Annotated in this window: 66 protein-coding genes, 2 tRNA genes and 1 pseudogene; 39 read left to right on the top strand and 30 right to left on the bottom strand. The window is 57.2% G+C overall.

Features of this window, described 5'->3' with window-relative positions:
- Nucleotides 1–199: pseudogene (locus tag M7439_RS06740) on the top strand (hypothetical protein); the annotation flags it as partial.
- On the top strand, nucleotides 199–1848 hold the full coding sequence (locus M7439_RS06735; RefSeq protein WP_298347587.1) for a hypothetical protein: 1650 nt from the start codon (nucleotides 199–201) through the stop codon (nucleotides 1846–1848). The pseudogene M7439_RS06740 and the gene M7439_RS06735, both read left to right, overlap by 1 nt.
- Before the next feature lie 68 nt (nucleotides 1849–1916).
- On the opposite strand, the gene M7439_RS06730 is transcribed toward M7439_RS06735, so the two are convergent.
- Nucleotides 1917–2315 (bottom strand): hypothetical protein, encoded by a 399-nt coding sequence (locus M7439_RS06730; RefSeq protein ID WP_298347586.1) that lies wholly within the window; start codon nucleotides 2313–2315, stop codon nucleotides 1917–1919.
- 424 nt (nucleotides 2316–2739) lie between these two features.
- Between M7439_RS06730 and M7439_RS06725 the strand changes: the two genes are divergently transcribed.
- From M7439_RS06725 to M7439_RS06695, 7 genes are all read left to right on the top strand, one after another.
- Nucleotides 2740–6897 carry a choice-of-anchor Q domain-containing protein gene (locus M7439_RS06725; protein WP_308464421.1) on the top strand — a complete coding sequence of 1386 codons (4158 nt, stop codon included), beginning with the start codon at nucleotides 2740–2742 and terminating at the stop codon, nucleotides 6895–6897.
- An 818-nt stretch (nucleotides 6898–7715) separates the two neighbouring features.
- On the top strand, nucleotides 7716–8795 hold the full coding sequence (locus M7439_RS06720) for a DUF6782 family putative metallopeptidase (protein WP_298347583.1): 1080 nt from the start codon (nucleotides 7716–7718) through the stop codon (nucleotides 8793–8795).
- Between the two features lie 138 nt (nucleotides 8796–8933).
- Nucleotides 8934–10781, top strand: coding sequence for a type IV secretory system conjugative DNA transfer family protein (locus M7439_RS06715; protein WP_298347581.1), 1848 nt, complete (start codon nucleotides 8934–8936; stop codon nucleotides 10779–10781).
- A gap of 384 nt (nucleotides 10782–11165) precedes the next feature.
- Entirely contained in the window at nucleotides 11166–11735 is a 570-nt protein-coding gene (locus tag M7439_RS06710; protein ID WP_298347579.1) for a hypothetical protein, read from the top strand.
- Nucleotides 11736–12022: 287 nt separating this feature from the next.
- Nucleotides 12023–12313, top strand: a complete 291-nt coding sequence (locus M7439_RS06705) for a hypothetical protein (protein WP_308464420.1) — start codon at nucleotides 12023–12025, stop codon at nucleotides 12311–12313.
- Nucleotide 12314: 1 nt separating this feature from the next.
- Complete coding sequence (locus tag M7439_RS06700; protein WP_298347576.1) at nucleotides 12315–12647, top strand: hypothetical protein; 333 nt, start codon at nucleotides 12315–12317, stop codon at nucleotides 12645–12647.
- Entirely contained in the window at nucleotides 12647–13954 is a 1308-nt protein-coding gene (locus M7439_RS06695; protein WP_308464419.1) for a CHC2 zinc finger domain-containing protein, read from the top strand. Before M7439_RS06700 ends, M7439_RS06695 begins: the two co-directional genes overlap by 1 nt.
- Before the next feature lie 115 nt (nucleotides 13955–14069).
- On the opposite strand, the gene M7439_RS06690 is transcribed toward M7439_RS06695, so the two are convergent.
- From M7439_RS06690 to M7439_RS06680, 3 genes are read right to left on the bottom strand one after another with little or no spacing between them, the layout of a single operon-like run.
- Nucleotides 14070–17966 (bottom strand): Eco57I restriction-modification methylase domain-containing protein, encoded by a 3897-nt coding sequence (locus M7439_RS06690; RefSeq protein WP_298347572.1) that lies wholly within the window; start codon nucleotides 17964–17966, stop codon nucleotides 14070–14072.
- Nucleotides 17963–20803, bottom strand: coding sequence for a helicase-related protein (locus M7439_RS06685; protein ID WP_298347569.1), 2841 nt, complete (start codon nucleotides 20801–20803; stop codon nucleotides 17963–17965). Before M7439_RS06685 ends, M7439_RS06690 begins: the two co-directional genes overlap by 4 nt.
- Entirely contained in the window at nucleotides 20800–26013 is a 5214-nt protein-coding gene (locus tag M7439_RS06680; protein WP_298347567.1) for a DEAD/DEAH box helicase, read from the bottom strand. The genes M7439_RS06685 and M7439_RS06680 overlap by 4 nt, the downstream gene beginning before the upstream one ends.
- A 418-nt stretch (nucleotides 26014–26431) precedes the next feature.
- Here M7439_RS06680 and M7439_RS06675 point away from each other — a divergent pair, with 418 nt between their 5' ends.
- Nucleotides 26432–28096, top strand: coding sequence for a DUF262 domain-containing HNH endonuclease family protein (locus M7439_RS06675; protein WP_308464418.1), 1665 nt, complete (start codon nucleotides 26432–26434; stop codon nucleotides 28094–28096).
- Nucleotides 28097–29386: 1290 nt separating this feature from the next.
- Here M7439_RS06675 and M7439_RS06670 read toward each other — a convergent pair.
- The gene (locus M7439_RS06670) at nucleotides 29387–30148 is read right to left on the bottom strand and encodes a hypothetical protein (protein WP_298347563.1); all 762 of its coding nucleotides are present in this window, start codon (nucleotides 30146–30148) and stop codon (nucleotides 29387–29389) included.
- Between the two features lie 741 nt (nucleotides 30149–30889).
- Nucleotides 30890–30966, bottom strand: a tRNA-Ala gene (locus M7439_RS06665).
- A 77-nt stretch (nucleotides 30967–31043) separates the two neighbouring features.
- Here M7439_RS06665 and leuS point away from each other — a divergent pair.
- Both leuS and M7439_RS06655 read left to right on the top strand, forming a co-directional pair.
- Nucleotides 31044–33503 carry a leucine--tRNA ligase gene (gene leuS / locus M7439_RS06660; protein ID WP_308464417.1) on the top strand — a complete coding sequence of 820 codons (2460 nt, stop codon included), beginning with the start codon at nucleotides 31044–31046 and terminating at the stop codon, nucleotides 33501–33503.
- A gap of 154 nt (nucleotides 33504–33657) precedes the next feature.
- Entirely contained in the window at nucleotides 33658–34572 is a 915-nt protein-coding gene (locus M7439_RS06655) for a hypothetical protein (protein WP_298347559.1), read from the top strand.
- 158 nt (nucleotides 34573–34730) lie between these two features.
- On the opposite strand, the gene M7439_RS06650 is transcribed toward M7439_RS06655, so the two are convergent.
- Nucleotides 34731–35753 carry a phosphotransferase family protein gene (locus M7439_RS06650; protein ID WP_298347558.1) on the bottom strand — a complete coding sequence of 341 codons (1023 nt, stop codon included), beginning with the start codon at nucleotides 35751–35753 and terminating at the stop codon, nucleotides 34731–34733.
- Nucleotides 35754–35833: 80 nt separating this feature from the next.
- On the opposite strand from M7439_RS06650, the gene trxA reads away from it, so the two are divergent.
- The 3 genes from trxA to holA are packed head-to-tail and all read left to right on the top strand — an operon-like array spanning nucleotide 35834 to nucleotide 38381.
- Nucleotides 35834–36541 (top strand): thioredoxin, encoded by a 708-nt coding sequence (gene trxA, locus M7439_RS06645; RefSeq protein ID WP_298347557.1) that lies wholly within the window; start codon nucleotides 35834–35836, stop codon nucleotides 36539–36541.
- A gap of 10 nt (nucleotides 36542–36551) precedes the next feature.
- Entirely contained in the window at nucleotides 36552–37406 is an 855-nt protein-coding gene (gene folP, locus M7439_RS06640; RefSeq protein WP_298347555.1) for a dihydropteroate synthase, read from the top strand.
- Nucleotides 37407–38381, top strand: a complete 975-nt coding sequence (gene holA / locus M7439_RS06635) for a DNA polymerase III subunit delta (protein ID WP_298347554.1) — start codon at nucleotides 37407–37409, stop codon at nucleotides 38379–38381.
- Between the two features lie 73 nt (nucleotides 38382–38454).
- Here the strand turns inward: holA and M7439_RS06630 are convergent, their stop codons facing one another.
- From M7439_RS06630 to M7439_RS06610, 5 genes are all read right to left on the bottom strand, one after another.
- The gene (locus tag M7439_RS06630) at nucleotides 38455–38961 is read right to left on the bottom strand and encodes a MarR family winged helix-turn-helix transcriptional regulator (RefSeq protein ID WP_298347553.1); all 507 of its coding nucleotides are present in this window, start codon (nucleotides 38959–38961) and stop codon (nucleotides 38455–38457) included.
- A gap of 12 nt (nucleotides 38962–38973) precedes the next feature.
- Nucleotides 38974–39384 (bottom strand): EVE domain-containing protein, encoded by a 411-nt coding sequence (locus M7439_RS06625; protein ID WP_298347551.1) that lies wholly within the window; start codon nucleotides 39382–39384, stop codon nucleotides 38974–38976.
- Nucleotides 39381–39806 carry an SRPBCC family protein gene (locus tag M7439_RS06620; RefSeq protein WP_298347549.1) on the bottom strand — a complete coding sequence of 142 codons (426 nt, stop codon included), beginning with the start codon at nucleotides 39804–39806 and terminating at the stop codon, nucleotides 39381–39383. Before M7439_RS06620 ends, M7439_RS06625 begins: the two co-directional genes overlap by 4 nt.
- Before the next feature lie 80 nt (nucleotides 39807–39886).
- A complete protein-coding gene (locus M7439_RS06615) occupies nucleotides 39887–41242 on the bottom strand; it encodes a deoxyribodipyrimidine photo-lyase (protein ID WP_298347547.1) in 1356 nt (451 codons plus the stop codon).
- A 45-nt stretch (nucleotides 41243–41287) separates the two neighbouring features.
- A complete protein-coding gene (locus M7439_RS06610) occupies nucleotides 41288–42121 on the bottom strand; it encodes an Rrf2 family transcriptional regulator (RefSeq protein ID WP_298349465.1) in 834 nt (277 codons plus the stop codon).
- A 128-nt stretch (nucleotides 42122–42249) separates the two neighbouring features.
- Here M7439_RS06610 and M7439_RS06605 point away from each other — a divergent pair, with 128 nt between their 5' ends.
- Together M7439_RS06605 and M7439_RS06600 are read left to right on the top strand one after the other, a co-directional pair.
- Nucleotides 42250–43797, top strand: coding sequence for a 4Fe-4S binding protein (locus M7439_RS06605; RefSeq protein ID WP_298347543.1), 1548 nt, complete (start codon nucleotides 42250–42252; stop codon nucleotides 43795–43797).
- 11 nt (nucleotides 43798–43808) lie between these two features.
- Nucleotides 43809–46184 carry an FAD-dependent oxidoreductase gene (locus M7439_RS06600; RefSeq protein ID WP_298347541.1) on the top strand — a complete coding sequence of 792 codons (2376 nt, stop codon included), beginning with the start codon at nucleotides 43809–43811 and terminating at the stop codon, nucleotides 46182–46184.
- Between the two features lie 2207 nt (nucleotides 46185–48391).
- Here M7439_RS06600 and M7439_RS06595 read toward each other — a convergent pair.
- Both M7439_RS06595 and lepA read right to left on the bottom strand, forming a co-directional pair.
- A complete protein-coding gene (locus tag M7439_RS06595) occupies nucleotides 48392–49165 on the bottom strand; it encodes a hypothetical protein (protein WP_298347540.1) in 774 nt (257 codons plus the stop codon).
- Nucleotides 49166–50075: 910 nt separating this feature from the next.
- Complete coding sequence (gene lepA / locus M7439_RS06590; protein WP_298347538.1) at nucleotides 50076–51863, bottom strand: translation elongation factor 4; 1788 nt, start codon at nucleotides 51861–51863, stop codon at nucleotides 50076–50078.
- A gap of 99 nt (nucleotides 51864–51962) precedes the next feature.
- On the opposite strand from lepA, the gene rpsT reads away from it, so the two are divergent.
- The 7 genes from rpsT (at nucleotide 51963) to M7439_RS06555 (ending at nucleotide 57029) form a co-directional block, all read left to right on the top strand.
- Nucleotides 51963–52208 (top strand): 30S ribosomal protein S20, encoded by a 246-nt coding sequence (gene rpsT / locus M7439_RS06585; RefSeq protein ID WP_298347537.1) that lies wholly within the window; start codon nucleotides 51963–51965, stop codon nucleotides 52206–52208.
- A gap of 605 nt (nucleotides 52209–52813) precedes the next feature.
- Nucleotides 52814–53872, top strand: a complete 1059-nt coding sequence (hrcA, locus tag M7439_RS06580) for a heat-inducible transcriptional repressor HrcA (protein ID WP_298347536.1) — start codon at nucleotides 52814–52816, stop codon at nucleotides 53870–53872.
- A gap of 8 nt (nucleotides 53873–53880) precedes the next feature.
- Nucleotides 53881–54999, top strand: coding sequence for a molecular chaperone DnaJ (dnaJ, locus tag M7439_RS06575; RefSeq protein WP_298349679.1), 1119 nt, complete (start codon nucleotides 53881–53883; stop codon nucleotides 54997–54999).
- Between the two features lie 6 nt (nucleotides 55000–55005).
- Nucleotides 55006–55707 (top strand): RsmE family RNA methyltransferase, encoded by a 702-nt coding sequence (locus tag M7439_RS06570; RefSeq protein ID WP_298347534.1) that lies wholly within the window; start codon nucleotides 55006–55008, stop codon nucleotides 55705–55707.
- A 56-nt stretch (nucleotides 55708–55763) separates the two neighbouring features.
- Nucleotides 55764–56354, top strand: a complete 591-nt coding sequence (locus M7439_RS06565) for a transcriptional regulator (protein WP_298337303.1) — start codon at nucleotides 55764–55766, stop codon at nucleotides 56352–56354.
- Between the two features lie 21 nt (nucleotides 56355–56375).
- The gene (locus M7439_RS06560; protein WP_298347533.1) at nucleotides 56376–56669 is read left to right on the top strand and encodes a hypothetical protein; all 294 of its coding nucleotides are present in this window, start codon (nucleotides 56376–56378) and stop codon (nucleotides 56667–56669) included.
- Nucleotides 56670–56711: 42 nt separating this feature from the next.
- The gene (locus M7439_RS06555) at nucleotides 56712–57029 is read left to right on the top strand and encodes a hypothetical protein (RefSeq protein WP_298347532.1); all 318 of its coding nucleotides are present in this window, start codon (nucleotides 56712–56714) and stop codon (nucleotides 57027–57029) included.
- A gap of 163 nt (nucleotides 57030–57192) precedes the next feature.
- Here M7439_RS06555 and M7439_RS06550 read toward each other — a convergent pair whose 3' ends face one another.
- The 11 genes from M7439_RS06550 to M7439_RS06500 form a co-directional block, all read right to left on the bottom strand.
- On the bottom strand, nucleotides 57193–57828 hold the full coding sequence (locus tag M7439_RS06550) for an acetate uptake transporter (protein WP_298347531.1): 636 nt from the start codon (nucleotides 57826–57828) through the stop codon (nucleotides 57193–57195).
- Nucleotides 57829–58326: 498 nt separating this feature from the next.
- Complete coding sequence (acs, locus tag M7439_RS06545; RefSeq protein ID WP_298347529.1) at nucleotides 58327–60306, bottom strand: acetate--CoA ligase; 1980 nt, start codon at nucleotides 60304–60306, stop codon at nucleotides 58327–58329.
- A gap of 382 nt (nucleotides 60307–60688) precedes the next feature.
- Complete coding sequence (locus tag M7439_RS06540) at nucleotides 60689–61561, bottom strand: tyrosine-protein phosphatase (protein ID WP_298347591.1); 873 nt, start codon at nucleotides 61559–61561, stop codon at nucleotides 60689–60691.
- 84 nt (nucleotides 61562–61645) lie between these two features.
- Nucleotides 61646–62125, bottom strand: coding sequence for a pilus assembly protein TadG-related protein (locus M7439_RS06535; protein ID WP_298347528.1), 480 nt, complete (start codon nucleotides 62123–62125; stop codon nucleotides 61646–61648).
- Nucleotides 62100–62549, bottom strand: a complete 450-nt coding sequence (locus M7439_RS06530) for a hypothetical protein (RefSeq protein WP_298347527.1) — start codon at nucleotides 62547–62549, stop codon at nucleotides 62100–62102. The genes M7439_RS06535 and M7439_RS06530 overlap by 26 nt, the downstream gene beginning before the upstream one ends.
- 5 nt (nucleotides 62550–62554) lie before the next feature.
- Nucleotides 62555–62908: a hypothetical protein gene (locus M7439_RS06525; protein WP_298347526.1), complete on the bottom strand. Its 354-nt coding sequence runs from the start codon at nucleotides 62906–62908 to the stop codon at nucleotides 62555–62557.
- Nucleotides 62909–63108: 200 nt separating this feature from the next.
- Nucleotides 63109–63384 (bottom strand): hypothetical protein, encoded by a 276-nt coding sequence (locus M7439_RS06520; RefSeq protein ID WP_298347525.1) that lies wholly within the window; start codon nucleotides 63382–63384, stop codon nucleotides 63109–63111.
- A 949-nt stretch (nucleotides 63385–64333) separates the two neighbouring features.
- Nucleotides 64334–65293: a proline iminopeptidase-family hydrolase gene (locus tag M7439_RS06515; protein WP_298347524.1), complete on the bottom strand. Its 960-nt coding sequence runs from the start codon at nucleotides 65291–65293 to the stop codon at nucleotides 64334–64336.
- 284 nt (nucleotides 65294–65577) lie between these two features.
- Entirely contained in the window at nucleotides 65578–66414 is an 837-nt protein-coding gene (locus M7439_RS06510) for a hypothetical protein (RefSeq protein ID WP_308464416.1), read from the bottom strand.
- Complete coding sequence (locus M7439_RS06505; RefSeq protein WP_298347522.1) at nucleotides 66411–67241, bottom strand: hypothetical protein; 831 nt, start codon at nucleotides 67239–67241, stop codon at nucleotides 66411–66413. The genes M7439_RS06510 and M7439_RS06505 overlap by 4 nt, the downstream gene beginning before the upstream one ends.
- Nucleotides 67238–68500 (bottom strand): ATPase, T2SS/T4P/T4SS family, encoded by a 1263-nt coding sequence (locus M7439_RS06500; RefSeq protein WP_308464415.1) that lies wholly within the window; start codon nucleotides 68498–68500, stop codon nucleotides 67238–67240. Before M7439_RS06500 ends, M7439_RS06505 begins: the two co-directional genes overlap by 4 nt.
- Nucleotides 68501–68664: 164 nt before the next feature.
- Here M7439_RS06500 and M7439_RS06495 point away from each other — a divergent pair, with 164 nt between their 5' ends.
- On the top strand, nucleotides 68665–69525 hold the full coding sequence (locus M7439_RS06495) for an MBL fold metallo-hydrolase (protein WP_298347520.1): 861 nt from the start codon (nucleotides 68665–68667) through the stop codon (nucleotides 69523–69525).
- Here the strand turns inward: M7439_RS06495 and M7439_RS06490 are convergent.
- Both M7439_RS06490 and M7439_RS06485 read right to left on the bottom strand, forming a co-directional pair.
- A complete protein-coding gene (locus M7439_RS06490) occupies nucleotides 69522–70976 on the bottom strand; it encodes a hypothetical protein (protein ID WP_298347519.1) in 1455 nt (484 codons plus the stop codon). The genes M7439_RS06495 and M7439_RS06490 overlap by 4 nt on opposite strands.
- Nucleotides 70966–71691, bottom strand: a complete 726-nt coding sequence (locus M7439_RS06485; RefSeq protein ID WP_298347518.1) for an SAF domain-containing protein — start codon at nucleotides 71689–71691, stop codon at nucleotides 70966–70968. The genes M7439_RS06490 and M7439_RS06485 overlap by 11 nt, the downstream gene beginning before the upstream one ends.
- 204 nt (nucleotides 71692–71895) lie before the next feature.
- Here M7439_RS06485 and M7439_RS06480 point away from each other — a divergent pair, with 204 nt between their 5' ends.
- The gene (locus M7439_RS06480; RefSeq protein WP_298337350.1) at nucleotides 71896–72138 is read left to right on the top strand and encodes a helix-turn-helix domain-containing protein; all 243 of its coding nucleotides are present in this window, start codon (nucleotides 71896–71898) and stop codon (nucleotides 72136–72138) included.
- Between the two features lie 813 nt (nucleotides 72139–72951).
- On the opposite strand, the gene M7439_RS06475 is transcribed toward M7439_RS06480, so the two are convergent.
- Complete coding sequence (locus M7439_RS06475; RefSeq protein ID WP_298347517.1) at nucleotides 72952–73497, bottom strand: hypothetical protein; 546 nt, start codon at nucleotides 73495–73497, stop codon at nucleotides 72952–72954.
- A 327-nt stretch (nucleotides 73498–73824) separates the two neighbouring features.
- On the opposite strand from M7439_RS06475, the gene M7439_RS06470 reads away from it, so the two are divergent.
- From M7439_RS06470 to era, 4 genes are read left to right on the top strand one after another with little or no spacing between them, the layout of a single operon-like run.
- Nucleotides 73825–74805 (top strand): PhoH family protein, encoded by a 981-nt coding sequence (locus M7439_RS06470; protein ID WP_298337359.1) that lies wholly within the window; start codon nucleotides 73825–73827, stop codon nucleotides 74803–74805.
- Nucleotides 74802–75353: an rRNA maturation RNase YbeY gene (ybeY, locus tag M7439_RS06465; protein ID WP_298347516.1), complete on the top strand. Its 552-nt coding sequence runs from the start codon at nucleotides 74802–74804 to the stop codon at nucleotides 75351–75353. The genes M7439_RS06470 and ybeY overlap by 4 nt, the downstream gene beginning before the upstream one ends.
- 8 nt (nucleotides 75354–75361) lie before the next feature.
- Complete coding sequence (locus tag M7439_RS06460; RefSeq protein WP_298347515.1) at nucleotides 75362–76636, top strand: hemolysin family protein; 1275 nt, start codon at nucleotides 75362–75364, stop codon at nucleotides 76634–76636.
- The gene (gene era, locus M7439_RS06455) at nucleotides 76636–77478 is read left to right on the top strand and encodes a GTPase Era (protein WP_298347514.1); all 843 of its coding nucleotides are present in this window, start codon (nucleotides 76636–76638) and stop codon (nucleotides 77476–77478) included. The genes M7439_RS06460 and era overlap by 1 nt, the downstream gene beginning before the upstream one ends.
- Before the next feature lie 231 nt (nucleotides 77479–77709).
- Here era and M7439_RS06450 read toward each other — a convergent pair whose 3' ends face one another.
- On the bottom strand, nucleotides 77710–78228 hold the full coding sequence (locus M7439_RS06450; RefSeq protein WP_298347513.1) for a hypothetical protein: 519 nt from the start codon (nucleotides 78226–78228) through the stop codon (nucleotides 77710–77712).
- A gap of 328 nt (nucleotides 78229–78556) precedes the next feature.
- Nucleotides 78557–78778, bottom strand: coding sequence for a hypothetical protein (locus M7439_RS06445; protein WP_298347512.1), 222 nt, complete (start codon nucleotides 78776–78778; stop codon nucleotides 78557–78559).
- Between the two features lie 60 nt (nucleotides 78779–78838).
- Here M7439_RS06445 and M7439_RS06440 point away from each other — a divergent pair, with 60 nt between their 5' ends.
- The 9 genes from M7439_RS06440 to M7439_RS06400 all read left to right on the top strand — a co-directional run bounded on the left by M7439_RS06440 (nucleotide 78839) and on the right by M7439_RS06400 (nucleotide 88293).
- Entirely contained in the window at nucleotides 78839–79297 is a 459-nt protein-coding gene (locus tag M7439_RS06440) for an FABP family protein (protein WP_298349690.1), read from the top strand.
- Nucleotides 79294–80022, top strand: a complete 729-nt coding sequence (gene uppS / locus M7439_RS06435; protein ID WP_298347510.1) for a polyprenyl diphosphate synthase — start codon at nucleotides 79294–79296, stop codon at nucleotides 80020–80022. The genes M7439_RS06440 and uppS overlap by 4 nt, the downstream gene beginning before the upstream one ends.
- On the top strand, nucleotides 80019–80201 hold the full coding sequence (locus tag M7439_RS06430) for a hypothetical protein (protein ID WP_298347509.1): 183 nt from the start codon (nucleotides 80019–80021) through the stop codon (nucleotides 80199–80201). The genes uppS and M7439_RS06430 overlap by 4 nt, the downstream gene beginning before the upstream one ends.
- Nucleotides 80198–80947 (top strand): DNA repair protein RecO, encoded by a 750-nt coding sequence (gene recO / locus M7439_RS06425; protein WP_298347508.1) that lies wholly within the window; start codon nucleotides 80198–80200, stop codon nucleotides 80945–80947. The genes M7439_RS06430 and recO overlap by 4 nt, the downstream gene beginning before the upstream one ends.
- Nucleotides 80948–80992: 45 nt before the next feature.
- Nucleotides 80993–82327: a glycine--tRNA ligase gene (locus M7439_RS06420; protein ID WP_298347507.1), complete on the top strand. Its 1335-nt coding sequence runs from the start codon at nucleotides 80993–80995 to the stop codon at nucleotides 82325–82327.
- A gap of 160 nt (nucleotides 82328–82487) precedes the next feature.
- A complete protein-coding gene (gene ppdK, locus M7439_RS06415; RefSeq protein WP_298347506.1) occupies nucleotides 82488–85118 on the top strand; it encodes a pyruvate, phosphate dikinase in 2631 nt (876 codons plus the stop codon).
- Between the two features lie 31 nt (nucleotides 85119–85149).
- Nucleotides 85150–86997: a DNA primase gene (dnaG, locus tag M7439_RS06410; RefSeq protein WP_298347505.1), complete on the top strand. Its 1848-nt coding sequence runs from the start codon at nucleotides 85150–85152 to the stop codon at nucleotides 86995–86997.
- A 105-nt stretch (nucleotides 86998–87102) separates the two neighbouring features.
- On the top strand, nucleotides 87103–88161 hold the full coding sequence (locus tag M7439_RS06405; protein WP_298347504.1) for an RNA polymerase sigma factor RpoD/SigA: 1059 nt from the start codon (nucleotides 87103–87105) through the stop codon (nucleotides 88159–88161).
- 59 nt (nucleotides 88162–88220) lie between these two features.
- A tRNA-Asn gene (locus tag M7439_RS06400) sits at nucleotides 88221–88293 on the top strand.
- The last annotated feature ends 47 nt before the right edge of the window (nucleotides 88294–88340 follow it).

Here is an 88340-nt window from a genome sequence, read left to right as displayed (position 1 = left end):
CCTCATCAGCGGGCACGCAGATGTGCAGTTCTCTGGCTTCATCGCAATCTCAGCACCCACGGAAGAGGCGTTATCAGCAGCCGTATCCCAGATTGAGCTGGCTGCCGCACAGTCAGCGTGTGAGACTCGGATCCTCTATGGCCGGCAGACCCAAGGTTTTGTCGTTGCAGCATTGCCACTCGCTCGAGAGGCGTTTTGATGTTCAGGCGAAAGGTTCTTGATCATCCGGACATCCCGGGTGGAGACGCCGTCGACGCACAAGGGGTGCCGAGTGGACGACCAGAGTCATCTCGGCTCCTCGACGAGCCAAATGCTGCAGAGCGCTCAGCCGCGGTGCCAAAGGCGCTGCACCCAGACGGTGGAAGGGCCCTTGGAGCGGCACTCTACACTCCGGCTACGGCATCTCGTCGGGAGCGCAAAGCGTCAGCGAAGGTCGCCGCTCGTGTAGCGGCTGATCATCGCAAGGCGCTGATGGAGGAGCGACGGCAGGAGTTGGCGGCGCTGCGAGCGGAACGCAGGGATGCCCAGTACCTTCCCGCCAACGGCGAACCTGGCCCATTGGCCCTGCGCTCGTGGCGGCCACTCCGGGTTAAGCCGCATCGTGCAACGACAGAGATGCTTTCTGGCGCCTATCCATTCCTTGCCGAGGCGGGACTTGGTTCCGAAGGGGTGCTGATTGGACATGACTCTTGGTCTGGGGCGGCGTTTGTCTTTGATCCGTGGGTACTGTACGCCAAAGGAGTACTGACCAACCCAAATGTGTTGCTTGCTGGGATTATCGGACGAGGAAAGAGTGCACTCGCAAAAAGTATCGCTACACGCTCTATTGCTTTTGGTCGGAAGATCTATGTACCTGGCGACCCGAAAGGGGAGTGGAGCGTGGTGGCACGAGCGGTTGGCGGTATCGCCATCGAACTCGGTGGTGGTCTGCCCGCCAGACTCAACCCCCTCGATGAAGGTCCACGACCAAGCTCCATGACTGACGCCGAGTGGATGGCAGTGACTCGACAACGCCGGCGATCACTCATCGGTGCCCTTACCGAATCGGCCTTGGGTCGTGAACTCTTGGCAGTAGAACACTCTGCCCTCGATGCAGCACTCGAGACCGCAGTCATGGAGAACACCACTCCTATTCTTCCCCATATTGTTGATGCGCTCTTTCGGCCAAGAAGAGCGGTAGCGGGTTCGAGCATTGAGCAACTCGCCGCTGACTCCCGGGAGATCGGCCATGCGCTTACCCGGACGGTATCGGGTGATCTCGCCGGACTCTTTGATGGCCCCTCGACCGTGAGGTTCGATCCAACGCTTCCCATGGTGAGTCTTGACCTTTCGAGGATCTCGGGATCAGATAGCTTGATAGGGATGGTGATGACGTGTGCCTCAAGCTGGATGGAGGCGGCGCTCACCGATCCAAATGCTGGCCAGCGATGGGTCATCTACGATGAGGCCTGGCGACTCCTCGCCCAACCCGCACTGCTCGCAAGGATGCAATCCCAGTGGAAACTCTCGAGAGCACTTGGCATCGCCAACATGATGGTCATTCACCGCCTCTCTGATCTCGATGCAGTGGGTGATGCCGGAAGCGAAGCACGTGGGCTTGCCCTTGGACTCCTCGCCGACTGTTCTACCAAGATCATCTATGCCCAGGAGTCAGGTGAGGCGACCAAGACCGGTATCTCACTCGGTCTCTCGAGCACCGAGGTGGCCCAACTTCCTGATCTCGAACGTGGCGAGGGACTCTGGCGACTTGGAGAGCGAGCCTTTGTCGTCCGCCATGTCCTCACCCCAGCCGAACTCGCTTGTTTCGACACCAATCAGCGGATGGTTGTTCAAGGTTCGCCGACGTAAGATATGCCCTAGGTCCGAGGAGCGAACGACTTCGCTTAGCCTGACCGGTTTATTTGTACATGGAGGTCTCATAATTCTTTGGTTGCGGGTTTGAACTCTACCGCTCCCACGAAACCGCCAAAATACTGTATTTGCAATCTCTGCTTGAGCTGCCAGTGGAGTGATCCGCCAGAAATGGAATTCATGATCACGGTGAAGAGGGGCAGATAGTAGGAAGCATGTGGTTTGTCATGGAGCCCGATGTTTGGGAACTTGGTGCCTATATCTGAAACCACTGAAAGGGCAATATGAGGTTTCGTTATGTTCTTTGCGCTTTCGAGCGAGCCACCGGGCGTGAGTTCGCTAGTTAACCCCGGCACTAGGGGCCTTCCACATACAGTGCGATACTGAAACCACTCGTATCCTACAAAATTAGGACGCTGCTGTGGTGATTCTCGTTCGTCCAGGTAAAAATTAACAACGATCAACTCTCCTTCTTCACCGCCAGAGGCCCTAGGTGCGCCTCAAGGGCTGGGCTCAGTTCGTCTGACAACTGGGAGTCGTCCCACCTGTCTCTACGTATTCAAGAGTTTCGATACACGTGGGCACCAAGCGAAGATACCGCCCAAAGGTGGAGTTCCCAGTCGGGCACCCACGATGGTCCTGGGGAAATCTTCCGCTCTCGAGCGTCGAAGGTTCTCACACATTGCCTCCGTCACACAAGTACTTCACCACCCTGAGTGTTTGTGCGAAGCGATTACGTGACAAGTGATGGTGCCGACTGTCAAATTGGTTCAAATAGGTGCGAATCAGCTGGTTGAACTGCTCTCTCCTCTGGTACTGTGGGAACATTGTGTGCCAGTAGTCTCCCTTGAGAAGTCAACCATGGGGGAAATCGAGAGGAGCGCTTCGATGAAGCAGTTGATGACCCCAATCAAGGGACGTTCTATTTTCCGCTTCATTGCCACCTTGGTCTTGGTGCTCGGCAGTGGTGCTTATGGGTCATTGGCACTGGCTTCGACTTACCAGGGGCAGTTGACATCCTTGGCGCTCCAGACATTCTTTGCCTCAGCGTCCGCCACCAACGGCCAGAGTTCTAGTTCATGCATAGGATCATCTCCGACATCTGGGTGCTCCCTATCCGAGGCTCTCAGTGAAGCTGAAGCATCCAACACCAATACCGCCATTTACCTGATCACCAATGGAGATGGCGCAGTTCCTTCTTTAGCGCCGGTAGATGGCTACACAGGACCCTCAATTGATTACAACGGTAACTTCTCGGTCGATATCCCAACCGGTTCCACCGTGACCATCGAGAACTACAACGGTAATTCTCCTGTACTCAATGGTGATTTTAAAGGAACCGTGTTAACCGTCACAGGAACAGGAACACTGAACCTCTCTGGGGTTACCATCACCGGAGGTTTGGGTTATAGCGGCCAAAGCGGCATTGGTGGCACTGAGGGCAACGGAGGCAATGGTGGGGGAATCTCAACCACCGCGTCCCTTGCCATCACCAATTCCACGATCTCAGGCAACTCGGCGGGAGCTGGCGTTACGAACATCGTTGGCACTCCCGGAAGCGGAGGCAATGGTGGGGGAATCTCAACCACCGCGTCTCTTACCATCACCGGATCGACCATCTCGGACAACTCGGCGGGTGGTGGCGCTAACAGCAGCTTTGGCACTGGCGGAAGCGGAGGCAATGGTGGGGGAATCTCAACCACCGCGTCCCTTACCATCACCAATTCCACGATCTCAGGCAACTCGGCGGGTGTCGGTGGCACTGGCGTTGGCGACACTGGCGGAAGCGGAGGCAATGGTGGGGGAATCTCAACCACCGCGTCTCTTACCATCATCGGATCGACCATCTCAGGCAATTCCGCGGGCACTGGCGGAGGCGGCACTAACTCCGGCGGCAACGGTGGCAATGGTGGGGGAATCTCAACCACCGCGAAGCTCACCCTGAAGAACTCCACGATCTCAGGCAATTCTGCGGGGAGTGGCGGCAACAGCGGCACTGACACAGGGGGCACCGGCGGAAGTGGTGGGGGAATCTACACCACCAAGTTCCTTACCATCATCGGATCGACCATCTCAGACAACTCTGCTGGCACTGGCGGAAGCGGATATACCTCCGGGTCTGTCGCCGGCAGCGGAGATGGTATCTACAACAACGGCGGCAAGGTGGTTTTAGCCGGTGACCTACTCGCCACTACAGGGGGCACCTCAAGCGGAGATGAGTGTACGGGCGGGGGCTTCATTGACGTTGGCTACAACGTCTCCGATGACTCGTCCTGCTTTACCTCCACCGCCAACAGCGTCACTAGCTCAACGGCCGAAGACCTCACCTCCCTTGGTAACTACGGAGGAACCACCAAAACCATTCTCCCGACATTAGGCAACCCAGCCATTGGTCTGATCCCAGCTGGTAAGTCAGTTTTGGTGGATAATCGATCCGTGCAGTTGTGCCCCACAACCGATCAACGAGGCTTCACGACCCCTACTGGAGTAACCTGCGACGCCGGATCAGTGCAGTTGGCGAGCGTGTTGTTTGCGGCCGCCGTACCAGTTGGTACCGGTAGCTGTGCTGATGTCGCTGACGCATGCTCGCTCACCACTGCCCTGGGCGATGTCGGCGCGGGTGGAACCATCGAGTTGGTGACTCCGGGCTCCTCTGCTTCTTATGACGGCAACTTCACTGTCGACACGACCGGAACCACAGTGACCTCCCCGGTGACAATTGAACCAGCCCCAGGGGTCAGTGATCCAACCCTTGATGGGACCAACTCCGGTACGGTTATGACGAACAACAGTGGTACTCACCTGAACCTCATTGGGATGAGCGTCACCGGTGGTGATGGCTCAGCTAGTGGTGGTGGCATCTACAACGCCGGGACACTGACCGTAACCGGTTCTACAATCTCTGATAACACTGCTGATAGCGGCCTTAATACAGCTAGTGGTGGTGGCATCTACAACGCCGGGACACTGACCGTAACCGGTTCTACAATCTCTGATAACACTGCTAGAGGGCATGACTACAATGTTGCCTACGGCGGTGGCATCTACAACGCCAGGACGCTCACCATAGCCAACTCCACGATTGCGGGCAACACCTCCCAAGGTGGTCAGAGTGTGATCGGTTACGGTGGTGGTATCTACAGCTCCGGTGTCCTCGACATGACCGCTTCCACCATCGCCGACAACACCGCTGTCAGCGGCGGTAATACAGCTAGTGGAGATGGCATCTACAACAGCCGCGGCAAGGTGTACTTCGCCGCTGATCTATTTGCCACACTCAACGGTGCCCCAAGTGGCGGTGAGTGTGCCGGATACAAGGGTACCTTCACCGACGAAGGCTACAACGTCTCCGATGACTCAACCTGTGGTTTTACCACCTCGTCCACCTCCACCAGTGTCAGTAGTTCAAGTGCTGCCGAAGACCTCACCTCCCTTGGCAACTATGGAGGGCCCACCGAGACTATCTTGCCCGAGACGGGCAACCCAGCCATAGGCCTCATCCCAGCTGGGACGTCAGTTACTGTTAATAAGCAATCCGTGCAGTTGTGCCCCACCACCGATCAACGAGGTTTCGCGACCTCTAGTGGAGTATCCTGCGATGCTGGATCCACCCAGGTTCTCAACCAGGCGATCACCTTTACGGGTCCTACAACCTTGTCCTACGGCGTTTCCGGGACGCTGTCGGCAAGTGGTGGATCATCGGGTCAACCGCTCGTCTTCAGTGTCGCTTCTACAAGTGGCACTGAGGTGTGCAATGTTTCTGGTACCGATGGCTCCACGGTCAACTCCACGGGTATCGGCACCTGTGTTATCGACGTGAACCAAGCTGGAAACGACGATTATCTCTCAGCCCCCCAGGTCCAAGAGTCACTCACTGTTATCCGGGCTACCCCGACCCCTCCCGCGATCACAAACCTGCCAACTGGGGGAATCGTCGGGGGAGGCTTCACCGCTTCGGTGGCTACCTCCGGAGACGGGACCACGTCAGTAACAGCTGGCCCAGCGAGTGTTTGTAGCGCGAGGGGCCTGGTGGTGAGCTACGTCGGTGCCGGTCAATGCACCCTAACCCCCCAAGTCGCCCAAGGTACTGACTACACCAGCCTCAGTGGAGAACCCCAGACCATTACCATTCAAGCACCGCCGGTCAGGGTTCCCCCATCAACCCCAACGACTCAGCCCTCAAGTTCCACTCCACCTCCCTTGACCTCCCCAACCTCCCAACTTCCCATCCCCTTTGGCCTCATCACCGCCAACGGTGGGATCTTCACCCACGAGGACTCGTCCTTTTCCTCAAAGACCGGGAGCGGAGCAAATGACATCGTTGGAGGAGCTGCGAGTGGTACCAATGGCTATTGGCTCGTTACCAAGTCTGGTACCGTTGAGAGCTTTGGAACTGCTCACTCCTATGGAAGTGTCACCAACCCAGTTGGTAGTGTCATCGGCATGGCCGCTACTCCTGATGACAATGGCTACTGGGTGGTGACCAATGCTGGGGTGATCTATAACTTCGGTGACGCCATGCGCTTTGTCGGTGTCTCGATCTATGGGATCACCGGTCTCACGGGAACTCATCCCTTGAATGCTCCCATCGTAGGACTTGCCCCAACCCCAGACGGCAAGGGTCTTTATCTGGTGGCAGCAGACGGTGGAGTCTTTAACTTCGGGGATGCCAGGTTCCTTGGCAACACCTACACCCTTGGGCTCACCGGCTTGAAGGGCACCCATCCCTTAAACGCTCCAATCGTTGGCATGACACTGACCCCGAGTGCCAATGGATATCTCCTCATAGCAGCAGACGGAGGAGTCTTTAACTTGGGCGATGCCAAGTTCCTCGGCAACACCTACACCCTTGGGATCACCGGTCTCAAAGGAACCCATCCCTTGAATGCCCCAATCGTTGGTGGAACCTATGTTCCAGGGAGCCAAGCGGGCTATTACCTCTTTGGAGCCGATGGCGGAGTCTTTAACTTCGGGACTGCCCCCTTTGAGGGTTCCAATGCCAACACCCACCTCGGGGCTCCGGTGATTGGCGAGATTACGCTGTAGGGAGGAAATTGGAGACACATACACCGGCACGGTGTCTGCGAAGACCGCAGGGTGCCTCTCTTACACAAGGTGTCCCCCTTAGGTTTGGAGTATCTGAATCGCCACTTTGATGTCGCAGGACGCGATCATTAGTCGTGGAGCTGATCAGCTTCAGATGGCAGGCTTTTGAGTATTCCTCAGTGGAAAACCTTTCGATACAATAGCATCAGCCATGGTCTGTCGGGATTGCTTGGCTTTTGTGTGTCACGAATTCCTCTGAGTGCTCGCCTGCTATTAGGCGAACAGCAGAAGTGGGTGTCAGGTGGTTTTTGCGACCTGATTGGACAAGCTGGACCCGTTTAGTACAGAATTTCAGGGATCTACTTTCCCAGCCTCCTCTTGAGCCAAGACGTCCGTGATGGAGTTCAGCAAGAGCGCTGCGTTGTTGTCGGCCCAAGCTTGCTAGGTTTGGTCCCGGGAGCTCATCGGTCTCAATTGGGTGTGTGACAGGCCGCGAGACGGCGACAGCGGAGACTTCACTCGCGGTCCTGTTTAGCCCCTGCGTGGTTGGTGAGCATTTGAATCGGAAATCTGCTCCTCCTATCTCGGATGCGCAGAATGAACCCACAGGCGGCGGTCCCGCCTCGCTTCGGGGGCCTTCATGGATAAAGGGCGATGACGAGGTGTCCGGTAATGATCGCGGATGTCGAGCGCCGTCTTCGAGCTCGCTTCGTCGCCTCAGCGCAAAAGCCTGGTGGCGGGCGTTCTGACGGAATTCCTGGCTTCGCCATCTTGGGTGAGAGATCAATGCTTTCTCGTCTGTCTGGAAAGGGGCATTCATGGTTTTGGAGGACCTGCACAAGGAGAGCGTGCAGCTGGCACAGACAGAGAAGGTACGAGCTGCCCAAGCTATCCTCAAGGCTGAGATTGTCAAGATCCGATCTGGAGACGACTGGCAGCGATACCTGGCGTTCGCGGCCGAGCTCCATTCGTATACCCCAAATAACGCTCAGCTCATCATTGCCCAGCACGCGATGGCTTACCAGCAGGGGCGTGTTCCCGATCCGAATCCTGGGTTCGTGGCTGGGTTTCACACCTGGAAGGCACTTGGACGCCAAGTTGAACGGGGACAAAAGGGCTACGCAATCCTGGCTCCGATTCGCTATAGCCGCCGTGTCGCGTCCAGCCCAGATGGGCAGGTCAGGGTACTTCGGCACGATGAACTCCCTGGTCCGAGTGAGCACGAGACGATGGCGATGACCCTCGGTGGATTCAAGATCGAGCACGTGTTTTCCCAGTTTCAGACCTCGGGTGATCCCTTGCCAGAAGTGGCGAGTCCCAAGCTACTGAACGGTATGGCCCCTGTTGGTCTTGGAGAGGCGATCATGCACCTTGCCATAGAGCGTGGTTATGCGGTCGAGACCGTGGGGTCTGCAGTTGAGCTAGGTGGAGCTAATGGGATGACTGATGTTACGGCGCACACCATTCGGATTCGGGATGACATGGATGATGCAGCGATGGTGAAGACTATGATTCATGAGGTCGCGCACGTTCTGCTCCATACCGAGGGTCTTGGCGCGGCTCTCGAGCGCTCACGTCAAGAGGTCGAGGCAGAGTCGACGGCCTTCATCGTGGCAGCGGCGCATGGTATGGCAAGCGACGACTACAGCTTCCCTTGCATCGCCGCCTGGGCTGGTGCCGATCCCGTGAAGGCTATCGCTCAAACGCAGGCTCGAGTCTCCTCGGCGGCCCGATTGATTCTGGAAGCGTCTCCAGCACCGAAAACCCCTGGGGGAAGAGTTCCAGGTGTCGAAGAGGCGATCGAACGTAAGAGCAACGAGCGAGCAGTAGGCGCGCCCCAAAACGAGCGGTTTGTGGCTTCGTACGGAGTCGATCGTGAGTACCTTGCCAATTCGTGACTTTGGGAACAAGGGTGGCACCAGTTGTTGGTTGCAGAATGAGTCTTCGGTTTTCATAATGTATCGCACTGGGTTGTCCTCGCCAGCGAAGCTGATGCTGACCCGACTTTCGTTTGGAATAATGTTGTTGGATCACTCATGTCTGCGAGGACCGATCGTGATGACCCAAGCTCTACCGGGATCGGCATGTTAGCCCCAGTGCCCCAGCGACCAAATGGCGATCGCAATGTTGATGTTGCTCTGGTTGCGATCGCAATTGCCATGCTGGTGATGGGCGCACTCTATGGTGGTGCGCTGGTGAGCGCGAGGATCTCTGGTCATCAAGTTCCTCATCGTCTCGATGGTCCGATTAATGCGCTAGCCCACCCAACCGATCCTTCGTTGGCTTGGCGTTCCCCGGTTGGTTCACCTTGGGTCTATTGGAGCGCCGAAACGTTTTCGCTGTTGTTGGTTGCCATGATGCTCTATTTTGGTTGGAGAGTATTGAGTCCTCGAGCACCTCGTTCTGAAGTGGCATCTGCGGACCCGGCACAACTTGAAGGCATGGCAGAGCGTGCGCACATCGCGGCGCTGGCGGGGCCAAAGGTGCTGCTAAGTCAAGCCGGGGTACTTCGTCCTTCCATTGCCGATGCCAAGCCATGCGACGTTGGCTTCTATCTCGGTACGAGTCGCGGGGTGGACTGTTGGATGGGCGTGCGTGACTCGCTTGTGATCCTTGGACCTCCCGGTTCGGGCAAAGGCCTGAACCTGATCATCCCCTCCATTCTTGATGCCCCAGGCGCGGTGATCACGACCTCTACTCGGCCGGACAATCTGGCGGTGACACTCACGCGGCGCGGATCTGATAGTCGGCCTGTTGGAGTGTTTGATCCTCAAGGATTGGCCATCGGTGCTCCATCCACCTTGCGTTGGTCGCCGGTGCGAGGTTGCGAGCGAGCACAAACCGCCATGGTCAGAGCGAAGGCACTTTGTGCGGACTCAGGGCGCGGTGTCACCGAGGCGAACTTTTGGCAGCAACAGACTCAAAACGCAGTCCGGTGCATGCTCCACGCTGCGGCGATCGCGGGACAACCTCCTTCGGTGCTGTATGAGTGGAGTCTCTCGGCGGCTGCGGCGAGAGACGCGGTCGCCATCCTCTCCAATCATCCAAGGGCAACCCCCAGCTGGGATCGCGCACTTGATGCAATTGTCTCGGCCGATCCAAGACAACGCGACTCGGTTTGGTCAATGGTTGGCAATGCCTTCGCGCCACTTGCGGACCCCCGAGTCCTTGAGGCGGTGTCGCCAGCTGAGGGAGAATCCTTTCACCCGCGTGACTTTCTCAGAGATCGTGGAACCCTGTTTCTGCTGGGGACTGCTAGTGGCGCTTCGGCGACCGCTGGCTTGGTCTCTGCGTTGATTGAGGATGTGGTTGAAGTGGCGCGACGGTTGGCTGCAGCCTCACCTGGCGCACGTCTTGATCCACCCTTGACGCTGATACTCGATGAGGCTGCCAATTATCCACTTCCCTCCCTTGGTTCCTTGATGTCCGAGGGAGGAGGGACGGGTATCCCGACGATGGTGGTTCTCCAGTCGCTAGCCCAGGCAAGAGACCGATGGGGGTCAGAGACAGCTGGGGCAATCTGGGACTCTGCCACTGCGAAGGTCATTCTTGGTGGGAGCTCGAATGCAAATGACCTGGCGGATATCTCGCGCTTGGTCGGCGAACGAGAGGTGCTTGAGTCAAGCCAATCGTATCAGAGTGGTTCGTCATCGACAGGTCGGTCGATATCGACCTCCATTCGCCGCCAAAGCGTCCTTGATCCAGCGACGATTCGGACCTTGAAGCTCGGCTATGGCTTGCTCCTCTATCGTGCCTCACAACCGATCATGCTGACGTTGAGACCTTGGACTAGACGTCATGACGCTGGCCAGTTACAAAGTGATCGGTCCCAGGTCGAGGCCCTACTCCGACAGGGTGCTGGTGAGATCTTGGGAGATGCGTAGACCACGCACGGGCCTGTCCTGGTCTCCCCGGCGATCTGCGATTCGCCAGCAGTATTCGACGTACATGCGATCTCGTGCGTGGTACCTGCGACGAGAACGGTGGGTGGGGGAATGGAGACGACTTGCAGGTGGTCGAGATCCCTTCTGTCTCATCTGTGGCGCTCCGTGGACGACGCGAAGTGGCGATCTCCATCACCGCAGCTATGGGCGACTTGGGCACGAGAGCTTTACCGACCTTATCGCCCTTTGTCGTTCGTGTCATATCACCCTTCACCAGCTGATGGAGACGAACCCTGAATGGCGAAAGCGCCCGCGTGAGCAAGCAACAGATGTGCTGGTTGCCGAGCTACGTCGGCAGCGGACGCGGAGGGTGGGGATCTAGCGATGGATTCAGACTCCGAGGATCTCGAGGGGTTAGTACTTGATGAGCAGCTAGAAGACATGCCAGAGGATCGAGAGTGTAGCGGGTCGGAGACGATCGACTCACCAGACGCGAGCCTGACCCATGATGCCTATCGACAGCTCCTCGAAGAACTGGGAGACGAGGAAGATCCTGCCCTCAGTGCACCAACTTTCTGGCCAGCTATCCGTGTTGGTGATCGGCGTAGCGAGTGGAATTCGCTTCGTGCTTGGGTGGAAGAGTTGGTGCACAGATATCCCCACCTTGATCATCATGTGATCCCTCGCTGCTGGTATCTGCACAATGGTCATGTCGAAGCGCTGGTCGCATTGCGAGATCACGAGCGAATCAGTTTTGCCCAGAGTTCACCGGCCACGAGTCCAGTCCAATGGCAGTGGGCGTTCGCCCAGATTGAGTCTCGTCTGCGTGAGTGGACTGCGCATGCGGGCTGTCTCTCAACTCATCGATCGACTCCAGCTCCACCTCGCGCCATTGATGACGACGCGTGGGAGCACTTCTTGGCCCGCGATGAGGAGGCTCATCGCCTCCTTTGAGCCTGCACCCCGCTTGACGAATTCCCACCGGCTTGGCCCAGAAGTAAGTGACTCTTCACAGGGCACGAGGAAAGGAGCCAGGTATGACAGTGAGGACAGAATGGTCGGTGGAGCATGCTTGTGGGCACTCCCAAGATCACGATCTCTCGGCGAAGCGGGCAAGCAGGCGCGCCGGCTATGCCAGATGGCTCGCCACCAAAGACTGTTCAGCGTGTTGGCACAGAGCTCATGGCCGCCAACAGAGAAGCGATCAACAAGCTTGGCTCACCGAGCACAGGGCACAGCAGATGAAACAGATCACCTCGTGGGAGGTAAGGGCCGATATGCCCTGCCTCGATGGTTCAGACAAGGCAGTCGAGTGGGCTCGGAGGGTTCGATTTGAGCTACTTTCCGCCGCCTATGAACTCTTCGATGCAGAGGAGGCCTACATCGCTGAGGTGGAGCAGCCCGCCCGGCTCATTACTTCGGCCTCGTGGTGGATCGATCAGCGAGATGCAGATGCGGGCGATGTCAGTGAGCTCGTAGTGGACGCAGCTGGGGCACCCTTTGCCTCCACCGGATCAGAGAACCCGTTCTGAGATGGCTACGTGGCTTGACCGTCATGACCACGCTCTCGTCGAGCGTGCCATCGTATCCCTTCGGGAGCGAGAGACTTCGCGATGGGAGAAGGCACTCAAGCATGCCAATGGTGATCCACGGTTCGCGCTCTGGTTATCGCTCGTCGATGATCTCATCGAGACCTATCCCGCCCTCCAGCACTTGTCTTTGTCCACCTCCTCGCCAGTCACCCAACTCAGAGAGAGCTACCTGGTTGGTTGCTCACCCCTTGATGCTGCGTCCCTCACTCCTTGTGCAGGTGAACTCTCTGGCACCAATGAACTGACCCAGCCGTCACTGACACTCGGGAGGTGATGATGTCGCTTGACTTTGCGTCGATTCGTGCGCAACACTCACTCGCTGAGGTAGTCGCTCGGACCGGACTCTTTGTGCCGGCCGGGGTAACGGATTACAGAGTCTGTTGTCCGATGCCAGACCATGATGATCGGAATCCGTCGATGATGTTGCATCTTCGCACCGATCGCTTCCACTGCTTTGGTTGTGGTGCCCATGGCGATGTGATCCAGTGGGTCGAAAGCGTCTATCGCGTCAGTGTGGGTGAGGCTAGTGGGATGATCGAGTCCAGGACTGCCTTTCCTGCCGTTGTCACAAGGTCTCCGGTCGGGTCCCGTGATCAGCGGAGCACTGGCGTCAGACTCAAGTGCGAGGCGCCAGATCTCGAACGAACTTCTATCCAACGGGTGAAGGCTGTCCTCGGAGAGGCTTGGTCCTACTACAGCCATGGCCGACTTCATGATGAGGGGCGTCGCTATTTGCGGGGGCGAAGGATCTTCGTCGATGCTCTGGAAACAGATATCGGCGAGCCCGTTGTCGGGCATACACCTCACGGTGCGCCTGATCGGCTGATTAGCCATCTCCGAGCACGAGGATTCGCTGATGACGAGGTTGTCGATGCGGGCCTGGCTAGGCGCAACGAGCAAAGCGCAATCATTGATGTGTTTCGCCATCGAGTGATGATGCCCGTGAAAGACGACAGCGGGAGCGTGGTTGGCTTCGTCGGACGGTACGACGGCCAGCGCCATGGAGTGCCGAAGTATCTGAACTGCACTAGAACTGTGGCCTATGAAAAGTCGATAAACCTTTATCGCCCAAGTTATCCAACTCTTGGTCCTGCGGCACGGATTGTTGTCTGCGAAGGGACGATCGATGCACTCGCGATCGCCGCGGTCGCAGCCTCAGCCGGTCGATCAGCGGAGTTTGCCCCAGTAGCCGGGTCCGGATTAGCCGTCTCTGATTCCCAGTGGGATGCTATTCTTGATCTCCATCCGGGTGCCATCGTTCTGTGTGCTGACGGGGATGCACCTGGTCGCGAGGCAAACCATCAGTGGTCATTGGCCTTGGTCAAGCGAGGACGTGAGGGTCTCGTTGCAGCCTGGCCAGAGGGCGAAGATCCGGCAAGCTATCTTGGGGCCAATGGCGACGATGGGTTGGCGGCGATACTATCGGCACCGGCAGAAATCCACTCCAGTGGTCCACGTCTCCCTCGTCGACGAGATCCTGCTCTGATCTTTGGGCGCAACGCTCTGGAGTCAGCGAGACCAACGCTTATCGGGGATCAGCTGCTCCAGTTGCCTGACTTGTCCCCTTCAACTATCCGATGATCGATGGTGAGCGATCCCAAAAGGCTCCACGGTCAACGCCGAGACACAAGGTCGACCCCATCCCTCATCGCCGTCTCACTCTGATTTGAGCTGAAAAACCAACCTTCCCAAATCATCATTGTGAATAACGATCGAAATGCTCCAGGATGAGGCGTTTTGTTCTGAACTCACCATAGTCGCGTTCATCGTTCCGTTTCACGATGGGAAAACTCCCCAGAGCTCGGTCCGCTTGATCACGCGAATAGCCATACAGATTGAAGAAACACGCGTCGAGTTCAGCGCGGAGCTTTGTACGTTGTGAATCATTCCAGATGAAGGGTTCTCCATCATAACCAAGTTCACGAGCCCAAGGCTTAAGATCCCATGCGGTGTACGTCAGCTCGAGGACTCGGACGGCGATCCAGTCAGCGAGGCTCTGATTCGAATCAGCCTCCCAGGGGACTCGCTGGTCGAAGACGTCTGGAGGTAGCACCGGCAATTGCTCGGTGACATAAAAGTTCATATGTGTTCCCCCGACCTTCATGCGGGCAATGGTGTCAAGGGCAAACGAATTGAGGCATGCAAGCAAAGCACCTGCCAAAGGGCCTGAAGCACTGGCTGCTAGCAGTAGCGGAAGATTATTCCCGACGGCTGTGGCGGGCACGACCGATGCGATCAGGGTCCGCTCGTCCGTGGATCTCGCAATATCCCGAAACCCGATCAGCCACTCCCGATCCCATCCATCGAGCTTCTCTTTGACCTCTGCCTCGCTCACCCAGTAACGCGGCAAGATTGCCCATTTGGGGTCGGTCTTGAGCGAATTATCAGCCTCAATTGGCTTGTCCCCGACGACACCCTCAAAGGTGGCAAACCGATGATCGAAGTGATGGATCAGCTTGCCTTCGTAGAGGGGGAGGTAGCGTTCTCCGGTTCCATTAACGAAGTCGCTGCCCGAGAGGGTGAAGCCTCCTTCCCCGAAGTATCGCCGAGTCAGAAACCTATTGCTGTCGGTGTTCATCATGAACATGAGCTTGAACTTGACATCCCAAGGAGATACCCGACTTGGTTCGGTCCGGACAAGCACTGGGACACGGGCATAAACGTCCCGCGCCAACTCTGCATCGTCTCGACTGCGGAAGATTGGCATATTCCCCGTGTTTGGGTTGATTAATTCAAAGTCGGCCGTCGATAACGTCACGTGACGCTCAGGGACGTTCAGGTCCGCCACCTGTTGTGCAAAGAGTACGAAGTCGGCTGCAGGGTGCTGTCTCGCAACCCCCGTGATTGTGAGAAGGCAGAACTTTTGTCTGCTATCGACTGCTGGGAATAGCTTGCTTCTGTTCTCGAAGTCGTAGAGGCTTGCGAGAGATTGAGCGCTGATAATGTCCTGGAAGAAGTATTGGGTGAATGAATCGGTAGCAATGCCCGAAGGAACGATAATGCCTACCAGTCCCATTGGGTTTATTGCATGACGAGCAAGTTCTGCGAAGAGGGGTGCTGTATTGAGGCGGCCTCTGCTCGTTAAGGCAAAGCGCCCGGAAGAATGAACAAAAGCTTGAAAGCGTTGGAGTGCCTGCTTGGCACTAACGTAACCTTGATACGATAAGGCGTCTCGTTCTAGAAGTTCCTTGATCATCCGGTCACGTGCCGCCATGTTTTGCGCCTGGCTGACCTCGGGATGATCAATGGCAAAAAACTGGACTGGATCTAGCTCCACTTGACCCCAAGGAGGATTTCCAAGTACAACATCGAACCCTGCGTTCTCGCGCGTCTTGTGTTCGTCTCCCGGCCGAGCCGTGGGGAAGAAGACCTCCGGAAAGGCGATGTGGAAATGGAGGAACTGGTAGTCCTTTGCGGCCTTCTCGATCAGTTCGCGTTCGCGTTCGCTGAGCGCTTGGGAGCCGCCTAGCCGCACCTTCTCCACTGTTTCACTGGTGATCTCACCGCCCTGGGGAACTTTGTGATAGAAAAAGGCAGCGCACCACGCGTCAGCTGCCCATTTTTCGCTTGCAAAGGAGCTTTGGTGCTGGAGTTCCTCCCAAAGCTGTGCCTTGGCCGCGACATCATTGATGTTGTCGTCGTCTATTGCGTCGAGGGCCGCAGCCTGGGCGGCTAGGGCGCCTACCTCAAGACCAATGCTTTCGACATCGAGAGTCAACCTCCCACGTCGGAAATCTTTGTTTCTTCTCTTACTGTTGCCTGCGGTTGTCTTGTCATCCCCATCGAGCACTTTGTAGGCTTCGTCGGGGATCCCGTCGGCAACGAGCTCTGGTGTGGTGCCGATGAGGGCATTACCGGTAACGATATGGCGTTCAAGAAACGTCAAGGGTTTCCCCGCCTCCATCGCCTCCATCCAGAGACTCACCTTTGCCAGCTCGACAGCCATTGGGTTGATGTCGATCCCATAGCAACACTTGGCGATCACCTCGCGTAGGGCATGGCGTACCTGAGCTGGGGGAGCCTCCGACTCTCCGGCCCGAAAGGCTGCCAGCCGTTCTGCCATCCGATGCGCGGCTGCAATCAGAAAGTGACCAGATCCACAGGCGGGATCAAGAACCCGGATTGAGAGGAGCGCAGCCTCAGGATCGCTTTTCGCAAGTGCCTCCTCAATCACCGGGTCAAGTGCGCTCTCAAGCAGGCTCGCAACCAACTCACTTGGCGTGTAGAAGCTACCGGAAGTCTTGCGCTCATTGCCAGGCGTATCTCGTAAGGCGAACGGCTTGCCGTCTTCGTGGATCCGAGGATTGAGCTCCAATAAGGCTTCATAGACACTTCCGAGCTCCTCTGCCCCAAGATTGGCAAAGTCGACTCGGCGACGTACACCCTCTGACTCGGTAGTCGAGAGATGAAGAATGGCCGCACCAAGGCTCCGGTTGCTGATCGTGGTACCGAGAAGGTCGGGAATCGCTTGATCACTCCAGAGAAAACTTCCCAACGCACCAAGGCCGAGGGGGGCAAGACCAGCTGGGTCTCCGAGTCCGTCCATGACGACTTTCAGCATCTCCCATAAGTCCGCGTGGCGATCTGAGCGTGCACCCCACGCTTGTTCGCGCAATCTTTTGGTCGAGTACCACTGCTCGTAACGCTTGATGGCGATCGGATCAACTGCGGTTCCGTGCAAGAGCTGGCGATCTTCTGCGACGAAGAGGAAAAGAATCCGATAGATGAGCCGCAAAATCTGACGGTAGAGGTCAAGACTGCTCAGTTCCCCTGATGTTAGGGTGCCACGCAGCTGCTGATTGTTAGGGTGAGTGATGAGACCCTCTCCGATGGCCTCGATGGCGTGTCGTACCCCACCTTGGAGAGCATCGAGCGCACGAATGCCGGATTCATTGATCTTGCCCCGCCAACGTTCGAGCCAGCAAGTACTTGGCTCGTCTCCTTCAAAGCGGCTCTCATGGACGATCATCCAGAGCGTTACGAAGTCATCGAAGCGCTCGTTGGAAAAGATCGCCTCAAGATCGAATTCTAAGTACGACTGACGGGTAAGGCTCGTGCTGTCGCGCAAGATGCGCAGAATGATCCCATTTGAGACTATTCCCCAGAGACGATCGGATGAGCGATTGAGGAGCTCTTGGACCAGGGAATGAGGACTCTTGCCCGCAGCACCTCGAACGCCGGGTGTTCGTCGATCAAGTGCGACTCCGGCGCCGACCAAGTGGATAGGGATAGACCCCCACTCGTGGCTGAGGGGATAGGTCTCTCCTTGAATCTCGATCGTCTTGGCTCGTTGGAGTCGTCCATAGCCGAGTTCGTTAAAGATAACCCCAAGCCACTTGTCTCGCGTGAGGCCAGATGCGGTGTCTGTCTCGTCAAGCTGGGCCAGGGATTCACTGAATCCCCTCCACGCGTTGGTGAGTCGATTCCAGGATCGGCTGACGATCTCGGTGATACGCTCGTTCGCCCCTAAGTGATAATCGCTTGGACGAAGCCCTTCTAATCCAGAATTGGGGTCGCGGAGTCGAGCGAGAAACTCGATCGGCAACAACCCGCCTACACTCGTGATGCCCACTCCTGTTGCCTGAGTACTCATCTCGGATTCCCTGGTAACAAGATATAGAGCCCAACGAGGTCGAGTGGCAACATGAGGCGCACTTCGACGGTCCCTCGGGTCCGAGAGGCCTCTCGCACTCGGAGATGGCTCTCGCGCAACGCAAGAGCTCGAAGCTCGGCCCACTCCATGAGTCCGGACTCCCAACCATCATGGTAGTTGTCGAGCACCAGATTGAGAACCTCCTCAGCTTGGGACTCACCCACGTTGCCAGTTGACTCGGCATCAAGGAGGTCGAGTGACTCCTCGGGAGCGAGCCAGGTGGGGACGAGCCTTTGGTTGTCGACAATCTCAGCACCAAAGCCAGCGACCAAGACGTCCTCTGCTAAGAGCTGAGAGACCCGCGTCGTGAGTTCGAATCGTAACCGCGCGACGGTGAGTGTGGTGAGTTGTTTGACCGCTGGAGTGCGACGTACGCTAGCACGCGCGGCTGGACCGGCGTGATCAAGGGCCGAATCAAGCACCCAGGCGCCAAGGCCGGCGATGAAGGGCTCGACTCTTGAAGCCACTCGCTCCCGAGGGTCTCGGGGCTGGGACCCAAATCGAAAGCTGAGTTCTTGATTTCCATGGGCAAGATCTTGGATCGCGGTCGGTGCATTCCTAAGCTGGACCACCATGGGGTCGTCATTGCTGACCGATACCCCTTCGGAGATCAGAACATCTCGAGTGAAGCGGCGTAGGTCGGCCACGGTACCAATCGCCTGCGTGAGTTCTGCAAGCTCTCGTTCGACGATATCAGGTTTCAAGATATTTTGGGCAAAGACGCTGCGAAGTGCCTCTTCGCGCTTCGCACTCGCATTCCAAGCCTCGGCGAGCTCGGCTTCGCTTTGTCCAAGACCCTCGAGGGTCAGCTGGGTCCCTTGGCCGAGCTGCTCTCCTTGAGAGAGCACTCCGCGAATGAGGGTTTCTACGACCGTGTTGGGATCACCTGGAACGGGAATTGAGACGCCGAGGGAGTTGCGGATCGACTCGTGCTTTCTGAGCAATACCTCCATTACCAACCCATCGATGCGGTTATCGCTACCGTAGCAAGTCACGACTCGTACCTCGGGTGAGGTTTGTCCGAAGCGATCAACTCGACCCTCGCGCTGCTCATGGCGGGTTGGGTTCCATGAGAGGTCATAATGGATGACAGCATTGAAGTAATCCTGAAGGTTGATCCCCTCGGACAGGCAGTCAGTGGCGACTAGCACGCGCTTTGGGTGTTTGGCGAGCTCGTCGACGATGCTGGCGCGCTCAGAGGAGGGAATATTGCCGGTTACGGGGCGGACCTCGACCCCACGGAGTCGGGTGTCCAACTCAGTGGCGACGTACTCGGCGGTTGCAATGAACCGACAGAAGATGATGGGAGAGAACCCATCACCCAGCATGCGACGAACCTCGTCAACGAGGAGTATGAGCTTTGCATCCTTCTCGCCCCGACATGAATCAGTCAGTTTGGCGAATTCGCGGAGCCTGCGTTGCTGGGCACTGGACGCCGTGTCTTCGCCAACATCGGTAAGGACTCCTAGCTCCTCATCGACTTGGGCATCCTCGTCGTCGCCAACAAGGTCCAGCACTCGTTGGCGACTTATGCGCTCGGCGTCTTCGGGGTCGGTTGTTTCTTGGGTCTGTGCTCGGCGCCGCAATGTGGCCGCACCAGCAGCTGGCGATGAGGCAATCGCTCGTAAAAGCGCCAGTGCGGACCACCAACGCAGGCGATTGGTCCAAGCCTCGTTCGTCCTCGAACCAGACGCCAGCCCACCATGACCTTCGCTGGTCTGGGCTCGTGCGTAGTTGAGCACCTGATTGAGAAGGGTTTGATAGTCCTCGCTTAACCGGTAGGGAGCCTCCTTACTCTGGCGTTCGGGGAACTGGGTGTCACCAAGGTAGTGGACGAGGTTTGCTCGGCGCCGTTGTACCAAGTGGCGTGCGACCTGCTCGCGAAGTCGACGGTTCCTATCGCCCGAGAGATCCTCGGGTAGGTCTTGGAATTCCTCGTTCAAGAGCGCGAGCAGTGATCGGAAGGCACCCTCATTGCCAGAGTGCGGCGTAGCAGTCACGAGAATGAGGTGACGATGCTGGTCGCGAGCAAGCTCCTCGATGAGCTGGTGGCGCTGATGCCGCGAGGAGCGCAGTCGGGTGTCCGCAGCCACGGTATGGGCCTCATCGACCACGATCATCTCTGGCGCACTGCGCAGAAACTCAGACCGTCGTCGATCGGCCTTGATGAAGTCGGTGGAAACGATGGTGATGGGGTAGCGGTCAAAGAGAGTCTCGCCGGTTCGACATCCTCGCTCCAAGGCGGCCGCTGTTGAAGCGAGCACTACTTCGGCCTGGAGGCCAAACTTCGTCGCCATCTCCTCTTGCCACTGAACGGCAAGGTGAGGAGGCGTAAGGACACAGACTCGCTTGATCTCGCCTTGGGCCAACAGCTCAGCACAGATCATCAGTGCCTCACAGGTCTTGCCAACTCCGACATCATCGGCGATGAGGAGGCGAACCGGATCGAGTTTGAGGGCCATCATGAGGGGAACCAACTGATAGGGCCTGGGCTCAAAGCCAAGCTGGCCAAAGCTGCGAAAGGGCCCCGCTGATGAGCGAAATCCGAGCTTCAGGGCATCGGTGAGCATTCGTGCAGACCGCAGATCTCCGAGGTCCTTCGTGCTTGGGAGAGCAAAGCTCGCAGGCTCAACTGGCTCAATCGAGGTAAGGACACCAGCGACTTCGAGATCAGTCCCCCCAAGTGGACGAAGGACAAGTAAGTCTTCCTCAGATTCAGGCAACACCACCCAGTCCCTACCACGGGCCCGCACCAGGCTGCCAACGGCATGTTTCATGAGTCTGCTCCAAAGATATCGGGCCGACTGGCACAGATTTGGCTCCAGTCGTCTTGGTACCCGAATCGGATTACGCTCCAGCCAAGGGTGCGCAGCCGACTGGTCGCGGCCTCGTCGCGGAGCTGGATCTCTTGATAGTCATGAACGGGGCCATCGATAAAGATCGCCACATAATCGCGCTCATAGAGAAAATCTGGGCGACAGCTCGCGGCCTCGACGAGGCATGCCGCGCTTGATGGCAGGCGAAGCCGGTGTTCGACGAGATAGTCGAGCCAGGTGTTCTCGAGCGTGCTGGCGGTGACTGCTCTCAGCTTCTTGAGTGCAGCCTCGACATCGCGGCTTCCACCGGTGGCATGTGTGATCGAGCGCATGAGGTCGCCAAGCAACGGGAGCACCAGTTGTCGATCGAGATTGCGATGATCACCCTGGTTGTAGTAGGACAGCAGACAGTTATAGCAAGCCACGCTGCACGGAGCGATACCGTTGGTCACTTGGTCTCGACCGGTGTCAGGGTCCACATGACAGAGCTCTCGCGCGATCCGAGCAACCCTCTCAAAGGCATGGGGTTCTTCGATGAGCCGATGGAGCACACCCGCCCCACCCTCTGAGGCCTCATAGAGCAAGATGAATCGACGATCTTCGGTGTCAGGGAGTGGCTCCGCGGCAAGCTCATTGTCTTCGAGCTGATAGACGATTTGGATCGCGTGTTTCAATGCCGCTTGGAGCGAGGCCATAGTCCCGGTACGATTGCTCCCATCAATTAGGCCGTTCACCGGTTCAATGACCAGTACATTGCGTGCATCCTCGACGTAGGGGACGACGACGCGAATCATCCGAGCGTTGATTGGATCAGTGTCGGCTTCAGCGGACTCTGCCTGCTCGTCGGGTCGACTTGCCCAGTAGCCTCGTTCGACATCGAGCCCAAAGCCAACTTCTGCCTGATTCGCTCGTCGCCTCCAACCTTGGTTGATGCGCCACAGGGTTGTCGCCTGCCCATAGGTCAACCGGAGGGCAACGGCCTCGTCGATCATGACTTCACCATGCAGGGTAGAGGTCTCAGCATGTCGGTAGCTGGTCTTGACCTGATACCCTTGTCGACGCCGCTCCTCTTCATCGGAGTTGATGCGTTCTCGACGTCGGGTGACCACGTTCTCAAGGCGAAAGAGGTTCGGAATGGCCACGCCAAGTTCAGAACCACAGCTCTCACAGATATCCGGACCGACATCAGAGCTCATGGGGTGCAGATAGCCACATTTGTCACAGAGCTTGGCTCGGCGAGTCAGAACGCCCTCACCGTTTGCACCTGCACCCTGCCCAACGGGTAGGATGACGCGATTGACCTCGTAGCGAGATCCTTCATGATAGATGAAGTTTCGCGGTCCAAACTCGCTAATGGCAAGGAAGCGAGGCCTGGCGAGAAAGCCATCTTCTCCATAGCCCCGTCTCCTGCCAGGGATAAAGGCCGAGAGAGGAAGGCGAGGAAATGAGTATCCAGGCAGGAACCCTTCTGCGGCAAAGTAGCGGTAGGAGTAGAAGTCCGACTGTGTCGAAGCGTTGTTATCAAGCAGCAGCAGTTCGAGCTGAGCTCTGGCCTCGTTGCGGAGTCGATCGGCATTTTGCCGATCCCTGGGTGATCGCGCGGCATCTTGGGAGATTCGGTTCTGGATAGCGATTTGCGAACTCGCAGCCCGATACAGACTCTTCCAGCGCCGAGTTGCCTCCTCGAATCGCCTTGGCAGTTGATTCATGGTCTCACTGAGCCACAAGTCACCCCACCAGCCCGCCTCTTTAAGTTCGGGCTCCAAGGGAGCTAACAACTGTCGCGCCCGCTCCGTCGCAAAGATCTTTGGTGTCTGGTCCTGAAGCGCCGCCTCAACCCGTTCCTTGAGGTTGAGTGGCGGAGGGTCTCCATTGACCTCGAGCAGATCGGCCAGGCGCCTCTCGAGGCTAAAGTGAGCCGCACTGAGCCATAAGGAATGGATGTGGCTCCTGACGAGATCCTGGTTGGCGAGATCGAGCCGGGGAGGAGAGACCTGACCAGCAATCATCTTGTCGGGTCGCTTGAAGAAGTATTGGTCATGAGGTGAGCCAGTGGTCGCGTAGGCAAAAACGAGTGCCGGTTGACCCGAACGCCCCGCGCGTCCTGAACGCTGCGCGTAGTTTGCCGGTGTTGGTGGAACGTTGCGAAGTCCAACCACCGAGAGCTCTGCGATGTCGACGCCGAGCTCCATGGTGGGTGAGCAAAACAGTGCAGCGAGCTCACCCCGGCGAAACCTCTGCTCCCGCTCTTGGCGTACTTCAGCTGGGACCTGGGCGGTGTGTTCTCTTGCTTCGAGTCCAGCGAAATCATTGGCGCCTCCCATATAGAGGTGCTGAAAGTAGGAGTTAGGCCGACGACCACCCTCGGGAGCTCTTGGCATATGAATGGGATCGGGGGCGATTTCGCCGTTTCCTTGAAGCCACCGAATTGCCGATGCCTTCACCTGATAGCCTACGGATCCCTCGCGGCGACGCGTGATTTTTTCGACGAGTCCCACCCGGATGAGGATCTCAAGGAGTTGGGCGATTACCGTTTCGACCTCATCCGAGGGAAGTGGAGCAGCGAGATGGGGAAAGGTCGAGCTTCGTCGAAGCCATTGACCGTAGCCACTCAGGCGTCCGAGCTTGATGATGTTCGCCTCACGTCGCGAATTCCCCTCAGCCGATCCGAGGTAGGCAACTGTTGCACTGAGGAGTTGCTCATTCTCATCCAGAGCCCAAGGTGGTCTCAGATGTTGACCAGACTTTTGGATTAGCTGCTCTTGAAACTGAGGGGTCAGGTAGTCGACTTTGATGGCGAGTGCCTTGCGAAGGTAGTCGAGAAGAATGGAGGCGAGTGCCCTTCGAGTACTGGGACTTGCACCACTTAACGCCTGGTGCAGATCAGTCCAAAGTCCTTCAGTGGACGCGATGGCATCGAGGTCCGCGTAGTCGATCCGAAGGAGACCGGTCTGTTCAAGATTTGGCGAAAAGATCCTCCATCCTCGCTCCAGGTCGCGATAGGTACGATATCCAAGAACCTCTCGGAAGGTGCGATCGATGCTCTCGCGCTGACTAAAGAGCGCATCAGGGGAGGCTGAGTAGGTTGCAAAATCCACCCCCATGGCTTCATGGAGGGCGTTGGTCAGATTCTCATGCGTGAGTCCGGATTCACCAGCGGCCCTGAGGGCTCGGTAGAGCCCAGAGCGCAGTTGGGTCATCTCCACAAAGTCATTGAAATGCCCAGCCTGGAGGCTGGCATCTTGGCGGTTGTCGGTAAAGACCAGCAACTTCTTTGCTTCTTGGCTCGCATCGCTCGTGCGCAGTTCTTTCAGCACTGAGAGCGAGAGAATGGTGGTCGCTGTTGAGCGGCCACCAGAACCAAGCGTGGAGAGTTTTGCTAGGTCTGAGCGCTGGTGCGGGCTATAGGAGACATGGCAGGCGAGACAGAACTGCAATGGCGCACGAAAGTAGTAAGCACGCACTCCACCGTGCCCAATGACTCCATCTTTGTGCACTTGGACGGCTTGGGGTAATCGTTCCCGATACCGGCTCTCAACGGCGGGTTGATCGTTGCGATAAGTAACCCATTGCTCTGGCAGGGCATCGAAGTAATCGTTGCTGGTGTCATCCCAAGGGCCGAAGAAGAGATACCCGCTCTCCCCTTGGATCTCTGCACCGCGATCCTCGAATGGACGCGGCACGAATCTCGGTACGATATCACGCTGGAGCTCAAGGTCGCGGCGCAGAGTCTTTGCGCTGCTTCCCACCAACGAAACGACCGAGTAGTCCTGCCCGCATTCTCGACAGAACGCCAGTTGATAGAGCGCCTCACGCTCACCAGAATCACCGATGATCCAGGACTCGCCCTCAAACGATATCTCTCTATGTTCGGGTGCGTCAAGAGTCGCTGATACTGCGTCTCCTCGGGAGAGGAATTGATGAACCCTGAAGGCAAACACTGGAAACCGCGCGCCTTTTGGGCAAATGCGATATCCAGCCAAGAGTTGCTTGCGAAGGGCCTGCTCGCACGTGGAGGCGTCGATACCGGTTGAGGCGCTAAGGCGCGAAGCCACCCCAGAGGGTCCACCAATCGGTTGAGGGGCTTGGCGGATCAGGTGACCGGTTGCATCCTCAACGAGCCCAAATTGTTGCTCAACAAAACTCGACAACGGGTCATTGACGAATTCCTCGAATAATTCGGAAGGATCCTCTCCTGATCGAAGGCGTTCGATGAGCGCGCTCAGTTCCGCGGGATCCGAGAAGTCACGAGGTCTTGTTGCCCTTCGCAAGGTTTCACCGATCACAGCCTCGCTCGTGACTTGGGCTCCAAACAGCGAGCTTGCGACCCTGGCAATCTCTCCCTCTTGGTCATCTGAGCTCGACATCGTGGCAGACGTGCCGATCATCTGAAGTCGGTCACCACCACAGGCAAGTCGTGTCCGTCTTGCCAGATAGGCAACGTCTGCACCTTGTCGTCCCCGATAGGTATGAAACTCGTCGAAGACTAGAAAACGTAAGTCTGTTGCGGCGTCGATCAGGCGTCGTTCTTCGACCCGTGTCAGGATCAACTCGAGCATCACGTAGTTAGTCAGCAAGATGTCGGGTGGGTTCTCGATAATGTCTTGGCGCTCATCATCGCTCTCTTGGCCGGTGTAGCGCCGAAAGGTGACGGGGCCCTGGGCATTGGGGTAGCCATAATTAAGAAATTTTGTGAGTTCTTGTGCCTGGGAGTTGGCGAGAGCATTCATTGGGTAGACGACGATGGCCTTGATACCCCTGCCAGGCCCTTCTCTCAAAATCGCGTCCACGATTGGAATGATGTAGGCAAGGCTCTTACCAGATCCAGTCCCAGTGGTCAGGACATAGTTGACGCCAGATCTCGCGATCTCAATTGCTTGGCGCTGATGGCGGTGCAACTCAAGTGGGCTAAGAACAGCACCCGCTTCATTCTTGATCTGAAAGATTCGTAGACACTCAGGATGGAGAACCCCATCGGCAACGAGCTCTGAGATTGTGCCTCCAGATTCGAAACTTGGGTTAAGGCCGATTCGGGGTTTGGGCCAGAGCAAGCCTTGATCAAGTTCGTCTCGGACTCGAGCTTCCAATCTCTTGTCGGCAATAGCGAGGTAGCTCATCACGTAGCTCTCGTACTCGCCCACCATTCGGTCGCGAAGTTCAAAGACGTCCACGCTATCAACCCCCTCCCCATGACACTGAGCCGCCGACTTTCGAGGCAGCGCCTGATCAGCCGACTACCCTGTGATGATTCACCCTACCACTTGAACCGTAGACTATGGTTGCGCCATGCACTGCACACCCCGAGCGGAAGTCTTGATGATCAGTCGAAGGCTGAGCTTGTCCTTCATCATTCAGATCGGCGTTTGAGTGCGAAGTATGTTGCGGTCTACTCAGTGAGCATGGCCGGATCGCTCATACGACGTACTACAACTAGATTCTGCGAACCTACTGAATCCTTTAAATCTGAATCTGCTCAGAATCATCTCATCTTCGGAGCGGCGTAGGCGTCGGGAGTTTGTGGAGATCTGTACAAATGTTAGGGTAATAGGTCCGGGAGTGCACGGTTAGCCTGGCTGCTGGTTTAGATTGGTGCCCGTGACTGATTCTGCAAAGTTTGATCATGACCATCTCGGGCACCTTCTATCAGACCGGCTCCTGAAGGTCCCGCGTTTTCAGCGTCGTTACTCTTGGAGGGACGAGCATATTTTAGAGTATTGGGCTGACATTCAGCGTGCTCGTGAAGCAAACAATTCTTACTTCATGGGCACTATTGTTCTCGCTTCCGACTCGTCAGGTGACGGCCGTGACCTTATCATCGATGGCCAACAGCGCATTACGACCACCGCAGTTCTCCTCATTGCTGCGCGGGATCGACTGTATGGTTTTGAGCAAGACCGCGCTGCTCAGGGGCTTGAGTCCTCACATCTTAGCGACTATGTGCTCACTAAAGAGGATACTGTGGCGAAACTGATGCTTAGCCCTGACGATCATGACACGTATAGCCGTATGCTCGAGCGTAAACCCGTCAATGACCCGCGTGATGGGCTAGCGAATGCCTATCATCTGATCCGAGGATGTCTCGATGATTTGACGCCCACTCCTTCGGAATACCGACGCCTGATTGATTTGGTTGATTTCCTCGACACTCAGGTTCAGGTCCTGTTGGCAGTAGCATCCGAGCTTCCCGAAGCCTATGTCATTTTCGAGACTCTCAATGACCGTGGCGCGGACTTGACGACAGCTGACCTCCTAAAGAACTATCTTTTCAGTGTGGCAGGCGAGCAAGAGATTGACCACGTAGAGGCTGTTTGGACTCGGCTTACTGGTCGTTTCGAACAGCCAGAAAACTTTGTGAAGGTACTACGATACGAATATATGTCGCAATGGGGCAGCGTCACGAATCGTGCACTCTACAAGGCGTTGCAAGAACGCATCGGAAAGGGCGCCACGGTAGTGCGCACCTACGTTGATCGCCTCGAAAAGGCTGCGCAGCAGTATTTAGCCCTCCGCGAGCCCGACGATGTTAGTTGGTCCTCACAAGCTATCGAGGTAAAGGATTCTCTCCTTGCGTTCCGGCGGTTCGGGTTCGAGGCTAGTACTCCGCTTCTACTTGCCGCGTTTCGCGAGTGGAGTCACAGCGAGGCAGTACGGTTTGTTGACGTCGTCGCGGCCTGGTCAGTCCGGGCGTGGATGGCCGGGCTTCTTGGTGGTGGAAGCGCGGAGTCTGCATTTTCTGCGGCGGCGGTAGCGATTTCCCAGGGTAAGGCCAAAGGACCTGAAGATGTCAGGGAATTGGTTCGGAGCCTGGTTCCGGATGATCTCGCCTTCAAGGCTGCTTTTACTTCATATGGCACGATCACGACGACGCGCGCAAAGTATATACTCGCGAGGCTTGAACAGCAGGAGCTTAGCGAAAAGGGATTGAACACTGAGTCGATGCCGGATTGGAGCAGCAAGGGGGTCACTGTGGAGCACATTTTTGCAAAGTCTAGTGGGCCAAGTGACTTTCAAACTATTGACGAATACGAACGCTTTGTGGCTCTCCGAGATCAACTGCAAAACCTTACTCTTCTTGAGCGCACCCTCAATGCCAGTCTTGAAAATAAACGATTCGATGATAAGCATAGGACATATGGTGATTCGGCATTTTCCCTTACCCGGGAGCTAAGTCAATACGATACTTGGAGTTTTGAATTAGCTGCTCGGCGAGCGGAACGACTTGCGGAGTTAGCAGTTCGGGCGTGGCCCCTGTAGTAACGGTTAGACCGGTACCGTTGATGTGGCCGCTTCCTATGACATTGATGAGTTCTTTTGGGTGACAGTGAGGGTCGAGATCAGTTAGAGTGCTTGGTGGCAGTCAGTCCCTCTCTGTCGTGAAGCGCTCTTGGTGCTTTACGGATCTCTTCTCGCTATAAAACCTGATACACCGGATAGGTTCTGGCGGAAGGGGTCTTGAGTAACGCTATGAGTGCGGTGTCCCACTGCCCAGACCAACCAACGGGGATGAGAGCAAGATCTCTCTGGATTTCTCGAAGTGTGCGAGCGAATTGACGGGGATTTTGAGCGAGGGCGAGCTGATTGTTCTTCATGCTCAGGGATTAAGAATCTCCCTAAATCTTGATGACCGTAACTAGTCTGCGGACAAGGGGTTGCATTCCTGTCACCGTGCTGGTATCGATTACTTGACAGCGGACGCTGCGCGTGATGCGGGCCCGCTTTATGGGTCGATCAAAGCTTGTCGTGAGTATGACCTGTACCTTGACCGAGGTACAAAGTTGTGCCAGGCCTGGGTCGTGTTAATGAGTGTTTGACACCTTCAAAGCAGGTTGATGGCCGGTGTAGTCGTCCCTCTCGTGTGGGTTCGAACGGCTCTAACACTCGGTTGTAGGGTGGCGGTTTGCCGACGGCCCGATCCCACCAATCGGTTGGCTTCAAGTCGCTCGCGCCAGGATCGACGTTCTGAGTCGCAGCGTAGGATGTAATCGTCTTGTCTAATACTTCCCATCCGCCGGGTTGCTCGACTGCGCGTAGCATCCCGCCTTCGATCAAGAACGTGTCAAGTCTTGGCGATGAGTGAATGGATGAAGTTAACGCTTCCATTGGGTTAACGCCCTCTCGCGGTGTCAGTATGGGATGGCTGCGGAACTCTGAACTGGGCTCCATTTCACTCCTAGCATGTAAAGCAGTTATGTGGAAAACCCTCTCGGCTGTTAACCGTAACTTCGTTGACCTGCGGAGGAGCGTCCGGTCTCGTGAGTCACATTATGAGTTTTGTGCTACGCATCAGGGCCGCCAGAGCGTTTCAGCGTAAAGGCGGACCGAGTCGCGGTCAATAGAGGCGGTCCTTAGAGGACTCTATTTACCCTATCACTTCTTTAGCGAAGTCAGGATCAAAGACAGCAGCCACTGACCAGTACGTAAGGTGCGTAGACCTTGATTGAGCTCAGTATACGAAGAATCTAGGATCAAGCAATATTCACATTTCGCGTGATCCACATCGTTTGATTTCAAGAGAACATCCATTTGGAGTCGAGCCATCAGGGATCAAAGGAGTTGTTGCGCACTAGCCTTGTCTGGCTTGACAATTTGCAAACAAATGCGCATTGTTATCGATCTACTAACTGAGAAAAACGCAGCAAAATTGTCCTCCGTGAAGCTGACACTACCTTGTCTTGAAAAAAACGCCCGCTTGTCGAAGTCGATAAAAGTTGTCTCTGTATGGCTTCGACCGCCATTTGGGCTTTGTCCGCCAATTCTGTCACGAATATCAGTCGTCTCCACGCCCTCTAGGAAGTGGGCAAGGGAATTGCGAATGATTTGAATCGCGAGTGCGACCGTCTTGCGCGGCGCGGGGTCGGAGCCAGGCGAATTGCGAGCTGAGGGAGTGTCCGAAGACGACGAGACAACATTCCAGAGTTTATTGAGCTCCGTGATGTCCTCGTCCCTCAGAACTCTATCATTCTCATCTCTATCATTGTCATCTTTAACCTGGTCCTGTTTAGTCTGTTCCCGTTTAATCTGTTGGTGAAGGAGGCTCATCATTGGGAATAAAAAAGGTGGGGTCGTCTTCATTTGAAGAAATGGCAGAATGCCGTATTCTTGTGCATCCTGATGGTTTGAAATACTCCAAGATTTAGAGGTAAGAAAATCGTCGATGATACTTACGGTTGCTGCTGATGTAATGTCGGTAGCGTCAGCTGGATAATGCTCGCAGCGATTGTCGATATATTGAATAAAGTCAAATAGGGCTAGGTTTTTAAGTATTACCTCAGCGCGCGCAAGATCATCTGAATTTGTTGTTTCCATTGTCGTTCCCCTCCCGTTAGTTGCTTTATGTACGGAGTATAACCTGGAGATGTTGCTGGGGTATGCCGTAAGGTTCCTTGATGTTCTGTTGATGCGAAGTTTGCTCGCCTAGGGTGTTGTCATCGAAACCGTGAGGAAGGGTCCGGCTAAGCCGCGATTGTGTGGTTTGCCTGACGGTGTCAGATGCCGCGTCTTCTTGGGGGCGAAGAGGCGTTAGAGATCTTCCAGATATTGCGTCTCTGTTAGTACGAGCCTCAGCACTTGCCTTGTTTTCCCAATGATGTTGCGAGGATCCGGCATCACCTCGTCGCAAGATTCGTTGTTCGAAGCACTATGTGGCGTCCGCAATGACCCAATGTGTCTAGGCGTGAGGGATCGGAGGAATCGTTTCCCAACCTTCTAAATCTATGGGGTGGATTGCCTGGTTTGTAAGGCCTGTGGTAGTTCACTCTCGATCAACGTGCTGGAGGTAGGGCCAGTGGAGTTAACTGTTTCTTAGGAATGGGTGGGTAGTTACTTTCGACGTGCGTTGTCGTTCGTGATGTGGTGCTGCCTATGTGCAACGGGATCCGGGGCGGTTGGTTGGGAACTCCTGTTCGTCTGAAGTGTACTGAGTAGCCTCGCATCACAGTGGAGCTCCTTCTCAGTGGGCACTGAGGTGATAGGCAATCGTATAGGCAATCACGTTTGGTTTGCTAATAGAGTAATGAGGACAGAAACAGCTTCTGAACTGGTGTTTGTTGGTGGAGGTGATGGGACTCGAACCCACGAACCTCTTGACTGCCAGTCAAGCGCTCTACCAGCTGAGCTACACCCCCAAAGGTCGTCCACCACAGTGTAGTATCCGACCGTCGATCTCAGGTCAGTCCTGCGTGCCAACTGGGGTGCGAACCTCATGCGTGTACTAGGCTTTTCGGACATGACCGACCGATACGATCCGCCAGCGATAGAGACAACTTGGCAAGCAAAATGGAGCCAAGCTGAGACCTATCATGTCAGCAATGATGACCCGCGGCCCAAATCGTACGTTCTCTGCATGTATCCGTATCCGTCTGGGCCCGCCCATCAGGGACATGTGCGGAACTATACCTTTGGCGATCTAAATGTCCGCTATCGGACTATGAACGGCGAAGCCGTGTTGTCTCCGATCGGTTTTGATTCCTTTGGGCTGCCGGCGGAGAATGCTGCTATCAAGACTGGTGTCCATCCTCGCGTCTTTACTGAGGCACGCATGGCAGAGCTGAAGACTTCACTCGCGCGACTCGGCGCAGCCTACGATTGGCGCCGCGAAATCTATAGCCATGATCCCAGCTATATCCGTTGGTCGCAATACTTGTTTATTCAGTTCTACCGAGCTGGGCTGGTCTACCGGGGAGATGCGCCGGTGAATTGGTGCCCTGGGTGTAAGACGGTACTCGCGAATGAACAGGTACTGGCTGATGGCACCTGTGAGCGCTCCGGTGACCTGGTCGTTCGTCGAGAACTAACCCAGTGGTTCTTCAAGATTACTCAGTATGCGGACGAACTACTTGCAGGACTCGATGAACTCGAATGGCCCCAACGGGTAAAGACCATGCAACGGAACTGGATTGGTCGTTCCGTAGGGGCTGAGATCTCCTTCGAGGTAGAGGGAATTGACGAGTATCGCTTGAAAGTCTTTACCACACGTCCGGATACAATCTTTGGTGCCACATTTGCGGTGGTGGCGCCCGAACACCCTGATGTCGCACGGTTAACCACACCCGATCACAAGGCAGAGGTTGCTACCTTCATCGAGGAGGTGGCGACTCGCAGTGAGCTGGAGCGCATGGCTGGAGAAGACGCATCCAAGCGAGGTGTCTTCTTAGGTACTTATGCGATCAACCCGGTCTCCGGTCACCGTCTGCCCATCTATGCGGCAGATTACGTGCTTGGACAATATGGTACCGGCGCGATCATGGCGGTTCCTGGTGAGGACGAGCGTGACTACGCCTTTGCGCAAAACTTCTCCCTTCCGGTCGTGGAGACGGTGCAGCGCCCCGACAGCTTTGAAGGTCCCGTCTATACCGGACCCGGGGTCAAAATCAACAGCGAGTTCCTTGATGGTCTCACGACCGATGAAGCGAAAGACAAGATCATCCAGCGTCTTCAGGAGTTGGGTGCTGGCGAGGGTTCGGTCAAGTACCGTCTCCGTGATTGGTTGGTATCGCGGCAACGATTTTGGGGTTGCCCGATCCCGATCCTCTACTGTGATCGGTGCGGAACGGTTCCGGTGCCCGAGGATCAGCTTCCCGTATTGGCGCCCGACGACGTTGAGTTCCGACCGACCGGCGAGTCGCCACTACTGCATAGTGATGCGTTCCGATTGACGACCTGTCCAAACTGTGGAGGTTCAGCGACCCGCGAGACCGACACCATGGATACCTTCGTGGACTCTTCCTGGTACTACTTGCGTTTTTGTGATCCGTTTTCGGAGGACCGCCCTTTTGACAAGAGGGCGGTCGAAGATTGGATGCCGGTCGATCAGTACATCGGTGGGGTAGAGCACGCCATCTTGCATCTGCTCTATGCACGGTTCTTCACCAGGGCTCTTTCAGACCTTGGTATCATCCCCTCGACGCTACGCGAGCCCTTCAAACGGCTCTTCACGCAAGGGATGATTCGTTTGGGCGGGTCCAAGATGTCAAAGTCAAAGGGCAATCTGGTGACGCCACAGCGGTATTTCGATACCGTTGGTGCTGACGCCCTACGGCTCTTTCATCTCTTTGTAGGGCCGCCTGCTGATGACTTCGATTGGACCGATCAGACTGACGAGATGATCGAGGGCTGTCACCGTTTCTTGCAGCGAGTGTGGGCACTTGCGGATCGGATTCCCGTCACCAATGGTGATCCTGATCGAGGCGCTCCCATTTACCTCACCATCTCGCAGCTCATTGCGCGTGCGACTGATGGCATCGAACGCTGGGCGTACAATACCTCGGTGGCCGCGCTCATGGAGTTGACCAACGGGTTGTCCAAAGCCGAAGGTGATGGCGCTGACGCAGCTACCCTTGACTATGGCTACCGGACACTCCTTGAGCTACTCGCCCCGATGGCACCCCATATCGCCAGCGAGCTCTATGAGCGGCGCTATGGGGCCGACGTGCATGTGCAGAGCTGGCCCAAGGCCGACCACGCGATTTTGGAGGCCGCGACGGTCACGCTGGTCATCCAAGTCAACGGGAAGACTCGAGGGACACTCCCCATCGATCCGAGTGCCACGGAGGAGACGATCCTCCCCTTGGCTGAGGAGGCTATCGCAACCCATCTCGACGGTGTCGCGATCAAGAGAGTGATCGCCAAGCTGCCCAGAGTCATTAACTTCGTCGTCGGTTAGGCGCCCTGTGGGCTGAAGGGTACCGTAGCTGGACGGAGCGGCGAGCGGTTCGGTACCAAGGTTCTCTGGCCTCCGGTGAATTCGTGTCGCCAGCAAGCTGGCGAACAATTCTACCGACCATGGGAGAAGACTGAGGCAGAAGAAATATTGTGACATGGTATTGTCAGTAAGAATTGTCTCTGGTAAGGTGGTGGCGGCGAAAGGTGGGGATTCGATGAGCCGCAGTAGTCCAAGTGAGCAGTTGGTGCCTATTACAGCAGTCGAGGCGATGTTTGGCGCGCGAGGCCGGGGGATGCGTGAGGAGACGCTCCGCTACATGGCCGTCCCCAACCTGGGAGTGCCACTACCGCTTCCCCATGACGCTCTTGAGGTGCTCTCGCGCTATCAGCGCTTAGAGGATGAAGAGGAACACATCGTGGTGACCTGCCTTTCTGCTCAGGGGGTGCAAGAACTTGCGGAGATGTATCGATCTGTACTTCAGCGAGAAGGAATGGGAGAGATCACTGGTTCGAAACTACCGCACTTTCGACAAATGCCTTTGGAGGAAGGAACGATCCAGCTCCGATTCGCCTCCTTGGAGCTGGGCCGAGGATGGGATGTGACTCTCTACCCCGAGGGCGAGATGACCAGATCGTTGGTGCGGACAATGAGCCGGCGCATGGTCGAGATGGAACTCGGGGACGGCCGTCGTCATCCCGAGATGCTAGAGCTCCCGCAATTGGATGCACTGATGCGCTCGCCACAGGTGACGATGGCTCGCGGTGGTGGTAGTAGCGGCAGTGATGGACACGCGCAACAGTCATGGTCAGTGGAGACCAAGGTTGATCTTGCAACAATCGTCTCCCTTGTGGAGACGAGTCTGATCGAGGAGGACGTGAACGTGGATGAGCTGGAGTCGGCACGTCGGGTCGGAGTCGTATTTTGGAGTCGGTCGGGGGGAACGGTGGGAGGCTCTATCACGATCGTGAACGAAGATGTCACCAATCGTTATCAAATAAATGTGGTTGGCCGCACCAGGCGACCACGCTCATCCGCAGACCGCGACGTTAGCTGGATCCCGATGCACTGAACGGCGTATGGCACCGAGAGGTCCGTCTGGCTCGCTAAGGAGAAGCGCACCAAGATGAAAGTGGGCGTCGATGACGAAGTGTCAAGTGGCGAACCACCAGTACCTCGCTGGTGCGCTTTTGGCGGTAGCGAAGTCCTGCGGGAGCTGGGTTTCGTCGATCATCGGCTGAGCTGGGCCGCCCCAAGCAGTTCCTCGATGAGTGCTGGGTAGTCGTCGACACTTGAACTGTCACCTCCTGTGGCACCCATGCGGTAACGCTCAACGACGCCGATGAGGATGCAGGCCAGCTTCCAGCTCCCAAAGTGTTGATAGTAGCTGATACGCGCGGGATCAATCCGTCGAAGCTCCCCATAGAGCGCGTAGAGCTCCGCCCTCGAGGCGAAACCCTCAAGCTTGGTAGCACTGTTGATACCGTTGAGGCGAGTGTCGTCGGAGTCCATCCAGTAGACCCCAAAGATACCGATGTCGGCGAGCGGGTCGCCGATGGAGGCAATTTCCCAATCAAGCACGGCCTGTACGGTCCCATCGGGGTTGACCACGACGTTATCGAGTCGATAGTCGCCATGAACGATACCGATCTGGGTGGTCGCTGGCATCTGTTGGAGGAGCTCGTCGCCTACTCGGGTCACTGTCTCTGTCACACTGTGGGCGAAGGTGGTGACCTTCGTGACTTGTCGGAGCCACCGGTTGAGCTGGCGCGCGAGATACTCCCGGGGATCGCCCCCTCCTGCCGGCCCCAGTGCCGCTGGATCATAGGAGTGCAGCAGTGCAAGGGTGGCTATCAGGTTTGGTCCAATCGCTGCTCGGGTCGCAACCGTGAGGTGTTGTGCGCTCTCCTCGTTGCGAAGGATCAACCCTTGGGCCTCGCTCATCAGGTAGAAGGGTGCGCCAAGCAAGGAAGAGTCGTCACAGAAGGCGATAGGTGTCGGGACTGGAAAGCCGAGTGGAGCCAGAGCCGAGAGGAAACGGAACTCCCTCGCCATATCGTGGGCGGTGGGCAGTACCATCCCTTGTGGGGGACGCCGCACAATAATTGCATGCCCATTGGCATCTTGCACGCGGTAGGTGAGATTGGAGCGTCCCCCCGGGCACAGTTGGGCCTCAAGGTGGCCTGTGAGGTTTGTGGTCTGTCGGATCCACTCCTGTGCATCGCCCGGGAGGGGACTGTCATATGCGGCCATGGTCTCATGGTACCCGATTCTGCTCCTTCCGGGAGGTCATGACCTTGAGAGCCGTTGCATTCCGAATAGAATCCATGGCTATGGACGTAACTGATGCTACCTTTGAGCAGGATGTGATTGAGGCCTCCAAGGATCGACCGGTAGTGGTCGATCTCTGGGCACCCTGGTGTGGACCGTGTAGAACCCTGAGCCCGATCATCGAGAAGGTGGTGGCTGAGACCGATGGCAAGGTTGAGCTCGTCAAGATCAACGTCGACGATAACCCTGCCTCTGCCCAAGCATTCAAGGTGCAAGGGATCCCCGCCGTCTTTGCGATCAAGGATGGCAAGATTGTCGATAGCTTTGTGGGTGCCTACCCAGAGTCTGCTGTTCGCGAGTTTGTTGCCAAGCTTGCACCGGCCAAGACGGTGGTCGATGTTTTGATCGAGGAGGGGAACGAGCCAGCGCTGAAGCAAGCACTTGAGCTTGAACCAGCCAATGAGGTCGCCGGGTTTTTACTCGCCAAGCTCTTGGCTGATCGAGGGGAGCTCGATGAGGCGGAGGTCATTCTCGCTCGCTTCCCAGAGACCCCGGAGATCGCAAAGCTCAAGGCCAAGATCAGACTGGCCAAGGAGGGCGACGCTGGGCTGAGCGAGGACGAGATCACCCAACAGCTCGATGAGCTCCTCGAGGCGGTTAAGGACGATGAGGATGCGCGTCAACGCTTCTTGGATCTGCTCAATTTGCTACCCGATGGTGATGCCAGGATCGGCCAGTACCGGCGGCGTTTTACCTCTCGACTCTTCTAAGAGGTCCCTGTTGGACCGCTTGCGCCTCAAGGATCGTTCTCTTGATCTAGCTCGACCGATCGTCATGGGTATCTTGAATCGAACGACCGACTCCTTCTATGACAAGGGTAGCTACTTTGACTTTGATCTTTTTCTCGACAAGGCTGATAGCCTTGTCGCTGCGGGCGCCGATATTCTCGACATCGGTGGCGTGAAGGCAGGCCCTGGTGAGGAGATCACCCTTGAGGCAGAGCTTGAGCGGGTGGTGCCAGCGGTCGAGGCCATAGCTCGCAGGCTTGACATTGCGATCTCGGTGGATACCTGGAGATCGGAGGTGCTCGATGCAGTGTTGACGGCGGGTGCCCATTTGGGCAATGACATCTCCGGATTCGGCGATCGAGAGTATACGAGGGTCGCCGCACGCCATGGAGCGGGAGTCGTGGCTACCCATATTCGTCTCAAACCTCGAGTACCCGATCCGAACCCGATCTATGACGATCTCGTCACGGATGTGCGTGATTTCCTGAATCGGCGGGTCGAACAGGCACTCGCTGACGGTGTCGATCCGGCCGCTATCGTCATTGACGCGGGGTTCGATCTCGGCAAGACGACTACGCAGTCGCTCGCTCTCCTCGGTCAAACCTACAACCTTGTAGAGACAGGCTACCCCGTTTTAATCTCCGCCTCCAATAAGGGCTTCCTTGGAGAGGCGCTTGGCCTCGATATCGGTCAACGACGCCTGGCATCGATCGCAGCGGCAAGTTTTGCCATGATCCAGGGGGCATCGATCTTTCGAGTACATGATGTCCTTGGCACCGTTAAGGCCCTCGATGCGATCGCCGCGCTCCGTGGGGATCGGGCCCTCGCGACCGCGCTTGAGCCCTAGATGGCGGCGCGCACGATAGCTCTGGTGGTCGCGGCCGACCCGATCGTTCTCGAGGAGCGTATCGTCCAGGAGATGAACTCTTTTGATCCCGCCAGTGAGGAACTGCGGGTCTTTGATTTGCGCGAAGATGAGATCGCTGATCTTGTCGGTATGCTCTCGCAGGTGCCGATGTTCGTCAACCGGTTTCGGATCCTCGTTCGCTCCTTCGAGGTCGTCAAGGCTGAGGACGCGCCCTTCCTTGCGGAAGGCTTTGCCTCGATGGCCAAGGAGCACATCGTCACGCTCTATAGCACCGACAAGCGCTTGCCGAAGGCTCTGAGCAGCCTGCAGGATCCAGTGATCGAGAAGGTGGAGCTCTCCGTCACGAAGGAGGCCGAACGACGCAGCTTCATCGGTTCCGTTTTCCAGGCTGCTGGCGTTCGTTTAACGAACCAGGCACTTGCGCTCGTCACCGAACACGCGGGTGTTGACCTTTCCCAGGTCAATCCGCTGGCCCAGGTGCTGGCAGGGCTTCAGCGTGGCAACGTGAGCTTTGATGTTGAGGACGTTCGCCCCTATCTCGGTCAGGCACGAGAGGTCCCACTCTGGAACTTGACGGACGCGATCGAACGTGGTGATGTCGCCAAGGCGATGGGTACGCTGGAGCGGCTCCTCGCCGCAGAGAAAGCCCCACAGCTTCTCATCACGGTGCTACAGCGTCGCTATCTCGACATCGCGGTGTTGGTGTCGCCGGGGGTCCGCAGTATTGAGCAGGCCAAGGCGGCCCTTGACTCGGTAGGTGCACGCAAGCCGCCCGACTTTGCCCTGCGCAACATGCTGGCCGCTGCACGACGTCTCAACTACCGATCAGTCGGATTGATCGTTGGTTGGCTCGCCGATGCGGCACGGGATCTGCGCGGTGCATCCATGCTCGATCCCGATACCGTTCTTGAACTGCTCGTTGCACGCATCGCCCGTCTCTTTGTCGGGGCGTGAGTGACACCTCTGCGATGGTTTGGCGTTTGGGTGATCACCCAACGCTCCTTGAGGAGGAGGGTGCGGACGACTGTCAGTGGCGTTGGGTTCCTGTCTCGGGTTCGCGTGGCGGTACCTCTTCACTGAGGCGTGCGAGCAGCTGCGAGAATAAGGCGCGTTCGTCGATGGTGAGCGGTGCGAAGAAGGCGGCATCGGCCTCCTCGACCGCACGATTGGCACGGTTCGCTACTGCGACTCCCTCCGGTGTGGCGACCAGCGCTCTGGCCCTTGCATCACTTGGATGATGCTCGCGGCGCAACATCCCCTTATCCTCTAACGCGCGAAGGACCTGAGAGGTCATCATCGGATCGACGTGAGCAAATCGGGCAAGTTCGTTTTGAGTAACGGGCTCAGTTCCCTCCAGCCATACGAGGGATGCGAGGAGGACGAATTGGACATGGGTCAGACCAAAGGGCACAAGAGCGCGTCGCTGGTGGGCTTGCCAACGGTTGCTGACTCGCCAGAGTCCAAGGCCTGGACTCTCTTGATCAGTTGAGAAGTTGCTCGCTAGCCTTCGCTTTTGCAGGGTGTTATCGCCCATGATTCGTTCCCGTCAACTGAGCACCATCCGTTGCCAGAGGAGCTCGCGGTCGTGCGGTGTGAGTGGGATGAGACCACGGCGGAGCTGGTAGCCCCAATGGGCATCCGCGGTTAGATCGAGTAGCGAGCTGACCTCTCGGAGGGGGAGTGGACGTATGGACTCGTACCGTATGCGGCGACGATAGGGTTTGAAGTCGCCCTCATCGGCTTGCCAGATCTCGCTGTCACTGACCGTACCGAGAGCGGTGAAGTGCTGCAGCTTTACCTGATCGCCCAGACGCTCGGTTGGCGAATAGTACACCAGAATGTCACCTTCAGCCATCCTCGCGAGCCCCGCACGCTTGCCATGTCCGATCTGAGCGATGCCAGCGCCTACGCCCCGGCGCACATGCTCGGCGGAGACGACTCCGAGCCAGGCGTTCATGGCGCCTCGACGAGCGCTACGAGCCGGTCAAGGCTTGCCCCTACCGACCTCTTGAATCCTCGACCCAAGATCCTTGCCCACACAAAGGCGAATGGTCCCTCGATGTTGACAGCGACGTCGAGTCGAGAGCCACCACCGTCCGCATTGGGTTGAACCCAGTGGGCGAAGACAAGCGTTGCACCAAAGAGCTTCGTCGTGTCAGCATATTCACGATCAGGAACACAGGCGCTGATGAAGAACTTGATCTTGGGTGCCCCTTTTGACTTCATCACCCCACGGGTCCCCGTCGCCACTGGACCCATGAGACGCACCCACTCGGTATCGGTGTCCCATTCTGACCAGGTTGCATGGTCTGCCCAACGGGCGAAGATGGCTGAGGGTTGTGCCTTCGAGTTGGCGCTTGCGCGAGTGATCTCAATCATGCAGATAGTATATATGCTTACTAAATTAGTGGTGTGGCATTCAGGTTCTTGCCTGGATGCATTCGTCGTGGCGAGTTGGGTCAGTCCGATCGTTTCGCTGCCTCATAGCGCGCCAAGGTGATTTGGCGCTCGATGCGATGGTCAACGATTGGGGTGACGTAGCCGATACTTGTCGGATCGAGATGCTCGAACGGAGCGTGGATCGCGTCTGCACTGAGTCCAGCCAGCTCTGGCACCCATCGTCTGATGTAGTTACCATCGGGGTCAAACTTTTTCGATTGCAGTATCGGATTGAAGACACGAAAATACGGGGCAGCATCAGTCCCCGTGCCGGCGACCCATTGCCAGTTCATCCGGTTAGAGGCGAGATCGCCGTCGAGGAGTTGTTCCTCAAAGTACTGGGCACCGATACGCCAGTCAAAGTGCAGGTCCTTGATCAAGAAGGATGCGGTGACCATGCGGACACGGTTATGCATCAGATGGGTTGCGCGTAGCTCCCGCATTCCCGCATCGACCAGTGGATAGCCGGTTCGCCCCTGTTTCCAGGCCGCCAGGAGCTCAGGTTCGTCGCCATCCTGTCTCCATTGCATCGATCGGAAACGAGGGTCGAGTTCTGTCGTCGTGGCGGTTGGGTGGTGGTGGAGCACATCGGCGTAGAACTCCCTCCAGGCGAGTTCGGCGAGGAACTTCTCATCATCTGGCCCCAGGGAGGCGATAACAGTACGTGGATGCAGGGTGCCAAAGTGGAGGTGCGTGCTTAAGGCCGAGGTGGCCGCCCGATCGGGAAAGTCTCGATCAGATCGATAGCGGGCGCGTCGTTCACGGAGAAAACGCTCGAGATCTGCATGAGCGACACGTTCACCCCCAGCCTCGTCGGGTGTGCCGAGTGTAAAGTCGCGAGCGAGCCGCTCGGGGGCGAGGATAGAGGGAGTTTCGATGGGTTCGGTTTCAAGCGCCAACGGACGCCAGGCTCGATAGAAGGGGGTATAGACACGATAACCCTGCACCGTTGACGTGTTGGCGGCTGATGGGCCCTGCACTCGTAGGGTGCCAGGGGGCACGGCGTAGGCGGTATCGAGAGCCTCCAAGGTGATGCCTTGGTTGCGAAAGGCCTTTGCGGCACGGTTGAGCCGGCGTCGCATGCCAGGACCGACTGAACCATGGGTGTAGACGGTGTCGATGCCGTGCGTTGCAAGGAGCCCCGGCAGTGTCGTTACGGGGTCAACGGAGAGCAGACTTAGTCCTGCGCTGAGGCGTTCGTCGAGGTCTGCCAGTGCCGACATGAGGTACGCACGCTTATGGGGTGTCAGCGCGTCAGCAAGCGACGGGTCCAGGTTGAAGAACGCGACCCAGGGCTTGGTCTGCTCCGACATCAACGCAAAACCAGCGTGATCAGAGAGTCGGAGATCGCCACGCAGCCAAAGAGCACAGGTCATATGTGAGTGCTAACGCGAGGACTCGGTGAATCGTTCCCCGGAGCGTCAGTGCTGGGCCGCTACGGTCTCAAGGAGCCGAGCGGTTCTGTTGAGGATGAGGCGGACCAGTGGAGCAGGATCGATCGATCTATTGGTACGGATCATGGCGTGCCCTTTGAGTTCCACTCGCTGGGGGTCGATCGCGATGGGCTCGAGGTTGAGCTCAAGGCGTATGGTCTCTTCACCAGAGCTGATCAGCTCAAGGATAAGCCGCCTTCCTCCTTCGAGGAGATAGGCCATTGCGAGGTTCGTAGTGCCGATGGTTTCAATACTGTGGAGCGGGTCGCGTAGTTCCTCGAGGAGTTGCTGGTCGCGAAGGTGTCCAAGCGACTCTTCGACCCTAGGAAGTGGTAGTTCGACAAAGCTAGAGTCCTCCGCTTCGATGCTATGGAAGAAACGGTGACCATCGACGGGTTCCTCGTGCTTGCCTTCAAGACGGATATCCTCCTCAACAATGGCGGCGAGGGTGATCGTGGTGAGCTGTTCGCGTACGGCGGCGACGGTCGACTGCCAGCTGGTGTGCAGTGGACAGACGGTGTCCCATCGACAGGGTCCATTGCCAAGCGCGCAGTGATCGGCGCGAAGCGGACCTTCACCAGCCTCGACGAGCTCGAGGAGGGTGATCGATTCGGGATCCCGTTTTAGCCGATAACCGCCGTCGCGTCCAGGTTTGGACGTTGCGACGTCGGTGCGCACCAAGTCGGCGAGGATCTGAGAGGCAAAGCTGGCGGGTATCCCCATCTCTGCCACGATCTCTTTGACCTTTGTCGCCTCGGTGCGCTCCGCAGTCCTTGCGAGATAGAGCGCTGCTCGTACGCAATAGTCGCTGCGGCGTGACATCGATAAGTTCATAGCTAAAGGTTACCCTCGGACTTGACAAAGCAAAATCACTGAACTACACTAACCATTAGTCCATAGCTAATGAATAGTTCGGACGAGGATATATAGGTGTGCTGAGGAGGGAAACGGTGACGAAGGTCGAACCGACAAAAGTCAAGTTAGTAACGGATGATGTGATCTCGAAGCGTCTTCACATACCGGTGGTGGCCAGTGAAGATCGCTTTAAGGGGACAGATCTCCCTAAGAAAGCCAATGTGGCGAGTCACCCGGTGATCGCTCGGATCCTCTCCAAGCGGGCCACACAGTTTTTGATGATTATCCCGAACCAGATCATCTTCTGGCTGGTGATCTTCCTCGGGTTCCTTGGTGTTGCCGATCCAGGGATTAACTTCGCAACGGCTATCACCTGGTACCTGTGGTTTTGTCTCGTCTTTGTGATGATGGCCGTGATCGGTCGTGCCTGGTGTTCGATGTGTCCCTTTGGTGGTTTTGCCGAGTGGATCCAACGGCGTACGCTTTTCAAGCGTCTACAGAAGCCGCTCGGCCTTGGCCGCAAGCTTCCTGAGAGCTGGGCGCAGTGGGGTTTTACCCTCTCAGTGGGAACCTTTGTCTTCCTCACCTTTCTAGAGGAGTACTTCAACATTGCTGGACCAGGGACACCGCGCGACACCTCGTGGATGGTGCTCGGTATCGTGGTGTCAGCGGTGACCTTCTATCTGGTCTTCGAACGCCGGACCTTCTGCCGCTACTTCTGCCCACTTTCGGCCTTGATCGGGTCGGTTGGTTCGATGGGGTCGGTGGCTGGTTTTCGAACCAATGATCGGGCGGTCTGCCTCGCCTGCACCACGAAGGACTGCATGCGTGGTGGGACCTCCGGTTATGGATGTCCTTGGTATACCTGGCCGGGCTCGGCGGAGTCAAATGCGGCCTGTGGTCTCTGCACGGAGTGCTACAAGGCCTGCCCCTCGAACAACGTTGGTTTCTATCTACAGAGTCCACTCACCTCGGTTATCGCACCCAAGCGTCGCCGTGCAGATATCGCATGGGCTGTAGCGTTGCTGTGGGGTTTGGTCCTGTATCAGCAGATCAACGCCACCAACGTCTATGCCAATCTTGACAACTATCTCAACCGGATGACGGGGTGGAATCACTATCCAAATCCGATCGACTACTTGGTGATCATCGTCCTAAGTGCGTTGCTCACGGCGGCACTCTTCAAGGGCTACCAGATGCTCTTCCTTGATCCTGCTCGAGGGGTTCATGCAGAAGGCAACTTCATGGAGAAGGTGAATCCATTCCGCCAGGTCTTCCTTCCGCTGTCGTACGCGCTGATCCCGATCGTTGGCATGGATTATTTCGCCCGACAACTACCGAAGTTCTTTAAGCACGTTCCACGACTGATACCAGCCATTGTGCAGATCTTCGGCGTGAATACCTCGAAGTGGTCGCTGGTGAACTATCACCTGATCTCCAACCCGACGATCGTCGATGTGCAGTTGGTGGTGATGGCGATTGGCATCATCGGAAGTATCTACGCGGTGCTCAAGATCTTCCGTCGCGATCTCGCTCCACTGACCCAACATGTGGTAGGGGCTAAGGTTGCAGCGGTCACGCTCATGGTGGCCCTCGGAGGGGTTGCCGGTTGGTTGTACATCATTATGCATGCGGCGTCTTAGGGGTGATTGACATGACAACAATAAGTGAATTTCCAAAAGTTACGGTTTTGAAGGATCGGTGTTCCGGATGTCAGGAGTGCCTCGTGCGATGCCCAGTCGAGGCGATCAGCCTTGACGAGTTCACCTACACGGTCGATGTCGATGAGTCGGTATGTGTTGGCTGTCGCCAATGCGAGCGGACCTGCCCCTTCTCTGCGATTCATGTCGAGGGAGCGGTTCGGGTGGACGCACGAGTTCCGGCACACCTGTTTGAGCCAGAAGATGTTCGAGCGGATTTGCATGAAGTTCGCGTGGGTTTCTTAAATGATGATGAGCTAATCGCAGAGGCGAACCGTTGCTTGAACTGCCCGGATGCGACTTGTGTCCGCGGCTGTCCAACCCATAATGACATTCCTGCGTTTATTGCAGCAGCCCGCAATCTCGACTTCGATGGTGCCCGGGCGGTGCTCGCGGCGACATCGTCGATGCCGGAGATCTGTTCGCGGGTCTGCGACACTGGAACCCAGTGCGAGGGCGCTTGTTCATTCGCACTCGCGGGTGACATGCCGGTTGCGATTCATGAGATCGAACGCTATCTAGCGGATCGGAGTGCGCCAGTATCGACGAAGGCGGAGCCGGTGGGGCTCTCGGTCGCAGTTGTTGGAGGAGGACCTGCAGGAATAGGTGTCGCCGATGTCGTCGCAAGAGGCGGGGGTCAAGTCACCATCTTTGAGGCTGGTGCCGAGATCGGTGGTCTGTTACGCTCTGGAATTCCCGAGTTCACACTGCCTAATGCGGTGGTGTCACGCGTAGCTTCCCAACTCGAAGACCTTGGCGTCGAGGTCGTCCCCAACACACGGGTATCGTTAGAGGTTCTTGAGGATCTGACGCGCTCATTCGATGCGGTGATCATCGCACAAGGTGCGAACGCTCCGTTGCCCATTACCGCAGCAGGTAAAGAGAACGTGCACGTGACCGAGGCCAACGATTTTCTTGATCGTGCCTACCATACCATCGTGGATCACTCAGATGATCATGTGGGATTGACGGGTCCAAAGAATGTCCTCGTCGTAGGTGCTGGTAATACCGCCATGGATGTCGCTCGCATGACCCGTCGACTTGGTGGCTCGGCTACCTGCGTTGACTGGATGGATCGTCGGTTCTCGCTCGTCCGTCCGGATGAACTTGGAGAGGCGGAGCACGAGGGTGTTGAAGTCCTGTTCTCGGTGACGGTAGCCAGTCTTCGACCGCTGGCGAATGGTCGTATCGCGGCGACGTTGGTGGCCACGGTACAGGAAGACCGGCAACAGCGGCCCAAGGTGACGGATAAGGTCTTCCGGGTCATGGAGGTAGATGAGGTGGTCGCAGCCCTCGGTTATCGCATTGAACCTGATCTATTAGCCACGTTTCCGTCGCTGCCAGTACGCAAAGAGGTTCCAATCATCAAGGATCGCCATTGGGTGGCTAGTGGCATCTTCAACGGTCTCGCCAATGATGTCTCTCGACGGATGGCCGTCGGCGATCTATCCGTTGGGCGAGAACATGCTCGGGCTCGGGCACAGATCGCCTTGAAGGATCACATCTACGTCGTAGGGGATTCGTTGATCGGACCCTCAACGGTAGTTGAGGCGATGGCCCAAGGACGTAAGTTGGGTAGGAGTCTGTTGGATCGCTCCTCGAGGCTTGCCCCGTCGGTGGTAGGGCGTCTGCGTCCACCGAGAGTGCTCATCAGCATTGACTCGCCTGGAGGCACGACGCGAGCGTTGGCTTTACGGCTTGCTGATCTGTTGAGTTCGGTGACGAATGAGATTGTCGCTGTGCCAGTTGATCAGGTTACCTCGGACATGGTTGCAGATTTCGATCTTATGGTGCTGGCTACTTGGGTGGATGGTCTGGTCGTTGGCGGCCAGCATGCGAGCCCGGCGACGGAGAGACTAGTTGGTCAGCTGCCCGCTGGTGCGGCAACCCAGGTGGCGGTTCTCATGACCTATGGATTTGATCCCGGGCATTCGCTGGATCGTCTCGAAGCCTTGGTTGTGCAGAGGGGGTTGAGGGTGGTTGCGCGATGTGCCATGAAGAGCCACGGCGATGGTCTCTTCGGGTTTGCCCACGACCTGAGTGTGGCAGCTTGGCCGGATGTTGACGCGGCTGCGTTGACTAAGGCGGTTCTGGTGGCTGGCGAAATTCTTCCTTCGGAGGTTGGTGCCACGATCGGTATCCGACCGGAGTTGGCTGCTGCGGTGGCTCGCAGTGTCAATGAGTTGCGTGCGCTTCGTGGAACTGACGAGCTAATGACCAAGGTGATGACCAGCGTGAATGAACTGCAGGTGGTCATCGATGGGTGGAGACGTCAGGACAAGTCAGTTGCTCAACACCACAGTGCACGAGCGAGCGTGTTGACCCAATGAAAGACCTCATCCCCTCGGCACACAACCCTAGGGTGGTTTCGGCCATCCTAGGGGAGGGGCACCAACCCTATGCTCCCACCTGGGAGCACCAAGACCTCATCCCCACGGCACACAACCCTAGGGTAGAATTAGAATAACTCTAGCTCTCGTATGTGTTGTTTGTCAAGTGTGGTTGGGCGGAGTTTATCGTCGCGAACGATTTTGCCGTGATGAGTGGTGCGTCTGGTTAGAGGAATGTGTTGTTCTGTGGTGTTCGGCTCGTTAGTTGTGGTCCTCGATTCGGCGGTGATATCCCTCTACGGCGGTGGTCGATGCCCTTTGGCGCAGTTCGCTGTGTTGTGAGGTGAGTTCCCTCCCTCGAGCACGAGTATCATCACGCACCCCGCGCTAGGGATGGCAAATGCGCGTACTGAGTTGGTGGTGAGTGTCCCGAACCCCGATTGCTTGCCAGGTCAGAGTTGATAAGGCCATCGCGCCCACAGTCACTGTATCTCCAGGAACCCTTGTTCGCCAGCTCAGCCCGCTGCTGTCGGTGCTAGAAGTCTCCTGAGCTGAGAATCGTGATCGTTAGGATTCCCTGTCGGTTGGCTGTTGGGGGATTCACCAATACCATGGTCGGTGATGAAACCGAAAGCACTCTCGGGTTGTCTCCAACAGGATAGCAGCTGTGGCGCTGAGGAATTTGCGGTCCCTGCCAGAGCACCGGTCTATGGGACCTGCATCGGGTTTTCGTGACGAAGACACCACCACAGTCGTGACGAGGCTGACGCTACGTCATCGGTGGCGATCGCGATTATCGCCACCTAACCGATGAAGGAGTACAGCAGGATTCGCGAGTTACTTTTTCCGGCGCTGCTGCGAGTTAAGAAGCGATGAAGGTCTATGTAACGATGAGCTGACTCTGACTGGGGACCAATCGTGCGTCGAAACAGTACCGGCCAGACCGGGATCCTTCCAATGGTAAGCACCAACGATCTTGCTGGCGGTGCATACGCTTTGGGCGGACTTCGCGATTCTTGGACCCGGTAGCAAGGGGAAGAACGCGACGGCCGCAGACGTACTCGCGCACCGCATGATGTTTCCATGAAAGCCAGAACAGCGAGACGGTTCGAGATGGAGATCCTGTAGAAAGAAAGCGTGCGGGCCCGCTCCGATGGGAACACACGAAGGCGAATTCGGGGCTGAGTAGTACAGGGCCAGCAAGCGTCACTGGTCAGTGCTGGCACGATGATTGTGGGATAGGGTGGAAGACGAATCTGGGGGAAGTGATCACCCATGGCTTGGCCGTCGTGCGGGACAAATTGAACCCCTTGTCAAGATCGCTGAGGAAGTGATTTGCTGCTTCCAGCTCTCAGCAAAATGGTAATGCTGCGACTGGCCCGTGCATTCCTCGCGTCGGATGGATCTGGAGGTATACGAACTCTGTGTAAGTCAGCTAGTCATTATGTCCTTGATGCGATAGTGGTACTACGGTGATGGCTATGTAACGGTAATCATTATTACTCGACCAGCTTGTGCAGTAATCATCGATCAGGCTCAGCTCGTTCTACACTGTTGACGTACTATCGTTGATGTTATCAGTTTGGCAATACTTGTAGGAATCTGGACCTTTGTCGGAGTTCTACTGCCGATTAATGAGGCGATCAGCATGCAGCTTCGCAAGCGAAATGCTACACTGCTGGTATTGGCTGCTGCATGATGTGGGAACGTCGATCGGAGCGAAATATGGGTCTCTCTGAGTTTGGTTGCACACCGTTCGCAGCGAGTACGCGATGTCGTAGGGTGCTGACGGAGGCCATCGTCTCGATTGTGGGCGTTAGGATCTGGCCGTATTTGTAGGCTACCGCGCAATGGGCAGCGTCTACAGGTTCCATTGTCGTTTGCGTTCGTCTTTCAACTCCGCTAACGTGCGCCAGTTTGTGGTCCGTACTACTCGAGTCGATCGGTGTTGCAGGGTGTATTCGCCCGATGCACCCTGCGCATCGAGACCGCTTTGATTGGGCCGGTCGCTGGCGGTAAGAGAGACAGCAAGTACTCGTGCATGCTGTCGTTTCCGGATTATGGCTGTCTTGTGACGTTGACTAGGACCATGGTCCAGCGACCCAGACGCAAATCGACCGAAGCTCCGCTCTGTCACTTAGTCCACTACCAGCGTAACCATGGAGTGCGAAGTCAGCGGATAGCGGATCCCCTGAGCAAATTGCCGGCTATGAATTGGATCCGGCGTCCGCCTTTGCCTTCACCCTTTTCACTTCAAGGGCGATGAGAGTCGTTACACCCAGGCTCGCGACACCGACACCGATCGGCAGAAGGGGTGAGCTGCCCGGGGCTTGTGGAGGTCCGGTGACCAAGCGTGTTGGTGAGGGAGTACTCGATGATGACGGCGGGGTTGTTGAACTCGGTGAGGTCACAGTCGTGCTAGCGATGGTCTCGGCCTGTGGTACGGTGCAGGAACTCTTAATGGTGTTTTCGACAGTGAACTGCACCCCGGTTGTTGGAACAGAGAAGGCCAAGGTTCCGGGTGTGGTGGCGGTGGTAGTGGCAGTCGATGGTGATGCAGGTAACGAGATGGAAACCGGTGCGGGGGTTGCTGGTATCGCGAGATCACCGGAGAACGTCTCATCAATAGTGGAGGGCGATCCATTCGTTGTCGTGACTGGGATCACAAAGGAAAGAGGAAGTGTTTTGAGTTTGAACTGCACTCCAAGCTCTACCAAATTCTTTGGAACGGTTACATCGAGGGTGAGTCCATTCAGTGAGATGGTGGAGCCTTTGCTCGCTATACTGGGAGTAGCTGTACCCACGAGTGTCGCCGTGAATGGAACGGTACCGGCCACAGGAATGTCGGGACAGGTCAGTGTGAAACTTGGAGTATTAGCATATGCCTGTGCTCCAAAGCCAAGGATTGCCGTCGCCGCCGTAGCGCCAGCTGTCAATGCCGCAACACCTGTTAGTCCTAGAATCGTTTTTGTCAGTTTCATGATTGTACTCCTATCCCATAACCCTTACTACCGCGTCTACTCTCACGATATGTTCATTTTAGTTTGTCTTCAAAATAGTTGCCAGGGCCAAAGGTCCTTTACTTTGCGCACATTACTTTGCTATGCATTGGGCTAGCAATGCGACCTGGGCGAGCGTTTGCCTGCTGTCCGGTCTGGAGGTAGAACACGGTGCTCTCATCCTCCACCGATGCCGTTATCTGACGAGGTGAGCGCTGAGGCTTACGCGGGGATCCTCCTCATGCTGGCTCTTCGCTATAGAGCCGATCAGTGTTCCTATGGAGATCTGGGTGGGTGGTAGATCGGCAGTACATCGCCTCCTCTTCACTGGGTCTGTGCCAGGCAGGGGCCCTGCCGATGCTGCTCGCGAGTGAGGACCCGTCAAACGATGGTGAGTCGCCCAAAGCTATGGTGAAGTCGCTGATAACGGTGGCCTGGTGAGCGAGAGGGCTTCACCACGACTGTGGTTGGCTTCCGAGAGATGGTGCTAGCCAAATGCGTGGGTGATGCAGTGTTGGTGCGTTACTTGTGGGGCGTAGCACAGGAGGCGTTCGAATGAGCGGTGGTGGGCTACTTGTCGTGGGTCAATCGTTTGCGGACGGCGATGGTAGGTGGTACAGACAGCTGCGCCTTTTGATCACGAACACCGCCACGGCGATGGCAAGTGGTATCCCGAGCCACAGGTTTCCTATCGTCAAGGCGAGGAGAATAGAGACGAGTACCAAGGCGGTCACTCCGATACGGTTTGCGAGTGTCGAACGACCCTGGCAGTTCGCCTGACTACGTTGGAATTTAGCAAAGACCACATCATCAGTCTAGCGCCTTTGCGTTTTAGTGGTGGGTCACCTTGGGCATCGCGTGTCGGGCCGGATCGGTAGCGACGATCGATGCGCTAGCTCCCGATGCTGAGCGCGGAGACGAACGCCTCCTGTGGGATCTCGACGCGACCGACTGATTTCATACGACGCTTGCCCTCCTTCTGTTTCTCGAGGAGTTTGCGTTTGCGGGTGATATCACCCCCATAGCACTTGGCGATAACGTCTTTGCGATAGGCCTTGACCGTCTCTCGCGCGATGACCTTGGTGCCGATGGCGGCCTGTATCGGAACATCGAATGACTGACGTGGAATGAGTTCACGTAGTTTGGCAACCAGCCGACGCCCGTAGTCGTAGGCTTTGTCACGGTGGATGATGGTAGAAAACGCATCGACTGGTTCACCAGCGATGAGGATGTCGAGTTTGGTCAGGTTGGCCGGCTGATACCCATCGGGCTCATAGTCGAGCGAGGCGTATCCCTTGGTTCTGCTCTTCAAGGTGTCAAAGAAGTCGATCACGATCTCCGCTAATGGCAGGCGATAGTTGATCTCGACCCGCTCGGGAGAGAGGTAGTCCATCTTCACTAGCTCACCCCGCTTTGACTGGGCAAGTTCCATGATGGTACCGATGTACGTGGCCGGTGTGATGATGTTGACCTTCAGCATGGGTTCCGCGATCTCAGTGATGAGGTTCGCGGCTGGCATCGCGGATGGATTGGCGACCTCGAGGAGCTCACCCTTGGTGTCGAGTACGCGATAGCCCACACTTGGCGTTGTGGCGATTAACGAGAGGCCGAACTCTCGCTCCAGACGTTCACGAACGATCTCCATATGGAGGAGTCCAAGAAAGCCGCAGCGAAAACCGAATCCAAGTGCGGCCGAGGTTTCGGGTTCGAAGGTGAAGCTGGCATCGTTGAGCATGAGTTTGTCAAGGGAGTCCCTCAGCTCCTCAAACTCGTCACCGTCGATCGGGTAGAGGCCACAGAAGACCATCGGCTTTGGGTGTTCATAACCTGGTAGTGGGGCATCTGCTGGCCGATGCGCTTGGGTGATCGTCTCACCCGAACGTGCCTCCCCAACGTCTTTGATCCCCGCGATCAGGTAACCGACCTCGCCGGGACCGAGTTCTGCGACTGGTGTCATGACTGGGCGACGTGCCCCGATCTCCTCCACGTCGTGGCTGCGCTGGGCTTGCATGAAGGTGACACGGTCGTGGGAGCGAATCACTCCGTTCATGACTCTGAGGGAGCTAACGACCCCTCGATATTGATCGTAGAGCGAGTCAAAGATGAGCGCCTGGAGTGGGGCGTCACGATCCCCGGTTGGTGGTGGTACCCGTTCGATGACGGCGTCAAGGAGCTCGGCTACACCTTGACCGGTCTTGGCTGAGATGCGCAGAATACTGGTGCGATCGATACCAAGCACGTTCTCGATCTCACTGGCATACAGGTCGGGTTCGGCGGCTGGGAGATCAATCTTGTTGAGTACGGCGACGATCTCGAGGTCGTGTTCGAGGGCGAGATAACAGTTTGCTAGGGTTTGGGCCTCGATGCCTTGAGAGGCGTCTACCAGCAAGACGACACCCTCGCAGGCGGCAAGGGATCGACTTACCTCATAGCCGAAATCGACGTGCCCAGGTGTGTCGATCAGATTGATCCGGTGACCTCCCCACTCAACGCTAGCATTCTGTGCTTTGATGGTGATGCCGCGCTCACGCTCGATATCCATCGAGTCGAGGTACTGTTCGCGCATCAGCCGAGGGTCCACGGCTTTAGTGAGCTCCAGAATCCTATCGGAGAGGGTCGATTTGCCATGATCGATGTGGGCGATGATTGAGATGTTACGGATGTGAGATTGGTCCAGCATGCGGAGGTAAGCTTAGGCCCACGGCGCGTCCAGTCATGACCTGATGCTATGCTGGGAGATCGGATTTTTAAGCGGCGAACGCAACTGGGAGAGTCAACCTTGGCAAATATTAAGAGTCAGATCAAGCGTATTGGTCAGAATGAGCGTCGGCGTGAGCGAAACAAGGCAGTGCGCTCAGAGCTCAAGACCCGCGTCAAGAATGCCGTTACCACCCAGGATGATGCATCCGTGCGTCTTGCACTGAAGCGGCTCGACAAGGCGGCATCCCAGGGTGTGATTCATAAGAATCAGGCGGCTCGCCGTAAATCGCGTCTCATGGCCCAGCTGTCCCACGCTAAGGATTAGGAGCTACCGCTTCTCTGTCGAGGGCTGAGGTCGCTCCACGGTTGTATCGCCGTGGCGTGGTACGAGACAGGTCTTTCGTGGATCAAGCTCGTCTTTGGGCTGAATCCGTCGGCGTCGGAATGGTCTGGTGGCTGTCTGTGGTTTGGTACTTTGCTTGGCCTAGTCCCTAATCTGGAGTATTGCCATGTTGTGGCTGGGGCTTCTGGGAATGTCGAGTCGGTTCAACTCTCGACTACCGAGTCGAATGAGCCATCTGGTCGTGGCGTCGCCTATTCAAGGTCCCATTGGTCCGCCCCTCTCTGGTCGGTGCTTCGCGGCGCATCTGTGCAGCGTATCGATGTTCCCTCGCATGCGGCACAGAAGGGCATGCGACAACGAATCGTACGCAACAGAATCAGCTATGCTTGCGACGTAGCACGCCCGATGAGGATCATGCATGCAGTTCTGAGCAAAAAACCAACCCTGGTCTCTTGAAAGCTAGACTATAGAACAAGCTACTGAGTGCGATCGCACTCAGTAGGGTAATACTCAGTGGGGTAATGCTGAGTAGGGTAATCCAGTGGGATAGCGTAGTCAAAGATTTTGTTGAGGTTAGGTTCTCGGTTATGGTTGATCAGTCACTAGGCGCACGCAAAGAGGCGATTCTTCTCGCGGTCATTGTCGAGTACATTCGTACTGCTTCTCCGGTGGGGTCCCAACACGTCCTGGAGTCAGCTGAACTCGATCTGTCACCGGCATCGGTACGCTCCCAGATGGCCAATCTGGAGCGAGAGGGTTATCTAACCCAACCTCATGTCTCCGCAGGACGCATCCCCTCGATCCGTGGGTATCGCTATTTTGTTGATCGGCTCCTGCGTTTCGATCCTGTTGAGTTGGCAAAGATTGAACATGACGTCGCTGACTTTTTGCGTACGGCAAAGGGCGCACTTGAGGATGTGCTTGAGCGGTCACTGACCTTCTTGTCACAGCAGACCAACTACACCGCAGTGATGACGACTTGGGCTGTATCGACGGAGGATTATAAGGCGATTCAGGTGCTCTGCCTTGGCCCAGACACGTTGTTGGTCGTAGTGGTGGGGTCCAAAGGCACGGTCGAACGCACGACGGTGCACCCCAGCGTCGAGGTGAGTGACGAGGTGGCGAGTCAAGTCAGTGCTCGCCTTACGACGATGTTGGTGGGTACCGACATGAGTGAACTCATCGACCTCGACACGGTTTCTAGTACGGATACGAGTGCCGTGGGGGTAGCCCCACCGTTGGACGACCAAGCACCGTTGGTCACTACCGTCACCCGCGAAGTAGCCGCAGCGCTACGTGAACTGCGGGTGCGTGAAGAGGTTGGACTTCGTGTGCGTGAGCTCTCTAAGACGGCTGCCGCTCTCGAACAGCTCGATCAGGTTGCGAGAGTACTTGAGACGCTTGAACACGATGTGCATGTTGTGGACCTGATCCGTACGTTGATCGAGACCGGCAGCATGGTTAGCATCGGCGACGAAGGTGGGGTTGAGGCACTGAATGAGTGTTCGCTCGTGGTGGCACCCTGTGAGATCGATGGTGAACTCGTGGGCTCTATCGGATTGATTGGACCTACTCGGATGGATTACTCGCGAGCACTAGCAGCGGTTGAAGCACTGAGTGCGCAAGTCGCGCGTGCCGTGCGATAAGGAGGAACGTGGTCGACTACTACGAGGTACTAGGGGTTGCGCGCAGCGCATCTGCAGAGGATATCAAGCGTTCGTATCGTAAGCTGGCTCGGCAGCTACACCCGGATGTGAACGGGGGAGATAAGGATGCCGAGAACCGTTTCAAGCTCGTAACTGAGGCCTACGACACACTGAGCGATCCTGAGAAGCGTCGCCAGTACGATCTCTATGGCTCCTCCGGTGGGGCGGGCAGCGATCCCTTTGGTGGTGGCCCATTCCAACCAAACTTTACCGATATCTTTCAGACGGTCTTTGGCCAAGGTTTTGGTGGGCAGGAGGCACCAGGTCCGCGCCGTGGTGAGGACATGGAGACGGCGGTCAATCTCACCTTCGAGGAGGCCGTCTTCGGCTGCCAGAAGGAGATCTCCTTAAAGATGCCCACGACCTGCCCGACCTGTAGTGGATCAGGTGCGAAGGTGGGCACCTCTCCAACGGTCTGTGCCCAGTGTCAGGGGAGTGGTTCCGTCAAGCGGGTGACGCAGTCATTCCTCGGTCGGATGGTGACAACGATGACCTGCGACGTCTGTCATGGTGAGGGCAAGGTGATCACCGATCTCTGTCCTGACTGCCGTGGCGAGGGTCGCAAAACCCTTGAGCGTCACTTCACGATCGAGGTGCCGCCAGGTGCTGATAACGGTCTTGTTCTCCGTCTCACTGGCAAGGGCGCCGCTGCGCCGAGAGGTGGCCAGCCGGGGAGTCTCTATGTACATGTGAACGTCGCGCCCTCGCAGAGATTTGAACGACAGGGTAATGATCTGTGGATGCAGCTGCCGCTCTCCTACGTACAGGCGGCGCTCGGTGCGCAGGTGGAGTTCGAGAGCCTCGATGGACCCGAGACGATTGAGGTCGCCCCAGGTACGCAGCCAGGAGCCACGGTGCACCTCAAGGGTAAGGGAGTTCCGGTCCTCTCAGGTCGGGGCCGCGGTCGCGGTGATCTGATTGTGGCGATGGATGTACAGATGCCCAAAGAGCTCAGCGAAGAGGAGGAAGGGCTACTTCGTCAGCTTGCAGAGTTGCGTGGCGAACAGGTCCTCGGTCACCATGAGCATGGTATCTTCTCGAAGTTGAAGTCGGCGTTTAAGCCGTAGCGGAGGATGGAGCGCCTCCACCCTTTTATCATTGTTGACGATCTTGCGACTCTGGTCGTCTCACGTCAACTCGCTCATCACCTCGTATCGGTGCGTCGTCTGCGCAACGGTGCTCGCCTGTTCGCCGGGGACGGTCATGGCCGGTTCCGTACGGTGGCGATCGAGGCGATTCAGGCCCAAGTGCGATTGGTTCCGCTCTCAGACATCTCGATTGTGCCCCGCGATGAACCCGACATCGGGATTGCCATGTTCTTGCCCTCAAGTGAGCGACTGTCTTGGGCGGTGCAAAAACTGACCGAAACGGGTATCGACCGTATCCATCTGCTCTCGGATCTCCATGATCGGCGCGGTGGAGCACAGTTGTCACCGGCGCATCTGGAACGCCTCGAGCGGGTGGCTCGTGAGGCAGCGCAGCAGTCGGAACGCCTGTGGTTGCCAGTGATCGATCCTCCGAAGCCAGCGCATGAGTACTTTGCCAGCGTGGGACAGGGTGTGGCGATTCTCGATCCCGCTGGAGGCCCCTTACCCAAGGGGGTGACGACGCTGGTCGTTGGACCCGAGTCAGGCGCTATTGTGGCACCTGATTCCATACCAAGAGTGAGCCTTGGACTACCGATATTGCGGATTGAGACGGCAGCGGTAGCAGGTTCGATACTTTTGGCGACATTACGGGCATCACTGGTATGTATTTGCGATAAACCCTGGTAGTATACGGCTACACGGAGTAAACGCGTGACCTCTGTGGGATGGAGCGAGGAGTGTCAATGGATCAGGCGGAGCGAGACTACGCACGCGAAGTAGGGAAGCGGTTACGATCCGTACGCAAGCAGCAACGTTATTCGCTGCAAGCAGTCGAGGCGATCTCTGAAAAGGAGTTCAAGGCGTCGGTTCTAGGGGCCTATGAACGTGGTGAGCGGTCAATTTCGGTACCGCGACTACAGCGGCTCGCGGAGTTCTACCATGTCGGTGTCGATCAACTATTGCCACCAGAGCTCGCCGGTCGCGAGTTCTTTGCACTTAGCAATCGGGATCGAGTAGCTTCGTTGACTGACGATCAGAGTCGGATTGATTTAGCAGGGCTTGAACGACAGATCAGCGCCGGTGTGGCGCGGTCCCGGGTGACTGGGTCGGTCAAGTGTACGATCGACCTCGCCAGACTCTCGTCCATGATTGGTCCCGAGCGCGACCTCATTAGCCGCTACCTGTCGATGATCCAGGTTTCAAGGCAGGATTTCAATGGCCGCGTCATGACCGTGCGTTCCGATGATCTCAAAATCATCGGTGCCGTTCTTGGACTCTCATTCGAGGATATGATCGCCTTCTTGGATGATCTAGGCCTTCGCGTTTCGAGTTAGCCAACGGTTCTTCCCATGGATATGGGGATCTCGAAAAAGGTAGCCCTCGCCCTTGGAGATGTGCTTGATGAGGTAGGTCGTGGCAAGTGTCGGCCTGCTGAGCGGGTCTCGTTGGTGCTCGGTCTGTTAACAGGCCAGGCCGACCGCAGCGATCTCGAGAATCTCGAGGTGCTGTCACGATCGGTCGGCATCACGCTCGATGATCCGGGGGCGTTGCTTGAACGGCTCCGGTGGAGCAGTGAGGAGCAGTTTTGTGATCTCCTGGTCACCTTGATAGAGCTGCGGGATCCAAAGCAGGTCATCTTGCTACCCTGAAGCTATGGTGGCACCGTTGGTCCCTTGGCGAGCGAGGTGCGGGTGGCGTCAGAGCGGGATGAGAGAGTCGAGATGGACGGTCAGCAACAACGCGAGGTGATCAGTGCACTTGAGCGGTCCTTGCGCTCTGCGATCGCGAGCGACGTCGTCGGTCTCAGCCAAGGGGCTGTTGCGATACGTCGCCTGAATCAACTTCCCGTCTATGAGGCTGTACCAGACCTGCTTGAAGAGCTCGCGGTGTGCCTACGGGAGCAGGATCGCACTGGTGCACACGAGACGGCCACGCGTCTCTACCAGATACTCAGAGGCGGTCCCTTTGAACCGCTGATCGCTGCGCTGATAGCCTCGCTGTCCAGTTGAGCCCATCGTTATTGCCCACATTGCTAGAGACCGAACATGATTGGGAACCGGGGCTGACGTCGTCGACTGTCTCACTAGCAAACGCCAGTGGCCGACATCCATGGGGGACGTCGGCCACTGGTTGGAGCAGGGAGAGGGGTCTCTCCGTTGACGGTTGGTAAGATCAGCGATCTACTGGTGACATCACATGGTGTGGATCCTGATCTGGTGGTACCATCGGTTTTGGCGTGAGCGGTCCTACCGGTAGCAGTACCCGCCCCCATGTCGAAGCGATCGTGCCGGAGGCCGCATGGTAGAAGCCGAGGACAGCGAAGATGATGGTTGCCCAACCGCCGGCTTCCGTCAGGCTCGTCGAATTCATTCCTTGTCCGAGGGCAAGAAGCACGAAGGTGATCACTAAGAGGAAGAGGATGATCGCGAGGACGACGTCGGTCTTGAGTGATGCGATAAAGAGATAGAGGGAGATGATCGCGAACATCCATAGGAAGAGTGCAAAGGCGGTGCCGACACTTGCCGGAGCTACGGTCTTGGCGTAGAACTGTAGATAGAGGCCGACAATGATCCAAAATGGACCGTATGATCCAAAGGCCACCGCCCCGAAGGTGCTGCCACGCGCAACCTCGATGATGGCGGCGATGATCTGGACGATGCCGCCGAAGATGAAGGCTGTTGGGATGATAATGCCGACGGCTGTTCCACTGATGAGATGGGCATTGATGATACCCAGCATCAGCGACGTAGCTGAGAATGCAGTAACCGCCCAATGTCCGGGATCCGCATAGGTTTCCTTAGCTGACATGTACGTTCCTTTCTTCTGTGAGAAGGTACTTACGTGTTCCTGTACGACAGGAACGATGATTTGGTGTAGATGAGCAGATTGTTGTAGGTCCTGATTCCGCGGTCGTGAAGTTCTAATACGATAGGCAACCCCCTGTCGTTGGTTCTGGAGAGAGGGTCAACCCGTTGCTCGAGGGGTCTGCAGTGGTTGTCCACGGTGGTGCTTTCCGTCGATGCGATCGCACATCGACGGGTGAACATGATCGCTGTCGCTGTGGCTGAAGGCGCTGTGGTTGAAGCCTTCGTCTCTGTTGTTGGCGTAGCGTGTGTGGAACTAGCTCGTCCATTTCCCCCCTGTTTGGACCCATCGGTGTTGGCGATGGGCGCTTAGTCCTTGTGACAGATTGACCTTACGGGTTCGTCAATCATGACCCACGAGGTACCAATATGTCTTGGTCGAATTTGTTGTCTTCATCTGCAATCCCCCATCCCCTGGCGCGGTGTGACTGATGATGAGGTGCTACTCCTCGGTCGAGGCCTTCATCGACTGTGCTCGATCAGCGATCTCTTGCACGACATCGGCGTTGGCGAGCGTGGTGACGTCGCCGAGTTTGCGTTGCTCGGAGATGTCGCGCAGCAGTCGGCGCATGATTTTCCCAGAGCGCGTCTTTGGTAGTTCATCGGTAAAGACGATGGAGGCTGGCCGTGCTATTTTCCCAATCTTGTCTGCGACATGATCGCGGAGCTCAAGTATGAGGGCTTCGCTCCCAACGATTCCCGATCGGAGGGTGACAAAGGCCGCAATCGCCTGGCCGGTGATAGGGTCGTTGCGTCCAATGACTGCTGCTTCAGCAACCGATGGATGATCGACGAGTGCTGATTCCACCTCGAGTGTCGAGATCCGATGGCCGGAGACGTTCATGACATCATCGACGCGTCCGAGGAGCCAGTAGTAGCCATCCTCGTCACGTTTGGCTCCGTCACCAGCAAAGTAGCGCCAAACTCCCGCGCTTGGGTTTGAAAACCGTGACCAATACGTATCGACAAATCGATCAGGGTCGCCGAAGATCGTGCGGGCCATGGCGGGCCATGGGTGGGTCAATACGAGGTAGCCTCCGCCACCCAGTGGAACCGAGTCTCCATCTTCATTGACAATGTCAGCACCTATTCCGGGCAGGGGGATCGTGGCAGATCCAGGTTTGGCGGCGGTGATGGCCGGTAGAGGAGCGATCATCATGTTCCCCGTCTCCGTCTGCCACCAAGTATCTACGACCGGACACCGATCTCCACCAATCACCCGCCGGTACCACATCCATGCCTCTGGGTTGATGGGTTCACCGACGGTGCCGATAATGCGTAGCGACTCCATATTGTGGCGGTCGGGGAACTCCGTTCCCCACTTCATGAAGGTACGGATCGAGGTTGGGGCGGTGTAGAGCTGGGTTACCCGGTACTTTTCGATGATCGCCCAGTAGCGGTCCTTATCCGGATAGTCGGGTACCCCTTCATAGAGGACGCTCGTTGCTCCGTTGGCCAAGGGTCCATAGACGATATAGCTATGGCCGGTGACCCATCCGATGTCAGCGGTGCACCAGTAGACGTCATCAGGTCGAAGGTCAAAGACCTGCGCATGCGTGGTTGCTACACCGACGAGATACCCTCCAGTGGTGTGGAGGATGCCCTTCGGGCGCCCCGTGGTGCCGGAGGTATAGAGGATGTAGAGCGGGTCTTCGCTTGAGGTTTCGGTCGCTTCGCGGACCGAAGGCTGGCTTTCGGTCAGTGCCCGATAGGTGATATCTCGGCCCTCTTGCATGGCGACATCGTTGCCGGTACGCTCGACGACGACGACATGCTCGACTGATGGAGCGTTCTCGAGCGCCCGATCGGCAAAAGCTTTGAGTTCAACGAGTTGGCCTTTGCGTCGGGACTGATCACAGGTGATGAGCACCTTGGCTTGAGCATCGTTGATACGATCGGCGAGTGCCTCCGGGGAGAACCCGCCAAAGACGACTGAATGAATCGCGCCGAGTCGCGCACAAGCGAGCAATGCGATCGGAAATTCCGGGATCATGCCCATGTAGATCGCCACACGATCACCCTTGGTGACCCCAAGCGAACTCAATCCGTTCGCAAGCCGAGATACCTCAGCCAAGAGGTCGGCATAGGTGAGGGTTCTGGTGTCACCCTCCTCTCCCTCGAAGTAGTAGGCCACCTTGTGAGGGGTGGCGGCCGCATGCCGGTCGAGACAGCTCTCGGTGATGTTGAGGGTGGCTCCGTCAAACCACCGTGCGAAGGGAGGATTCGACCAATCAAGCACTCGGTCCCACCGGCGCCTCCACAACACTCGTTCGGCTTGGTTGGCCCAGTAGGTCTCGTAGTCCTCACCTTCGTGATAGATTGCGGGCGAGTTGATCGCTGCCGTCTCTCGCAGATGTGTTGGCGGCTCGAATTTTCGTCCCTCAGAAAATAGTGCTTCAATTGTTGCGCCATCGTCGGCCATTCTTCCCCCTTAGAAGCGGTCTGGAACGCTGTTCGTTCTCTGCTGCGACATCCGTGGTCGCTGACCAAAGCGTAGTGCTTTGTTACGACCTTGTCAATTAGGCAGGTGATGCTGTGGCCGTCATGGTGTCGTCGATCGCAAATATCGCACTCCATCAGGACCTTGGTGCGCCAACAAGAGATGCTAGAGGGAACAAGTGTCAGTCGTTGCACTCGCAAATATTGCTACAGGGGGTTGCAATTGTGAGCAATGTGTTGCGTCGATCAAGGCAGGCGATCTCGCCTTTCATGCTCCCTGACACCCCCACAAACGTGGTGGGTATACGGGCACCCATGACCCAGGAGGTCGATGCGAGTTCCTAGCTCCACCAATTGCCGTGTCGTTAACGGGACCCAATCTCGTCGACGTCGAGTGCTGTGAGGGCCGCCGTCAGCGATGCATTCTGCGTTGAGAGGTAGCTGTGGATGTTGCGTGGGTTGACATGGGCGGCGAGGAGATCTGGCCGAAGAGTTAAGAAACGTGGTAACGTCCGATAGAGGGACGAGAGACGATAGTCCTCTAGGATGTCGCGCATGCTGACACCCTGTGAGAGCTGCCAAAGTGCCACGACGATACCCGTGCGATCCTTCCCGGCGGTGCAGTGCACAAGGACGGGTTGGTCGTGGTCGCGATAGAGCTCGAAGGCGGTCATGAGATCCTTTTCGTGTTGAGCAACGAGGTCGAGATACATCGCCTTCATCGCCTCGTCGTCGATTCGATCGACTAGGCCCTCAAGGAGTGCACGCGTGGCATCTGCATGACCCGCGAGGTTGCCAACGATTGGGATCTGCACGGTAGTGATGTGACCGGGTGCCTTCGACGGTGCAAGGTCAGACTCGTCGGCGTGGCGAAGATCGATGATCAGGTCAATGCCAAGACGTTCGATGCTCTCCCAATCATGTGCGGTGATCCTGGCCAGGTTTTCGGAGCGGTAGTGAGTGCGCCAGTCGACCAAGGCACCACCGACGCCTTGTCGACCACCAGCATCGCGAAAGTTGGTCGCCCCATCGAGGAGTATTCGTCGATTCGCGATGGCATAACGTGCACCATTGGCCTCGCGTGCGATCACCGGGGCGGGCGAAGGTTCACTGAGTTCTAGGCGAGCGAGCGGTCCGCGTGTCTCCAGACCCAGAGCTAAGCCAAGCGATCGAGCGATGAGAAGTTGGTGTTGGTCGGAGGAGAGGTGTGCATCGACGGGTACGTGTTGAATTGGCATCACCTTCAACACCCTAGCCGGTCCTTGCCCCTCACTTTGAGATCCCTGGGGTGTCGGGTTGGCGAAGATCGATGAGTCAAGACCTCAGTGAAAGCTGGTCCTGTCGCTGGTGAAGGCGCCGCGATGAGGAGGACTTGCCAGGGCAACTGCTGTCGCCGATGCACTGAGCGAGTCATGATCGATGCTGAGGAGATTGAGAAGGGGTGTCCGCTGTCGCTGGGTGAGCGTGACGGTCAGACTCAGTGATGTGGGGAAGGAGACGGTGACGTGGGTGAGCCGAGTGCTTTCGTGCGCTACGCAGGCCATGACGTCCCCTCGAGCGGCCGATGGGGCAAGAGCGAGGACCCCTTCTGAGTAGTAGGAGACTGGGTCGAGGGCACGGGTGCCTTGGATGGCACAGGCCTCAGCCACCTCGGTGAGCTGATGCTGCGCCAGATAGAGTGCGGCGGTGTTGATGGCGATGGTCATGAGGATGACGACCACCAGTGCGATGAGCGGCACCAAAATGAGCGCTGAGCCGCTGTCGGCGGCTCGACGGTTAGCTTCCCTGTGTGAAGGGAGCACAGTTGAATCCCAACTGGTCTGGAGTGCGATAAGCACCAGTGGCGATCGTTGCCGAACCGATGACGTGATACGTTGCGATCGATGCTCCTAGCAGCGCAAGCCCTGGAAGGGTGAGCGTTGTTGAGAGAATGAGTCTGTCTGTTTGGCAACCCTGCAGCGCACCCTGCAGGGTGATGTTGGCCATTGCACCCTGGACGCGAACCGTCGATGGCGGTAGGGCTCCCGTTAGCGTGGAGATCCGTAGCAGATTCCATGCGCGTTGATCGAGCTGCTGTTTGAGGCTGACGATTCGAATCGTGCCGATAAGGAAGGGGATAAGCACCAGGAGCACGATGACGCTGACAAAGAGGAGGGTGACGAGATCGATGAATCCTCCGGTGCTCACCTGATCCCGTTCGGCTGGCATGACCAATGGTCTCATCATGTCGGCTAGTTGACCAACGCGGTAGCGCGAGCAGAGAGAGCGGTCGATCCAGTCAGAAGTGGGATGGATCGCTGGAGGGTAAGCGTCACGGTTTGCCCATTGATGGACCAGTGGATATCGGTGTCGTGTGAGCCTAATAAACCGGATGATGCGAGTGAGTTTTCGGCACTATGAACGGCAAAGGGGATGCCTTGAGATAGATTACTGGCGGCCAGTATTGCGGTGCGGTTGGCGAGCGCATTGAGCTGTACCCATTCGATGATTGCGGTCGTGGATTGGACGGCGAGAATAAGAAGAATCATACCCACGGTCCCGGCAACGAGTGTCGTTAGCAAGGAAGAGCCACCACTCTCTCGCATCGAGGAAATCGATCTGGGAATTGTGCTAGTCGGCAGACCGTCGGCTACGACATCGCCTGGCGTGCTAGCAGCCAGGGGGTTCCATCGGATCTTACCACGCTGGAACCCTCGCGATTGGCTGATCGTACTATCGTCTAGGGTGGAACAGATTTTGGGGCTCTTCGGTCTTTGAAGCCCTGGTACTGGTATCAGTTGCCTCTTCATTGGCCAATTTGTGAGACCTGGGTCGAGATCGAGCTTGTCGCATTTGACATGATGAGCTTGAACGCGACCCAGAGCCCCACAGCGAGGAACGCCATGATCATTACTACGATGGCGGTTGAAATGACCCCTTCGCCTGTCTCATCGCCTAAGTCGCCGAGTTGGGTGCCCATAAACCCCCATAGGTCGGTGGCGATGAGTGTGAGGGTCACGATGCACCGGCTAACCGCGTAATGAACGGTCGACGATACTCGCGCCAACTTCCATGTCGGCATTGCATTCTCCTTCCTTGGATTTTCTCTATCTTAGATAGCTCTGGTCGACCTGTCAAGGCATCACGGCGAGTTTTTTCGGGCAGGTATGGTGGCGTGGGGGCGGCCAAATTTGGTAGATCTGATTATTTCTATGACGTGATCACTCCTCAACAAAAGGCATAGCCAGGTGAGTGGTTGAGCTGTCACTCTTGGTGTGCGTGGCGATGAGAAGACTGGAATGGTGGCGGTGGAAGGCAAGCTATGGAGCCAGACTAGCTTCGCAAATCGGCCCTTCGCGGAGCGGCACTGGGCATCATTGTTGTAGACGTTGACGCCCATTCGGCTTGGTTGCAGATGTCCGGACTGCTCAGCTGCGGTTGGTGAACGTCCCCGGTCGACAAGTAGTCGCCGCTTGTTCAGGAACGGCATCGCAGAGTGGGTGCTGGTATCGGTTGGAGTGGACGGTGGGGATCGGAGGGATCGTGGGGTCCGGTGGCGCGGAAGGAGGAGAGGGAGGTCAGTGCAGGGCGGCTGTGCTTGGGTGCGGATATTGCAGCCCTTCTCTGCGGACCCTCGTTTGGGCAACCAGCGAAGGAGATGCGGTCGATGACAGAGTCGATGACAGAGTCGATGCAGTAGTGGACGGCCGACATCGAGGTGACCGGATGTCGGAAGTAGAGGTTGCGAGTCGAGGGGGTTGGTGGGCGCCTCGCCGCGGGGGGTGGCAACGGCTGCAAGTACGTGTCGGCACGTCGCTCGAAGGGTACCCGTCGAGCGAGACCTGCATGTGTCATGCAGCCGGCATGAAGATCGGGCGACGGTCGTAGCACCGCAAGGGTTGATGCTTACGTGCGCTCGCCTAGTGATCGAGAGGAGTCAATCCACTATGGCAGCGGGTAGCGCGGATGAGGCTCGTGCATCGACGATGGCGCAAACGTACCGGGAAGGCTCCTCATGGTGGTTGAAGCGATTATCGAGGGAGGTGACGCAGAAACTGCAGGAGTCCGGCGAAGTAGGTCTCCTGGTCATCATAGAACGCCATATGACTGCCGTTCGGACAGAAGAGATACTGACCGTTGGGCAGGATGTTCGCCATCATCTCCATGTGCGCTGGATCCATGGTATCGTATCGGGCGCCGATGACGAGTGTGGGTACCGCAATGGTTGCGAGATCGTCGACGCGGTCCCAGTTGGCGAGCTTGGCGTCCGGACTCATCCCCAACTCACTCGGTCCTTGCATGGAGACGTAGATCTGCTGATTGAGCTGATCGAATCCGCGTTGTACCGGATCGGGCCATTGATCGGCTGGCATGCGTAGGGTGTGATACTCGTAAAAGTGGGGGATCAGGAGCTCCATGTAGCGTGGGTTGTCGATGTCCCCGCTGGCTTCGAGCGCTTTGATCTCGGCGAGGACGGTCTGATCCATTTGAGGCATCAAAACCTGCTCTGCGTAGGCGGTATAGGCTGGCGCGCTCGCCATCATGTTGGAGATCACCAACCCACGAAGATGCTCTTGATGTGCGAGGGCGTATTCGATGGCGAGTATGCCGCCCCAGGAGTGTCCAAGCAGTACGAAGTTGTCGCGGTTAAGGTTGAGAGCCTGACGAACCTGTTCGACCTCGTCGACAAAACGCTCTGTCTCCCAGAGAAGTGGATCGTCAGGTTTGTCACTAAAGCTCGAACCGAGCTGGTCATAGTAGTAGTATTCGACCCCCTCCGCGGGGAGATAGCTATCCATGGCCTCGAAATAGGCATGATTTGCCCCAGGACCGCCATGGAGGAGGAGGACCTTCAGGCTGGGGTTATTGCCGATCCGTTTCGTCCAAACGTTAAAGGACCCCACCTGGGTGGTGATCGGTATTTGTCGCGCTCCACCACTCAACCGATCGTCACGGCTGGAGTAGTCGAGATAGGATTGATCGATGCCCACGCTTGCCCCCTTTGTCGCACAACAGAGATAGCCTAACGCCAGAAGTAGATCACTGCCATCGCCAGCTAGTCGTTCACCTAGTGAACTCGGTGAGGATCCGTTGCCTGTCCGCTGCGCGATGGCGCGTTGTTAGCTATCCCGTCAGGACCTATCCCGTCAGGACAGAGGATGTGCCAGACAGATAATGATCCACCGAGCGGTTGTGTGGAGTTTGGATCGGCCGAGTGCCCCTCGCAGAGGCACCCTCCGCGACAGCAATACTCTGTGTTCCAGGACGAGCAACTTCAACGCAAGGCGAGCAGCTTCAAGGAGCTGATGAGTGGGACGATGACGAGCAGGACACCGGGAATAAGTGTCGCGAGCGCGACGGGGATCCAAATCAGCTGCTCCCTCTTGCCGGCGATGGCGATCAGTCGATGGTGATGGTCAAGTTTCGCCTTAGTGAGGAGTTGGCCAACGAGTTGTTGCGCGACCTGATGTTGGTTGGAGAGCGCCAAAAGGGTAAAGGCACGGCTGACCTCAGGATCCCCAAGCGCGTCGGCGAGTTCGTTGAGTACTCCGGAGGTCGGCTCACCTCTGGTCAGTGCGGTGGATGCCCGCACCAGGTGTTTTGACCATGCGGTCTGCGTCGTGCGTGCGACGATGATGAGCGTGGTGGTCAGGGAGTGACCTCTCTCGAGGGATGCCTGGATCTCGCTGAGAAGCAGGGGCAGGTCGCCGCGGAGCGCCTCCTTGGTTTGCTGCGCCGCACCTAACAGTAGGAGCCGCTGCACTCCAACGAGTAGCAGCCAGAGGGGGATGGCGAGTACCACGACGGATACGGTCGGCTCGATGATCGTGAGGATGACGACGATGAGCGCCGTGACCGCGGTGGCATTGCTCGTGATGGTCAGAAGGAAACGAGTGAGGGATTGGTCGGCAAGGAGGATTGCGAGTTCTCGATCGATGCTGTGGGTGAGGCTGCCCAGCAAGGCCCTCTTCGGTTGTTGGCGCTCTCTGGCCGGTCGGAGGTGGCGAAGGAGTCGCTCATGCTGTCGGGTTGTGGAGTTGTGTCTGCTGAGGCGAGCAGCGATTGCGATCAATGCTGCGACCACCAGCAGTGTGATCAACCGAGCGATCATGGTTGCGACCAAACCAGGAGCCAAAAGAGGTGGGATTGGCGTCGGGTGCTGGTACGCGAACGCTCCAACGGTGTGAGATAATGGTCAGCCCAGAGCCAACACAGCGTGATGATGATCAGCGCGATGGTGCCCATGGTCAGACCGAGTGGAGTGAGATAGGCGGCGACGCCGCCGCCAATGATGATACCGATGAGTAAGAGGAAGAGCGGGACGGCTACGACGAAGGCTCGCGCCAGCTTCGCGCCTGAGAGTTTCGCTTGGAGCTCCAAGGTGAGGTTGTGGTCTTCGCGATGGCGCTCGGCAAGCACCCCGAGGGCGGTCTGAGCTTCGGCAGTAGAGAGACTGGTGAGGCTTGCCAAAATTTTCAGCGTCTCAGTAGAGCTTCCGAAGGGGAGTCGCGCGCTAAGCGGCCCAAGCGCTCCTTGGAAATCACCGGTGAGTTGGTAGATCTTTGCACCCTCATCGACGTAGTCCACAAGGTTTCCCGGAAGTGTGTGCGCGGCCCCAAAGAAGGCGCTCGGCAGCGGATCACCAAGACTCGATATCCTTGTGGCTGTCTCGTCGAGAACGAGCGCCCAGGCACCGCTCAACGCAAAGGCGAGCTTTTCGGAGCTGTGTGAGGTATCGACGATGACGATCGTGAGAGCCGCGAGACCTGCGAGCAGACCGATGATGGGTGAGAGTACCAGCGCAATGACCGAAACCATCAAGAGTACGGGTATTGCTTGTTGCAAGCGCAGACCACCTGATACTCGTGGACGCCGGTTGCGAAGTAACTCTGCCACTACCGCGCCGATCACGATGAACGAACAGAGATCTCCAATCATGCCAGTTCTCCAATTGGTACCGCCGTCATGGGTTGGCGAAGTGCCGGATATCGCTGAAGGATTCGGGCGTGCTGAGGAATGGGAGCCATCAGCATGCCATTCGCGATGTCAAGGTCAATGGTGACGAAGTTGGTCTGTCCGCTTCCACTCGTGATGTCTTCGACCAGGGCGAGCTGTGTGATGGTGAAGCGTTCCTCTATTTTTGCTTGGTAGACGACGATGTCGATGCCGTCAGCGATCAACTGACTCATCGATGAGCTCCCGATGCCGGTGCCGTTGAGCTCGGAGAGGAGCCGTAGCCGGGTCAGTGCACCTCGGGCATCTCGTGCATGGATCGTGGTGAGTCCAGGAATGCCGCTGGTGATGGTGAGGAGAAAGGGCAACGCCTCCTTATCGCGGATCTCTCCGACGACGGCGATCGATGGTGCCATTCGCAAAAATGCAGTAACCAGGGTCCGTAGGTCGATGGCGGTGGCGCCCCGACGGGCTCGTCGCGTCTGTAGATGAGCAACATTGGCTAACGCAACTCCGGTCTCGGCGACCTCTTCGGCGACGACGATGCGGCTTCGCGGGTCGACCTGAGCGAGGAGGAGTCTTGCCAGGGTAGTCTTGCCGGAGCCTGGTAGTCCGGCTATCACGACGGTTGCACCTTCGTTCATCGCCCGGACGAGTAGTTGATGGAGCGGTTGTTGGCCGCCGTGGTTGCTTCGATGCGAGACCCGGCGAAGATTGATCAGCATGTGCCCTGTTGCGGAGAGTTCCGGGTGCACCAGATGGAGGCGAGAGCCGTCAGGGAGGCTGATGTCCTGGATTCCTTCAGATGGGTCGAGTGCGCGGCTGCTGCCAAGCGACTGAGCGGCGAGGCGCTCGATAATCCGGCGTAGGTGTGCTTCGTGGTAGAAGCCTTCCGGATAACGCAGATGACCAGCGCCTGAGCGAATGACAAAGATCTCTTGCGGCCCATTGATCATAATCTCCTCTAGGTGCGGATCCTCAAGGAGTGGTTGGAGCGGGCCAGCGCCGAGCATACTTCGGGTGACATAATCGGAAACCTGCTCCGCGATTGACGCTTGACTGAGGAGGTCGATACCGGGCGTGAGATGCTCCATCTCTGAACGGGCGAGTTCGCGGATGCGAGCTGTGGAACTGGGGTCGTCAGGATCAAGATGTTCCTGCTTGGCCACGGCTTGAACACGCTGTTCCACCAGCGCGCAGTATTCGAGAAAGCCAGTGATCCTTCCCGATGTCGACCGCATCATCGCCCTCCCTGGGTGGCTTGATCCGAGGGCGTCCTGCCCTCACCGATAGTATGACCTAAGATGGCGGCTGTGGCAAGGCAGACGCTGATGACGACAGGAGGCCACTTGACCAAGAGGATTTCGGTGTTGTGTGTAGCGATGATCCAACTGCGAGCGGAGCCTGAATGGCGGTGGTGCAGATGAGCGCGCAAGATCCTCGTGATCCCAAGGCGCCACCGGTAACACCGGGGCCTATCGAGGTCAGTAAAGGCGTCATTCGTATTCTTGCTCCTAACCCATCGCCGATGACGTTGGACGGCACCAATACCTACCTTGTGAGCGGTCCCGACCGATCGCAAGCGGTCGTGGTCGATCCGGGTCCCGACATGGAGGAACATCTGCTGGCGATCAGAATGCTCATCGAGGCTCGCCAGCTCGCCGTACGAGCGGTTATCACGACCCATGCACATCTTGACCATGCGGCTCTTGGTCCTCGGGCCGCTGAAGAACTCGGCGTGCCGTTGCTCACGGCCTCGGAGATCGGTGATTCGCCGCTGGCTCAGCGAGTGGTGACGGCCTGCGGGGTCAGGGTTTTGGCGACGCCAGGACATAGTGCGGACTCGGTGAGCTATCTCAGTGCCGACGGTGTCTTGATGAGTGGTGACCATCTCCTGGGACGTGGCACGACAGCGATTCTGCACCCAGATGGTTCCCTTGGGCAATTCCTTGGATCCTTGGCGACGGTGGAGGCGACGGAGTTCGCCATGATTGCACCGGGGCACGGACCGGTGATGGAGGCAGACCTGGGGCGACGGGTCATCGCGTACTATCGAGCCCACCGACTTGAGCGAGTCGACCAGGTCCGCCAACTCCTCGAGGGCGGTGATCGCGTGGTCGTGGACCTCGTGGCGGCGATCTATGGCGCGATTGAGGATCCGATCGTTGCTTGGTCGGCGAGGGCGTCGACGCTCGCCACGATCACCTATCTGACCCAGGAGGGTGACTGGTCGCTCGAGGGTGACCATATCGTGCGGGTTACGCATTAATCTTCGGCCTTGGCAAAGAAGTCCAGCAGGGGATCAACCCGTTCGTAGAACGGGTGAGTGACGATTGGAGCTTGCAGGCCCGGGTTGATCGGCGGCAACTGGGTGGCCCTTTTGGCAAAGGGACGCAACGGTCGGAGCAGTCCTGATGGAAATGGGAGGACGTCCTCATGAAAGTCGTCGAGCGTGATGGTGCCGAGCATCACGATCTCGAGTGTGACGATACGGGTAAGACTCTCAGGTATCGCTTCCTTGAGGAGTTGATGAAGGTTGTGCCCACGGCGCAACTCCTCTCGGGTTCCTGTGATCACAATCATGAGTTCGCGGATCGTAGGTAGAGCACTGGTGGTTTGGCGGACAAGATTGATGAGCTGGTAGGTGGAGGTGAGGCCTGCCGTTGCGGTGAGCACCAGTGCCGAGGCTTGGTGTAGCAGGTTCTGGGCGAGAAGATCAACCCCTTCGGCCTGGTAGCCGTTTTCAACGGTGTACGACGATGCCCCAAGCGGGGCGACGATGGTTGCCGTACTCTCGCCAAAGAGCTGGAGGAGTCGTTCGAGTCGATCAGCATCGAGCGGATGGGCGGTGTGTGGTGTGAGGGGCTGAGGGAGGAGACGGTAGCCCCGTTGTGCAATCATTTGCGTGAATGATGCGATGGAGGCTGGAGCCGCTGCATGGGCAAGGTGGTCGATCGAGGGAGTCTCCAATGGCAGGTCATGAAGAAATCGCTGGAGTCCTCCGGCAACAAAGTCGATCAAGATCGTCTCATGTAGTTCGGCGAAGAGCTGTGCGAGCACGCAGCTGAGTTGGGCGGTCAGGCCCAGTTCGATGCCCAGAACCGGAATGAAGTAGCAACCGCGGATGGGTTCCTGGCCAGGGAAGCCGGGCGCGCCAGCCTCCTCTGAGCGAGGCGGGATGGGCTCGGATCGTCGGGGGGAGTGAGTGAGGTTGTGAGGGATAGGCGTGACCGCGCCGTCCGCTAGGGAGACCGGATTCGATGATGTCATCGGCGCTGAGGCCGGAGGTGAGCACTGTACTGGTGGTACTCCTGCATCGGATATCGGTGCGACTGACGGACTCGGTGTCCATGCCGTGACAGCAGCACTGGACTGCTCGTCGGCGCCGCCAGCTTCGTCGAGGCTGTTCACACTGGCTGGACTGGTTGTGCTGCTCCGAGTCGATGGTGCTCGACGTGGGGCCTGCGCTGTGGCCTGGTGCGCCATCTTAACGAGGGTTGAGGGGTCGAGCGTCAAGGCCACTGATGAAGTGAGCGTTTGCCAGCGGTTCTCTAATGGCAAGGAGGTGATGACGAGTCCACCACCGCAGAGGTCTGTAAGTGGCTGTGGGGAATCAAGGCATCGGATACGGAGATCGTGGGCGTGAGGGGCAAGGTGGGCGAGCGTCGTGGAGGCAACTCCATCCTCTTCTATGACGACAAGGAGTGGCCTATGGGACATGGGGGCCACCGATCGGCGGATAGCTCTGCAGCGTTGTGTGCCCCGCAACCCCGGTAGCGCCAATGATCGCGATCTTGCCGGTTTGTTCTGCCTGGTAGATCGCGAGAGCGGTCTCGAGGTGCGCGACGCCAACGGTGATGAGGTAGGTGCCGTTGTTGGTACTCAGTGCATGGATCTCCAGATCGACGGCGAGCACTTGGGATGAGGCAACTCCGCTCGCCGCCGTGTAGGTGGCGATGACATCGACACGATCACCGGGTTGGATCAGACCTGGGCCAACGGACGAAGTCGGCACCGAGACCGTGATGAGCGGTAACGGGCGAGATGGGCGAGACTGGGCCACCATCGAGGTTTCGATGATCTCATCAGGGGTGATATCGGTGGTTGTCACCTCTCCGATCAAGGTGGTTGGATCATGAGGAACGGCATCGGTGAGCCAACTGGGAACCACCGTTTTGCGAAGTTCGAGATCTTGTGGAAGGAGGGCTGCTCCTGCGGGGACGGCGATCTTTGCGACGGGAACCCAGGCGGTATGGGGTTGTTGTTCCTCGTGCACTAATGAGGCAGCGAGCGTAGCGACAGCGATCGCCAGCATGGTGACGAGCCCAACAAAACGCAGCCTCGCTGGTTCGATGCGTCGGGCGCCCCGTAGGCGTTTGCGCCTGAGTGACCACCTGGGGTCATCATCGCGTGTAGGTGTACTGATCGATCGCATCGTCCCTCCCTGGCTCTTGACGCATCGCCTTGGGTATGGGTGGCGACATGATCTCCCTCCTTTCGAGGGTAGGGCATGCGCACGTACCAATCCATTGGCGACGCTTGTGCATCCTTGCGGTACGGGAGCTTAGCGGTCGGGTCCCTGGCGTGTCAAGTCATCCTCTGGTGAACTATGATAAACAATGATAGATGGAGGAACTTTGTGGTAGACAGCAAGTGGTTGAGTTCCAAGGAGGCGGCAGAGCGACTGGGTGTGTCACTGCGTACGCTCTATCGGTTGATCGATGAGGGTCAGCTGACGGGCTACCAGATTGGGCGCAATATACGCTTGCGTCATGGTGATCTTGATGACTATGTTGAACGCAGCCGTATTGCGCCGGGGGACCTTCGCCATCTTTACCAATTTGACGAGGTCGATGCCAGCCTGCGAAGTGAGGGTTCCTAAGGGCTGAGCCATCTTGGGATGCCCATCCGAGATGGCTCAGCCCTTGCTTGACAACGGTGCAGGTAGGTCTGCGTCTCGAGGGAACCACGACATCGTTACACGATGCGTTGCCAGTGGCCATTCCAAGGGGCAGTTAAGCCAAGCGATTGCCAAGCCAACGGGTAGCCCAATACTGCATGTGGTCGCCACGCCAGGTACCGGCCTTATGTGAGCCCAGGTCGGTGTGCCGGGGAGAGGGTTAGCCCCTCAGTGGGGTTCCTGGTGCTCACAGGAATAGTGCGGGAGACCGCGGAACAAACGGGGGTGCAAAGGCTCGCCATCGTGGCCGGGGTGGGCTCGGCCAACGGGCTGCGCGGGCCTCTCTTGCGATGGCAGCATTTGTCTTAGTCAGCGGGCTTGCTCGAGGCAGCGACTGACCATCCATCGCGGTGGCTGTTGTTGCCAACGCAGAGGGGCAACGTGGAGTCTGGGCCTTAGCGGCCCTCCCTGACCTGGAGACTGTCTGCATCTCCTACCAGTTGGGGTGGCACATCGCTAGCTCGCCAGTGGGTATGCGGGTCGTTCCCCAGCCTGCCGACCGTACGGAGCCGGATCGGATCAGGCGGCTCATCGACTGGGTAAGGTGGCCACTAGATGACCACCGCAGCGTTGGTGTGAGGTCCCGCTGCATCGGACAATGAGAATGGGGGCGATGTGGGAAGGAAGATAGGTGCCGATGTCTGGGTATTTCTCGTGCAGGGAGGCTTGGATAATTGCGACCAAAGCGCTGATGAAATGGCCTTCAAGATGCTAGTGTGGTAGGTACAATGCGTTTTACGAGACCGGGAGTTCCGGACTGACCAGAGCAATGCACGAAAGCCGTAGTGCGGTGGGGATGCCTCCGTGGCTCCTGTAGTACAGGTAGTCCTCAGCAATCGTAATCAGTCGTTCGAGTGCGTGTCGATGACCGAAGGTGTCCATCAACAGACAGTTTCCCCCATTGGTGATGCGTTCGAGTTCAGCGAGAAACGAGGGAAGTTCGTCCGCCGCTTCGGTGCGTGTAGTGATGAATTGGACCGATGTGATTGCAGGCGGACTGATGAGATGGGTCCGACCGCCCTCGGTGAGAAGCCTGAGCGCGTCGGGACCGTAGGCGGCAATTCTCCCTTGGAGTTGCTGCAAACCGATCGTCAGTCGGACGCCATGCTGATATCCGAGGAGTTCGCTCAAGCTGCTTGTCTCGAGGCGTCGCAAGGCCTGCTGGTGGCGGCGGATCTCCTCGGTGAAGGTGAGTTCGGTGGCGATCTCATCGAGTGCGTTCACCAGTTTCGAGGTGATCTCATCGGTCGCCGTTTTCGCAGGCAAATCCTTGAAGTCCATACCGTAGCCATCGCTCAATTGATTCGACTACTTGATTCACTCGTGGACGATCAGGGTCGTGTCCCGCCACCTATTCGGTCGTATCGCAGGCCCCCATGCGGGCCGAGGAACTCTGGTGCCTGTACAAGAAGTCGCAAGAGTCAGGATGAGGCGGTGGCGTTTGCCAATCCCAAGGCGTCGCATAGACGAGCAGTGAGTGATGATGGAGGCGGAAATCATCAAATGAGTCACCGTGTACATGCGATTGGTCAGCAGAGAGTCAACAGATGATACCCAACACCGTGAGTGCAGCGCAATGGTGGATGAGAGAGTGAGGATAATTTGACGATGTCGAGTGCCAATATGAGTGTGGCATCGATGACGGGCCGCTTGCGGGTTACGAGCCCGCCAGCCCTTTTGAACGTCCTTGGGCGTAATGACGAGCATTTACGGATTCTTGAGCGCGCATTTACTCGCTCGCGCATCCTTATCCGTGGAGATGAAATCATGGTGGAAGGGCCTGACGCGACGGTGGTCATCCGACTTTTTTCGGAGCTCTTGGCCATTGCTGACCGCGGTGATGCGATCGAACCCCAAACACTCCAACGGGCCATCGATATGGTCGAGGCCGAGGCAAGCCCAAAGGATGTCACTGATGTCGAGCTTGCGCGTTCGCGCTCCGGTAAGCCGGTGCGCCCCAAGACGATCGGGCAACGCAGGTACGTGGAGGCTATCGGAGCCAATACCATCACCTTTGGGATCGGGCCTGCTGGTACTGGGAAGTCCTACCTTGCCGTAGCACTCGCGGTCGCGGCGTTACAGGAGAAGCGCATCAATCGCATCATTTTGACCCGCCCCGCGGTTGAGGCGGGGGAGCGGTTAGGGTTTCTGCCCGGTGATCTCAATGCGAAAGTCGATCCGTACCTGCGTCCGCTCTACGATGCCCTGTATGATTTGATGGATCCCGAGACGGTCACCCGACTGTTCGAACGGCAGGTGATTGAGGTCGCCCCCCTTGCTTTCATGCGCGGCAGGACGCTCAACGCGAGCTTTATCATCCTCGACGAGGCTCAGAACACGACACCTGGCCAGATGAAGATGTTTCTCACTCGTATCGGATTTGGTTCCAAGGCAGTCGTGACCGGTGACGTGACTCAAGTCGACTTGACGAGTGGCCGTTCCGGACTGTTCGACGTGGAGAGGACACTCTCTGGCATCGAGGGTGTGGCCTTTGTCCGCCTTGACTCAAGGGATGTGGTTCGCAACCCGATTGTTACCGCGATCGTTGACGCCTATGATCGAAGTGAGGCGGAGGCAAATCGATCGTGAGTAGTGAGTTAGAGGTCTTTGTCGCCAATGAACAGGACGACGTCCCGATAGCCGAGGACTTGTTCTATACGCTGGCCAAGCAGATCGCCACCCATGAATATAAGGTCCGACCGGCCGAGCTCTCGGTTCTTTTCGTCGACCGTGATGTGATCGCATCGATGAACCTTGAGTTTCGCGCGATGAACGGGCCAACTGATGTCCTTTCTTTTGTGATTGAGGAGGATGACCCACCCTTTGGAGGATCCCCTGACTCACGGAGGCCAAGTCCGACCTCGCCGCAACCGGAACGCCCGGTCCTGTTGGGTGACATCGTGATCTGCCCCCTCGTCGCTGCCGGGAACGCGCCCCAGCACCAGGGTGAACGGGGCCATGACGGTACGCTTGAGGATGAGTTGGCGTTATTGCTCGTCCATGGTGTGCTGCACCTTCGAGGCATGGATCACGAGATTGATGCCGAAGCGGAGCTGATGGAGGCACGAGAGGATGCGTTGTTGGAACAATTCTACCGCCCTTTGAAAGCTGCACGTCTCGGTCGGGGGCGTGAGTAGGCCGGCCGATGAACACTGAAGACACCTGGTCGCTGGTTGTCGTTATTTTTCTGGTATTACTGTCTGCGGTCATGTCCCTGGCAGAGACTTCTTTGACGCGAACCTCGAAGATTCGTGCCCTTGGGCTGGTGGAACAGGAACGCCGGGGGGCCAAGCGACTCGCCGCAATGGTGGAGGACCCAGGTTCCTACCTCAGCACCGTACTTTTCGTGACCCTCGTTGCACAGCTCGTTGCCGCCACGCTGGTCGGTATCATTGCTGACCATCTCTTTGGACCTCTCGGAGTGGTCGTCGCCACCATTGTTGAGGTACTGGTAATTTTTGTTCTTGGGGAGGCGGTGCCAAAGAACATCGCCGTGGTCCGCCCGGACGAGAGTGCGCTTTTTGCGGCACCGTTGGTCTCGGTGTTGGTCAAGTTCTGGCCCATCAAGGTGATCGCCTCCGGGGTAGCACGACTTTCGCGGCTCCTGACACCTGGTCGAGGTTCCATCACGTCCTTCGTCTCCGAGCAGGAGCTGCTCGCGATGGCTGATGCTGCGGAGGAGGGTGACGTCATCGAAGATGAGGAACGGGCGCTCATCCACTCAGTAATCAATTTCGGAGATACGATCACGCGGGAAGTGATGGTACCTCGGCCCGATATCGTCGCCGTCGAGGCGACAGCGACGATCGATGAAGCGATCGCTGTGATCGTCAAGGTTGGTCGCTCGCGATTGCCGGTCTATGACGGATCGATCGATAATGTGGTCGGGATTCTGCTCGCGAAGGATTTGCTTGCGATCGAGCGCAAGGACACTGGCCATGAGGCGGTGCGCAGACACATGCGTCCGGCGCACTTTGTTCCGGAGAGTAAGCCGGTTGCCGATCTTCTCCGGGAGATGAAGCTGGAGAAGTTCCACATCAGCGTGGTGGTCGACGAGTACGGCTCAACGGCGGGTCTTGTTACGCTGGAGGACCTGATTGAGGAGTTGATCGGCGACATCTCGGATGAGTTCGATACCGAGGATGAGGCGGTGGTAGCGGGCGCCGATGGAGGCATTCAGGTCAAGGGCACCCATGCCATCGATGACATCGAGGAGCTCTTGCATGTGACCTTGCCTGAAGGGGGATGGGATACCGTTGGTGGATTTATTGTGGGTCAACTAGGACATTTGCCGGCGGCTGGCGAGGAGGTCGAGGTGGCGGGGTATCGGTTTCGAGTCCTTCATGTGACGGGTCATCGCGTCGCCACCGTTACAATTGTGCCCCTCGCCGATCCTGACAGGACCGGAGAGGCTAACTGATGCAGTCAGGGTTTGTTGCAATCGTTGGCCGTACAAATGTTGGCAAGTCTTCACTCATCAACTCCATTGCAGCTGCCCGGCTTTCTACGGTGTCATGGCACAAAAACACGACACGTCGAGCGGTGCGGGTGATCGTTCGTGAGCCCGATATCGAGTTGGTATTGGTCGATACTCCGGGGCTTGACGTTGGCCATGACCAACTGGCTGCCCGCCTCTTTGCCGTCACCGAGGGTGAGATGGACGGTGCCGATCTCACGCTGATGGTGCTCGATGCAACTAAGCCGTTGAGCGACCGTGAACGCGCGATACTTGATCGGCTTCACCCCGAGGATTTGGTGGTCATTAACAAGATTGACCTCGTAGCTCCGGGTGCGCTTTTGCCCAAGTTGGATGAGCTATCGCGATGGGATCTCAGCGAGTATCTGTTGGCATCGGCAAAGCGTGGCGACGGCGTTGTCGCGTTGCGCCAGGCGCTCTCGCAACGACTCCCCGAGGGAGCGGCGATGTACGACGCAGAGACCAAGGTCGATCTGCCGCTGCGCATCTGGCTTGGCGAGGTCGTCCGTGATGAACTCTTGAATGGCCTGCGAGATGAGGTCCCCCACTCTGTCGAGTGCCGGGTGGTGGATTGGGATGATGATGAAGATGAGGTACCGGTCACTATCTACGTCGAGCGGGACTCTCAAAAGGGGATACTCATCGGTGAGGGGGGAGCTCGGCTCCGCTCGGTGCGACGCCGTGTCAATCGACGGCTTCGAGGGAGATATCGGGTTCGGCTTGAGGTCAAGGTCGCCAAGGAGTGGAGTCGAGATGCCAGTCGCCTTGACGAATTCGAGTTTTGATCACGCTGTGTGCCCAAAGCTGACGGCAGTGCATGAGCAACGGTGTAGCCAGGTTGTGCACAGCTGACGGGTGAACCACCTATCGCTTTGGACAGACCTCTTGAGTTTGATGCGAACCGGTAGGTGGTTGGTGTGTAGATAAAGAGTTAGTAGTCGAACATCGTAGCCGACCAGCCATCAGTGACGACTCGGGTCCACAACCAGGAGTGAGCTGACCGGTCGTTGCGACTCCTACGAATCGCGCAGTAATTCGTTGAGTTTCGAGCCTTTGTCGACCTTGAGCATCACGGCTCCGACGATGAGGAGCACGATCCAGGCAGCTAATGAGAATCCGCGACCAAAGTAGTAGTGAGCAAAGGCGAGATGGCCAGTGAGGGCAGCGGTCGTGACGCCAGGAATGGCGACGAAACCCGAGACGAAGAAGAGGATGAGGTTGAGCGCGCTATACGCAAGCGCGGGTAGATACCACATTCGCAGACCTAGCAGGTAGACCATGGCGATCAGCGCGTAGATCACGACCTCCCCGTCAAGCCAGAGAGTTACTTCAGCGGATTTTGCTGGTGCAGCGAAGATGTGAGCGGCAGCGTCCGCCAGTGCGACTAAGACCAGTAGGAAGCGGATCCAATGGATGTTGCGGATGGAGCGCTCTGGGGTGTACCAACGTTCCCGTTCGTGCTCTAGTGGACCGGGCAAGGCCCTAGCTAACCAATCGTGGGGAGTATGGTTTACGGCGGTGTTTGTCTGAGCCATCTTGATAGTGTTCCTTCCTGTGATAGCGATGCTGGAGTAACATGACAACTAGTGGTAATGTTAGTGCGCAGAACGGACAGAGACCTGGGGTCTTTTGTCCCATAGCTCACGGACAAAGGGCCGATTCCTTAGCGATCTGAGCGCTTGAAATGCCACAGCTTTAGACCGAGAGGATGTGGCGGGAGAGACCATGAGGGCCCGAAGGAGTTGCCCTCCTCTTGGTCTTTCGTAGATCGCCATGGTGCGCAAACGCCGAACACTATAGTGCGCAAACGCCGAACACTATAGTGCGCCAACGCGGGACGATACGGTCCGCCGGCATCGATCACTATCGTGGTCCTGTCAACTCCTCGCTCAAGGCGAGGTTGGCGTATCGGGCAAGGCCGATGAGCCCTGCGCTGAGGTTGTTTGATGGGCGGCTGGCCTGGGTCATGAGGATCGGGTTGGTCCTCGGAGTACTCGAAGGCACCATTGCCCGTAGCCCGGTGACCCAGACGACGGCATCGCTGGCCTTGGTTGTGGAAAGGAGAAGGGTTCCTCTGTCGAGCATGGTAGCGCTAAGCTCGATGGGGGAGTGCGTTGCTCGATGAGGAGTACGTTTCGGAGGGCCATGGAGTTTCGCAGTGTAATGATAGGTCGTTGGAGCGGCGAGGGATCGGGTTGGTACCCGACCATCGCTGATTTTGACTACCATGAGACGGTCGAAGTGGCTGATCTTGGCCGTCCCTTTTTAACCTATCGACAGATGACCAAGGCCAGTGATGGCTCACCATTACATACGGAAGTCGGTTACCTACGGTTCGTGGGGGAACGCCAAGCAGAGCTTGTGGTTGCACAACCGACCGGTATCAGTGAGGTGCTAACCGGGTGGATCGAGGACCGCGCTGGTGGCTATCGCCTCGCCTTGGATTCTACTCAGGTAGGACATACCCCGACCTCGAAACCAGTTGCGGCCACGAGACGGATCTTTCTTCTTGAGGGGGATGTGCTGGACGTGGAGTTTTGGATGGAGGCGGTCGGCCAACCGATGCAGCAGCATCTACGATCACGGCTCCGGCGAAACCCATGATCGAGGGTATCGATCCGACCAAGATTCCTGTCCATGTGGGGTGTGTGATGGACGGGAACGGTCGTTGGGCTGAGCAGTTTGGTCTCCCACGCACTGAGGGGCACGCGGCGGGGGAAGAGGCTCTGCTTGACACTGTATATGGCGCGCTTGATCTAGGGATCTCTTGGCTCACCGTCTATGCGTTTTCAACAGAGAACTGGCGACGGCCTAGTGACGAAGTACGTTTTTTAATGAATTTTAACCGAGGCCTGCTTCGTCGACGGCGGGACGAGTTGAACGACCTCGGTGTGCGGATTCGCTTCATTGGAAGACGGAACTGGAGGGTGCCGCGCTCGGTTCTGCGCGAAATGGATCGGGCGGAGGAACTCACCCAAGCGAACTCGACTCTTACCCTGACGATGGCCTTCAACTATGGTGGGCGGGCGGAGATCGTCGATGCGGTGCAGTCGATTGTAGCTGCGGGTTATCGTCCCAGCCAGGTTAACGATGCACTCATCGCTAGCTATCTTTACCAGCCCGAGATGCCGGATCCGGACCTTGTGGTCCGTACCTCGGGCGAGTATCGTATCTCTAACTTTTTGCTCTGGCAGTTGGCCTATTCAGAGCTTGTCTTTGTAGACGAGTATTGGCCTGACTTTCGTCGAGAACACCTGTTTGAGGCGGTGCGTCTCTACCAAGGGCGTTCACGCCGTTACGGGGGAGTGAAGGAGCCACGTCGTCGATGAAGATATTGTATGTGATCGCTCGGATTCTGGCATGGTTGATCGGTCTTGGGTTGCTGTTTCTGGCGGTCGCCGCCATTCGAGGTGGCGCGGCACAACTTGGGAGTTTGATGATTCTCGTCGTGGTGCTGATCGGTCTGTTGGTGCTTGGCGGGCGGCGACAGCGCTTTCGTAATCGATGAAGTCCTACGCAGATCGAGCCGTGGTGATCCGCACCTGGCCACTCGGAGAGTCAGATCGAATTGTGACTCTTTTTACCCGCGAACACGGTAAGGTTCGGGCGGTCGCTAAGGGTGTGCGGGGTGCTAAGAGTCGTATCTCAGGATTAATCCAGCCGACCAGCGAGCTCGATCTACTTCTCTATCGCGGACGAGAGTTGGACGTCATCCAACAGGCGTCACTCGTGCAGGCGCATCTCGCTCGCGTCAGGGTTGATCCGGGCCGATTTGGCTCGGCGTTGGAGTGGCTTGAGGCGATCGACAGTCTCACCCTTGATCGGCATCCTGATCCGGTTGTCTACGAGCTGATGAACCGTGGCCTGCGCCTCATGGGTGACGAACCTGGCCCATTCTTACTGGGTGCGCTGCTGGTACGACTACTCGATATCGAGGGTTATGCCCCGAACCTCACCGTGTGCGGACTCTGTGGTGCCCCTGGTTCTTTCGCGGGTTTTGACTTCGCGAGTTCTGCCCCCAGATGTTCTGGCTGTGGTGGGGAACCTGTTGGAACTGAGATCTTCGCGAAGGCGGCATTGATTCTCGCCCATCGCGTCAGCGAGGTGCTCATTGACAAGGACGCTCGAGGTGGGCGGGAGTTTGAAGCGTTTGCTATTCGATTGGTCAAGGAGGTGGTGGGTAGAGGTCTGCGTTCCACCGGTGTGGTAGCCTCCCTGCTCGAGCCCCAGGCCACCCAAAATCAGCCTTCCTAAGCCTCGATAACCAGTTGGGGAGGCTCCTCCTACTACAATCCCGATATGCCTGATCTTGATCGAATGGAAGCCATTGTCAGCCTCGCAAAACAACGGGGGTTTATCTTTCCGTCAGCCGAGATCTACGGTGGATTCCGATCGACCTATGACTATGGACCCCTTGGAGCGCTCATGCTGCGCAACGTCCGCGAAGCGTGGTGGAACTTCATGGTCCAACAGCGTCCGAACGTGGTAGGGATCGAAGCGGCCATACTATCGAGCCCAAAGATCTGGGAGGCTTCGGGGCACTTAGCGGGTTTCACGGATCCACTTGTCGATTGTCGTAAATGCGGTTCGCGGTGGAGAGAGGACCAGATCGAGGGCGTATGCCCTAGTTGTGGATCCACGGATCTCACCGAGGCGCGTGACTTCAATCTGATGTTTCGGACCTTTGTCGGTCCTGTCGCCGATGATGCTTCCGTGGCTTACCTACGACCCGAGACCGCGCAAGGAATGTTTGTCAATTTTCCGTTGGTGCAGCGAGCGCTTCGGCTCAAGCCACCTTTTGGGATCGCGCAACTCGGTAAGTCATTCCGCAATGAGATCACTCCCGGCAACTTTGTCTTTCGAACGCGCGAATTTGATCAGATGGAGATGGAGTTTTTTACCCCGCCGGAACTCGCTGACCGATACTTCCAGTATTGGACCACAGAGCGTTACGAATGGTATCGCACCCTTGGGATTCCAGCAGATGAGCTGCGCTTACGGCCACATGATCCCGATGAGCTTTCTCACTACTCGAAGGGCACCGTCGACATTGAGTATCGGTTTCCGTGGGGCTTTGGCGAACTTGAGGGGATTGCGAATCGTGGAACCTACGATCTCAACGCCCATGCGACGCATTCTGGCACGGATATGACCTACTTCGACCCACAAACCAATGAGCGCTATCTTCCCAACGTCATCGAACCCGCCGGAGGGGTGACGCGAGCGATGATGGCCTTCTTGCTCTCAGCCTTCGACCGAGACGAGGTAGGTGGCGAGGAACGTACCGTCTTGCGCTTGTCGCCCTTTCTTGCTCCGTATACGGTGGCGGTGTTGCCATTGTCGCGAAAACCCGAGCTCCAGGGGGCTGCAGATGCTGTCTTTGCGAGCTTAGCCAGTGCGTTCAGTTGTGATTTTGATGTGACCCAGTCGATTGGACGTCGCTATCGTCGACAGGATGAGATCGGTACACCATTCTGTGTCACCGTGGATTTCGATACGCTCGATGACAAGGCGGTGACGGTACGAGATCGTGATACGACTGAGCAAGTGCGTATTCCAATGACTGAGGTTACGCGGTATCTTCAGGAGCGACTGGACTCCACGGCTCGCCCAGTCGCCACACCCTTTGGTTAGGTGGTCGGGGTATCTGGCTATACTCTTGGCATACCTCGGCAACGTCGCTGACAGGTAAGAAACCGCCACAAGCGGGCAGGGACAGACTGGAGCGATCAGGCGGAGGGAGAACAGCCCGTTCGTCGCGCTTCCAGGGCAGGCAGATGGTAAGGAGACGACCGTGCAGTTTGTGTTCTCATTCGATTATCCCCATGAGGTAGCCCCGATGAATCTCAAGCACTTGCTTGGAGGAAAGGGTGCCAATTTAGCGGAGATGACCTCGGTGCTGAAACTTCCGGTGCCCCACGGCTTTACCATCTCGACTGACGCATGTCGTGCGTATATCGACGAGGGTTGGCCAGACGGGCTGACGGTCGAAGTTGATCGCGCACTGGCCGGACTCGAGGAACTGATGGGCAAGCGTCTAGGCGATCCAGGCGATCCACTTCTGGTGTCGGTGCGATCGGGAGCGCAGTTCTCCATGCCGGGGATGATGGATACGGTGCTCAACCTTGGGCTCAACGATGTCTCCGTGGAGGGTTTGGCAGCACTGACCAACGATCCTCGGTTTGCCTACGACTCCTATCGCCGTTTTATCGCGATGTATGCCCGAATTGTGCAAGGTATTGAATCGGACGAGTTCGACCGGTTGCTCGATGCTGCCAAGGAGCTATCGGGGGTCGACTCCGATGGTGAGATTCCAGCGGAACTGCTCCGGTACCTGGTCGGCGCCTATAAGGAGATTGTTGCTCAGGAGACTGGAAGTCCATTCCCTCAGGATCCAAAGGTGCAGATTCGAGGCGCCATTGAGGCGGTTTTTGGTTCGTGGAATGGACCGCGGGCGATCGCCTATCGCGAACGGGAGGGTATCGACCATCGTCTTGGTACGGCCGTCAATGTCCAAGCAATGGTCTTTGGTAATCGAGATGATAACTCCGGTACTGGTGTCGGCTTCACCCGCGACCCCGCTACTGGAGAACAGGGCGTCTATGGCGACTTTTTGGTGAATGCTCAGGGAGAGGACGTTGTCGCCGGTGTCCGCATAACCGAACCGCTTGCAGAGCTGGAGACCCATTTCCCCGAGGTGTTCCACGAACTCATGGATATCTTCGAACGTCTTGAGTTGCACTATCGAGATATGTGTGACGTGGAGTTCACCGTCGAACAGGGCAAGCTTTGGATGCTACAGACACGAGTTGGTAAGCGAACCGGCATCGCGGCTTTGCGTATGGCGGTGGCCATGACGAGCGATGCCGGGATCAAGTTGACCCGGGAGGAGGCGCTCTTGCGCATCTCTCCTGATCATCTTGACCAGATGTTACACCCACAGTTTGCGACCACGAAGTTCGAGGTCCTCACGACTGGTCTTGGAGCCTCACCCGGAGCGGCAGTAGGGAAGGTGTATTTTACCTCTGACGATGCAGTTCGCGCACACGAACGGGGCGAGGAGGTCATCTTGGTACGTAAGGAGACCTCGCCTGATGACGTCCACGGCATGTTGGCCGCTAATGGCATCCTGACGAGCCGTGGAGGTTTGGTTTCACACGCCGCCGTGGTTGCTCGAGGTTGGGGAAAACCTGCTGTCGTTGGTGCCGATCAGCTGATCTTCGAGAATGGCTTTGCAAAGATTGAAGATGTTGAGCTGCACGAAGGAGATGAGATCTCTATCGATGGTTCAACGGGGACGGTAACGCTTGGACGACTGCCACTTGAGGCAGCTGAGCCACCGCAGGAGCTCGAGCTCCTCCTCGAGTGGGCTGACCAGCTCTCTGCTGGCCATATGAGCGTACGGGCGAATGCGGATTCTGGTCCCGATGCTGAGGTAGCTCGCCGCTTTGGTGCCAAGGGTATTGGTCTTTGTCGTACTGAACACATGTTTCTTGCTGAGGACCGATTGCCCATCGTTCGTCGAATGATCTTGGCAGACACTCCAGCCGATGAGGAGCGGGCGCTTGAAGAACTTCGCGTGGCCCAACGGGAGGACTTCCTCCAAATTTTGCGCGCTATGGATGGTCTGCCGGTCACGGTGCGACTCCTTGATCCGCCACTCCATGAGTTCTTGCCAGATATCGATGCGCTCCTTATCAAGGAGAGCAATCAGACGTTGACCGAGGAGGATGCAAAACTTCTAGAGGCAGCCAAGACATGGCGAGAGTTCAACCCTATGCTGGGTGTACGCGGTGTGCGCCTGGGAGTGCTCAAGCCAGGGCTGTACACGATGCAGGTGCGCGCACTGCTCGAGGCGGCAATGGACCTCAAGCGCGCAGGTGGTGAACCACACGTCGAGGTGATGATCCCTTTGACGATCTCTAAAGCAGAACTAGCCTATGCCCACGCGTGGGTGGAGGTGGCGCTGGCAGAACTCGGTGCTGATGACGGGCTTGATGTGCTCTTTGGAACGATGATCGAGACGCCACGAGCGGCGCTTTTGGCGATGGAGATCGCTGAGATCGCCGAGTTCTTCTCCTTTGGCACCAATGATCTCACCCAATTGACCTATGGTTTCTCTAGGGATGACGTGGAGGGTAAGTTGATGCCGATCTATCTTGCCCAGGGACTGCTTCCGTCTAACCCGTTCAAGGTGGTCGACGCTGAAGGGGTGATTGAACTTGTCAACATCGCAGCGAAGCGGGGACGATCGACGAGGCCTAATATCAAGCTAGGTGTCTGCGGCGAGCACGGTGGTGATCCTGATTCAATTGCCAGTTTTGTCAAGATCGGGCTCGACTATGTGAGTTGTTCCCCGTATCGGGTGCCGATTGCGCGCCTTGCTGTTGCTCAGTCACTGATCCGTGAGGGTGCTAGCCTATAGAAGGAAGTACGTGAGGGAAGGAGCTCGCAGAGTGGGCTACTCTGAGCTTGATATTCGGCGTGTCCTGGATGCTACCGATATCGTTACCCTCATCGGTGCTTCGGTGGCGCTCAAGCGTGTCGGTCGCCGCTACGTGGGGTTGTGTCCCTTCCACCAAGAACGATCGGGTTCCTTCTCGGTCAACGGCGAGGACGGCGTCTATTACTGTTTTGGTTGCCATGCCAAAGGTGATGCCATCACCTTTGTCCGGGAGACCCAAGGGATCGATTTTGTCGATGCGCTCGAGTACCTTGCAGATCGTGCACATGTGACGATCGAGCAGACGACGAGTACGCCGACGGATCGTAACGTCAAAACCCGACTCTATGACGGGTATGAGCGACTCGCGCAGTGGTATCAGGCACAGCTTGGTGATCCGCTTCGTGGCGAGTCAGCTCGTGCGTATCTCGATGAGCGCGGGATCTCCTCCGAATCCATTCGTTCCTTTGGGATTGGGCTCTCCCCCATGCGGGTACAATTGCCCTTCGCGCGTCTCGGCATCGAGCCGAGTGATTGGGAGGAAGGTGGTTTCGGTTACCGCGACCAACAGGGCACGCTCGTCGATCACATGCATGGGCGGATTGTTTTCCCCATCAGAGATGCGACCGGCCGGGTAGTCGCCTTTGGCGGGCGGATTCTTCCTGAGGAGTTGGAACGACTCGACGGCAAGGCGGCGAAGTACAAGAACTCATCGGAGTCACCCGTCTATCGTAAGCGTCGCACCCTCTACAACTTGGATCGGGCGCGTTCGTCAATCGTGGAGAAGGGTGTTGTTATTGTGTGCGAGGGCTATACCGATGTGATCGCGCTCGATCAGATCGGTATTTCGAATGTGGTGGCGACCTGTGGCACCGCCTTCTCGGAGGAACATCTCGATGTCTTGCGACGATTCGCTCGTCGCATCACCCTCTTTTTTGACGCAGATGCCGCTGGACAGAACGCTGCAGAGCGTCTCTGGGGCGAGGAGGAGAGTCGTGGCGTGGTCTTTGATGTCGTGACATTGCCGGATAATCTCGATCCGGCCGATGCGGCGGTGAAGGATCCGGGCCTGGTGGAGGAGGCCCTTCGTCGTGCCGTCCCGATCACCCGTTTTCGACTTGAGCGTCTGTTGGGAAGCGGGGATCTCGGCTCCACCGAGGATCGTTCACGTGTGGCGAAGCAGGCGATCGCGATGATTGAGCGACATCCCAATCACCTGATTCGTGGAGAGTACGTGGCTCTGATCGCTGATCGAACTGGTTTCTCTGTCAACGAGCTGATGGTGCAGCTGCCAAAGGGGCCACGTTCTCGAGTTGTCGACGAACAGGTTGGAGAAGCAGCAGCGCTGGACCGACCGGCGATTGAGGCGCTTCGGCTCTTGGTCCACGACCCTGCAGGGCTGGATGGAATTGTCGTCGCTGAGCTCTTCCGTGACCCCACACACCGACGGATCGTGGAGGCAATTCATGGTACCACTTCGCTCTGGGAGGTGCAACAGCGGCTAGGGGAGGTAGCATCCGAGACGATGCTGCAGCTCTTTTTTCGGCTGGCCAGCGAACAGCCGGAGAGTGACAACAGCGCTGATGTGATAGCCACGCTCGTGCTACGAGAGTCCAAGCTCGAACTTGCGAAATTGACGCGTTCTTTACGGGTCTCAGCAAGAGAGTTAACCGCGCTGATTGCGGAGGTCCCGAGGGTACGACTCTTGATCGAGGAGCTTCAGGGGGATCGAACGAGGATGGAGCCCTGTGGCGAGTTAATCAATTGGTTGGTCTCCATGCGTTCGCATGCCGGTGGGGAAGTGGACCGAGATCTTCCAGCCAACCCTCTGAACAGGCACCCAGTTCTCGAGGATTACTAGGTGACAGACGGTCATAAGAAAACAGCGACACCTTCTGACAGGCCCAAGTCGGTGGAGACAGCCCCAGCAGTTGACGAGGTGAGTACTCAACAGTTGGATCCTCCGATGAGCGTCGTGGATGCTGATGCCGTTCTATCACGAGCTCCTACAAGCAGGACCACCGATGATGATGGGGTTGTGGTGTCGACGACACCGAAGTCGGTTAGCAACAGGCGTACCTCGGCGAAGGGGAGACACGATGGTCAATCCGCCGCGAGGGAGTCTTTGCAGGTTATTAGGCCGGGTTTCACGATCAAGGAGGCCGACGACTTCTTGGCCTCGTTGTCGGGTGCAGCATTGCTCTCACGAGACGAGGAGGTTCAGTTAAGCGCCATTGTGCAAGAGCTCCAAGGTCGTGATCAGCGCACGCGCGAGGAAGAACGGATCTTGGCTGCTGCTAAGGAGCGGTTTGTCTCATCGAACTTGCGTCTTGTCGCCTCCATCGCACGACGTATGCACGGAGGGGCCGTGCCTCTCGAGGACCTGATCCAAGAGGGCAATATCGGGCTGATGCGAGCAGTGGAGCTCTATGACGGTCGTAAGGGATTTCGTTTTTCGACCTATGCCACCTGGTGGATACGACAAGCCATCTCGCAGGCGATAGGAGAGTTCCGCAATGAGATTAGTTTGCCGCGATCCTTGCAACAGGATTTTCAGCGGATTCAGCAGATTCGGCTCGACCTGCAGCAGAAGTTTGGTCGTGAACCGCGACTTGAGGAGGTCGCCGATGCTTGTGGTCTCGAACTCTTCAGAGTTGAGGAAATTCTGATGTACGCACAATCGGTATTATCGCTTGAGGCGAGTCCCACGACTGATAGCGGTTCGGAGTCTGTGCTGGGTGATGCGGTACCGGATCGATCAAGTCCGCCGATTGAGGAGACCGTGACATCTCAGGATCTTGGGCGAGTTGTGCAACTTGTTCTCGATCAGCTTGAGGAACGAGAACGAGCGATCCTCGTGTATCGTTTCGGACTCAACGGAGAGGAGCCGCACTCCATTGAGCAAGCGTCGGATCGCTTTGGCGTCTCGAGAGAGAGGGTCCGTCAAGTGGAGGCACGCGCGATCTCTCGGCTGCGCCGTAATGAGTCGACGCAAGCTCTCAAGGAGGTCCTCCGCGATGGTTAGGATGTTGGCACGTGCCATGGCCGGTTACATGGATTGATCTGCTAGATTGTGTAGTCTATTCCGGGGTAGCTCAATCGGCAGAGCACGCGGCTGTTAACCGTGTGGTTGAGAGTTCGAGTCTCTCCCCCGGAGCTCGGGGCCCGTAGCTCAGCGGTTAGAGCAGGGGACTCATAATCCCT

This window comes from Ferrimicrobium sp. (assembly GCF_027319265.1).
In the GTDB taxonomy this organism is placed as follows: Bacteria; Actinomycetota; Acidimicrobiia; order Acidimicrobiales; family Acidimicrobiaceae; genus Ferrimicrobium.
Note: the sequence above shows the minus strand (reverse complement) of the source record. Positions and strands in the feature narration are given on the sequence as shown.

Excerpts from the sequence above, each read along its gene's own strand:
- M7439_RS06405 (WP_298347504.1), top strand. The coding sequence starts at position 87,103 with ATGAGCGTCGTGGATGCTGATGCCGTTCTATCACGAGCTCCTACAAGC.
- M7439_RS06705 (WP_308464420.1), top strand. The coding sequence starts at position 12,023 with ATGAAACAGATCACCTCGTGGGAGGTAAGGGCCGATATGCCCTGCCTC.
- M7439_RS06715 (WP_298347581.1), top strand. The coding sequence starts at position 8,934 with ATGTCTGCGAGGACCGATCGTGATGACCCAAGCTCTACCGGGATCGGC.
- M7439_RS06700 (WP_298347576.1), top strand. The coding sequence starts at position 12,315 with ATGGCTACGTGGCTTGACCGTCATGACCACGCTCTCGTCGAGCGTGCC.
- M7439_RS06630 (WP_298347553.1), bottom strand. The coding sequence starts at position 38,961 with ATGGGCGATAACACCCTGCAAAAGCGAAGGCTAGCGAGCAACTTCTCA.
- M7439_RS06550 (WP_298347531.1), bottom strand. The coding sequence starts at position 57,828 with ATGTCAGCTAAGGAAACCTATGCGGATCCCGGACATTGGGCGGTTACT.
- M7439_RS06520 (WP_298347525.1), bottom strand. The coding sequence starts at position 63,384 with ATGCCGACATGGAAGTTGGCGCGAGTATCGTCGACCGTTCATTACGCG.
- M7439_RS06560 (WP_298347533.1), top strand. The coding sequence starts at position 56,376 with ATGGGGATCTCGAAAAAGGTAGCCCTCGCCCTTGGAGATGTGCTTGAT.
- M7439_RS06540 (WP_298347591.1), bottom strand. The coding sequence starts at position 61,561 with ATGCCAATTCAACACGTACCCGTCGATGCACACCTCTCCTCCGACCAA.
- M7439_RS06475 (WP_298347517.1), bottom strand. The coding sequence starts at position 73,497 with ATGGACTTCAAGGATTTGCCTGCGAAAACGGCGACCGATGAGATCACC.
- M7439_RS06710 (WP_298347579.1), top strand. The coding sequence starts at position 11,166 with ATGGATTCAGACTCCGAGGATCTCGAGGGGTTAGTACTTGATGAGCAG.
- M7439_RS06615 (WP_298347547.1), bottom strand. The coding sequence starts at position 41,242 with ATGACCTGTGCTCTTTGGCTGCGTGGCGATCTCCGACTCTCTGATCAC.
- M7439_RS06505 (WP_298347522.1), bottom strand. The coding sequence starts at position 67,241 with ATGATTGGAGATCTCTGTTCGTTCATCGTGATCGGCGCGGTAGTGGCA.
- hrcA (WP_298347536.1), top strand. The coding sequence starts at position 52,814 with ATGGTTGATCAGTCACTAGGCGCACGCAAAGAGGCGATTCTTCTCGCG.
- M7439_RS06490 (WP_298347519.1), bottom strand. The coding sequence starts at position 70,976 with ATGTCCCATAGGCCACTCCTTGTCGTCATAGAAGAGGATGGAGTTGCC.
- M7439_RS06570 (WP_298347534.1), top strand. The coding sequence starts at position 55,006 with ATGGAGCGCCTCCACCCTTTTATCATTGTTGACGATCTTGCGACTCTG.
- M7439_RS06600 (WP_298347541.1), top strand. The coding sequence starts at position 43,809 with ATGACAACAATAAGTGAATTTCCAAAAGTTACGGTTTTGAAGGATCGG.
- era (WP_298347514.1), top strand. The coding sequence starts at position 76,636 with ATGCAGTCAGGGTTTGTTGCAATCGTTGGCCGTACAAATGTTGGCAAG.
- M7439_RS06440 (WP_298349690.1), top strand. The coding sequence starts at position 78,839 with ATGGAGTTTCGCAGTGTAATGATAGGTCGTTGGAGCGGCGAGGGATCG.
- uppS (WP_298347510.1), top strand. The coding sequence starts at position 79,294 with ATGATCGAGGGTATCGATCCGACCAAGATTCCTGTCCATGTGGGGTGT.
- M7439_RS06495 (WP_298347520.1), top strand. The coding sequence starts at position 68,665 with ATGGCGGTGGTGCAGATGAGCGCGCAAGATCCTCGTGATCCCAAGGCG.
- trxA (WP_298347557.1), top strand. The coding sequence starts at position 35,834 with ATGGACGTAACTGATGCTACCTTTGAGCAGGATGTGATTGAGGCCTCC.
- M7439_RS06685 (WP_298347569.1), bottom strand. The coding sequence starts at position 20,803 with ATGAAACATGCCGTTGGCAGCCTGGTGCGGGCCCGTGGTAGGGACTGG.
- M7439_RS06695 (WP_308464419.1), top strand. The coding sequence starts at position 12,647 with ATGATGTCGCTTGACTTTGCGTCGATTCGTGCGCAACACTCACTCGCT.
- M7439_RS06525 (WP_298347526.1), bottom strand. The coding sequence starts at position 62,908 with ATGCGAGAGAGTGGTGGCTCTTCCTTGCTAACGACACTCGTTGCCGGG.
- M7439_RS06595 (WP_298347540.1), bottom strand. The coding sequence starts at position 49,165 with ATGAAACTGACAAAAACGATTCTAGGACTAACAGGTGTTGCGGCATTG.
- M7439_RS06485 (WP_298347518.1), bottom strand. The coding sequence starts at position 71,691 with ATGCGATCGATCAGTACACCTACACGCGATGATGACCCCAGGTGGTCA.
- M7439_RS06655 (WP_298347559.1), top strand. The coding sequence starts at position 33,658 with ATGGTATTGTCAGTAAGAATTGTCTCTGGTAAGGTGGTGGCGGCGAAA.
- M7439_RS06725 (WP_308464421.1), top strand. The coding sequence starts at position 2,740 with ATGAAGCAGTTGATGACCCCAATCAAGGGACGTTCTATTTTCCGCTTC.
- M7439_RS06670 (WP_298347563.1), bottom strand. The coding sequence starts at position 30,148 with ATGGAAACAACAAATTCAGATGATCTTGCGCGCGCTGAGGTAATACTT.
- M7439_RS06735 (WP_298347587.1), top strand. The coding sequence starts at position 199 with ATGTTCAGGCGAAAGGTTCTTGATCATCCGGACATCCCGGGTGGAGAC.
- M7439_RS06565 (WP_298337303.1), top strand. The coding sequence starts at position 55,764 with ATGGATCAGGCGGAGCGAGACTACGCACGCGAAGTAGGGAAGCGGTTA.
- M7439_RS06530 (WP_298347527.1), bottom strand. The coding sequence starts at position 62,549 with ATGATGAGACCATTGGTCATGCCAGCCGAACGGGATCAGGTGAGCACC.
- M7439_RS06510 (WP_308464416.1), bottom strand. The coding sequence starts at position 66,414 with ATGATCGCTCGGTTGATCACACTGCTGGTGGTCGCAGCATTGATCGCA.
- recO (WP_298347508.1), top strand. The coding sequence starts at position 80,198 with ATGAAGTCCTACGCAGATCGAGCCGTGGTGATCCGCACCTGGCCACTC.
- M7439_RS06420 (WP_298347507.1), top strand. The coding sequence starts at position 80,993 with ATGCCTGATCTTGATCGAATGGAAGCCATTGTCAGCCTCGCAAAACAA.
- M7439_RS06470 (WP_298337359.1), top strand. The coding sequence starts at position 73,825 with ATGTCGAGTGCCAATATGAGTGTGGCATCGATGACGGGCCGCTTGCGG.
- M7439_RS06625 (WP_298347551.1), bottom strand. The coding sequence starts at position 39,384 with ATGAACGCCTGGCTCGGAGTCGTCTCCGCCGAGCATGTGCGCCGGGGC.
- M7439_RS06500 (WP_308464415.1), bottom strand. The coding sequence starts at position 68,500 with ATGATGCGGTCGACATCGGGAAGGATCACTGGCTTTCTCGAATACTGC.
- M7439_RS06430 (WP_298347509.1), top strand. The coding sequence starts at position 80,019 with ATGAAGATATTGTATGTGATCGCTCGGATTCTGGCATGGTTGATCGGT.
- M7439_RS06720 (WP_298347583.1), top strand. The coding sequence starts at position 7,716 with ATGGTTTTGGAGGACCTGCACAAGGAGAGCGTGCAGCTGGCACAGACA.
- M7439_RS06650 (WP_298347558.1), bottom strand. The coding sequence starts at position 35,753 with ATGGCCGCATATGACAGTCCCCTCCCGGGCGATGCACAGGAGTGGATC.
- lepA (WP_298347538.1), bottom strand. The coding sequence starts at position 51,863 with ATGCTGGACCAATCTCACATCCGTAACATCTCAATCATCGCCCACATC.
- holA (WP_298347554.1), top strand. The coding sequence starts at position 37,407 with ATGGCGGCGCGCACGATAGCTCTGGTGGTCGCGGCCGACCCGATCGTT.
- M7439_RS06610 (WP_298349465.1), bottom strand. The coding sequence starts at position 42,121 with ATGTCACGCCGCAGCGACTATTGCGTACGAGCAGCGCTCTATCTCGCA.
- M7439_RS06690 (WP_298347572.1), bottom strand. The coding sequence starts at position 17,966 with ATGAGTACTCAGGCAACAGGAGTGGGCATCACGAGTGTAGGCGGGTTG.
- M7439_RS06460 (WP_298347515.1), top strand. The coding sequence starts at position 75,362 with ATGAACACTGAAGACACCTGGTCGCTGGTTGTCGTTATTTTTCTGGTA.
- leuS (WP_308464417.1), top strand. The coding sequence starts at position 31,044 with ATGCGTGTACTAGGCTTTTCGGACATGACCGACCGATACGATCCGCCA.
- M7439_RS06445 (WP_298347512.1), bottom strand. The coding sequence starts at position 78,778 with ATGCTCGACAGAGGAACCCTTCTCCTTTCCACAACCAAGGCCAGCGAT.
- M7439_RS06450 (WP_298347513.1), bottom strand. The coding sequence starts at position 78,228 with ATGGCTCAGACAAACACCGCCGTAAACCATACTCCCCACGATTGGTTA.
- M7439_RS06620 (WP_298347549.1), bottom strand. The coding sequence starts at position 39,806 with ATGATTGAGATCACTCGCGCAAGCGCCAACTCGAAGGCACAACCCTCA.
- acs (WP_298347529.1), bottom strand. The coding sequence starts at position 60,306 with ATGGCCGACGATGGCGCAACAATTGAAGCACTATTTTCTGAGGGACGA.